The sequence below is a fragment of the Actinoplanes sp. NPDC051859 genome (assembly GCF_044452725.1).
Lineage (GTDB): Bacteria > Actinomycetota > Actinomycetes > Mycobacteriales > Micromonosporaceae > Actinoplanes.
This window is the reverse complement of sequence record NZ_JBITBX010000014.1, coordinates 1-113637: the sequence shown is the minus strand read 5'-3', so window position 1 is coordinate 113637 and position 113637 is coordinate 1. Positions and strand designations below refer to the sequence as shown.

Annotated in this window: 101 protein-coding genes and 4 pseudogenes; 49 read left to right on the top strand and 56 right to left on the bottom strand. The window is 69.9% G+C overall.

Annotation, left to right across the window (positions count from 1 at the left end; translation table 11 throughout):
- Positions 1-290: 290 nt before the first annotated feature.
- From ACIA1L_RS28910 to ACIA1L_RS28895, 4 genes and pseudogenes are all read left to right on the top strand, one after another.
- Positions 291-1490: an Ig-like domain-containing protein gene (locus ACIA1L_RS28910; protein WP_396076150.1), complete on the top strand. Its 1200-nt coding sequence runs from the start codon at positions 291-293 to the stop codon at positions 1488-1490.
- A 10-nt stretch (positions 1491-1500) separates the two neighbouring features.
- Complete coding sequence (locus ACIA1L_RS28905) at positions 1501-1665, top strand: hypothetical protein (RefSeq protein ID WP_396076149.1); 165 nt, start codon at positions 1501-1503, stop codon at positions 1663-1665.
- 30 nt (positions 1666-1695) lie between these two features.
- A pseudogene (locus tag ACIA1L_RS28900) lies at positions 1696-2025 on the top strand (ArsR/SmtB family transcription factor); the annotation flags it as partial.
- Between the two features lie 7 nt (positions 2026-2032).
- On the top strand, positions 2033-2527 hold the full coding sequence (locus tag ACIA1L_RS28895; RefSeq protein ID WP_396076148.1) for an SRPBCC family protein: 495 nt from the start codon (positions 2033-2035) through the stop codon (positions 2525-2527).
- Here ACIA1L_RS28895 and ACIA1L_RS28890 read toward each other — a convergent pair.
- Positions 2516-2998, bottom strand: a complete 483-nt coding sequence (locus tag ACIA1L_RS28890; RefSeq protein WP_396076147.1) for an Lrp/AsnC family transcriptional regulator — start codon at positions 2996-2998, stop codon at positions 2516-2518. The two genes, ACIA1L_RS28895 and ACIA1L_RS28890, sit on opposite strands and share 12 nt — an antisense overlap.
- 60 nt (positions 2999-3058) lie before the next feature.
- On the opposite strand from ACIA1L_RS28890, the gene ACIA1L_RS28885 reads away from it, so the two are divergent.
- The 7 genes from ACIA1L_RS28885 to ACIA1L_RS28855 all read left to right on the top strand — a co-directional run bounded on the left by ACIA1L_RS28885 (position 3059) and on the right by ACIA1L_RS28855 (position 7966).
- On the top strand, positions 3059-4174 hold the full coding sequence (locus ACIA1L_RS28885; protein ID WP_396076146.1) for a trans-sulfuration enzyme family protein: 1116 nt from the start codon (positions 3059-3061) through the stop codon (positions 4172-4174).
- Positions 4171-4755, top strand: coding sequence for a phosphoesterase PA-phosphatase (locus ACIA1L_RS28880; protein WP_396076145.1), 585 nt, complete (start codon positions 4171-4173; stop codon positions 4753-4755). The genes ACIA1L_RS28885 and ACIA1L_RS28880 overlap by 4 nt, the downstream gene beginning before the upstream one ends.
- A gap of 23 nt (positions 4756-4778) precedes the next feature.
- The gene (locus ACIA1L_RS28875; RefSeq protein WP_396076144.1) at positions 4779-5348 is read left to right on the top strand and encodes a hypothetical protein; all 570 of its coding nucleotides are present in this window, start codon (positions 4779-4781) and stop codon (positions 5346-5348) included.
- Positions 5349-5466: 118 nt separating this feature from the next.
- Positions 5467-6159 (top strand): hypothetical protein, encoded by a 693-nt coding sequence (locus ACIA1L_RS28870; RefSeq protein ID WP_396076143.1) that lies wholly within the window; start codon positions 5467-5469, stop codon positions 6157-6159.
- A 118-nt stretch (positions 6160-6277) separates the two neighbouring features.
- Positions 6278-6994 (top strand): DUF433 domain-containing protein, encoded by a 717-nt coding sequence (locus ACIA1L_RS28865; RefSeq protein WP_396076142.1) that lies wholly within the window; start codon positions 6278-6280, stop codon positions 6992-6994.
- A complete protein-coding gene (locus ACIA1L_RS28860; RefSeq protein WP_396076141.1) occupies positions 6991-7404 on the top strand; it encodes a hypothetical protein in 414 nt (137 codons plus the stop codon). Before ACIA1L_RS28865 ends, ACIA1L_RS28860 begins: the two co-directional genes overlap by 4 nt.
- A 91-nt stretch (positions 7405-7495) precedes the next feature.
- Positions 7496-7966, top strand: coding sequence for a GNAT family N-acetyltransferase (locus ACIA1L_RS28855; protein ID WP_396076140.1), 471 nt, complete (start codon positions 7496-7498; stop codon positions 7964-7966).
- Positions 7967-8139: 173 nt separating this feature from the next.
- Here the strand turns inward: ACIA1L_RS28855 and ACIA1L_RS28850 are convergent, their stop codons facing one another.
- The 5 genes from ACIA1L_RS28850 to ACIA1L_RS28830 form a co-directional block, all read right to left on the bottom strand.
- A complete protein-coding gene (locus ACIA1L_RS28850) occupies positions 8140-8535 on the bottom strand; it encodes a hypothetical protein (RefSeq protein WP_396076139.1) in 396 nt (131 codons plus the stop codon).
- The gene (locus tag ACIA1L_RS28845) at positions 8532-8774 is read right to left on the bottom strand and encodes a hypothetical protein (protein ID WP_396076138.1); all 243 of its coding nucleotides are present in this window, start codon (positions 8772-8774) and stop codon (positions 8532-8534) included. Before ACIA1L_RS28845 ends, ACIA1L_RS28850 begins: the two co-directional genes overlap by 4 nt.
- 65 nt (positions 8775-8839) lie before the next feature.
- Positions 8840-9667 carry a glycerophosphodiester phosphodiesterase gene (locus ACIA1L_RS28840; RefSeq protein WP_396076137.1) on the bottom strand — a complete coding sequence of 276 codons (828 nt, stop codon included), beginning with the start codon at positions 9665-9667 and terminating at the stop codon, positions 8840-8842.
- A gap of 114 nt (positions 9668-9781) precedes the next feature.
- A complete protein-coding gene (ychF, locus tag ACIA1L_RS28835) occupies positions 9782-10867 on the bottom strand; it encodes a redox-regulated ATPase YchF (RefSeq protein WP_396076136.1) in 1086 nt (361 codons plus the stop codon).
- A gap of 110 nt (positions 10868-10977) precedes the next feature.
- The gene (locus tag ACIA1L_RS28830) at positions 10978-11637 is read right to left on the bottom strand and encodes a hypothetical protein (RefSeq protein ID WP_396076135.1); all 660 of its coding nucleotides are present in this window, start codon (positions 11635-11637) and stop codon (positions 10978-10980) included.
- 77 nt (positions 11638-11714) lie between these two features.
- Between ACIA1L_RS28830 and ACIA1L_RS28825 the strand changes: the two genes are divergently transcribed.
- The 8 genes from ACIA1L_RS28825 (at position 11715) to ACIA1L_RS28790 (ending at position 22949) form a co-directional block, all read left to right on the top strand.
- Positions 11715-13208: an AlkA N-terminal domain-containing protein gene (locus tag ACIA1L_RS28825; RefSeq protein WP_396076134.1), complete on the top strand. Its 1494-nt coding sequence runs from the start codon at positions 11715-11717 to the stop codon at positions 13206-13208.
- Positions 13209-13256: 48 nt separating this feature from the next.
- Positions 13257-13760, top strand: a complete 504-nt coding sequence (locus ACIA1L_RS28820; protein ID WP_396076133.1) for a methylated-DNA--[protein]-cysteine S-methyltransferase — start codon at positions 13257-13259, stop codon at positions 13758-13760.
- A 112-nt stretch (positions 13761-13872) separates the two neighbouring features.
- Complete coding sequence (locus ACIA1L_RS28815; RefSeq protein WP_396076132.1) at positions 13873-15504, top strand: ABC transporter substrate-binding protein; 1632 nt, start codon at positions 13873-13875, stop codon at positions 15502-15504.
- Between the two features lie 10 nt (positions 15505-15514).
- On the top strand, positions 15515-15862 hold the full coding sequence (locus ACIA1L_RS28810) for a hypothetical protein (protein ID WP_396076131.1): 348 nt from the start codon (positions 15515-15517) through the stop codon (positions 15860-15862).
- Positions 15852-18761 carry a caspase family protein gene (locus ACIA1L_RS28805; protein ID WP_396076130.1) on the top strand — a complete coding sequence of 970 codons (2910 nt, stop codon included), beginning with the start codon at positions 15852-15854 and terminating at the stop codon, positions 18759-18761. The genes ACIA1L_RS28810 and ACIA1L_RS28805 overlap by 11 nt, the downstream gene beginning before the upstream one ends.
- A gap of 4 nt (positions 18762-18765) precedes the next feature.
- Entirely contained in the window at positions 18766-21297 is a 2532-nt protein-coding gene (gene valS / locus ACIA1L_RS28800) for a valine--tRNA ligase (protein ID WP_396076129.1), read from the top strand.
- Between the two features lie 127 nt (positions 21298-21424).
- A complete protein-coding gene (locus ACIA1L_RS28795; protein WP_396076128.1) occupies positions 21425-21964 on the top strand; it encodes a hypothetical protein in 540 nt (179 codons plus the stop codon).
- 223 nt (positions 21965-22187) lie between these two features.
- Positions 22188-22949: a hypothetical protein gene (locus ACIA1L_RS28790; RefSeq protein ID WP_396076127.1), complete on the top strand. Its 762-nt coding sequence runs from the start codon at positions 22188-22190 to the stop codon at positions 22947-22949.
- 9 nt (positions 22950-22958) lie between these two features.
- On the opposite strand, the gene ACIA1L_RS28785 is transcribed toward ACIA1L_RS28790, so the two are convergent.
- Both ACIA1L_RS28785 and ACIA1L_RS28780 read right to left on the bottom strand, forming a co-directional pair.
- Positions 22959-24146, bottom strand: a complete 1188-nt coding sequence (locus ACIA1L_RS28785) for a DNA recombination protein RmuC (RefSeq protein WP_396076125.1) — start codon at positions 24144-24146, stop codon at positions 22959-22961.
- Positions 24147-24275: 129 nt separating this feature from the next.
- Positions 24276-25301, bottom strand: a complete 1026-nt coding sequence (locus tag ACIA1L_RS28780; RefSeq protein ID WP_396076160.1) for a 4-hydroxy-3-methylbut-2-enyl diphosphate reductase — start codon at positions 25299-25301, stop codon at positions 24276-24278.
- A 101-nt stretch (positions 25302-25402) separates the two neighbouring features.
- On the opposite strand from ACIA1L_RS28780, the gene ACIA1L_RS28775 reads away from it, so the two are divergent.
- From ACIA1L_RS28775 to ACIA1L_RS28760, 4 genes are read left to right on the top strand one after another with little or no spacing between them, the layout of a single operon-like run.
- Positions 25403-25912, top strand: coding sequence for a hypothetical protein (locus tag ACIA1L_RS28775; RefSeq protein WP_396076124.1), 510 nt, complete (start codon positions 25403-25405; stop codon positions 25910-25912).
- Positions 25913-25940: 28 nt separating this feature from the next.
- Positions 25941-26417, top strand: a complete 477-nt coding sequence (locus tag ACIA1L_RS28770; protein WP_396076123.1) for a hypothetical protein — start codon at positions 25941-25943, stop codon at positions 26415-26417.
- A gap of 10 nt (positions 26418-26427) precedes the next feature.
- Positions 26428-27654: an exodeoxyribonuclease VII large subunit gene (gene xseA, locus ACIA1L_RS28765; RefSeq protein ID WP_396076122.1), complete on the top strand. Its 1227-nt coding sequence runs from the start codon at positions 26428-26430 to the stop codon at positions 27652-27654.
- The gene (locus ACIA1L_RS28760; RefSeq protein ID WP_396076121.1) at positions 27651-27851 is read left to right on the top strand and encodes an exodeoxyribonuclease VII small subunit; all 201 of its coding nucleotides are present in this window, start codon (positions 27651-27653) and stop codon (positions 27849-27851) included. Before xseA ends, ACIA1L_RS28760 begins: the two co-directional genes overlap by 4 nt.
- Here the strand turns inward: ACIA1L_RS28760 and ACIA1L_RS28755 are convergent.
- Both ACIA1L_RS28755 and ACIA1L_RS28750 read right to left on the bottom strand, forming a co-directional pair.
- Entirely contained in the window at positions 27848-28693 is an 846-nt protein-coding gene (locus ACIA1L_RS28755) for a hypothetical protein (protein WP_396076120.1), read from the bottom strand. The two genes, ACIA1L_RS28760 and ACIA1L_RS28755, sit on opposite strands and share 4 nt — an antisense overlap.
- Positions 28694-28773: 80 nt before the next feature.
- A complete protein-coding gene (locus tag ACIA1L_RS28750) occupies positions 28774-29313 on the bottom strand; it encodes a DUF4245 domain-containing protein (protein ID WP_396076119.1) in 540 nt (179 codons plus the stop codon).
- A gap of 102 nt (positions 29314-29415) precedes the next feature.
- On the opposite strand from ACIA1L_RS28750, the gene glpX reads away from it, so the two are divergent.
- On the top strand, positions 29416-30441 hold the full coding sequence (gene glpX, locus ACIA1L_RS28745; RefSeq protein ID WP_396076118.1) for a class II fructose-bisphosphatase: 1026 nt from the start codon (positions 29416-29418) through the stop codon (positions 30439-30441).
- Entirely contained in the window at positions 30438-31409 is a 972-nt protein-coding gene (locus ACIA1L_RS28740) for a DMT family transporter (protein ID WP_396076116.1), read from the top strand. The genes glpX and ACIA1L_RS28740 overlap by 4 nt, the downstream gene beginning before the upstream one ends.
- 31 nt (positions 31410-31440) lie before the next feature.
- Here ACIA1L_RS28740 and ACIA1L_RS28735 read toward each other — a convergent pair whose 3' ends face one another.
- From ACIA1L_RS28735 to ACIA1L_RS28720, 4 genes are all read right to left on the bottom strand, one after another.
- Positions 31441-32097, bottom strand: a complete 657-nt coding sequence (locus ACIA1L_RS28735; protein ID WP_396076115.1) for a rhomboid family intramembrane serine protease — start codon at positions 32095-32097, stop codon at positions 31441-31443.
- 65 nt (positions 32098-32162) lie between these two features.
- Positions 32163-33077 carry a S1 family serine peptidase gene (locus ACIA1L_RS28730; RefSeq protein ID WP_396076114.1) on the bottom strand — a complete coding sequence of 305 codons (915 nt, stop codon included), beginning with the start codon at positions 33075-33077 and terminating at the stop codon, positions 32163-32165.
- Positions 33078-33153: 76 nt separating this feature from the next.
- The gene (locus ACIA1L_RS28725; RefSeq protein WP_396076113.1) at positions 33154-33852 is read right to left on the bottom strand and encodes a lytic transglycosylase domain-containing protein; all 699 of its coding nucleotides are present in this window, start codon (positions 33850-33852) and stop codon (positions 33154-33156) included.
- 390 nt (positions 33853-34242) lie between these two features.
- The gene (locus ACIA1L_RS28720) at positions 34243-35658 is read right to left on the bottom strand and encodes a PhoH family protein (protein ID WP_396076112.1); all 1416 of its coding nucleotides are present in this window, start codon (positions 35656-35658) and stop codon (positions 34243-34245) included.
- A gap of 290 nt (positions 35659-35948) precedes the next feature.
- Here ACIA1L_RS28720 and otsB point away from each other — a divergent pair, with 290 nt between their 5' ends.
- Entirely contained in the window at positions 35949-36797 is an 849-nt protein-coding gene (gene otsB, locus ACIA1L_RS28715) for a trehalose-phosphatase (protein WP_396076159.1), read from the top strand.
- 317 nt (positions 36798-37114) lie between these two features.
- Here otsB and ACIA1L_RS28710 read toward each other — a convergent pair whose 3' ends face one another.
- The 3 genes from ACIA1L_RS28710 to ACIA1L_RS28700 all read right to left on the bottom strand — a co-directional run bounded on the left by ACIA1L_RS28710 (position 37115) and on the right by ACIA1L_RS28700 (position 40775).
- Positions 37115-37885, bottom strand: a complete 771-nt coding sequence (locus tag ACIA1L_RS28710; protein ID WP_396076111.1) for an isoprenyl transferase — start codon at positions 37883-37885, stop codon at positions 37115-37117.
- A gap of 177 nt (positions 37886-38062) precedes the next feature.
- On the bottom strand, positions 38063-38917 hold the full coding sequence (locus tag ACIA1L_RS28705; protein ID WP_396076110.1) for a hypothetical protein: 855 nt from the start codon (positions 38915-38917) through the stop codon (positions 38063-38065).
- A gap of 55 nt (positions 38918-38972) precedes the next feature.
- Positions 38973-40775, bottom strand: coding sequence for a phosphoenolpyruvate carboxykinase (GTP) (locus ACIA1L_RS28700; protein ID WP_396076109.1), 1803 nt, complete (start codon positions 40773-40775; stop codon positions 38973-38975).
- A 402-nt stretch (positions 40776-41177) separates the two neighbouring features.
- Here ACIA1L_RS28700 and ACIA1L_RS28695 point away from each other — a divergent pair, with 402 nt between their 5' ends.
- From ACIA1L_RS28695 to ACIA1L_RS28685, 3 genes are all read left to right on the top strand, one after another.
- Positions 41178-41942 carry a sigma-70 family RNA polymerase sigma factor gene (locus ACIA1L_RS28695; protein ID WP_396076108.1) on the top strand — a complete coding sequence of 255 codons (765 nt, stop codon included), beginning with the start codon at positions 41178-41180 and terminating at the stop codon, positions 41940-41942.
- A gap of 73 nt (positions 41943-42015) precedes the next feature.
- Positions 42016-42576, top strand: coding sequence for a GtrA family protein (locus tag ACIA1L_RS28690; RefSeq protein ID WP_396076106.1), 561 nt, complete (start codon positions 42016-42018; stop codon positions 42574-42576).
- Between the two features lie 57 nt (positions 42577-42633).
- On the top strand, positions 42634-43197 hold the full coding sequence (locus tag ACIA1L_RS28685) for a GtrA family protein (RefSeq protein ID WP_396076105.1): 564 nt from the start codon (positions 42634-42636) through the stop codon (positions 43195-43197).
- On the opposite strand, the gene ACIA1L_RS28680 is transcribed toward ACIA1L_RS28685, so the two are convergent.
- From ACIA1L_RS28680 to ACIA1L_RS28670, 3 genes are read right to left on the bottom strand one after another with little or no spacing between them, the layout of a single operon-like run.
- On the bottom strand, positions 43124-43732 hold the full coding sequence (locus ACIA1L_RS28680; RefSeq protein ID WP_396076104.1) for a PH domain-containing protein: 609 nt from the start codon (positions 43730-43732) through the stop codon (positions 43124-43126). The genes ACIA1L_RS28685 and ACIA1L_RS28680 overlap by 74 nt on opposite strands.
- Positions 43733-43736: 4 nt before the next feature.
- Complete coding sequence (locus ACIA1L_RS28675; RefSeq protein ID WP_396076103.1) at positions 43737-44600, bottom strand: biotin--[acetyl-CoA-carboxylase] ligase; 864 nt, start codon at positions 44598-44600, stop codon at positions 43737-43739.
- Positions 44601-44629: 29 nt separating this feature from the next.
- Positions 44630-46444, bottom strand: coding sequence for a hypothetical protein (locus ACIA1L_RS28670; protein WP_396076101.1), 1815 nt, complete (start codon positions 46442-46444; stop codon positions 44630-44632).
- A 952-nt stretch (positions 46445-47396) separates the two neighbouring features.
- On the opposite strand from ACIA1L_RS28670, the gene ACIA1L_RS28665 reads away from it, so the two are divergent.
- Complete coding sequence (locus ACIA1L_RS28665; RefSeq protein WP_396076158.1) at positions 47397-48965, top strand: acyl-CoA carboxylase subunit beta; 1569 nt, start codon at positions 47397-47399, stop codon at positions 48963-48965.
- Here ACIA1L_RS28665 and ACIA1L_RS28660 read toward each other — a convergent pair.
- From ACIA1L_RS28660 to ACIA1L_RS28650, 3 genes and pseudogenes are all read right to left on the bottom strand, one after another.
- Positions 48962-49612: a M50 family metallopeptidase gene (locus tag ACIA1L_RS28660; protein WP_396076100.1), complete on the bottom strand. Its 651-nt coding sequence runs from the start codon at positions 49610-49612 to the stop codon at positions 48962-48964. The genes ACIA1L_RS28665 and ACIA1L_RS28660 overlap by 4 nt on opposite strands.
- A 78-nt stretch (positions 49613-49690) precedes the next feature.
- Entirely contained in the window at positions 49691-50416 is a 726-nt protein-coding gene (locus tag ACIA1L_RS28655; protein ID WP_396076099.1) for a M50 family metallopeptidase, read from the bottom strand.
- A gap of 2006 nt (positions 50417-52422) precedes the next feature.
- Positions 52423-53886 (bottom strand): annotated as a pseudogene (locus ACIA1L_RS28650) (protein kinase); the annotation flags it as partial.
- A gap of 102 nt (positions 53887-53988) precedes the next feature.
- Here ACIA1L_RS28650 and ACIA1L_RS28645 point away from each other — a divergent pair.
- The 3 genes from ACIA1L_RS28645 (at position 53989) to ACIA1L_RS28635 (ending at position 56793) form a co-directional block, all read left to right on the top strand.
- Positions 53989-54186, top strand: coding sequence for an acyl-CoA carboxylase subunit epsilon (locus ACIA1L_RS28645; protein ID WP_396076098.1), 198 nt, complete (start codon positions 53989-53991; stop codon positions 54184-54186).
- Between the two features lie 129 nt (positions 54187-54315).
- Complete coding sequence (locus tag ACIA1L_RS28640) at positions 54316-54933, top strand: Maf family protein (RefSeq protein WP_396076097.1); 618 nt, start codon at positions 54316-54318, stop codon at positions 54931-54933.
- 105 nt (positions 54934-55038) lie between these two features.
- The gene (locus ACIA1L_RS28635; RefSeq protein ID WP_396076096.1) at positions 55039-56793 is read left to right on the top strand and encodes an acetyl/propionyl/methylcrotonyl-CoA carboxylase subunit alpha; all 1755 of its coding nucleotides are present in this window, start codon (positions 55039-55041) and stop codon (positions 56791-56793) included.
- Between the two features lie 446 nt (positions 56794-57239).
- Here ACIA1L_RS28635 and ACIA1L_RS28630 read toward each other — a convergent pair whose 3' ends face one another.
- Positions 57240-57722, bottom strand: coding sequence for a hypothetical protein (locus ACIA1L_RS28630; protein WP_396076095.1), 483 nt, complete (start codon positions 57720-57722; stop codon positions 57240-57242).
- A 554-nt stretch (positions 57723-58276) separates the two neighbouring features.
- Here ACIA1L_RS28630 and ACIA1L_RS28625 point away from each other — a divergent pair.
- Positions 58277-58999: a DedA family protein gene (locus ACIA1L_RS28625; protein WP_396076094.1), complete on the top strand. Its 723-nt coding sequence runs from the start codon at positions 58277-58279 to the stop codon at positions 58997-58999.
- A gap of 90 nt (positions 59000-59089) precedes the next feature.
- Here ACIA1L_RS28625 and ACIA1L_RS28620 read toward each other — a convergent pair whose 3' ends face one another.
- Entirely contained in the window at positions 59090-60490 is a 1401-nt protein-coding gene (locus ACIA1L_RS28620; RefSeq protein WP_396076093.1) for an NAD(P)H-quinone dehydrogenase, read from the bottom strand.
- Positions 60491-60595: 105 nt separating this feature from the next.
- On the opposite strand from ACIA1L_RS28620, the gene ACIA1L_RS28615 reads away from it, so the two are divergent.
- A complete protein-coding gene (locus ACIA1L_RS28615; protein WP_396076091.1) occupies positions 60596-61057 on the top strand; it encodes a gamma-glutamylcyclotransferase in 462 nt (153 codons plus the stop codon).
- On the opposite strand, the gene ACIA1L_RS28610 is transcribed toward ACIA1L_RS28615, so the two are convergent.
- From ACIA1L_RS28610 to ACIA1L_RS28595, 4 genes are read right to left on the bottom strand one after another with little or no spacing between them, the layout of a single operon-like run.
- Positions 61043-61996, bottom strand: coding sequence for a GNAT family N-acetyltransferase (locus ACIA1L_RS28610; protein WP_396076089.1), 954 nt, complete (start codon positions 61994-61996; stop codon positions 61043-61045). The two genes, ACIA1L_RS28615 and ACIA1L_RS28610, sit on opposite strands and share 15 nt — an antisense overlap.
- Positions 61997-62010: 14 nt before the next feature.
- Positions 62011-62748, bottom strand: coding sequence for a hypothetical protein (locus tag ACIA1L_RS28605; RefSeq protein WP_396076088.1), 738 nt, complete (start codon positions 62746-62748; stop codon positions 62011-62013).
- Positions 62749-62793: 45 nt separating this feature from the next.
- A complete protein-coding gene (locus ACIA1L_RS28600; protein WP_396076087.1) occupies positions 62794-63726 on the bottom strand; it encodes a hypothetical protein in 933 nt (310 codons plus the stop codon).
- 1 nt (position 63727) lies between these two features.
- On the bottom strand, positions 63728-64360 hold the full coding sequence (locus ACIA1L_RS28595; protein ID WP_396076086.1) for an MBL fold metallo-hydrolase: 633 nt from the start codon (positions 64358-64360) through the stop codon (positions 63728-63730).
- Positions 64361-64471: 111 nt separating this feature from the next.
- Here ACIA1L_RS28595 and ACIA1L_RS28590 point away from each other — a divergent pair, with 111 nt between their 5' ends.
- A complete protein-coding gene (locus tag ACIA1L_RS28590; RefSeq protein WP_396076085.1) occupies positions 64472-65413 on the top strand; it encodes a DUF4349 domain-containing protein in 942 nt (313 codons plus the stop codon).
- A gap of 4 nt (positions 65414-65417) precedes the next feature.
- Here ACIA1L_RS28590 and ACIA1L_RS28585 read toward each other — a convergent pair whose 3' ends face one another.
- Positions 65418-66677 carry an amidohydrolase gene (locus tag ACIA1L_RS28585; RefSeq protein ID WP_396076084.1) on the bottom strand — a complete coding sequence of 420 codons (1260 nt, stop codon included), beginning with the start codon at positions 66675-66677 and terminating at the stop codon, positions 65418-65420.
- A gap of 442 nt (positions 66678-67119) precedes the next feature.
- Here ACIA1L_RS28585 and ACIA1L_RS28580 point away from each other — a divergent pair, with 442 nt between their 5' ends.
- Positions 67120-69051 (top strand): serine/threonine-protein kinase, encoded by a 1932-nt coding sequence (locus ACIA1L_RS28580; RefSeq protein ID WP_396076083.1) that lies wholly within the window; start codon positions 67120-67122, stop codon positions 69049-69051.
- A gap of 64 nt (positions 69052-69115) precedes the next feature.
- Positions 69116-70756, top strand: coding sequence for a phospho-sugar mutase (locus tag ACIA1L_RS28575; RefSeq protein WP_396076082.1), 1641 nt, complete (start codon positions 69116-69118; stop codon positions 70754-70756).
- Positions 70757-70779: 23 nt separating this feature from the next.
- Here the strand turns inward: ACIA1L_RS28575 and ACIA1L_RS28570 are convergent, their stop codons facing one another.
- Entirely contained in the window at positions 70780-71463 is a 684-nt protein-coding gene (locus tag ACIA1L_RS28570; RefSeq protein WP_396076081.1) for a GPP34 family phosphoprotein, read from the bottom strand.
- Positions 71464-71802: 339 nt separating this feature from the next.
- On the opposite strand from ACIA1L_RS28570, the gene ACIA1L_RS28565 reads away from it, so the two are divergent.
- Both ACIA1L_RS28565 and ACIA1L_RS28560 read left to right on the top strand, forming a co-directional pair.
- Positions 71803-74664 carry a CDP-glycerol glycerophosphotransferase family protein gene (locus tag ACIA1L_RS28565; protein WP_396076080.1) on the top strand — a complete coding sequence of 954 codons (2862 nt, stop codon included), beginning with the start codon at positions 71803-71805 and terminating at the stop codon, positions 74662-74664.
- Positions 74657-75805 carry a glycosyltransferase gene (locus tag ACIA1L_RS28560; RefSeq protein ID WP_396076079.1) on the top strand — a complete coding sequence of 383 codons (1149 nt, stop codon included), beginning with the start codon at positions 74657-74659 and terminating at the stop codon, positions 75803-75805. Before ACIA1L_RS28565 ends, ACIA1L_RS28560 begins: the two co-directional genes overlap by 8 nt.
- Positions 75806-76018: 213 nt before the next feature.
- On the opposite strand, the gene upp is transcribed toward ACIA1L_RS28560, so the two are convergent.
- Positions 76019-76651 carry a uracil phosphoribosyltransferase gene (gene upp / locus ACIA1L_RS28555; RefSeq protein ID WP_396076078.1) on the bottom strand — a complete coding sequence of 211 codons (633 nt, stop codon included), beginning with the start codon at positions 76649-76651 and terminating at the stop codon, positions 76019-76021.
- 61 nt (positions 76652-76712) lie between these two features.
- On the opposite strand from upp, the gene deoC reads away from it, so the two are divergent.
- From deoC to ACIA1L_RS28530, 5 genes are all read left to right on the top strand, one after another.
- Complete coding sequence (deoC, locus tag ACIA1L_RS28550) at positions 76713-77666, top strand: deoxyribose-phosphate aldolase (protein ID WP_396076077.1); 954 nt, start codon at positions 76713-76715, stop codon at positions 77664-77666.
- A 5-nt stretch (positions 77667-77671) separates the two neighbouring features.
- A complete protein-coding gene (locus ACIA1L_RS28545) occupies positions 77672-79093 on the top strand; it encodes an aldehyde dehydrogenase family protein (RefSeq protein WP_396076157.1) in 1422 nt (473 codons plus the stop codon).
- Between the two features lie 142 nt (positions 79094-79235).
- Positions 79236-80036: an aldehyde dehydrogenase family protein gene (locus ACIA1L_RS28540; RefSeq protein WP_396076155.1), complete on the top strand. Its 801-nt coding sequence runs from the start codon at positions 79236-79238 to the stop codon at positions 80034-80036.
- A gap of 116 nt (positions 80037-80152) precedes the next feature.
- A complete protein-coding gene (locus tag ACIA1L_RS28535) occupies positions 80153-81076 on the top strand; it encodes a DNA primase (RefSeq protein ID WP_396076076.1) in 924 nt (307 codons plus the stop codon).
- Positions 81077-81139: 63 nt separating this feature from the next.
- Positions 81140-83419 (top strand): transposase, encoded by a 2280-nt coding sequence (locus tag ACIA1L_RS28530; protein ID WP_396076075.1) that lies wholly within the window; start codon positions 81140-81142, stop codon positions 83417-83419.
- A 237-nt stretch (positions 83420-83656) separates the two neighbouring features.
- Here ACIA1L_RS28530 and ACIA1L_RS28525 read toward each other — a convergent pair whose 3' ends face one another.
- The 6 genes from ACIA1L_RS28525 to ACIA1L_RS28500 form a co-directional block, all read right to left on the bottom strand.
- Entirely contained in the window at positions 83657-84409 is a 753-nt protein-coding gene (locus tag ACIA1L_RS28525) for a hypothetical protein (RefSeq protein ID WP_396076074.1), read from the bottom strand.
- Between the two features lie 198 nt (positions 84410-84607).
- Positions 84608-85195, bottom strand: a complete 588-nt coding sequence (locus ACIA1L_RS28520; protein WP_396076073.1) for a GTP-binding protein — start codon at positions 85193-85195, stop codon at positions 84608-84610.
- Position 85196: 1 nt separating this feature from the next.
- Complete coding sequence (locus tag ACIA1L_RS28515) at positions 85197-85571, bottom strand: DUF742 domain-containing protein (protein WP_396076154.1); 375 nt, start codon at positions 85569-85571, stop codon at positions 85197-85199.
- A gap of 92 nt (positions 85572-85663) precedes the next feature.
- On the bottom strand, positions 85664-86068 hold the full coding sequence (locus ACIA1L_RS28510; RefSeq protein ID WP_396076072.1) for a roadblock/LC7 domain-containing protein: 405 nt from the start codon (positions 86066-86068) through the stop codon (positions 85664-85666).
- Positions 86065-89880 (bottom strand): nitrate- and nitrite sensing domain-containing protein, encoded by a 3816-nt coding sequence (locus tag ACIA1L_RS28505; RefSeq protein ID WP_396076071.1) that lies wholly within the window; start codon positions 89878-89880, stop codon positions 86065-86067. The genes ACIA1L_RS28510 and ACIA1L_RS28505 overlap by 4 nt, the downstream gene beginning before the upstream one ends.
- Before the next feature lie 444 nt (positions 89881-90324).
- Entirely contained in the window at positions 90325-91392 is a 1068-nt protein-coding gene (locus ACIA1L_RS28500; protein ID WP_396076070.1) for an adenosine deaminase, read from the bottom strand.
- 26 nt (positions 91393-91418) lie between these two features.
- Between ACIA1L_RS28500 and ACIA1L_RS28495 the strand changes: the two genes are divergently transcribed.
- Positions 91419-92417: a putative RNA methyltransferase gene (locus tag ACIA1L_RS28495; protein WP_396076069.1), complete on the top strand. Its 999-nt coding sequence runs from the start codon at positions 91419-91421 to the stop codon at positions 92415-92417.
- Here the strand turns inward: ACIA1L_RS28495 and ACIA1L_RS28490 are convergent.
- The 12 genes from ACIA1L_RS28490 to trpS all read right to left on the bottom strand — a co-directional run bounded on the left by ACIA1L_RS28490 (position 92414) and on the right by trpS (position 103995).
- Positions 92414-93091: a DUF4272 domain-containing protein gene (locus tag ACIA1L_RS28490; protein ID WP_396076067.1), complete on the bottom strand. Its 678-nt coding sequence runs from the start codon at positions 93089-93091 to the stop codon at positions 92414-92416. The two genes, ACIA1L_RS28495 and ACIA1L_RS28490, sit on opposite strands and share 4 nt — an antisense overlap.
- 6 nt (positions 93092-93097) lie before the next feature.
- The gene (locus ACIA1L_RS28485; RefSeq protein ID WP_396076065.1) at positions 93098-94375 is read right to left on the bottom strand and encodes a thymidine phosphorylase; all 1278 of its coding nucleotides are present in this window, start codon (positions 94373-94375) and stop codon (positions 93098-93100) included.
- The gene (locus ACIA1L_RS28480) at positions 94375-95088 is read right to left on the bottom strand and encodes a cytidine deaminase (RefSeq protein ID WP_396076064.1); all 714 of its coding nucleotides are present in this window, start codon (positions 95086-95088) and stop codon (positions 94375-94377) included. Before ACIA1L_RS28480 ends, ACIA1L_RS28485 begins: the two co-directional genes overlap by 1 nt.
- Positions 95089-95151: 63 nt before the next feature.
- Positions 95152-96420 (bottom strand): ABC transporter permease, encoded by a 1269-nt coding sequence (locus tag ACIA1L_RS28475; protein WP_396076153.1) that lies wholly within the window; start codon positions 96418-96420, stop codon positions 95152-95154.
- Positions 96421-96425: 5 nt separating this feature from the next.
- A complete protein-coding gene (locus ACIA1L_RS28470) occupies positions 96426-97628 on the bottom strand; it encodes an ABC transporter permease (RefSeq protein WP_396076152.1) in 1203 nt (400 codons plus the stop codon).
- 131 nt (positions 97629-97759) lie between these two features.
- On the bottom strand, positions 97760-99271 hold the full coding sequence (locus ACIA1L_RS28465) for an ABC transporter ATP-binding protein (protein WP_396076063.1): 1512 nt from the start codon (positions 99269-99271) through the stop codon (positions 97760-97762).
- A 176-nt stretch (positions 99272-99447) separates the two neighbouring features.
- On the bottom strand, positions 99448-100542 hold the full coding sequence (locus ACIA1L_RS28460; protein ID WP_396076062.1) for a BMP family protein: 1095 nt from the start codon (positions 100540-100542) through the stop codon (positions 99448-99450).
- A gap of 237 nt (positions 100543-100779) precedes the next feature.
- Entirely contained in the window at positions 100780-101013 is a 234-nt protein-coding gene (locus tag ACIA1L_RS28455) for an SCO4848 family membrane protein (protein WP_396076061.1), read from the bottom strand.
- Between the two features lie 33 nt (positions 101014-101046).
- Positions 101047-101451 (bottom strand): hypothetical protein, encoded by a 405-nt coding sequence (locus ACIA1L_RS28450; RefSeq protein WP_396076060.1) that lies wholly within the window; start codon positions 101449-101451, stop codon positions 101047-101049.
- A 7-nt stretch (positions 101452-101458) separates the two neighbouring features.
- Positions 101459-102379, bottom strand: a complete 921-nt coding sequence (locus ACIA1L_RS28445) for a YihY/virulence factor BrkB family protein (protein ID WP_396076058.1) — start codon at positions 102377-102379, stop codon at positions 101459-101461.
- 29 nt (positions 102380-102408) lie between these two features.
- Positions 102409-102963 (bottom strand): 2'-5' RNA ligase family protein, encoded by a 555-nt coding sequence (locus tag ACIA1L_RS28440; RefSeq protein ID WP_396076057.1) that lies wholly within the window; start codon positions 102961-102963, stop codon positions 102409-102411.
- Positions 102964-102969: 6 nt separating this feature from the next.
- Positions 102970-103995 (bottom strand): tryptophan--tRNA ligase, encoded by a 1026-nt coding sequence (gene trpS / locus ACIA1L_RS28435; RefSeq protein ID WP_396076056.1) that lies wholly within the window; start codon positions 103993-103995, stop codon positions 102970-102972.
- Positions 103996-104141: 146 nt separating this feature from the next.
- On the opposite strand from trpS, the gene galE reads away from it, so the two are divergent.
- From galE to galK, 3 genes and pseudogenes are all read left to right on the top strand, one after another.
- The gene (gene galE / locus ACIA1L_RS28430; RefSeq protein ID WP_396076055.1) at positions 104142-105119 is read left to right on the top strand and encodes a UDP-glucose 4-epimerase GalE; all 978 of its coding nucleotides are present in this window, start codon (positions 104142-104144) and stop codon (positions 105117-105119) included.
- A 10-nt stretch (positions 105120-105129) separates the two neighbouring features.
- A pseudogene (locus ACIA1L_RS28425) lies at positions 105130-105303 on the top strand (galactokinase family protein); the annotation flags it as partial.
- Between the two features lie 177 nt (positions 105304-105480).
- A pseudogene (galK, locus tag ACIA1L_RS28420) lies at positions 105481-106440 on the top strand (galactokinase); the annotation flags it as partial.
- Positions 106441-106792: 352 nt separating this feature from the next.
- Here the strand turns inward: galK and cysN are convergent.
- The 6 genes from cysN to ACIA1L_RS28390 form a co-directional block, all read right to left on the bottom strand.
- Positions 106793-108091: a sulfate adenylyltransferase subunit CysN gene (gene cysN / locus ACIA1L_RS28415; RefSeq protein ID WP_396076054.1), complete on the bottom strand. Its 1299-nt coding sequence runs from the start codon at positions 108089-108091 to the stop codon at positions 106793-106795.
- On the bottom strand, positions 108091-109002 hold the full coding sequence (gene cysD / locus ACIA1L_RS28410) for a sulfate adenylyltransferase subunit CysD (RefSeq protein WP_396076053.1): 912 nt from the start codon (positions 109000-109002) through the stop codon (positions 108091-108093). The genes cysN and cysD overlap by 1 nt, the downstream gene beginning before the upstream one ends.
- Before the next feature lie 43 nt (positions 109003-109045).
- On the bottom strand, positions 109046-109930 hold the full coding sequence (locus ACIA1L_RS28405; RefSeq protein ID WP_396076052.1) for a 3'(2'),5'-bisphosphate nucleotidase CysQ: 885 nt from the start codon (positions 109928-109930) through the stop codon (positions 109046-109048).
- Positions 109931-109947: 17 nt separating this feature from the next.
- The gene (locus ACIA1L_RS28400; protein WP_396076051.1) at positions 109948-111780 is read right to left on the bottom strand and encodes an exopolysaccharide biosynthesis polyprenyl glycosylphosphotransferase; all 1833 of its coding nucleotides are present in this window, start codon (positions 111778-111780) and stop codon (positions 109948-109950) included.
- Positions 111781-111919: 139 nt separating this feature from the next.
- Entirely contained in the window at positions 111920-112507 is a 588-nt protein-coding gene (pth, locus tag ACIA1L_RS28395) for an aminoacyl-tRNA hydrolase (RefSeq protein WP_396076050.1), read from the bottom strand.
- Positions 112508-112577: 70 nt separating this feature from the next.
- Positions 112578-113207, bottom strand: a complete 630-nt coding sequence (locus tag ACIA1L_RS28390) for a 50S ribosomal protein L25/general stress protein Ctc (protein WP_396076049.1) — start codon at positions 113205-113207, stop codon at positions 112578-112580.
- Positions 113208-113637 lie beyond the last annotated feature (430 nt).

Genomic DNA, 113637 nt, shown 5'->3' with positions numbered 1-113637 from the left:
TCCTATTCGCCATGCTCCGCGACCGCAGCCCCTACCAAACACGACCGAGCGACCACGCTCTCGCCGCTTGACGAAACCCATAGGGACACCCCCCCGACGTCAGACCTCTTCCCCTCGGTTGACCGGCGTTATGACCTATATGTGAGGACTTTTGCCGCATTGCCAGTGCGGCACGGGACCGGGCTGCGACGGATGCGGGTCACATCGATGGCGGCACGTGGAGTGGGTCGGATACCGTGGCCGCCGTGCCGCGTGTTAACGGGGCCGGTCCGGCGTGCTTGAGAGGGATCATGAGACTTCGTGTGGCAGTGGCAGCAGTGGCGGCCGCGAGCGTGCTCCTGACCGCCGGCTGCAGCGGCGAAAACGCCGCCCCGGAGTGGCACAACGCCGCCGCCGAGGCCGGGGCTCCCACTTCTGCCACGCCGCCGCCACCGCCGGAAAGCACCGTCGGACTCACCACCCCGGCCGCGGATGCAACCGACGTCAAGGCCCTCACCGAGATCTCCTACCGGTCCGAGGACCCGGCGAACACCTCCCTCGAGGTCAAGGACGAGAAGGGCAACGAGGTCAAGGGCGAGCTCGACAAGGACGCCAAGGTCTTCCGCCCGGCAGGTGCACTCAGCTGGGGCAAGAAGTACACCGTGACGATCACCGGCACCCCCGCGGGCGACAAGGTCGGCACCGCCACGAGCTCCTTCACCGTGATGAAGAAGCCGTCGAAGCTGGTCCGCGTGCAGAGCTTCCTCGGCGAGGGACAGACCGTCGGCGTGGGAATGCCGATGATGATCACCTTTGGCCGCGACATCCCCGAGAAGTACCGCGCGGAGGTCGAGCGCCGGATGGAGGTCACCTCGACCCCCAAGCAGGAGGGCAGCTGGCGCTGGATCAGCGCCTCCGCGGTGCACTACCGCCCGAAGAACTACTGGAAGGGCTACACCAAGGTCAACACCCGCATCTCGCTCACCGGCGTGCCGATGGGCGACGGCTGGTACGGCGGCACCGACTTCGACGTCAACGTCAACATCGGCCGCTCGTTCGTGATGACGGTGGACAACGCCTCGAAGCACATGGTCGTCACGCAGGACGGGAAGAACATCAAGAACATCCCGGTCAGCCTCGGCCAGAAGAAATACCCCTCGGTCAGCGGCACGATGCTGATCATGGAGAAGCTGCGGAAGACCGTCTTCGACACCCGGGGCCGGTTCTCCGAGGAAGACGCGTACCGCACCAAGGTCGAGTACGCCCAGCGCCTCACCTGGGGCGGCCAGTTCATCCACGCGGCCCCGTGGTCGAACGCCCAGCAGGGCAACACCAACGTGTCGCACGGCTGCGTCAACGTCTCGCAGGACTTCGGCAAGTGGCTCTTCGACAACACGATGATCGGCGACCCGGTCGTCGTGCGGGGCACCGAGCAGAACCTCGTGAACGGCGATGGTTGGACCGACTTCAACATGAGCTTCAACGACTACAAGCAGGGCAGCGCCCTGTAAGAAACACAGCATGACCGCTGAGCCGCCCGTCCCGCTCACCGCCGAAGAAGAGGCCGTGATGCGCTCGCTCGGGCGGCTCATCCGCGTCCGGCGGCACATCTTCGCGCATCTGGACGACCTCGACCTGACCCGGCCGGCCACCGCGCTCGGCGAGATGAGCGTCGCGGACTCGTAACACATTCCCTTATGGGTATATGATTGCCGCATGGCACGCGCGGCAACGACAACGGACGCCTTCAACGCGGTCGCCGAACCCCGGCGCCGGCAGATCCTCGACCTGCTCGCCGCGGGCGAGCTACCCGTCGGCGACCTGTCCAACCTGCTCGGCATCGCCCAACCCCAGGTCTCCAAGCACCTGCGCGTCCTGCGCGAAGTCGACCTGGTCCGGGTCCGCGAGGACGGCCGACACCGGCTCTACCGGATCAACACCGCGCCCCTGAAACCCCTGCACGACTGGCTCAGCCGGTACGCGCAGACCTGGAACGAGCGGTTCGACCTCCTGGACGACGTCCTCACCGACCTCACCGAAGCGGAGCACCACCATGACGACGACCACCAAGGGCACAGCGAAGGTCACTCTCCCCACCGACACCCAGATCCTGATCACCCGTGAGTTCGCCGCACCGGCCCGACTCGTGTGGCGGGCGTACACCACGCCCGAGCTGATCAAGCGCTGGTGGGCCGGCGAACGCGGCACGGTCACCAGCGCCGAGGTCGACCTGCGCGTCGGCGGCACCTGGCGCTACGTCATGACGGCCAACGGCGGATTCGAAGTCGCGTTCCACGGGGAGTACCGCGAGATCCAGGAGCACGCGAAGCTCGTCAGCACCGAGGCCTTCGAGGGCGTGCCCGATCCGGACGGCACCGCCGCCCTGGTCACCGTCACTTTCACGGAGACGGACGGCCGCACCCGCATGGAGATGCTGGCCGAGCACCACAGCCGGGAGATCCGGGACATGGTGATCGACTCCGGCATGGAAGGCGGCATGCAGGAAGGCATGGACGCCCTCGAACAGATCGCCGTCTCACTCGCCTGACGCGTACGGCAGGACGGGCGGCCCGGACCACGTCGAGAAGATCAGATGGGTCTGCACCCGCCCGACCTCCCGCCGCGCGGTGAACTCGTCCAGCACCAGCCGCTGCAGGTCGGCACTGCTGCCACAGGCGACGTGCACGATGAAGTCGTCGGACCCGGTCACGTGGTGCAGTGCCCGGGTCTCCGGCAACGACAACACGTGCGCGACGAACGGGTCCACCACGCCCCGGGCATGCGGCTGCACCTGCACCATCAGCAACGCCTCGACGTCCCGGCCGACCGCTACGGGGTCGACCAGTGCCGCGTACCCGGTGATCACCCCGGCCCGCCGCAGCCGGGCCACCCGGTCGAGGCAGGTGGAGGGCGCGACGCCCACCGCGGCGGCCAGATCCTTGTTGGCTATCCGACCGTCATTCTGCAACAGGCGCAGAATTTTGACGTCCACCGAATCGAACTGCAGGTCTTGCCCCATCCCTCGAACATAGTTCGGCACCTTCCCCGACGTGCCGCCCTCGGCCCGACACTTCTGCTCATGGAACTCACCACCCGCGCGGTGCATGCCGGGCGCGACGACCTGGTCGCGCTGGGAGTGCACGCCGTCCCCCTGGACCTGTCCACCACGTACCCGGCGCGGGACACCCGCGCGGAGGCCGAGCGGCTCGGCCTGCTGGGCACCGGCGCCGAGATCCCCGGCCTGCCCGTCTACGGCCGGATCGGCAACCCGACCACCGCCCGCTTTGAGACCGCCCTCGCCGAGCTGGAAGGCTGCGAAGCCGGCGTTGCCTTCGCCAGCGGCATGGCTGCCCTCTCCGCCTGCCTGCTCGCCGTCGCCGCGGCCGGCAAGCCGCACGTCGTCGCGGTCCGCCCCCTCTACGGCGGCTCCGACCACCTGCTGAACTCCGGGATGCTCGGCACCACCGTCACCTGGGCCACCCCGGACACCGTCCGCGAGTCGCTGCGCCCCGACACCGGCCTGGTCATCGTCGAGACCCCCGCCAACCCGACCCTCGCCACGGTCGACCTGCGCGCCCTCGCCACCGCCTGCGGCGACGTGCCCCTGCTGGTCGACAACACGTTCGCCACCCCGGTGCTGCAACGCCCCGCCGAGTCCGGCGCCAGCATCGTGCTGCACAGCGCCACCAAGTTCCTCGGCGGCCACGGCGACGTGCTCGGCGGCGTCATCGCCACAAGCGAGGAGTTCGCCCAGCGCCTGCGTCAGATCCGCTTCGCGACCGGCGCCATCCTGCACCCGCTCGCCGGCTACCTCCTGCTGCGCGGGTTGTCGACTCTGCCCGTACGCATGCATGCGCAGTCGCGGACGGCTGCGGCCCTCGCCGAACGACTCGCCACCCACCCGGCGATCGCGAAGGTCCACTACCCCGGCTTCGGCGCACTGATCGCCTTCGAGGTCACCGGCGACCCGCACGAGGTGGTCGGCGCGGTCCGACTCATCACCCCGGCGGTCAGCCTGGGCAGCGTGGACAGCCTCATCCAGATCCCGGCGTCGCTGACCCACCAGGTCGTCGAAGCCGAGTCGCGCGCCGAGGGCGGCATCAGCGACCGGCTGGTGCGCATGTCGGTCGGCCTCGAAGACCTGGACGACCTGTGGACCGACCTCTCGAAGGCCCTTGCAATGATCAACGAGTGACCGCCGACCGTGCCGCCAGGATCGCCTCCGAAATCTTCGCCCCGGCGGTCCTGGTGGCCGGTCTGCTCCTGCTAGTCGGCTGGCATGCCGGCGACACCCCCGGCGTCTCCCGCTGGTGGGGCCTGCCGGGTGCATTGTTCGCCGCCGGCATCCCTTTGGCGTACGTCCTCAGAGGCGTCCGTTCCGGCCGCCTGACCAACCACCACATCCCCGAACGCGAGCACCGCCGCATCCCCATGCTCATCGGCATCGCTTCGGTGGCTGTCGGCCTCACCGCCCTGATCCTGCTCGGCGCACCCCGCGAGGTCCTCGCCCTGATGACAGCCGGCGGTGCCGGGTTGCTCGTCTTCACCGCGGTGACCCACTGGTGGAAAATGTCCATCCACGCCGGTGTCGCCGCCGGCACCGCAGCCACGCTGACCGCGGTCTACGGCCCACTCGCCCTGCTGGTGGCTGTGCCGTGCGCCCTGCTCGCCTGCTGGTCCCGCATCCGCCTCTCCGCGCACACCGTCCCGCAGGTGCTGGCCGGAGCCCTGGTCGGCGCCACCATCGCTAGCACGGTCTTTCCGGCCCTCCGGTAGCTTCCACCCCCTACCGTCGAACCATGTACTCCTACGCACAGGCGACGGGCGCCGCGGCGCTGCAAGGACTCATGACCGGCGTGTGGGTGGCCGCCGGCGAGCTCACACCGGCCAGACGGCGCCTGACCCGGGCAGGGGCGATAGTCGCTTTCTCCGCCCTCGGCTCGATCAAGGACTGGGCCTTCCCCGATGACAAGGCCACCACGGGCGGCGCCGCCTGCTGCACCACCAAACCCGCCGCCCTTGCCGGCACTGCCCTTTCCGGCACTGCCCTTTCCGGCGTCGCCGTCCAGGGCTCGTCCGGCGCTGGGACCGAGCGCGCCGAGGGCGTTGACGACCTCGCCGACGACCTGGACAGCTCCCCGGAGCCGGTCAGCAAGGCCCGCCTGATTGCCGGCGGCGCCGGCGTCGCCATCGCCGTCGCCACCATGATCGCCGGCCGCCGCCTCGAAAAGCGTTGGCTCGCCGGCCTCACCCGCAACGGCCACACCCACCCCCACCGCGCCCTCGGCGTCCGCATGGGCCTGATCTCCTTCGCCGCCACCCTGCCCAGCGGCCTCATCCGCGCTCACGAGGCCCGCCAGCAAAGTTGACCTCAACCTGACTCCAGGTCCTAGGTTGCGGCGATGACCGGAGTTTTGCGACGGCCGTACACCCGCCACCCCGGCGGACCTCCGCCGCATCGCCCAGGCGACAGTCGTCGCCCTCAGCGTGGTCGCCCTCAGATCCCTCAGCGAGCTAGACAAGCGCCTCGCCTGGCTGATCGTCCCGCTCGCCGTCACCACCATCGGGCTCGCCCTGCACCGCCTGGTCCCGCCCGGCACCTACCGCCTGCGCCCCGGCCTCCCCGCGGCGGTCGCCCTCTGCGCAACCGCAGGCGGCGTCTTCTTCGGTACGGAGGTCTACCCGCCGTTACTCCTGCACGACCGCTACGGCCTCCCCACCTGGCTCTCCGGCATCACATTGACCGCGGGAGCGGTGGCGTGGGCACTCGCCTCCGCCGTCCAGGCCCGCCTCGGCGCACGAGCCAACCCACCCACCGCCATCCGCATCGGCGCCATCCTGCTCATGAGCGGCGCAGCGGTGGAACTGGCCGTCGCACTGGCGGAACTGCACCCGGCAATCGCCGCGGCGGGCTGGTTCGTGGCGGGCGCGGGAATGGGCACGTTGTACCCACGGATCAGCGAGCTCGTCATGGCCTGCTCGGCTCCCGGCGAAACCGGCTTCAACACCGCGGCGACAAGCATCGCGGACGCGGTCGGCGGCAGCGCTTCGCTGGCCGTGGCGGGCTCGCTCTTCGGCATAGCCCCCTTTACCGGACCGTTCACCTTCGCGTCCCTGCTCGGAGTTCTGACTATCGTGGCGGCGGCCCGAGCGGCCACGAGCAGCCCTGCCATCGCCTAGCAAGACCTAGGCCCAGCACACCCTCGTGCGTAGTCGCGATCGGACGCCTGCGCACGGTGCGCTACGCCCGGTTCTAGGCTTGGGGTCCCATCGACAGTAGCCTTGGAGCGTGTCGCACATGGCAGACAAGGACGTGCGGTTCAGCGTGCCGCTGTACACGCAGGCGGAGACTGCTCGCTATCTTGACATGCCGGCGACCACCCTGCGGTCATGGACTAAAGGCTATGCGCGGAAGCCTCATGGCGCTCGTCCCGCGGTAAGGGGACACCCTCTGGTGACCTACCTTCCGGCCGACCGACCCTCCGCACCGACGGTGCCGTTCATCGGGCTCGCCGAGGGGATGTTCCTCTCGGCCCTGCGGAAGGCCGGAGTGCCGCTTCAGCAGATCAGGCCCGCTTTGAAGCTTGTCCAGCAGCGTTTAGGAATAGCACATGCTCTTGCCTCCAAACGTCTGTACGTTCTCGGCGCCCAACTCCTGTGGGAAGTCGCGGAGGAAGGCGAGCTAACACCCGGCGATCGCCGCTCATTGATCGTTCTGCGAGACGGGCAGTATGTGTTCCGCGAGGTTGTCGACGGCTTCCTGCGACGGATCGACTACGCCGATGATGGGTACGCCGCACGCGTAGCTCTTCCCGGCTACGAGGTGGCGCAGATAACTGCGAGCCCGGCCATCAATTTCGGCTACCCGTACTTCGAGGCCACCGGAACTCCGGTCGAAGCAGTATTGTCACGGCTCAGAGCGGGCGAACCGCTCACTGAAGTCGCCGACGACTTCGACCTCAACCTTGACGAAGTATCGGAAGCAGCCGACAGGGCGGGGCTCGTTGCGGCATGACCGAAGCCACGATCCCGATTTTCCTGGACCGCAGCGTCGGAAGCATCAAGATCGCAGCAGCACTTCGAGCGCTCGACCTCGATGTGGAAACGATTCAGGATCGCTATGGGACAGAGGCCCCACGGATCGCCGACACCCAATGGATCGAAGACGCGACTCTGGATGGACGGATCCTGATCGGGGCGGACAAGAGAATCCGCCATCGAAGTCTTGAACGATTGGCAATCTGCCGCTACGAGGCAAAGTGCTTCACATTCCCGACCGGAAATCTCACAGCAAATGAGATGATCGCCCGCCTAAAAGCAGATCTGGCCGCCATCATGCGGCTGTCCCGGGAGGCTGGGCCATTCGTCTATCATCTAACACCACAAGGGCCAACAAGAATGGCCTTGGACTGCGCAGACTTGTAATCTCGCAAGGCGGGGGTGCCGTGGTTGCCAACCCCAGACAGTCGACAGATTCCCGCTTGGACCAGATCGTCGCCGCGGATATCGTGACCGGATGCCGGACCTTGAACGTCTTACCAGCCGCCACGCGGCGGAACTGTTCCGGTTCGAGCAGGAGAACCGGGCCTACTTCGCGCGCTCCGTCCCCGACCGGGGCGACGACTACTTCACGAACTTCGCGCAGCGGCACGCCGCATTGCTGGCGGAGCAGGATGCCGGCAGCTGCCACTTCCACGTCATGGTGGACGACGATGGGGCCGTAGTGGGCCGGTTCAACCTGGTCGATGTCGCCGATGGCAGCGCAGAGCTCGGCTTCCGGGTGGCAGAGCGGATGAACGGACGGGGCTTGGCGAAGGACGGCGTCCGCCAAGTCTGTGAGCTGGCCCGAGACAAGTACCAGCTGCGTCGGCTCAGCGCCTCGGCCAGCCCTGGGAACACGGCATCTCTTGCGGTGCTAGGAGCGTCCGGCTTCTTCATCGTGGGTGAAGATCGAGTCGGCATCCGGCAGTGCCGGGATCTAGCGTGACAGCTCGTCCGACGGCACCGGAGCGGGCAGGTGCCGGCGTTTTCGAATGCTACGGTGCCGCTATGGCTGCGGTGCCCGAGTGGATGCGGCCGCCCCGCCCCGAGGGCTGGTACGCCGAGGACCTCGACGAGCTCGCCGAAGCACCCCGCCACATCGAACTGTGCCCCGCCCGATCACAGCCCAATGACCCGCACCCGTGGTCCGCGGAGCTTGGTCAGGTCGTCGACGTCTGAGGTCAGCACCACGACTAGTCCGGGCAGCCGCAGGGCCACTTCGGCGGCCATGGCGCCGATGGCGTACTTGTGACCGTGCAGCTTTGCCTCTTTCAGCAGGCTAGCGCTGCGGCGGGCGCTCTCCTGAGTCACCGGTTCCACCCGTATCCGGGAGAGGAGCCAGTTGAGCCGCGCGATGTCGACGCCGCCGTGCGAGACCTCGATGATGGTGGCAGCCGAGATGGCGAGATCGGCGCCCGCACGCTCCGCCAGCTCCAGGATCGGCATGACCTTGCGGTCTCGGTCGATCCACAGGGACAAGCCCTGCGAGTCGAGCACCAACGATTCGATGCTCACGCAGCGTGCTCCGTCCCCTCAGTGGTGCCGTAGAGAAGAGCCTGAGCCTCAGCCAGCTCCTGCGCGGTAAAGGCGCCGAACTCACCTTGGTAGTGGTCCAGGTCTTCCCGCAGCAGTCTGCGCCGCTCGGCTCGCTCGGCCAGCTCGGTGAGGTAGCCGGAGACGTTGTCGGTGTGCGCCTTCATGCTTTCCAGCAGCTCGACCGGCAGCGTGATCGTGACCTTCCGCGTCTTGTCCATGTCGCGACCACACCACGGTGTTACCGCTCCGACGGTCCACCGGAACGCCTGAGGCCGCCGGCTGGTCAGGCCTCGGGTGCATCGATGGGGCGGCAGCGGCCGGCGGACCAGTGGGCGTATTCGAGGGGCCGGTTGGTGATGAAGCCGTCGACGGGCCAGGAGGACAGTCGGACCCAGTCGTTCTTCTTGTCGATGGTCCAGGCGTAGATGCGGATGCCGGCCGCGTGCCAGTCCTCGGCCTGGGCGGCGGTGATTGAGGTGAAGTTCTTGTTGAAGGCGTCGCCGTACTGCTGGATCTCGGCGGGGTCGGGCGTGCCTGCTGCCTGGATCAGGGCGCGGTGGGTGCCGGGGATGCGGCGGGCGGCTTCGAGGACGGTGGGGCCGTCGAAGGACATGATTGTGACGGATTGGCGGCCGATCGTAGCGTCGATCTGGGCGGCGACCGCCGCCCATTGGCGGGGAGTGGGCATGACTTTGAGCTCGGTCAGCACCCGGGCGTTGTAGTGGCCGGCGAGGTCGTACACCTCGCGGAGGGTGGGTATGTAGTCGCCGTCGTCGGTGGGGATGGGGTTTTTGCTCGCGTCGAGGCGGGTGATGGGGCCTTTGGCCGGGCTGACGCGGTCGACGGTGTCGTCGTGCAGGACCACCGGGGTGCCGTGGATGTCGAAGCGGACGTCGAGTTCCCAGTCGGTGATGCCGGCCTCGCCGGCGGCTTTGAACGCGGTGAGGGTGTTCTCCATGGCGCGTTCGGTGCCGCCGCGGTGGGCTACGGCCCTGGGCAGCAGGTCGCAGGTCGCCGCGGGTGTTGCCTCCGCCGCGTTCCCGTAGTGGCATCCGCTCAAGGCGAGAAATGTGACGGCGACGACAGCAGCAGCCAGGGACGGCTTGTGCACCAGGGGTCCTCTATCGGTGAGACCGGGAAGTGAATCTCGGTCACGATAGAGGTCCCGCGCAAGGAGCAATATCCACCTACGGGCGGGTTGCGGAACGGCGTCCGTTTGACCTGCTTAGACGTTAAAGCGGAACTCCACGACGTCGCCATCCTTCATGACGTAGTCCTTGCCTTCCATCCGGACTTTGCCGGCGGACTTGGCGGCGGACATCGAGCCGGCGTCGATCAGGTCGTCGAAGCTGACGATTTCGGCCTTGATGAAGCCGCGCTGGAAGTCGGAGTGGATGACGCCGGCGGCTTCGGGGGCGGTGGCGCCGGTGGGGATGACCCAAGCGCGGGCTTCCTTCGGGCCGGCGGTGAGGTACGTCTGCAGGCCGAGGGTCGCGAAGCCGACCCGGATGAGCTGGTTCAGGCCCGGCTCGGTCTGGCCGGTCGATTCGAGCAGCTCCATAGCCTCGTCCTCGGGGAGGTCGATGAGCTCGGACTCGATCTTGGCGTCCATGAAGATGGCCTCGGCCGGGGCGACCAGGGCGCGCAGCTCGTCGAGGAATGCCGCGTTGCCCAACTCGGCTTCGTCGACGTTGAAGACGTAGAGGAACGGCTTGATGGTGAGCAGGTGCAGCTCGGCGAGCAGCTCGAGGTCGATGCCCGCGGCTTTGGCGCCCGAGTACAGGGTGGTGCCGCCGTCGAGGAGTTCGAAGGCCGCCTGGGCCGCCGCCACCACGGGCGCGCGATCCTTCTTGAGCTTGGCTTCCTTCTGCAGGCGCGGGAGGGCTTTCTCGACCGTCTGCAGGTCGGCGAGGATCAGCTCGGTGTTGATCGTCTCGATGTCGTCGGCGGGCGAGACCTTGCCGTCGACGTGCAGGACGTTGGGGTCGGAGAAGGCGCGGACGACCTGGCAGATGGCCGAGGCATCGCGGATGTTCGCGAGGAAGGCGTTGCCGCGGCCCTGGCCCTTGGAGGCACCGCGGACCAGGCCCGCGATGTCGACGAACGAGACCGGGGCGGGGAGGATCTTCTCGCTGGCGAAGATCTCAGCCAGCTTGGTCAGCCGCTCGTCGGGCAACCCCACGACGCCGACGTTGGGCTCGATCGTCGCGAACGGGTAGTTCGCGGCGAGCACGTCGTTCTTGGTCAGGGCGTTGAAAAGGGTGCTCTTGCCGACGTTGGGCAGGCCGACGATCCCGATGGTAAGGCTCACGACACGCGAGTCTACGGGGCCCGCAACCGAAGCGACGGGCCAGTCCACGCGGCCCGCAACCGAAGCGACGGGCCAGTCCATGCGGCCCGCAACCGAAGCGACGGGCCTGCCTACGGGGCGCGCAGGTGAAACGGATCGTCTGCCATCTCCCGCAGGTGCCGGGCGATCGGGGAGCCCGGGCGCAGCGCGGCCGCGAGGGCACGAAGCTCGGCTTCAGGCAGCTGCGGCGTACCGACTCCGCGCAGCGGGATGGTGACCGGGCGGCTACCCGCCTCGCGGGCGACGAGCTGCGGGACCTGTTCGATCGAGGCGCGGGACGTGCCGGTGTTGCGCCGCAGCGTGTACGAGCCGGCGGTCACCTCGGCCGTGGCGAGGTCGACCTTCCGGGTGGTGAGGGCGCCGCGGACGGAGACGACCGTGCCGTCGAGCCAGGCGGCCGTGCGCCAGGCCTTGAGCGCCAGGTAGAGCCCGAACAGGAACACGGGTACGCCGATGAGGGCGATGACGCGCATGCCGCCGATCCCCGCGTCGAAGGACAACCAGTCGCCCTCGGTGAGGCAGTCACGGACCGCGGGCGGCAGCAGCTCGGGTGGGATGCCGGACACTTCGTCGGGGGTGGGGCAGGCCGGGTCGGCGCCGAATTCGCGCTGGAGCCAGCCGTCGGCCAGCAGCGGCAGGAGCGCGAATGCGGCCCCGGCGGCGGCGAAGAACAGCCCGAAGACGATGCCGAACGCTTTGCCTGCGCCACCGGCGCCGATGGACAACTTCACCGCGGCAGCATAGACGGACACAGCCATGTCCGAAACCCGCCAGCCAGCGGCGGGTCCGCCCGGGCAGACTCGTCGGCATGGAGTTGGACTTCGAGCGGTGCTACCGGGCCGTCGACAGCCGTGACCAGCGGTTCGACGGCTGGTTCTACACCGCTGTGCGGAGCACGGGCATCTACTGCCGGCCGTCCTGCCCGGCCGTCACCCCCAAACGCGAGAACGTCACGTTTCTGCCCAGCGCCGCCGCGGCACAGCGCGGTGGTTTTCGGGCCTGCCGCCGCTGCCGGCCGGACGCCGCCCCGGGCTCGCCCGAGTGGGACGTGCGCGCGGACGTCGTGGGCCGGGCCATGCGGCTGATCGGCGACGGCGTCGTGGACCGGGAGGGCGTGCCCGGCCTGTCGACGCGGCTCGGCTACACGGAACGGCACCTGCACCGGATGCTCACCGCCGAGCTCGGCGCCGGACCACTGGCGCTGGCCCGGGCGCAGCGCGCGCAGACCGCGCGCATCCTGATCGAGACGACCGACCTCGGCCTCGCCGAGATCGCTTTCGCCGCCGGTTTCGGCAGCGTGCGGCAGTTCAACGACACGATCCTCCAGGTGTACGCCCGTTCGCCCAGCGGCCTGCGCGAGCATCGGACCACCACGCACGCCGAGCCCGGCACCATCTCGCTGCGGCTGTCGTACCGGGCGCCGTTGCATGCGGAGGCGCTGCTGGATTTCCTGGGTGCGCGAACGCTGCCCGGGATCGAGGAACGCGACGGTTCGACGTACCGTCGCGGGCTGACCTTGCCGCACGGGAGCGCGACCGTCGCGCTGAAGCCGGCGGATCGCTTCGTCGCGGCGACGCTGCGGCTGACGGACGTGCGGGATCTGGCGCCCGCGGTGGCCCGCTGCCGCCGCCTCTTCGATCTCGACGCGGATCCGGTCGCCGTCGACGGCACGCTGGCTGCCGACCCCGCGCTCACTGCGCAGATCAACACCGATCCGGGGGTACGCGTCCCGCGCGCCGTCGACGGCTTCGAGCTGACCGTCCGCGCCATCGTCGGCCAGCAGGTCTCCGTCTCCGGCGCCCGCACGACGCTCGGCCGCTTGACCGACTTCGTGACCGCCGCGCCGGACGAGCGGCGCGGACTTGCCGCAGCCGAGACGCCGGACGAGCCGGACGACGTCGGCACCGCGGGGACCCGGGCCGAGCTGCGCGGTTTTCCGACCGCCGAGACGGTGGCCGAGCTGCCCGACGAGGCGTTCCGGATGCCGGCGGCTCGGCGTCGGACCATCCGGGCGGTGGCCGAGGCGGTGGCCGCCGGCAAGCTGGATCTGGAGCCGGGCGCCGACCGTGCGGAAGCCGTGGCCCGGCTGCTCGAACTGCCCGGGATCGGACCGTGGACGGCCGGATACGTGGCGATGCGCGCGATCGGCGACCCGGACGTGTTTCTGCCGACCGACGTGGCGGTGCACCGCGGTGCCCGAGCGCTCGGCCTGCCCCATTCCCCCGAAGCGCTGGCCGCGCACGCCGAGAAGTGGCGGCCGTGGCGCTCCTACGCCCTGATGCGACTGTGGAGAGCAGCATGAATATTCGACCTCGGAGAGCAGCATGAATATTCGACCTCGGAGAGCAGCATGAACCAGTACACGACACTCGACACCCCGGCCGGCCCGTTCACCTACGTCGTCAGCGACGCCGGGGCGGTACGCGCGGCGGGGTTCACCGCTGAGGTGGATGAGCTGCTTCCACTCGTACATGAGAAATTGCGGGAGGAGACGCGGCCCGCAGCTGATCCGGGAGTGGTGGGTGCCGCGGTCCGGTCCTATCTGGATGGTGATCTGGCGGCGATCGACGACGTCGTCGTGGAGCAGCACACCGGTGGGCCGTTCCTGGCGCACGCGTGGCAGGTCATGCGCGAGATCAAGCCGGGAGCGCCGGTGACCTACACCAGGTTCGCGGAGTTGGCCGGGCGGCCGGCCGCGATCCGCGCGGCTGCCACCGCGTGTGCCCGCAACGCCGCGGCCTTGTTCGTGCCGTGCCATCGGGTGCTCGGTACGGACGGGACGCTGCGCGGATATCGGTGGGGGCTCGACGTGAAAACCTGGCTGCTGGCCCACGAGCGACCTCCCGTTCGGTAACGCGTACCCCGGAGTTTCATCCTCGCGGTGTCCGGATGACGACCTGTGCGATCCAGCGACGCAAATCGCTGCTTGACTCTGATGCCGGTCGCCGGGTCTGTCGAGGAGCGAAGTGGACGTCATCACCGTGGAGGATCCGCCCTCCACCGAAACCGGGCGGCGGGTTCTCAGCTATGTGGCGGTCATCCTGCTGATCGTCGCCCTGGCGGCCGGCGGGTACGCGCTCCTGAACCGTGAGAAGCCCACCCCACCGGCCACCTCCCTGCCCTGCCCCGGCCTGCCCGTGGGAGACGGCGCCGCCTTGACCGGGGCCGTGACCTCGACCGGCCCGGAGTGTGTCGGGTGGACCGTCGAGCAGGACTACTCCTTCGGCTCGGCCGACCCGGCGATCACCGGCATCATCTCGCGGATCGTCGAGGAGAACGTCCGGGTCCGGGACCAGTCGAGCGTTCCCGGCGGCAAGCCGTACGTGCGGATCGCGGTGTTCATGCCGATGACCTCGGCGGCCGGGAGCGCGCTGGCGGACACCGAGATCCTGCAGTCGTTGCGGGGCGCGTACGCCGCGCAGCGCCAGGCGAACGACGGCAAGGCCTCCGAGCTGGGTGACCCCACGCCGTTGTTCCAGCTGGTCCTGGCGAACGAGGGCAGCGACCAGAGCGCATGGGAACCGGTGGCCGACCAGCTGGGCACCCTGAAGGGGGGTCCGCACCCGCTGGTGGCGGTGACCGGCATGAGCATCAGTGTGCCGCAGACCCGACTCGCCGCCGAGCGGTTCAGCGCGCTGCGGATCCCGGCGATCGGCGCGGTCATCACCGCCGACGACATGGTCGCGCCGTGGCTGTTCAAGGTCTCACCGCCGAACCAGCAGTACACCGCGGCGCTGGCGGCCGCCCTGAACCGGCAGCCGACGACCCGCGACGGCTACCTGGTCTGGGACCGCAATGCGGGCGACAACTACGTGCAGAAGCTCAGGACGAACTTCATCGCGACGTTCGGCGAGCGTTACGGGCTCAACGACCACAACCTCGGCTTCAACGGCAGCAAGCCGCCGGTCCCCGGCACGCCGCAGCTGTTCTCGGACATCGTGCGGAACATCTGCGCGGTCGACCCGGACATCGTTTTCTTCAGCGGGCGGGACCGGGACCTGCCGGCCTTCGTCGACGCGCTCGGCACCCGCGGCCAGTGCCAGCGAAAGGTACGCCCGCTCGTGATCGCCACCGGGGCCACCGGACTGACCATCGCGCGGGACAAGCTCGACGCCGCCCGGGTCGGCGTGCTGGACGCGTCGTCCACGGACCCGGTCGGCTGGCGGGCTAGCGGGCCCGGGACGCCGAAACACTACGCCGCCTTCGCCCGGCTGTTCACCGCCCCGGAGCCGGCCGGTCTCGGCTTCACGGAGGCCGACCTCGCCAGCGGCTACGCAGTCATGCACCGGGACGCGGTCGTCGCCGCCGTGTGGGCGGCCCGGCGGGACGCGGCGGCGAAGGCACAGCGCAACGCCGCTGCGGGTGCCGCGCCTGCGGTGTCCGAGACACCGACCGCTGAGGACGTCCGCAACGCCCTCTTCGGCGCGGAATCCGACCGGATTCCCGCCGCGTCGGGAGCCCTCTATTTCCAGGAACAGCCGGGCAACGACCTGTGGCCGGTGGGCAAACCGGTGCCCGTGATCCGGATCGGTGCCGCCGCGCAGGACTGGCCGCCCGGACCTTCCTGGACGACTCCCCTGATTCCCAACGGCACGTGAGGACGGACCCATGACCGACACCGGCACTCTGCTCACCATCGCCGCCGGCACCGACGCCCCGGCCCTGACGTCGCTCGGCTCCTGGTTGGACCGGACCCGCGCCAAGGCGGAACGCGGCCGGTCCCGGGCGCTGCCCGCCCGGGACGGCACCACGATGAACGCGGTGGCGACGATCGGTGTGGTGATCAGCAGCGTCACCGGCATCGCGAACGTCCTCATCGCGTACGGGAACTGGCGGCGGGCCCGCCCTCAAGCACCGGCCATCACGGTGACGGTGGGCGCCGTCACGGTGTCCGCCGACGATCCCGAGGCGCTGGCGAAGCTGACCCGGGCGCTGACCGCCGAAAATGCTGCCTGACCCCACCAAGTCCCGCGCGGTCGTCGTCGGCTCGGCGCGGTACCGGCACCTCGACCCGCTGCCCACGGTCGCGGGGAACCTCGACGAGCTGGTCGACATCTTCACCGACGAGTCGTTCTGGGGATTGCCCAAGCAGAACTGCGTACGCCTGCTCGACCCCGAGCATCCGGCCGTGGTCCTCGACGCACTGGCCGAGGCCGCCGCGGAGGCGTCGGAGGCGCTGCTGTTCTATTTCGCGGGGCATGGCGTGCTGCGCCCGGACTCGTACGAGCTGTACCTGGCGCTCGAGGACGCGGCGCTGGAGCAGTGGTGGCATGCGGTGCGCTACGACGACATTCGCCGGATCATGACGGACCGGGCCGGGGCGACCGCCAAGGTGGTGCTGCTCGACTGCTGCTTCGCCGGCATGGCGATGATGCCCGGCATGGGGGCCGGCGCCGAGATCGGGGACCGGGTCCGGATCGAGGGCACCTACCTGATGACCGCCGTGGCGGAGACTGCCGTCGCGCTGGCGTATCCGCATGAGCCGCTCACCGCCTTCACCGGCGCGCTCGTGCAGGCCGTCCGTTCGGGTGTGCCCGACGGGCCGGACGTGCTCGACTTCAACAGCCTCTATCTGCGCACGAGGGCGGCGCTGGACGCGGCGGGACGGCCGACACCGCAGCAGCGGTCCAGCGAGCAGGGTGGGCGGATAGCGCTGGTGCGCAACGTCGGCCTCGGCGAGCGCGGCCACGCGGCACGCACCGCACAGGCTTCCCTCAGCGAGCCGGAGCGACGCTCGGTGAACCTGCCACCGGCCCAGTTGCGGGACCTGCTCGCCGAGCTGGGCCAGCGGGATGCCGAGGCCGCGAACCGCCTGCTGCGGGCGGTCGGTGCGCTGCGCGCCGAACAGGGCGTCGCCGCCGTCGTCCACGAGATCACCGCGGCCGGCACCGCCGGACAGGCCCGGGTCGTCCTCGCCGCGGCGGCACAGCGGCGTCCTGCCGACCTGCTCACGCTCGTCGACGTCCTTCGGGAGACCGGGCAGGGTGAGCAGGTCGGGCTCCTGTTGACGGCATGCGCGGAGCAACCGGCGGACCGGGTCACCGCCCTCGCTGCGCGGTTGTTCGACAGCGACCACGCCGACACGCTCGATGTGCTGCTCGACGCGGCCGTTGAGGCGCGGATCGACCGGCTCCGGCCGTTGACTGCCCTGCTCGTCGCACTGCTGACCGCGGGCTTGCGCGACCGTGTGGGCGCGGTCCTCGCCGGCTTCGGTGCCCGGCTCCCACGGGCCCGGAAGGCCGAGCTCGCCGACGCCCTGCGGGACGCCGGTCAGGAACAAGCGGCCTTCTCGCTGTACGAGGGGCTGTCCGGCCTGCTGGCGGCGCGGCCCGTGGCCGTGGCGGCGCGGCTGTGCGCCGCGATGCACCGAGCGGGACGCGAGCGCCAGGCCCGCGACCTCGCCGACCTGCTTGCGGCGCGCTACCCGGGCCGGCGGGAACGAGTCGGGCTGCTCGACGCGCTGTGGACCGCGCAGGCGCCGGCCGAGGCCGCCGAGCGGCTCGACCACCTCGACGACCGGGACCTGCTCGAAGCCACGTTGCAGCTCTACACCCTGCCGCACCAGGCCGCGGGCCGCCGGCTGATGCTCACGACCCTCGGGCGGCGGCCGCCGGCCCTGACCGTGCGGACGGTCATCGCCCTGTACGACGCCGGCCTGCCGATGGAGGCGCGCAGCCTGCTCGAACACGCGGCGGCCCGGCCCGCCTCGGAGGTCATCGCGGTCGTGGCGGGGTTCGCCGGCACCGGGAACGACCCGTACGCCCAGGTGGTGCTCGACCGGGGTCTGTCCGTCGAAGTGCTGACAACGCTGCCGGACGAGTTGCGCCGGCTGTGCGGCCCGGTCCTTGCCCAGCGCCCGGCCGCGCGGATCGTCGAGCTCGCCGCGCGACTGCCAGCGGGGGCCATGATCTGGACGCTGGGCCGGGTGCCCACCGATGTGGACCCGGAGGTGTTCCGCGAGCCTGCCATCGCGTTGGGCCTGCTCGCCGATCCGGCCCGCGCCGGGGTCATGGCGCACCTGCACGGTTCGCTGCCGATTCCACCCGCCCTGATCGACGCAGCGTTCTCCGGGGAGTACGGCGATTCGAAGGCATGCGTCGCTGGCCTGCTCGTCCTCGCCTCGAACCCTGCAGCGCTGCACGAGGCACTCACCGGGCGTGCCGCCCCAGACATCGCGTACGTCCTCGCCGTCGTGCCCGGCCTGATGGAGTCGCTCGCCGCCGCCGGACCGGTGCGCACTCAGCTGGAGCTGCTGATCCTGCTGGAGACCACGGGCCGGCGCCGGGAGGCCGACCGGTTCTCGGCTGCCTTGCGCACTCAGCTGTCCTTGCCGCATCTCTGCGCGCTGGCGGCGGCCCTGCGCGAGCAGGACCTGCGACCGCCAGCGGATGCGCTGCTGGGAGCCGCCCCGGGCGCCGATCCGGCGGCTCTCGTCGTCGGCGAGGTGCTGACGGCCGTTCAGGGCGGCACACCTGCGCGGTGGACGCCCGCGCAGATCCGCGACCGGGCCCGGCTGGACCCGCAGACCCCCGTGGTGCACGTGGTGGCGGGCCGGAGCCTCAGCCGTGGCACGGTCGTGGTCTTCACCGACACCAAGCTCGTCTGCCGGCTGCGAGGCGGTCGGCTCGTGACCATCGCGTACCGGAACCTCGGCGCGGTGGCGGTGCTCCAGGACGACCGGGCGACGATCCTGCTGCGCGCTGGCGAGTCGGTCCAGAACTTGGAGATCCGCGACGCTGCGCTGTTCGCGGTGCTGACCCGGGCCCAGCGCGCGGTCGCGACGTTCGACACGCGGCGCGCCGAACTGCGCGACGGTAAGTCCGTGGCTCATCGGCCCGCGCCGGCTCTACCCTGACCGGATGACTGATACGGCAGGTACCGGGCGCGCCGGTCTGCCCGAGCGACCGTCCCTGGACGGGCTCGAGGACAAGTGGGCGCGCCGCTGGCAGGAGGAGGGCACGTACGCGTTCGACCGCTCGAAGGAGCGCGCCGACGTGTACGCGATCGACACCCCGCCGCCGACCGTATCCGGCGAGCTGCACATGGGCCACGTCTTCTCCTACACGCACACCGACGTCGTCGCACGGTTTCAGCGGATGCGCGGCAAGACCGTTTTCTATCCGATGGGCTGGGACGACAACGGGCTGCCCACCGAGCGTCGGGTCCAGAACGTCTACGGCGTCTACTGCGACCCGTCCCTGCCTTACGAGCCGGGCTGGGAGCCGCCCGCCTCGCCGCCGAAGCCCGCCGTCGCGGTGTCACGGCGCAACTTCATCGAGTTGTGCGGGCGGCTGACCGCCGAGGACGAGCAGGTCTTCGAGGCGTTGTGGCGGCGGCTCGGGCTGTCCGTGGACTGGGCACTGACGTATACGACGATCGGCCCGAAGGCGCAGGCCGTCTCGCAGCGGGAGTTCCTGGCGAACCTTGCGCGCGGGGAGGCGTACACATCAGAGGCGCCGACGCTGTGGGACGTCGGCTTCCGCACGGCCGTCGCGCAGGCGGAAATCGAGGACCGGGAGCGGCCCGGCGCGTTCCACCGGCTGCGCTTCCACGGCAGCAGCGGGCCGGTCGAGGTCGACACGACCCGGCCGGAACTGCTTCCGGCCTGCGTCGCGCTGGTCTGCCCGGCGGACCACCCGCTGGTGGGCACGACCGTCCGCACGCCGTTCTTCGACGTCGAAGTCCCCGTGTACGGACACCAGCTCGCCGACCCCGACAAAGGCACCGGCGTGGCGATGGTCTGCACCTTCGGCGACCTGACCGACGTGATCTGGTGGCGGGACCTGGGCCTGCCCACCCGGGTCGTCCTGGGTCGCGACGGTCGCTTCCTGCCGGACCGGCCGGCCGGCGTCGGTGCGGCGGCCTACGCGCACTTCGCCGGACTGACCGTCAACGCCGCCCGGCGTGAGATCGTCCGGCTCCTGGGCGAGACCGGCGATCTACTCGGCGAGCCGCGGCACATCCAGCATCCGGTGAAGTTCTACGAGCGGGGCGACTCCCCGCTGGAGATCGTCACCAGCCGGCAGTGGTTCATCCGCAACGGCGGCCGCGATCAGGGTCTGCGCGAGGTGCTGCAGGCCCGGGGCCGCGAGCTGCGCTGGCTGCCCGAGCACATGCGGCACCGCTACGAGCATTGGGTCGGCGGGCTGACCGGTGACTGGCTGGTGAGCCGGCAACGCTTCTTCGGCGTGCCGTTCCCGGTCTGGTACCGGCTCGACGACGCTGGCGAGCCGGACTACGACCAGGTTCTCACACCGGATCACGCGGCGTTGCCGGTCGACCCTTCCTCGCACTGCCCGCCCGGTTTCGCCGAGTCCCAGCGGGACGTCCCGGGCGGCTTCACCGCCGACCCGGACGTCATGGACACCTGGGCCACCTCGTCGCTGACCCCGCAGATCGCGGGCGGCCTGGGCAGCGACGACGACCTCTTCCGCCGGGTGTTCCCGATGGACCTGCGCCCGCAAGGTCAGGAGATCATCCGGACCTGGTTGTTCTACTCGGTGGTCCGTGCCCAGTTCGCGCACGACACGCTGCCGTGGACCACCACCGTGCAGTCCGGCTGGATCCTCGACCCGGACCGCAAGAAGATGTCGAAGGCCAAGGGCAACGTGGTCACGCCGATGGCACTGCTGGAACAGCACGGCTCCGACGCCATGCGCTACTGGGCGGCCAACGGGCGGCCGGGCGCCGACCTCGCATTCGACCCGGCACAGATCAAGGTCGGCCGACGGCTGGGCACCAAACTGCTCAACGCGTCGAAGTTCGCGCTCGGACTCGGCGCCGCCGACGCGCTGCGCACCGAGGTCACCGCCGACCTCGACCGGGCCATGCTGACCCGACTCGCCACGGTCGTCGACCAGGCCACCGCGGCGCTCGACGCGTACGACCACACCACCGCCCTGAACAGCACCGAGGCGTTCTTCTGGACGTTCTGCGACGACTACATCGAGCTCGTCAAGGACCGTGCGTACGCCCCCGGGCCGGGTGGCGACTCGGCGCGGGCCGCCCTCGCGTCGGGGCTGTCGGTGCTGGTGCGGTTGTTCGCGCCGTTCCTGCCGTACGCGGCCGAGGAGGTCTGGTCGTGGTGGCGCTACGGTTCGGTGCACCGCGCGACCTGGCCCACCCGGTACGAGCTGCTCCGCGTCGCGCCCGGTGGCGATCCTGAGCTGCTCGAGCTGGCGAGTGACGCGCTGCGCCAGGTGCGGCGGGCCAAGTCGGACCGCAAGCTGTCGATGAAGGCGGAAGTGCCGCTGGCCGAGGCGCTCGGGCCGGCTGCCCTGCTCGACCGGCTGACGCTGGTGGAGCCGGACCTGCGGGCGGCCGGGCGGATCGGCAAGCTCGACCTGCTCCCGGACCGTACGCCGGAGCTGGTCATCGCCTGCGCCTTCTGACCCCCGTGGCGGCCCGGGGCCACTCGGCCCCGGGCGGTTTGGCATGACTGGTCGGCGTGACTGGCCGTGAACGGCGGAGTTCGGTGAACCCGGGCCGTTGGACGGCCGGACTTGGCAGCATGAGGTCATGTCCAAGCCGCCCGAGGAGGTCGAGCCGCCCGCCAGGGACTTCGTGCTGTTCCGGTCCTCTCCCTGGCGAACGTTCGGTGTGCTGGCCGGGGTGCTCCTGGTCGCCTACGTGGCGGTGTCGCCGCTCGTGGCGGTCTTGCTGGGCGCCCCGCACGACCCGTGGTGGGCGACGGTGGCACAGGGCGCGGTGATCGGCACGTTGGTGGCTGGCTGTTACGCGCTGTCTTCCCGGTCGGCCATGCGGACCTGGGTCCGGGCGTCGTCGGCGGGCCTGGAGTTGGCCGCGGAGGGCAGTGATCCGGTGCTGCTGGCTTGGCCGGATATCGACCGCGCGGTGGTGCACCGGGTCGGCCTGCGGACCGTGCTGGACGTGACCCCGGTGGACCTGGACCGGGTCCATCCGGTCGCCGACGGCGCGGACGGCTGGCCGGCGCTGCACGACGAAGCGGACGGCGCCCCGGCCTTCACTGCCGACCTGACCCAGGTGTGGCCCGGCCCGCGCGCGCTGCGCCGGGAACTGTCCCGGCATCTGTCGTGAATGTGGGTCCTCAGGTTCATTCTGGCGAAGATCTCTTGTCGTGCGGGCCCTGCCGCTCGCGCAGGTCAGACCTGTTTAGATGCTGATGTTTAGTGCCTCATTGCCCTTGTCGACCTCGGTAAACAAGATTTTCTTCGTCCTGGACCTTCGTTTCTTCGGTCGTGCTTAGATCTCGCCAAGGTCATCGACCTCGCCGTCCCCCCACCTGCTCGGGAGAGATCCTTTGCGCGCACCGAAGATCACCCGCACCGCCGTCGCCCTCACGGCCCTGACCGCCCTGTTCGCACCGACCGCCGCAACAGCTGCCGCATCCCCCGACGCCGCGGCCGCTGCACGACCGAAGACCTTCTCCTACAACTTCGCCCAGGGCCAGCAGGGCTGGAGTGCCGAATACGCCGACTACTCGGCGTCGATGTCCAAGGCCGACATGGATATCGAGGACCGGATCGCCGAGCTTCCCGCCGGCACTGCAACCGGCACCGGCTACTTCATCCAAGGCGACAACCACAGCGACGACATCTTCATGTTCCTGAAGAAGAAGCTCACCAAGGACGACGGCATCGTCCCCCATAAGACCTACACAGTGAAGTCCTCGGTGACCTTCTGGTCCAAGGAAGCCACCAACTGCCCCGGCGTCGGCGGCTCACCCGGCTTCAACGTCTTCGTCAAAGCTGGCGCCTCCACGATGGAGCCCACGCCGTACGTCGACCCGGCCGACAACCACTACCGGCTGAAGCTGGACAAGGGTAACCAGAGTGTGGGTGGCTCGGAATCCGCCGTCCTGGGCAACATCGAGAACGGACTCCCCTGCGATGGCACCACCACGTGGGCCAAGGTCAAGCGGACCAGCCCGGCCGCCAACCCCATCGAGGTCAAGGCTGACGCGGCCGGTGACCTCTGGCTGCACGCCGGCACCGACTCCGGCTTCGAGAGCCTGACCCAGCTCTACTACACCAACATCACCACCACGCTGACGCCTCGCTGATCGCGGACCTCACCGCACCGCGGGGCCGGCAGTGGAATACCCACCACTGCCGGCCCCGGGTTCGTCCAGCAACTCGGGTGCCTGCGGCTGCCGCGGGGCCAGATCAACCTGGGCAGGCACCGTCAACTCCTCGTCCGAGACACCCATTTCGGCCAGCTTGCGGGCACTGACCAGCACCCGCGACTCCAACGAGCCGACCGCCCGGTTGTAGGCGGACACCGCACCGCTCAGTGAAGCGCCCAGCTTGCCCACGTGATCGCCGAGGGTGGCGAGGCGGCCGTACAACTCGCGGGCCAGGCCGTGCACCGCGAGCGCGTTGCGGGCCAGCGCCTCCTGCCGCCACGAATACGCCACCGTGCGCAGCAGGGCCACCAGCGTCGCCGGGGTCGCCAGCACCACATTGCGGGCGAAGGCGTGCTCCATCAACGTCGCGTCCCGTTGCAGCGCCGCGTCGAGGAACGGGTCCGCCGGCACGAACAGCACCACGAAATCCGGGGTCTGCTCGAACGCCGTCCAATAGGCCTTACCCGCCAGCGCGTCCACGTGACCCCGCAAGACCCGCGCATGCTGATCCAGGTGCGCATCCCGGGTGCGCTCGTCGCGAGCCTCCATAGCCGACAGGTACGCGTCGAACGGTGCCTTCGCGTCAACTACCACCGTCCGGCCACCATGCAGGCGGACCACCAGGTCCGGCCGGACGCCCTGGTGATCGGTGCGCGAGGTGACCTGCTCACTGAAGTCACAATGCTCCAGCAGGCCAGCCGCCTCGACGATGCGGCGCAGCTGATGCTCGCCCCAGCGCCCCCGCACCTGCGGGGCGCGCAGCGCCGCGACGAGCTGCTTGGTCTCGGTGCGCAACTCGCCGGACACCAGGCCCATGGCCCGCACCTGCTCGCGCAGCTCCGCGTAGGCGTCGACCCGGTCCCGTTCCAGCTCGGTCACCCGCTCCTCGTAGCGGCGCAGCGTCTCGTGCAGCGGGGCCACGGCTCGGGCAACCGCTTCCTGAGACTGGGCGGTGGACTCGTAGGACAACGACCGCAGCGACTGCTCCAGGCGAGCCTCGCCGTCCCTACCGGCCTGCACCGTCGCTTCCAGCCGGGCGATATCCGCGGCGGACCGCAATCGCGCGACCAGCCAGCCGAGCGCGGCCCCGGTCGCCAGGCAGATGAGCACCACGGCCAGCGTCGAGAGATTCACCCCCGCGAGCTTGCCAGAGGCGTACGACAAAGCGGACGCGGGCCGCCACACCGCCGAAGCGCGGGCGGGTTTGTTGCTTCGCCGACGCGCGGGCGGGTTTGTTGCTCCGCCGACGCGCGGGCGGGTTTGTTACACCGCCGACGCGCGGGCGGCCGCGGCGGCCTTCATGTCGCGGCGGAGCTCCTGCGGCAGGGAGAAGGTGAGCCGCTCCTCCGCGGTGGTGTATTCGGTGACCTCGCCGAAGCCCCGGTCCGCGAGGTGGGCCAACACCTCCATCACCAGCTCCTCCGGAACGCTGGCACCCGAGCTGACGCCGACCGTGGCGGCGCCGGCCAGCCACTCGTCCTGAATCTCGCTGGCATAGTCGACCAGGTGCCCGGCCCGTGCCCCCGCGCCCAGGGCCACCTCGACCAGGCGTACGGAATTGGAGGAATTGCGGGAGCCGACCACGATGACCACGTCGCAGTCCGGCGCGATCTCCTTGACCACGTGCTGGCGGTTGGAGGTGGCGTAGCAGATGTCGTCGCTCGGCGGCGACTGCAGCAGCGGCAGCCGGGTCTTGAGTCGGGCCACGGTTTCCATCGTCTCGTCGACCGACAGCGTGGTCTGGGACAGCCACACCACCTTCGCCGGGTCGCGGATCACCACGTTGTCGACATCGTCCGGACCGTCGACCAGCTGGATGTGGGCCGGGGCTTCACCCGCGGTGCCGATGACTTCCTCGTGGCCCTCGTGCCCGATGAGCAGAATGTCGTAGTCGTCCGCGGCGAACCGCTTCGCCTCGTGGTGCACCTTGGTGACCAGCGGGCAGGTGGCGTCGATCGCCTTCAGATTGCGCTCCCGCGCCTGGTCGTGCACCTCCGGCGCCACGCCGTGCGCGGAGAAAACCACGGTGGAGCCTTCGGGCACTTCCTCGTTCTCTTCGACGAAGATCGCCCCACGTGCCTCAAGAGTGCTCACCACATGCTTGTTGTGCACGATCTGTTTGCGCACGTAGACCGGGGCGCCATAGAGCTTCAGCGCCTCCTCCACCGTCTGTACGGCGCGGTCGACGCCGGCACAGTAGCCCCGCGGCTTAGCGAGGAGCACACGCTTGCGAACTGGGGTCTGCACGTCGGAGGTCACCCGGCCATGGTACGTGCCCCGCGCCGCGATCTCGCCTGCTGCGATACGGACCACAAACCCTCAGCTAGGCGAAACGCGACCCGCGCGGAAGAGCCAGCGACGATTCGCCGCGGGCGCGGCATACTCGGCCGGTGAGCGACACCGACGTGGTCACCGAGCGCACCGGCACCGGACCCCGGATCGGGGCCTTGATCAGGGGCGGCGCCGGCGCCGTCACGCTGGTCGGCGCGCTGACCTGGATTCTGCTGAACCTGCCGGCGACCGGGCGGCAGGCCGACCTCATCGTCGGTGCGGTCCTCGCCGCGGGCGGGCTGGTGCTGCTGATGCCGCACCGGGTTCCGCTACCTGCGCTACCCACGGCGGCCACCTCTGCCGGATCCGCACTCGTGGGAGCGCTGGCCGGGCTGCTCCACGAGACCACCCGAACCGGCGGCATGTGGGCGTACGTGGCCCGGCGCGGCTGGCCGTACGAGTGGCTGAACCGGGGAGCCGTGGCCGACGACCCGCAGACCGCCCGCGCCCTCGCCGAGCAGGCCAGTTGGCAGGTGGATGCGGTGAACCTCGCCGCCACCGTGCTGTTCTGGGGATTCGCCGGGCTGCTGCTGGCGGCGATCGTGAACAAGGCTCGTTCCCGCACCTGACCGTCACCGCCCGACGGATACTCGGGCCATGAACGCCGCCGGGACCGCCCTGCGCCTGCTCGTGGGCTGGTTCTCGGTGCTGATCGGGCTGCTGGATCTCGGCGTGGAACTGGACCGATTCACCGGCTCGCCAGACGTGCCGTACCTGGTTTTCCACGGCATGCTGCTGGTCGGCGGAGTCCTGCTGATCTACCTGAGCTCGGCGCCCGTACGGCCCGGCGCGACCGCTGCACTGACCGGCGGCTCCGTCCTGGTCGCCGGCTTTCTGCTCAGCGCGGTGCCGGCCGGCGCGGCGCAATGCTGCCTCACCACCTATTCGCAGCAGCACGGTTATCCGTTCGCGTTCGCGGCGCGCGACACCGGCGCCGACTGGACCGTCGACTACCTCCATCTGACCGCCGACCTGCTCTTCTGGGGGTACGTGGGTCTCATCGCGCTGCTGGTGCTCACCCTGATCCAGCGCCCGGGTCGCCCGCCCGGGGGAACGGTCCCGGCCCGCCCGTAGGCTAGGCCGGGTGACTCAGCCGGAGCCCAAGTCGTCCGCCGACGAACCGTGGCCGGTCCGCGTCGTCAGCCAGAAACTCGGCGCCTGGGTGGCCAAGCTGGGCTGGGTGTGGGTCGACGGCCAGGTCGCCCAGATCAGCCGCCGGCCGGGCGCTTCGGTGGTCTTCCTGACCCTCCGGGACCCGTCAGCCGACCTCAGCCTGACCGTGACCGCGCACCGTGACGTGCTCGACACGGGCGCACCCGACCTGGCCGAAGGCGCCCGGGTCACGCTGCACGCGAAGCCCGAGTTCTATCCGGCCCGCGGCTCGCTCAGCCTGCGCGCCGACGAGATCCGCCAGGTCGGGCTCGGTGAGCTGCTCGCCCGCCTGGAGCGACTGAAGAAGCTGCTCGCCGCCGAGGGCCTGTTCGCACGCGAACGCAAACGCCGGCTGCCGTTCCTCCCCCAGCGCATCGGCCTGATCACCGGGCGCGCCTCGGCCGCCGAGCGAGACGTTCTCATGAACACCCGCCGTCGCTGGCCGAGCGTCGACTTCCGGGTGGTCAACGTGCCGGTGCAGGGTCCGACCGCGGTCCCGCAGATCATCGATGCGCTGAAGGTGCTGGAAAACGACGACACCGTCGACGTCATCGTCATTGCCCGCGGCGGCGGCAGCGTCGAGGACCTGCTGCCCTTCTCCGATGAGGCGCTGTGCCGAGCGGTGTTCGGGTGCCGCACGCCGGTGGTGAGTGCCATCGGGCACGAGACGGACGCGCCGCTGCTCGACTACGTCGCTGACCTGCGCGCCTCCACCCCGACGGACGCGGCGAAGCGAATCGTGCCCGACCTCGCCGAGGAAACCCAGCTGGTCACTCAGGCCCGGCGGCGCCTCGACCGGGCCGTGCTCGGCCTGATCGACCGGGAACGCCACCGGCTCGACGTCTGGAAGTCACGGCCGGTGCTGGCCCGCCCCGAAACGCTGGTCGAGCAGCGCGCCGCCGAGGTGACCGGGCTGCGCGACCGGGCCGGCCGCAGCCTCGAGCACCGGGTCCGCCGGGCCGACGACGACCTGCGCCACACGCTGGCCCGGCTGCGCGCGCTGTCGCCCGCGGCCACCTTGGAACGCGGCTACGCGATCGTGCAGCGTGCGGACGGCCACGTGGTCCGCTCGGCGGGCGAGGTCACCACCGGAGATGTTCTACGCGTACGGCTCGCGGACGGCGAACTGCGCACCGAGGTACAGGAGAGCACCCCATGACCGACGAGAAACTGAGTTACGAGCAGGCCCGGGGCGAGCTGGCGTCGGTGGTGGAAAAGCTGGAACAGGGCGGCGCTTCGCTGGAGGAGTCGCTGGCGCTCTGGGAGCGCGGCGAAAAGCTGGCCGACGTCTGCCAGCGTTGGCTGGACGGCGCCCGGGACCGCATCGAGGCGGCCCGGGCGTCCCGCTCCGACTAGTCCTTGCTGTTCAGCACCTCGTACGCCTCAGCCGGCATGTCCTTGACCTCGGCGGCCGGCGGGGCCTCCTGCTTGGTCGCGGCGCCGTAGCCGGTGAACTCGACGGTGAATTTCCCAGCCGGGCTGTCGGTGGACTTCGGCAGGTCGAGCACGAGCTTGCTGAGCCGGCCTTCGCCGTCGAGCGTGGCCGTGTAGGGGATGGCTTTGGCGACGGCCGGGTCGACGCCCTTGACCATGCTGCTGTCGATCAGGTGCACGTCGTCTTTGACGACGGTCGCGTCGAGGGTGCCGCTGATGACCGACCCGTCCTGCTTCGCGGTGGCAATTCCGGTGAACAGCGTGTTCACCCCGGCCATGTCCGGGTCCTCGGCGCTGACCTTGAGGACCTCCGAGGTCACTCGGTTCAGGTCCGTCTTGAGCCAATTCTTGCCGCTGAAGAGCTCGATCAGCACCCTCGTGGCCTGCACCATCTTGGCCGTCTGCGGATCCTTGCTCGCCGCGGCCAAGCTCTCGACCTGCTGCTCGGCCGCGGACATGTCCGCGGTGAGCTTGACGAAGCGCGCGGGGTCGGTGACCCGAACCTGCATCCGGCCCTTCGCGCCTTCCTCGATCGTCTCGATGTCGAGCGCGGCCGACTTCGACGGCGTGTGCACGACCGCCTTGGTCGTGGCACCGGACGGCATCGTGGCCGCAAAGCTGTAGTTGCCGGTCTTGATTCCCGAGGTCGACGCCACCAAGGCGGCCTTGGGGTCAGCCGACGCCTCGTTGCTGCTGCTCTTGGTGCAGGCGACGAGCGAGAGTCCGAGCAGGGGAACGAGAACGGCGGCGAACCGGCGATTCATGAGGGGTACTCCGAAGGCAGTACGGACAGACTGCGGGAGCGTAGACCATTCATCGATAACCGGCTAGGGTCTGCCCGGGGTCACGGCAGGCTGGTAGCCAGCCTTTCCAGGTTCTGCACGTCAGATCGGCCGACCACGATGATCGTGCGGCCCTTCTCCAGGAACACCAGCGCGGTCTCACCTGGGCGGGCGTCGTATCGCTGCCAAGTGCGGGCGCCAGCGGCGTACGTACCCGTAGCTTTGGGTTCCTTGCCGAGTTCTGCCGGGATCAGTGTGGCGGTGGCGACGCTGCTCTCCACCAGCAGCAGTGGCTCTTCCTCCGGATCGGCGTAGCCGAGTCGCAGTGTCGCCCCGCCTTCCTCGCGCTTGAAGGTGGCGGTCTGCAGATACCAGTCCTTGCCGAGCCCCTGCGGCTCGCTGACCGGGAACATCTTGGCCGCCCGGGCCTGGTCGAGCACCGGCTGCGCCTTGACGGTGAGCGGCTGGCCGCCGTCGCGGGCGTACTTGTGGAAGCCCAGCAGCAGGGCGATCGGGACGAGCAGGACGGCGAGGGACATCACCATGTCTCGCGGGCGTCGTTCTGCGCGCTTGCCGACGGTGGGGGTCTCGGAGCTGGACACCTCACCATTGTTAACCATGTCGCTGACACGGGACTTTGCCCATGCCCCATGTGAGGATCGGGTAACGACCACACCCCGCACCGTCGCGAGGAGGCCTCTTTCATGCCCGTTTCCGCCAATCCCCAGGATCTCGACCGCAACATCGCGCTCGATCTTGTCCGAGTCACCGAGGCGGCTGCCATGGCAGCCGGCCGCTGGGTTGGCCGCGGCGACAAGAACGGTGGCGACGGCGCGGCCGTGGACGCCATGCGTACGCTCATCAACTCGATCCAGATGCGCGGCGTCGTGGTGATCGGCGAGGGTGAGAAGGACGAGGCCCCGATGCTCTTCAACGGGGAGCAGGTCGGTGACGGCACCGGTCCCGAGGTCGACGTGGCGGTGGACCCGATCGACGGCACGACGCTGATGAGCAAGGGCATGCCGGGCGCCGTGGCGGTGCTGGCCGTGGCCGAGCGCGGCGCCATGTTCGACCCGAGCTCGGTCTTCTACATGGAGAAGATCGCGGTCGGCCCGGACTGCGCCGACGTGATCGACATCAACGCCGGCACCGCCGAGAACCTGCGCCGGATCGCCAAGGCGAAGCGCAGCGCCGTCTCCGACGTCACGGTCTGCATCCTCGACCGCCCCCGGCACGCGAAGCTGATCGAAGAGGTCCGGGCGACCGGCGCCAACATCAGGTTCATCTCGGACGGCGACATCGCGGGTGCTATCGCGGCCGCGCGCAGCGAGTCGGACGTCGACGTGCTCATGGGCATCGGCGGCACGCCAGAGGGCATCACGGCGGCCTGCGCCCTGAAGTGCCTCGGCGGCGAGATCCAGGCCAAGCTGTGGCCGCACGACGACGCCGAGCGGGAGCGTGCGATCGCGGCCGGTCACGACCTCGACCGGGTGCTCACCACGAACGACCTGGTCACCGGCGACAACTGCTTCTTCGTCGCCACCGGCGTGACCTCGGGCGACCTGCTCAAGGGCGTCCGCTACCGCTCCGGCGGGGCACACACCCAGTCGATCGTCATGCGCTCCAAGAGCGGCACCATCCGGGTCATCGACTCCTACCACCGGTTGGAGAAGCTCAAGCTCTACTCGGCCGTCGACTTCGACGGCCACCTGCCCACGGTGCGTGAGTGACCCAGACTCAGTCCCGTCCAGCGCCGCCCGAGGTCAACCCCGGGCGGCGCTTTGTCGGCGTCGCACTCGCGGTCCTCTCCGGCGTCGCGCTGGCCGCGCAGTCCAGGATCAACGGCGAGCTTTCCGTACGCCTCGATGACGCGTTCGCCGCCGCGCTCATCTCGTTCGGCTCCGGCCTGCTGGTGCTCGCGGTGTGCGTGCCGTTGCTGCCTAAGGGCCGGGACGGGCTCCGCCGCCTCCGCTTCGGGTTGCGGACCCGCCAGATCCATCCCTGGCAGTGCATCGGCGGCATGTGCGGCGGTTTCCTCGTCGCCACTCAAGGCTTGACGGTCCCCACCGTCGGCGTGGCGGTCTTCATCGTCGCCCTGGTCGCCGGCCAGAGCTCGAGCAGTCTCCTCGTCGACCGTGCGGGCATCGGTCCCGGTGGCCCGCAGCCGGTGACCAGGATGCGACTGGCGGGGGCTGCCCTGACCGTGTTGGCGGTCCTGATCTCGGTCTCGGACCGGCTGGGCCACCCCAGCGCCCTCGCTCTGGCGATCCTGCCGCTGCTGGCCGGCATCGGCATCGCCTGGCAGCAAGCGGTCAACGGCCAAGTGCGGGTGGTCTCCGGCAGCGCCATGGTCGCGGGCCTGGTCAACTTCTTCATGGGTACGGTCGTGCTAGCCGTGGCATTCGCCATGTCGGCCCTGCTCCGCGGTGTCCCCGCCCGTCTGCCGACCGGCCCCTGGTGGCTGTACGTGGGCGGCACGCTCGGCATCGTCTTCATCGCGGTGGGCGCCGCGGTGGTCCGGCACACCGGCGTGCTGCTGCTCGGTCTCGGCATGATCGCCGGCCAGGTCACCGGTGCTCTCCTGCTCGACACCGTCGTCCCGGGCGCCGCGGGTAGGCCTGGGGCAACCACGGTCGTCGGCGCCGTCCTGACCCTCGCCGCGGTAGCGGTGGCGGTGGCCCCGACCCGCCGCCAGTGACGCTAGGCGGCGCCCCGAGGCAGCGCCGGGCTCAGAAGTCGGTCAGCGTCGTGTCGTAGACGCTCGTGGCTGGGCGGGGCCGCCGGCGCCGGAACGCGATCGCGGACACCACGCCGCCCAGCAGGCCGAGCAGGTGGCCCTGCCAGGAGATCGGCTGGTCGGTGGGGAGGATGTTGTAGATCTGGTACCAGTAGAGCAGCCCGATGAAGGCGGCCACGGCCAGATTCCACCAGCTGCGCTCGACGAAACCCCGGGCGAAGAGCAGGCCGAGGTAGCCGAAGACGACCCCGCTGGCGCCGACGACGACACTGCTGGGGTCGCCGACGATCCAGACGCCGAAGCCGCTGACCAGCACGATGATGACGGTCGACCAGATGAATCGGCGGGTTCCACCGGCCAGCGCGAAGGTGCCGACCAGGATCAACGGCACGCTGTTGCCGTAGAGGTGGTCCCAGCCGGCGTGCAGGAACGGGCTGAAGAAGACGCCGTCGAGGCCATCCAGCCGACGGGGGATGATGCCACCGGCCAGGTCGAGTGTGCCGGCACCGATGCCACGGTCGATCGCCTCGATCAGGAACAGGATCGGGACGACCGCACACATGGCGACGAAGGCCCGGCCGATCGCGGCGAAGAACGCTTCCGTTCCGACCTTCGCCGCCGCCTCATCCTGCGCACCCGGATATGCCATGTTCCGATGGTTACCGATGGCCGCCACTGCCGCCAAGCAAGAGTGTCGAATCCGGCACGCTCAGTTCACCTGCTGGCACGGGTGGTAGCCGTGGGCGACGCGTCGGCCGACGGCGTCGGGGCCGCGTCTCCGGCAGCTGCGGTCAGCTTGCGGGTCGCGGCACGGATGTCCGGCCGGAACGCAGAAATCTGGGTGTAGACGCCGGGGTAGCCCTTGCGCGCGCAGCCGAGCCCCCAGCTGACGATGCCGACCTGGATCCACTTGGCGCCGGATTTGCGCACCATCGGGCCGCCGGAATCGCCCTGGCAGGTGTCGACGCCCTTTTTACCGGCGCAGATCGACTCGTCTTTGACCAGATCAACACCGACTTTTCCGTACGCCTGGGCGCAATCCTCATCGGCGACTACCGGCACCGACGCGTAGCGCAGTTTCTTCTCCTGCTTCAGCGCGTTCTCGCGGGTCTGCCCCCAGCCCAGCACGGTCATCGGCCCCTTTTCGTCGGAGCCGCCACGGGTGAGTGCGAGTGTGGGCAGGTCGATCTCGCGGTCCAGTTCGATCAGGGCCCAGTCGTCGCCGTACGTTTCGCCGCGGAAGCCTGCGGCCCGGACCACCGAGACGGACTTGGCATGGATCGCGTCGCCCGATTTCAGGTTGGTGACGCCGGCTACGACCTCGATGCTGTCGTCCTTGCCGGTGCCGTTGACGCAGTGTCCAGCGGTGAGAACGACGCGGGGCGCGGTCAGCGCTCCGCCGCAGCCCATCGAGAGCCGCACCATCCAGGGGAAACGCCCGGCGGGAGCGAGGTCACCGCCGACGACTTCGCGGACAGGTGCGGCACCGTCCCCACCTGGCGCGATGCCGGCGGCTGGCCCGGAACCGGCTGCGGGTGCGGCGTCACCGGCGCGGGCGGCTATCTGGCTCGCGGTGAGGACCGAGGCGAGCACACCGAGGGCAACCAGCGAAGCGACTTTCCGGACCATATGGACATTTGATCACTGCCAACGACCCGAAAAAGGGGTACGCGCCGAAGCACGCACCCCTTTGTCCTGTCGTCTTTTAGTACCAGCCGACGCTCTGCGAGTGACCCCAGGCCTCACAGGGGCTGCCGTACCGACCCTTGATGTAGCCGAGGCCCCACTTGATCTGGGTGGCCGGGTTGGACGCCCAGTCGTCGCCCACCGAGGCCATCTTGCTGCCCGGCAGCGACTGCGGGATCCCGTACGCGCCGGAGCTGGGGTTCTCGGCGTGGTGGTTCCAGCCGCTCTCCTTGTTCCACAGCTTGTTCAAGCAGGGGAACTGGTCGATGCCGAACCCGGCTTCGAGGGTCAGCGCGCAGCCGGTGGCGCGATTGCCGTCGAACTCGTTGCAGGAAGCCGGGATGTCTCCGGTGAAGGGCACCGTGCCGGACTTCTTGGTCTCGGCGGCCTTCTCGGCCTTCTCTTCGGCGGCCTTCTTCTCGATCGCCTTCTTCTCGAGCTTGAGGGCCTTGCCGGCGGCCACCTTCAGCTCGGTCGCGGCCTTGTCAGCCGCTTCACCTTCCGCCTGGCTCCGGTAGGCCCGAGCGGCGGCGTGCTGGTTGTGTCGTTCCTTGAGGAGGGCCATCTCGTCGGTGTTTGCCTGGACGACGAGCTGAGCCTCGGCGCTCCGCGCCTGGACTTCCCGGTCCTGTCCGAGGTAGACCCCGCCGATGACGCCTGCGACGAGCAGACCCACGGAGGCCGCACGGATTCCGACCCGGCTCCAGAGCCGATTCACGAAGATTTCCCTTCGTAGGGGGCAATGACGCGAAGCAGATCCACCGGCTTCCCCACCGGCGGCGTTCCGCACCGCAAGCACCCGTCGGCCCGTTGCGGGGTCGCGCGGACCGGCTCCTTGCTCACCGGTCTCCGAGCGGCCAACCATCGATCTCTGTTCGGTACGGCCACCCGATGATGCTCGTCAGCCACCATGGCGCACCGTGAAGGCGTTGTGAAATGACGGCGCCCACCTGTGAAATGAATCACAGGATGTTTAGGATTCAATCCTACCAAATCACAGCTATTCGCGGCACCCTTTCGATATAACAGTCGTCACACTTTGTAGTCACCCCCAAACAGCGCGTGAGGCGGAAATCCGACCGGATCTCCGCCTCACGATGACTCTGCGTCAGATGGGAATTTCCTCGAGCAGATCGGTGACCACCTCTGCGATGGGAGAACGCTCCGACCTCGTCAGGGTGACATGCGCGAAGATCGGATGTCCCTTCAGCGCCTCGATCACCGCGGTCACCCCGTCGTGGCGGCCGACCCGCAGGTTGTCCCGCTGGGCGACATCGTGCGTCAGCACCACCCGCGAACCCTGACCGATCCGGGAGAGCACGGTCAGCAGCACATTCCGTTCCAGCGACTGCGCCTCGTCGACGATCACGAAAGCGTCGTGCAGGCTGCGACCCCGGATGTGGGTCAGCGGAAGCACCTCGAGCATCCCGCGGGCCATGACCTCTTCCATGACGTTCGCGTGGACCACGGCGCCGAGCGTGTCGAACACCGCCTGGGCCCAGGGCGACATCTTCTCCGACTCGCTGCCCGGCAAATAGCCCAGCTCCTGGCCGCCAACCGCGTACAGCGGGCGGAAGACGATCACCTTCTTGTGGCGGCCCCGCTCCATCGTCGCTTCCAGGCCGGCGCACAACGCCAACGCCGACTTGCCGGTGCCGGCCCGGCCGCCCAACGACACGATGCCGATCGACTCGTCGAGCAGGATGTCCAACGCCACCCGCTGCTCCGCCGAGCGGCCCCGCAGCCCGAAGGCCTCCCGATCGCCGCGGACCAGCTTCACCGTCTTGTCCGGGGTGACGCGACCCAACGCCGAACCGCGGGACGAGTGGATCACCAGGCCGGTGTGGCAGGGCAGGTGTTCCATCTCCTCAGGCTCCAGCGCCTCGCCCGCGTACAGGCGATTGACGTCCTCGTCGTCCAGCGTGAGGTCCGCCATGCCGGTCCAGGTCGGGTCGCTGGCCTGCCCGTGCAGGTATTCGTCGGCCGTGATGCCCACCGATGCCGCCTTCACCCGCAGCGGCATGTCCTTGCTCACCAGCGTGACGTCCCGGCCCTCCGCGGACAGCCCCAGCGCCACGGACAGGATCCGGGTGTCGTTGGAGTCGTTGCGGAAGCCGGGTGGCAGCTCGCTCTGGTCGGCGTGGTTCAACTCCACGCGGACAGTGCCGCCCTCGTCGTTGCAGAGCACCGGATGGTCCAGGCGACCGTGCTTGATGCGCAGCTCGTCGAGCATGCGCAGCGCCTGGCGAGCGAACCAACCCAACTCGGGATGGTGCCGCTTGCCCTCCAGCTCGGAGATGACCACCAGCGGGACGACCACCTCGTGATCGGTGAACCGGCGGAAAGCCGCCGGATCGGACAGCAGGACCGAGGTGTCCAGCACGAAGACCCGGCCGGCAGGCGCAGGTTCCGCGTCGGCATGCCGATCCCGGGACGCCCGGCGTCCCGAGGAAGCGCGGCTGCTGGAGACTTTGGCGGCCGGGTCGGTGTGGGCGACCCCGGCGTCGGTTCGGCGAGATGTCACAGGCCTGCTCCAGCGGGCGTGCAACCCGGTCCGCCCGCGGTCCGCCAACGTCCGGCGCCCGTCACTTGCACGGGGTCGGGATGCGGGCCCCGTGGCGCATATCGTCGCAGGTCCGGGCCGGCCGGCTGACTCGGGAAAACCCCGTGCCATGAATAAACGCTAGCGGTCAAGTGCCACCAGCGGTAGTACCGCGAGATACGCCAATTCTCCAGCCGTTCCGTCGGAGTGCGCTGAGCCGAACGGCGGGTACGCTGGGGTGCGTGCCTGAGTCCTCGCTGAGCCCTGAGTCCTTGCAGAGCCCGGATTCTTCACCGAGCCCGGGTTCCTCGCAGCGCAGTGCGCGTCCCTCGCACCCCCTGAGCGTCGCGGCGGCCCTGCAGTTCACCGCCTCGCGGGCCCGGGAAACGACCTTCTTCTTCGACTTCGACGGCGTGCTGTCGCCCGTCACCGACGACCCCGACGCCTCCCAGCCCGTCCCGTCCGTGCTCGGCGTCCTCGAACAGCTCGCTTCCCGGGTGGCCCGCGTTGCCATCGTGTCGGCCCGCCCGGTCAGCTTCCTGCGCTCGCGGTTCGAGTCCCTCGAGCACGTCGACCTCTACGGGCTGTACGGCCTCGAGGTGTGGCACGACGGCGATGTCGTCACCGAGCCGGCCGCCCTCCCCTGGGTTCCCGCCATGGCCGACCTGGCCGAGCGCGCCAACGCCGAGCTGCCCGACGCGATCCTCGTGGAATACAAGCGGCTGTCCGTCGCCCTGCACTACCGCACCGCGCCGCAGCTCGCCGAGCAGGTCGAGCGCTGGGGCCATGAGCAGGCCGAACGCCTGGGCCTGCGGATCCAGGCCGGCCGCATGGTGGTCGAGCTCAAGCCGCCGGTCGACCAGGACAAGGGCATGGTGATCAGCGAAGGCGTGCTGAACGCCGGCTGCGCCTGGTATTTCGGGGACGACATGTCCGACATCAAGGCGTTCGACGCGTTGCGTGCGCGCGAAGCGGTCGACCCGGAGTTCTTCGGCATGTGCGTCGCGGTCGCCAACCCGGAGACGGGCGCCGAGGTCTCCAGCGCCGCCGACATCACCCTCGAGTCCCCGGAAGCGGTCGCCCGCTTCCTCGCCGACGCCCTCCCGACCTTCGCCCACTGACCGAGTCGACGAGCGGCCCCTGCCTTCGCCTGCTGACCGAGTCGACGAGCGGCCCCTGCCTTCGCCTGCTGACCGAGTCGACGAGCGGCCCCTGCCTTCGCCCACTGACCGAGTCGACGAGCGGCCCTGCCTTCGCGGAGCAGGGCACTCCGCACTCCCTACGCGCGCGCCCTTCAGCCAAGCGGGTCGCGGCGCTGGCTGTCAGGCGCCCAGCGGCTGTTGATGTGCCGAGCGGGTCGCGGCGCTGGCTGTCAGGCGCCCAGCGGCGCTAGCTGCGCCAAGCGGGCCGGCGGCCGCGGCAGGCCCAGTAGCGACTGTCAGGCGCCGTAGCGGCGCTGGCGGGTGGCGTAGGAACGTAGGGCGCGGAGGAAGTCGGTGCGGCGGAAGTCGGGCCAGTTCGCGTCGTGGAAGTAGAACTCCGAGTGCGCCGACTGCCACAGCAGGAAACCGGAGAGCCGCTGCTCGCCGCTGGTCCGGATGACCAGGTCAGGGTCGGGCTGGCCGCGGGTGTAGAGGTGCTCGGCGATGTGCTCGACGTCCAGGATCTCGGCGAGCTCTTCCAGGGTGCGGCCGGCGGCCGCGTGCTCGTGCAGCAGGGACCGCACCGCGTCGGTGATCTCGCGGCGACCGCCGTAGCCGACCGCGAGGTTCACTTCGACGCCTTCACAGCGGTCGCGGGTCTTCTCCTGGGCCGCTTTCAGGGCCGTAGCCGTGGGGCCGGGAAGCAGGTCGAGCGCGCCGACGATGCGTAGCCGCCAGGGGTTGCCGTCCTCGGCGAGCTCGGTGGCGAGGTCTTCGATGATGCTGACCAGCGGGTCCAGCTCGGCGGCGGGCCGCTGGAGGTTGTCCGTGGCCAGCAGGTAGAGCGTGACGTGCTTGATGCCGGCCTGGTCACACCAGGTGAGCAGCTCCTTGACCCGGGTCGCCCCGACGCGGTGGCCGTCGTTGGGGTCGACGAAGCCCATCTCGCGCGCCCAGCGGCGGTTGCCGTCGCACATGACTCCGACATGCTGGGGCACCGGCTTGCCGGCCAGTTTGCCGGCGAGCCGCCGTTCGTAGAGCGAGTAGACGAGGGAGCGCACAGTCATCGCGCTCAGCCTAGCGAGGTAGGTCCCCTCTTCAAGAGCCCCCGCCGCGAATCGGGCCTATCTCGGCACCGATGCGTCCGATCGTGCGCGGGTCGGGAACCCCGGCACCGAGCCCCGGATCCACCATCCGGTCGGATACTGCCCCGATCGAGTCAAGCGTTTCATCGACCCGGCAGCTCACCCGCGGGTCGCCGTCGTGACCAGCGCGGGCAGGCGCGCCACCCGCCACACGGAGTAGCCGACGAGAACGGCGGCGGCCACGAGCGGAGCGCCGTCACGGATTAGGCCGTCGAGGCCGAGCAGGAGATAGCAGAGCGGTAGGTCGACGGCCAACACGCCAACGGTGATCCACACCAGCAGGCGGGGTGCCCAGTGTTTACCGCGCAAGAGGAAGAAGGTGCTGAGCATGACCGCGTAGCTCACGCCGATCCCGGCTCCGAACCAGAAGACGACGGCGAGGAGCCACTGCGGGCGGCTGCCGAGCTCGCTCACCGAGATCAGCGCCGGGACCAGCAGCAACGGGCTATAGGTAAAGGCCGCGACCCGCGCGGTGACGGCCCACGCGGCGGCGGGCGGCCGTTTCGGGGCGGACTCGCGCCACTCGACACCTGCGCGGGTGAACTCCAGCTTGCGGGGATGACGGACCAGATGTTCACCGATGCCGCGGTGCCGGTAGAGCAGCACGACGACGGTGACGCAGAGCGCGGTGAGCGCTAGAAAGCCCAGCACACCGGCGAGTGGCGGCGCGCCGGTGCGGGGGACGACCAGCCGGCCGACCGCGAAGACGGTGGTGACGGCGAGGATCAGACCGAGCGGCCGGGCCGCGGCGCGACCCCGACCCACATGCCAGATCAAGATCAACCAGCCGAGGGTACGCAGCAGCGCCCACCCGGTCCGGACGACGAGCCCGAAACCGTGCTCGGGCGCGTACAGAAAATTGAGGAGCTCGACGCCTGCGGTGGCCGCCGCCGTCGCGACCAGCAACCCCCGCAGCGTGCGGACGGCACGCGGCGGACGTGGGTCGATGGTCACGAATGCGACGGTACCCGGGCCGCGCCCGCCTCGAACGCGAGGCGGGCGCGGATCATCATGCGTTCAGGCGGGACTTCAGCGCGTCCAGCTCGGCCCACAGCACGGCGGGGAGCTTGTCGCCGAACTTGTTGAACCACTCCTCGACCTGCGGGATCTCCGCCAGCCACTCCTCGCGGTCCACCGTGAGGACGGCCTCCATGTCGGCCTTGTCGATGTCCAGGCCGGTGAGGTCGAGCGCGTCGGCGGTGGGGATGTGGCCGATCGGGGTCTCGATCGCCTCGGCCTTGCCGTCGAGCCGCTCCACGATCCACTTGAGGACGCGGGAGTTCTCGCCGAACCCGGGCCACAGGAACCGGCCGTCGTCACCGCGGCGGAACCAGTTGACGTAGAAGACCTTGGGCAGCTTGCTGGCGTCGCCCGAGGCGGCCTTGCCCATCTCGATCCAGTGCGCGAAGTAGTCGCCGGCGTTGTAGCCGATGAACGGCAGCATCGCCATCGGGTCACGACGGACGACGCCGACCTGGCCGACTGCGGCGGCGGTGGTCTCCGACGACAGGGTCGCGCCGTAGTAGACACCGTGCACCCAGTCGCGGGCCTCGGTCACCAGCGGCACGGTCGTCTTGCGGCGGCCGCCGAAGAGGATCGCGTCGATCGGGACACCGCGCGGGTCGTTGTATTCCGGCGCCAGGATCGGGCACTGCTCGATCGGGGTGCAGAACCGGCTGTTCGGGTGGCTGGAGACGGCCTCCGACTCGGGGGTCCAGTCGTTGCCCTTCCAGTCGATGAGGTGCGCGGGCGGCTCGCCCATGCCCTCCCACCAGATGTCACCGTCGTCAGTCAGCGCCACGTTCGTGAAGACCGAGTTGCCCTGTGCGAGCGTACGCATCGCATTGGGGTTGGTGTGCTGGTCCGTGCCCGGCGCGACGCCGAACAGGCCGAACTCGGGGTTGGTCGCCCAGAGGCGGCCGTCCTCACCGAAGCGCATCCAGGCGATGTCGTCGCCGACCGTCTCGACCTTCCAGCCGGGCAGGGTGGGCTCGAGCATGGCGAGGTTGGTCTTGCCGCAGGCCGAGGGGAACGCGCCGGCGATGTAGCGGACCGAGCCTTCGGGCGAGGTCAGCTTCATGATCAGCATGTGCTCGGCGAGCCAGCCCTCGTCCCGGGCGGCCGCGGAGGCGATGCGCAGGGAGAAGCACTTCTTGCCCAGCAGCGAGTTGCCGCCGTAGCCCGAACCGAACGACCAGATCTCGCGGGTCTCGGGGAAGTGCGAGATGTACTTGGTCTCGTTGCACGGCCAGGCGACGTCGGCCTGACCCGGCTCCAGGGGCGCGCCCAGGGAGTGCAGGGCCGGCACGAAGTCGGCCTCGGTGCCCATGGCCTCGAGGACCTTGGCGCCCATCCGGGTCATGATCTTCATCGAGGCGACGACGTACGCGCTGTCGGTCAGCTCCACACCGAACATCGGGTTCGGGGCGTCGAGCGGGCCCATGCAGAACGGCACGACGTACATGGTGCGCCCGCGCATACAGCCGCGGTACAGCTCCGTCATCGTCGCCTTCATCTCGGACGGGGCCATCCAGTTGTTGGTGGGCCCGCAGTCCTCGGGGTCGACGCTGCAGATGTAGGTGCGTTCCTCGACGCGGGCGACATCTCCCGGGTCGGTACGCGCCCAGAACGAGTTGGGGCGGATCTCGGGGTTGAGGCGAACGAGGGAACCGGCGTCCACCAACGAGTCGGTGAGGCGGGTCCATTCCTCGTCGGAGCCGTCGCACCACACGACCCGGTCGGGCGTGGTGAGCGCGGCTACCTCTTCCACCCAGGCCAGGAGGCGGGCGTGGGAGGTGGGGGGCACAGACATGTGATTCCCTTCGGTCGGCACTGACCTGTGACGAAGCAGGCCGGCGGTCCGGCCCCATCACGGGAGTCACGTCAGCGTATGCCGAGTGAACGTTCAGTTCATCGGAGAATTCTGTGGACAACCGCACAATCCTCGGCGTTTGTGCGCGATGGCGATTGATCCTTCGCCAGACAGCGCAGTTGTGCGCAGAGGGCGCCACGACGTGCACATTCCGTTCCTACACCCTGGCCCGCGCGGACGCCATCGGCGTGTTTCCATCTCGCCTCGCCCGCCCCACCCGTCACGCTGCGGATACGGCCAGGTGTCCGGAGTCGGACGCCGCCCACTTTCGCGAAATGGACAAAACGTCATAAGATTGTCCACATTCGGGCTTTCCTCCCACTCCCGGATACCGGAGCAGGAATGTCGATCCCCGCCGGCCAGCACGACGCCGACACGGAGTTGCTGGCCGCCGTACGGGCCGGCGACGCCGCCGCGTACGGCGTCCTCTATGAGCGGCACCGCGCGTCGGCCCGGGCGCTCGCCTACGTCCTGGTGAGCGACCCTGCCGACGCCGACGACCTGGTCGCCGAGACGTTTGCCAAAGTGTTCGCCACCCTGCGAGCCGGTGGCGGCCCACTGGTTTCCTTTCGCGCGTACCTGAACACCACCCTGCGGCACCTCTGCTATCACCGCGCCCAGCGGGACCGCCGGCTGGAGTTCACCGACGACATCACCCGGTACGACGAGGGCGAGCCGTTCCACGACCCGGCCCTCGACCGACTCGAACGCACGTACGCCGCCCAGGCTTTCCGCGCGTTGCCGGACCGCTGGCGCGACGTGCTCTGGCGAACCGAGGTGGAAGGTGCCAGCCCGGCCGAAGTCGCGCCGCAGCTCGGGCTCACACCCAACGCTGTTGCCGTGCTGGCCCACCGCGCCCGGGAAGGCCTGCGCCGGCTCTACCTCCAACAACACGTCGCCGTCGCCGACCCACCCGAATGCCGATGGGCCGGCGAGCGACTCGGCGGGCGCATCCGGGGCCGGCTCGCACCCCGCGACTCCGTACGCCTCGAAACTCACCTTTCCTGGTGCGGCGAGTGCCGTGACCGCCTCGCCGAGGTGACCGAGACCAACCAGCGCCCTCACGGTGCGTATCGGCAGCGAAACCCTGCGAATCCCCCGGGTTAAGAACCGCTCACGAAACCAGCAGACTCGCTCAGGGGCGACGCGGGAGAAGACGCCCGCCGGTACTCTCGGACCCGTGCCAGCCGCCGCCCTCCTGCCCGCCCTGCGGGCCCGCTTCGGGGCATTGGTGCGCGAAGTGAGCAAGTTCGGCACGGTCGGCGGCATCGCCTTCGCGATCGACTTCGCGGTGTTCAACGTGCTGTTGCAGGCCGGCGCGGAAACCCTGCTCGCCAAGACCGGCTCCACGATCCTCGCTACCTCGGTCGCCTTCGTCGGCAACCGGTTCTGGACCTGGCGGCACCGGGCACACGGCAACATGGCCCGGCAGTACACGATGTTCTTCCTACTCAACGGCGTCGGCCTCGCGATCGGGCTGTCCTGCCTGGCGATCAGCCACTACGGCCTCGGCTCGATCTGGCCCGAATTCCAGACGCCGCTCGCCGACAACATCTCCGGCCAACTCGTTGGCACCGGCGTGGGCACACTCTTCCGCTTCTGGTCCTACCGACGCTTCGTGTTCGGCGAGAACGTCAACCCGGTGTCAGCACCCCCGGTGGCTCCCAGCACCCCGCCAGCCGACCCCGCCGCACCCCGCTCCACCGAGCCGGCAGCACCCCGCGCTGTGCCCCGGATGTGACGCAGGATCCTCTCCCCGGATCCTTTGCCGTCGCTTCTTCCCCCGTAAGGTTGCCCAATGCCTCGAGCTCGTCAGCTGATCGAACGCCTGCGCCGCCTCGCCCCCGAGGCGCTGGCGTTCGGCGTGATCGGCGCCGCGAACACCCTGCTCTACATGGCCATCACCTGGGCGATCCTGCCCATCGGCGTGGTCAAGGCAACCGCCATCGCCACCGTCGTCACCACCACGATGGCCTACTTCGCCAACCGGTTCTGGACCTACCGGCACCACACCCGCACAGCCCTGCGCCGGGAGTACACGCTGTTCTTCGGGTTCAACCTCATCGGTCTGGTCATCCAGTCCGGCGCGGTCGCCATCGGCAAGTACGGCTTCGGCCTCACCGAGCGGGACCACGCCATCCTGCTCATGGGCGTCACCACGCTCGGCATCGTCGTCGCGACACTCTTCCGGTTCTGGGCCTACCGGACGTTCGTCTTCCTGAAGCCGCCGGTGGACGGGCACGAGGCCGCCATGGCCGAGCTCGACGTCGCCGCCGGCCTCGCCGAGCTCAGCGCCGAGGCCGAGGGCCGGCTGGACGCTGAGATCGCCAAGGAGATCGACGCCCAGCGCCGCGCTGTCTAGCCAGCGGCAACACCGGCTCCTCAGCTTCCTCATCGTCGTCCGGCCGCAGCTCGCGGTCGGTCTCGATCAACTCGTACAGCTTCGTCTGCACCTGTTGCACCCGCGGCACCGACGCCATGACGGCCGACTGCTCACCAATCGAGTCGACGGTGAGCGTGCCGCAACCCACCATGCGCTCGAACAGCGACTGCTGCGCCACATGATCGTTGACCCGGTTCAGCGGCAGGTCCCGTCGTTCCCGGGCGATCACCCCGTCCTGCACCAGGATCCGCTCGTCGGTAAAGACGTAATGGGTCGTGCGCCAGACCAGCAGCGGGTACACGCCACGGGTCACCCCCACCCACAGCGACACCGCGCCCACGACACACACCCCGATCAGGCCGCCCGTGGTCGGCGGAAGCATCACCCACACCAGGATCACCGCGCCCAGCGCGACCAGCAGGACCAGGCTCGGCAGGACGGCAGCCTTCGCGTGCGGATGCAGGTGGAGGACAACCTCCTCCTCGTCGGTCAGGACCTCGTCCGGAAAAGCCACGCGCTCAGCGTACGTGCAGCACGTCCCCCGCCGAGACGCGATGCAAGACGCCGTCAGCCGAACGGATCACCAGCTGCCCGTCGCCGTCCACGGTGCTCGCCACCCCGGTGAGCTCCCCACCGTCTGGCAGGAGCACCCGCACGTCCCGCCCGATCGTCCGACAACCCGCCCGGTACGCCGCCAGCAGCCCGCACAGCTCTGCGTCGCCGCCGGTTTCGCGCCATCCGCCGTACCAGCGGGCGAAGCTGCGCAGCAACGCGCGCAGCAGCGGATCGCGATCCGCGGAGCTTGACCCGGCAACCTGCAGCGACGTGGCGGGCAGACCAGTGGTGGACGGCAGCTCCTCGACCCGGGTGCTGACGTTCAGCCCCACCCCGAGCACGACAGCGTCCCCGGCGACCTCGGCCAGGATTCCGGCGGCCTTGCCGTCGGATCCGTCCGGCCCAGCGACCAGCAGGTCGTTGGGCCACTTCAGGCCAGCGTCCACTTCGGCTACTCGCCGCACAGCCTCGGCCAACGCCACCCCAGCCAGCAACGGCAGCCAGCCCCACGAACGTTGCGGCGCGCCCGGCCACCCCCGCTCCGCGTCGCCGGTACCCGGCCGCAGCAGCACACTCAGCGTCAGCCCAGCGCGGGCCGGCGACACCCACTCCCGGCTCCGCCGACCCCGCCCGGACACCTGCCGCTCGGCGACGACGACCAAGCCCTCGGCCGCACCGGTCTTGGCGGCCTGCGCCACATCGGCATTCGTCGACCCTGTCTCCGCAACCACCTCGACCTGCCGCCACAAACCGCCGGGCACCACCAGCGCACGCTGCAACGCGCGCGCGGCGAGCGGCGGTCGATCGAGATCCGTGTACGGGCCCATGCCCTCACCCTAGCCGCGTCGTTGTCGCCTCAGTCCGATGCGGCGTGCTTACTGACGTACACGGTGCTGCGTACCTCGGTCTGCCCGGCGCCGGGACGCGGGCGCGGTCGGGGCCGGGCCCGCGGCGGTTGCTGCGGCGGGGCCGCCCGGTCGATGTTGCTGGCCTCGACCGGCGGCAGGTTCTGCGTCGGATTGTCCGCGGCTGCGCGCTGCCGCCGCATCCGGACCGAGGCGCGCCGCCGGCGACCGGGCTCCTCCTCATCGGCGGTTGTCCGTGCCCAGGTCAGTTCGGGCAGCGCAGCATCGGGCAGGTCCGGAACTGTCCAAATCGGGCCCTCAGCACTCGCCGGCCGGCCCGCGACATTGGACTGCGCCGGCTGCCGGTCCTGACCCGCTTGCCTGGACTGCTCCGCCGGCTCTGCGCGCCTGGATTGACGGCCAAGATCTGCACGCTTGGCCTGAACGTCGAGATCTACGCCCCTGAACCCACCGTCGCGATCTGCGCGGCTGGACTCAACGCCGCGATCTACGCCCCTGAACCCACCGTCGCGATCTGCGCGCGTGGACTCGACGTCGACGTCGTCTCGTTGCCTCGGCTCCCGTTGGTCGCGGTGCCAGGAGAGCGCCAACTCTTCGCGACGCGTGGGGGGCCAATCGGGGCTCCGTTGCGGCTCGTCGAACCTGCTCGGCTGCTCGACAGCGGTCGGGAATCCGCGGTAGCCGTCCGGCTGGACCGGGTACTCCTCGTGGTCCGCAAACCGGGCCGGGTACACCTCGTCGTCCGCGAACTGGGCCGGGTACACCTCGTCGCCCGCGAACCGGGCCGGAAAGTCGTCCGCGAACCGGGCCGGAAACTCTTGCCGGTCCGCGGACCGAGCCGAGGAGGCTTCGCGATCGGCGGGGAGCGCCGGGGGCCACTGCTGGACCAGGGCCGTTGGTTCGGACTCGACGTCGGGGATCAGGTCGGCTGCTGCGGTCGGCGGCACCGGCGGAATGCGTTCCACCGGGACCGGCCAGCCGTAAGCCGTATCCGGGACCGGCTTCCAGTAATCCCCGGATACCGGCTCGTCACGGTACTGCGGGCGTACCCACCCGTCGACCCGGTCACCGTGCGGCGGCGGCAGAGGCGCGGGGTCGTACGGGTCCACGTCGAACCCGCCGCCCGCGAACGGATCCACAGCAGCGGGGAAACTGCCGGAAGCATCGGTGTCCTGGACAGCCTCGAAGTCTCCGGACAGCTCAGGGTCCTCGAGTCCGGCATCCTCCCGGCGCACCGAAGCGTCCCGTTCCCGGCCGGGGTCGGCGCTGCTGGTTCGCGTACCGGTCCGCCACTCGTGGTCGTCCTCATCCGGGATCGCCGTGGCGAGTACGGGCTCGTCGGCCAGCCCGTCGAAGTCGGGAATCGCTCGGTAGTCCGGGACTGCACGGAAGTCCGGCGCCGGGTCGGCGCTGGTGACCGCTTCGATTCCGGGCGCCACCCGAAAATCGGGAACCACGTCGGCAAAGCCGGGGTAGTCGGCGTCGGGGTCCGACCGCTCACCGAGGTCGACCAGGCGCACATCTGTGGGGCGAGCCGCCTCGCTCGCCGAGTCTTCCGGCACCGTGGAAACGATGGGATCCAGCAGGTCATCAGGCAGGCCCACCGCATCGGCGGCGGAACCCGACAGCAGGTCATCAGCCGGTTCGGACGGCACGGAGTCGACCGGCGGCGTGACCAAGGCCGGTTCCGGCGCAGGGTCGACGGGTGCGGAGTTGGGCCAGAAGCGCCGCGAATCGCGGGGATCCGCGACCGACGCGGCCATCCTTACGGACTGCCCAGCCATCGCCGCAGGTTGCTCAACCATCGCGGGCTGCTCGGCCGGTGCCGTCCCGCGCTGGGCGGCGGCCGCTGCCCGTTTCCCTGCTGCCCTACCACCGCGGACGCCACTTGCCGCAGCACTCGAAACAGCGCCGTTCGAAGTGGCAGCTTGCGCATCAAGGCCGTTCGACTTGGCGCTACTCGCGCCGGTGCCGCTCACAGCGCGCTCTCCGGACGTGGTGGCCGCACGCTTCTTGCCAGAGCCGGCCCGACCTCCCGCCGAGCCAGCCCGACCCGCCACCGCCGTCGCCGTCGCGGAGCCAGACCGACCCGCAGCCGCCGTCGCCGTCGCGGAGCCGGACCGACCGCCCGCCGTCGAGCCAGACCGACCGCCCGCCGTCGAGCCAGACCGACCGCCCGCCGCCGAGCCAGGCCGACCCGCCGCCGCGGTGCGGCTGGCACCCTTGGCGCGGGCGGCGCCCCCGCCGCGCTTGCCGGGGCCGGCGGCACGCTTACCGGTAGTTCCGGTGCGGGAAGCGGCACGGGAACGCGCGGCGCGCTTGCCGGGAACAGCGCCGCTCTTGGTCCGGCTACCGCTGAACAGAGCCTTGCGGAACACGATGAGCGTCGCGAGGCCACCGACGATCAACGCCACGCCGACGGGGGTCATCCATGTTGTCACGTGGTTGGTAACGAATGGTGCATTAAGAACGAAACGACTCCGGCTCGACGCCGCCCCGGCCCGGCGCCTCGACGTGCTCGATACGATCTCCACGGCACGGGCGCAGATCGCGTACCGGCCACCGCGCAGGCAGGCACGCAGCGCCCGCGAGACGGTCCGGCCGGCATCGACCGCCGGCGACCCTCGCGCTGCGAAAGCCCGCGCACGAGGCGAGCGAGCGCGACGAACCGCGACCGCGGAGGACGCGCGCCCGGACGGCGAGCACCGTACGGGTGCGGGCGAGTGGAGGCACAGGACAGTGACGACCCAGCAGGACGTGGAGCAGTCCGACATCCACACCACGGCCGGCAAGCTCGCCGACCTGGCGCGGCGGACGGACGAGGCAGTGCACGCCGGTTCGGCGCGAGCTGTCGAGAAGCAGCACGCCCGCGGTAAGAAAACCGCCCGGGAGCGCATCGAGTTGCTGCTCGACGAGGGCTCTTTCGTGGAGCTGGACGAGCTGGCCCGGCACCGGTCGACCGCCTTCGGCCTGGAGAAGAACCGCCCGTACGGCGACGGCGTCGTCACCGGTTACGGCACGATCGACGGCCGCCAGGTCTGCGTGTTCTCCCAGGACTTCACGATCTTCGGCGGCTCGCTCGGCGAGGTGTTCGGCGAGAAGATCGTCAAGGTGCTCGACCTGGCCATGAAGATCGGCTGCCCGATCATCGGCATCAACGACTCCGGCGGCGCCCGCATCCAGGAGGGTGTGGTCGCGCTCGGCCTCTACGCCGACATCTTCTTCCGCAACGTACGCGCGAGCGGCGTCATCCCGCAGATCTCCCTGATCATGGGCCCGTGCGCGGGCGGCGCGGTGTACTCCCCCGCGATCACCGACTTCACCGTCATGGTCGACCAGACGTCGCACATGTTCATCACCGGCCCCGACGTGATCAAGACGGTCACCGGCGAAGAGGTCGGCATGGAGGAGCTGGGCGGCGCGCGTACGCACAACAGCCGCAGCGGCAACGCGCACTACCTGGCAAACGACGAAGACGACGCGATCGACTACGTCCGTGCCCTGCTGTCGTACCTGCCGAGCAACAACCTGGACGAGCCCAGCGTCTTCGAGCAGCCCGCCGAGCTCAGCCCGAGCGACGACGACCTGCTGCTGGACACGCTGATCCCGGACTCGGCGAACCAGCCCTACGACATCAAGAAGGTCGTCGAGACGGTCGTCGAGGACTTCCTCGAGGTGCAGCCGCTCTACGCGCAGAACATCGTGGTCGGCTTCGGCCGGGTCGAGGGCCGCCCGGTCGGCGTCGTCGCCAATCAGCCGATGCATTTCGCGGGCACGCTCGACATCGCGGCCTCCGAGAAGGCCGCCCGCTTCGTGCGCACCTGCGACGCCTTCAACATCCCGGTGGTCACCTTCGTCGACGTGCCGGGCTTCCTGCCCGGCACCGGCCAGGAATGGGACGGCATCATCCGCCGGGGCGCCAAGCTCATTTACGCGTACGCCGAAGCGACAGTCCCCAAGGTCACGATCATCACCCGCAAGGCGTACGGCGGCGCGTACGACGTCATGGGTTCCAAGCACCTCGGCGCCGACATGAACTTCGCCTGGCCCACTGCGCAGATCGCTGTCATGGGCGCCCAGGGCGCGGTCAACATCCTCTACCGCGGTGAACTGGCCGCCGCCGAGGACCCGGCCGCCCGCCGCGCCGAACTCATCGAGGAGTACGAGGACACGCTCGCCAACCCGTACATCGCGGCGGAGCGCGGCTACGTGGACGCGGTCATCGCCCCGTCCCAGACCCGGATCCAGGTGACCCGCGCCCTGCGTACGCTAAGAACCAAGCGCGAGTCGCTCCCGCCGAAGAAGCACGGCAACATCCCGCTCTAGCCCCTGAGCAGCAGCGCCCCGCCCCAGACCAGGGCGCCCAGGGACAAGAGCCAGAACACGAACAACCAGACCACGTCGCCGATGTGGGTGTGCTGTTGCAGCAGGCCCGCATCGGTAGACGGGTCGGTGTGCATCGCCCAGAACAGCTCCGGCACCTGCCGCACGCCGCCCATCAACAGAAACCACACCCACACGTACGCGAAAGCCAGCTGGACCGGCTCCGCCGAGCGCATCGCCACCACCCAGAGGATCGCCCCGACGGCCAGAATGACGAAGACGCCGAACAGGTTACGAACCATGACGAGTACGCCGGCGAGGAAGACCAGACTCAGGAACAGCACCGTACGCGGATCGAAGTCACGGACGAGCAGCTGCGCACCGGCAAAGCCGAAGATCGACGGCCCGAGGTAGCCGGCCAGCAGCGAGACGAAGGTCGAGACCCAGTTCTCCCGGCCCGGCAGCATCTCACCGCCACCACCGCGGAAGATCTTGACGTGTTTGACGGCCGACCCGAACAGCCACCCGAACACGGCATGCCCGCCCTCGTGGGCGACGGTGATCGCATTTGTCGTGTACCGCCACAGCGGCACCGCACCGACGAACGCCACCAGCGCGGTACTCCACGCTATGCCCGGCTCCGCCGCCATACGCCGAAGCTAAACCTCGGCGTCGACCAGCCGCATCACTTCGCGGTACTCAAAGCGAAACCGTTCGGGTTACCCCGGTTACGCCACCAGCCACTGGCCGGCGAGCATGAAGCCGCCGATGACCAGTGCCGCGACGTTCACGGCGAGGAAGACGCCGACCCAGAACAGTGCGGGGATGTGGGTGAGTCCGGCCAGCTGATCGGGGTCCGAGTCCCGCATCCGGCCCCGGCTGCGCAGCTTCTGCAGCTCGAACACCGGCCGCACCCCACCGAACAGCAGGAACCACACCCCGACGTAGGCGAAGGCGGCCTGCACCTGCGCGGACGCGTACCAGGAAACGGCGAAGACGATGCCGCCCGTGACCACCACGGAGACCGCGCCGAAGACGTTCCTGATGTTGATCAGCATGAGCAGCAGCAACAGGACGGTGAACCACAGCAGCAGCGTGATCCGGTTGCCGCCCAACAGCCATGCCCCGCCCAGGCCGACCAGCGACGGCGCGATGTACCCGGCGAGCAGCGTGAAGATCATGCCGGGCCCGGTCGGGCGGCCCGCCGACAGCGTCAGCCCGGACGTGTCGAACTCCAGCCGAATCCCGCGCAGCTTGCGGCCGGTCAGCAACGCGACGAGCGCATGCCCACCCTCGTGCGCAATCGTCACGGCGTTACGGGCGACCCGCCACAGCGGCCGGAACGCGACCACGAGCAGCGCGATCGCGGCCGTGATCAGCACCAGCGTTCCGGGCGGGTCCGGCTGAGCGCTGAACAGCTCATCCCACAGGTCAGTCACCGACTCGATCGACACAGCCCGGGAGCGTAGCCGATCCGCGCCTCCGCCGGCCCGATGGCTTAGTCCTTCGGCTTGAACCCCTTGAGGATGACGTCCAAGTCCTTACGCCCGTCGTTCCAGTCTTCCGGCGAGACATACCAGTTGATGCTGTACGCCCGCTTCGACCCCACCAGGAAGTTCCGCCGCAGCACATGCTGCCGCCAGCCCGACGGCGTCGTGTAGAAGAACTCCCAGTCCACAGCCTTCGTGAAGTAGTCGACAAACTTCATCTCGCCGACCGGCTCGTAGTCGTTGTACAACCCGTTCGACCGGCTCGCTTCCTGCTGCTTCCAGTCGGCCATCGGATCCGGCTTCGGCTGATTGGTCTCGCCGATGATCAGCAACCGGTGCCCGATCTGGAACTGGTACTCGTCCTCGCCCCAGGACCGCAGTTGCGCATTCGCCGGCAGCGGCACGGTGAACATGGCCTGGCGATCCTCGAACACCTTCCAGCCGTCCGGCACCACCACCGCAGCCGGAGACGAAGGCGTCACGCTCGGCGTCGGCGCCACGGACGGCGTCGCCGAAGCCTGCGGCTTGGTGCTGCTCGCCACCGGAGCCGGACCGGCCTTCCGGCCCTGATCGGTCTGCTCGCCCGCGCCGCGGTTCGCGAACGCCATCGGAACAATGACAGCAACCAGCGCGAGTACGGCGACGAGCATGCCGATCCCGATCACCGTCTGCCGCCGAGTCAGCGTGACCCCGAAGACGGTCAGCCCCCGACGCCCACCCGACGGCGGCCGCAGATTCATCGGCTGCCACACCGGCCGCGTCGCAAACGCAGCCGCCCCCGAGACCGGCGCAACCCCGTCGACGTCGTCCTGAGCCGAGTCGCTGGAACGCGGCGGCGGGATTACCGTGGTGCCGAACTCAGCACCACCCCACTGGGCAGGCGTTTCAGCCATAGCGCTACCGGCTTGGCTTCCGCTGACTTCTTTCTTGTCGGCTTTATTGTCGGCCGCACTCTTACCCGCCTCGCGGTTGCCAGCCTTGCCCATGCCAGCTTCGCTCTTACCCGCCTCGCTGATGGCGGTCTCGCTAGTGCTGGCCTCGCTAGTGCCGGGCTCGTCGCTGTCAGCCGGGCTGGGACTGGCCTCGCTGCTGTCAGACGCGCTGTTGCTGGCCTTGCTGCTGTTGTTGGCGCTGGTGCTGGCGGCTTCGGTGTCCCCACCCTCGCGTGTGCCATGCCCGCTGACCTTGTCTCCACCAGCCCCGTCGGCAGCGGAGGTGACCGTGCTGCTCGTAGTCGAGTCGTCCGTCGCCGGCGTGGCGCTGGCGGGCGACTCGTCGCTGGTCTTGGCTGCATCGGCCGCTGCAGCGGTGGGCTTCGCGGCTGCGGGCTGCCGGCCTCGGCCCTTCTTTCGGGATGGCTTGCTTGCTGCGCCGGCTCGGGCTCCCGCGACAGGCTTGGCAGACGCCGACCCGGTCACAGCCAGTGAACCGTCGACCGAGCTCGCCGTCGCTACGGCTTCGCCGCCGAGCTCTTCGGATGCTGACAATGGAGTTCCGCGCCCAGCTTCAGGTGAGGCTCCTGCCGGCAGCTCAGTCTCCGCGGCCGAGGCGAGGTCGACGTCGGCGTCGGCAGCAAGATCAACGTCAGTGACGGAGGCATTGTCAGTGGCGGAGGCAGCGTCGGCAGCAAGATCAACGTCAGTGACGGAGGCATTGTCAGTGGCGGAGGCAGCGTCAGCAGCCAGGTCAGCGTTGGAGACGGCGTCAACATCAGCAACCGCAGCGTGATCGCGGTCGGCGTCAGCAGCCAGGTCAGCGTCGGAGGCGGCGTCAACGTCAGCAACCGCAACAAGCTCACTGTCAGCGTCAGCAGCGAGGTTAGCGGCGGAAGTCGCGTCGGGCTCGGACTTGAGCTCGGCGGCGCGTTCGGTTGCCTGCCTGGATGCAGATTTGGCTGTGGCGGAGGACGTCGGACCGGGGGACGGCTTGATGGCGGACGTCGGACCGGGGGACGGCTTAGTGGCGGCGCCAGGCTGGGCCGTGGCCTCGTCCTCAGCCGTGGACTGGGCGTTGAGCGGCGTGTCGGAGTCGACCGCGCTGCCGGGTTCGGTCGGGGACGCCGGCTTAGCTGGGGCCGTACCTGAAGGAGGCGCGGGATTGTCCACGCGGGTGACCGAAAGTTCGGGGTCGATGCGGGTCGGTGCGTCGCCGGGGCGCGCGCGGCCCACCGTGGCCTTGCCAGGGGTGAAGATCGGCGGACGACTCGGCGCCGCGGCGCGGCCCTGCGGGACCGGCGGCGCCGCCCGGCCCGACGTGGTCGGCGGCGTGGCCCGGCCCGACGTGGACGGCGTGGCGCGACCCGTGGTGGTCGACGGCGTGGCGCGACCCGGCGTGACCGGCGGGATGGACGTGGAACGACCCGGCGTGACCGGCGGGATGGACGTGGAACGACCCGGCGTGACCGGCGGGATGGACGTGGAACGACCCGGCGTGACTGGCGGAGCCGACGTGGGGCGGCCGGTCGGGTTGGCCGGTGGGCGACCGGGAGCGACCGGGGGGCGCGGGCCGGGAACGACCGGGGCGCTGCCCGAAATGCCGGGCAACAGCGGGGGGCGTTCGCGGCCGGCGCCGGGGCGGCGCATCGTCGCGCTCATCGGGAAACTCAGGCGGGAACGGCGGCCGGTCGCGCGCAAGAGCAGGCGTTCGGTCTCCTCCGCGTTGATGCGGTGCGCCGGGTCCTTGCGGAGCAGACCGTTGAGGACCGGCTTCAGCGGGCCGGCGTTGCGGGACGGCGGCGGATTCTCGGTCGCAAGCGCAGCCAGTGTCGCAATTGCCGATGGACGCGCGAACGGAGAGGCGCCCTCGACTGCGGCGTAGAGGGTTGCACCGAGCGACCACAGGTCAGCGCCGGGACCGGCGGTGCCGTCGCGGGCCCGCTCCGGGGCGATGTAGGCCGGTGAGCCCAGGACCAGGCCGGTGCGAGTCACGTTCGGGTCGCCGGGCACCGTGGCGAGGCCGAAGTCGGTCAGGACGACGCGGCCGTCCTCACCGATCAGGACATTGCCCGGCTTGACGTCACGGTGCACAACCCCGGCGCGGTGCGCGGCCCGCAACGCGCCCAGGACGCCGAGGCCGATCTCGCCAGCACGGTGCGCATGGAACGGTCCGTCGCTGGCAAGAATGTCCTGAAGCGAACGCGACGGCACGTACTCCATGACGATCCACGGGTCGGCGTCTGTCCGCAGCACGTCAAAAACGCGTACGACGTTGATGTTGTTCAGCCGGGCGATCGCGCGCGCCTCCCGCAGCGAGCGCTCCCGCATCTCCTGTCGCTCGTCCGGGGTCAAGCCCGGCGGCGGCACCAATTCCTTGATCGCCACCTCGCGGTGCAGGACGACGTCGGTCGCCCGCCAGACACGACCCATCCCGCCCTGACCGAGCGGCGCAACGAGCCGGTAGCGGTCAGCGACAACAAGCGGGGGGGAAGTAGACATCACGCAGAAAATACCCGGTCTTGTCGAGCCGCAGCGAATCGATCAGCCGAGTGTGGGACGCGTGTCACCGCATACCTGCCGGTCAGATCGTACGCTTGATCAATGAATGAGGAACCGCTGGTCAGCGTGGTCCGGGGCGGACCGACTACAGAAGAGCTGGCCGCCCTGGTAGGGGCCTTGATCGCCACATCAACGGGCGCGGATGCCGCGAAACCCGAGACATCGACGAACGCTTGGATCCGAAGCGTACGCCCCGGGGCGGGTCGCGGGTCGTGGCGGGAGTCCGCCCTCCCCCGCTAGCAGGACGCCCTCCCCAACCCAGCGCGGGGAGGGCACACAGTGGAGGACGACCGGCCAGCCGCTGCCCGGCGGCGACCGTCCGGCGGGGCGGGCTGAGCAAGCGATGCCCGGCTTGTAGCGTTAGCCGTTGTGCAGACTGACCACGGCCTCCGGCTGATTCTCGCATCCGCCAGCCCGGCCCGGCTGGCGTTGCTCCGGGCCGCCGGATTCGACCCTGCCGTGCAGGTGAGCGGCGTTGACGAGTCGGTGGTCGAGGCGACGAATGCCAGTGAGCTCTGCCTGGCTCTGGCACGGATGAAAGCGCGCGCCGTGGCGTCGACGCTCGAGTCTGACCCGGATGTGCTCGTGCTGGGCTGCGACTCCGTGCTCGCGTTCGACGGGGCCATTCTGGGCAAGCCCGCCAATGCGGCTGAGGCGGTCCGTCGGTGGTGCGCGATGCGGGGCCGGTCCGGCGTGCTGCACACCGGCCATCACCTGACCGATCTCGGCGGCAAGCAGGCCGAGGAGGTGGGCACGACCGTCGTTCATTTCGCCGACGTCAGTGACGCCGAGATCGAGGCGTACGTCGCGACCCGCGAGCCCTTGCACGTCGCCGGCGCCTTCACGATCGACGGGTTGGGCGGGTCGTTCGTCGAGCGGATCGAGGGTGATCACAGCAATGTCGTCGGCCTGTCGCTGCCCCTTCTGCGCCGCCTGCTGTTGACCTTCGGCATCACAGTCCCCGCCCTGTGGAAAACCAAGAACTAGCCTGACCTGCACAAACACCCTGTCGCGCACCGATCATCAGGCACATGTCCGGCCGCTGTCCACAGGTCCGAGCGAACGCATGACCGCTGACGATAGGCTCGTCCCGTGCGCAAGGTATTGATCGCTAATCGCGGCGAGATCGCCGTCCGTGTCATTCGGGCCTGCAAAGACGCGGGCCTGACCAGTGTCGCCGTCTATGCGGACAGCGACCGCGACGCGCTTCCCGCGCGGCTCGCCGACGAGGCGTGGGCGCTCGACGGCGAGACGGCCGCCGAGACCTACCTGCGCATCGACAAAATCCTCGACGTCGCCGCCCGCAGCGGAGCCGACGCGGTGCACCCCGGCTACGGCTTCCTGAGCGAGAATGCCGAGTTCGCGCAGGCAGTGCTCGATGCCGGCCTGACCTGGATCGGCCCGACACCGGCGGCGATCCGCGACCTCGGCGACAAAGTCACCGCACGACACATTGCCCAGCGAGCTGGTGCGCCGCTCGTGCCGGGCACGGCCGAGCCGGTCGCCGGCGCGGACGAGATCGTGGCCTTCGCGCGCGAGCACGGTCTTCCCGTGGCGATCAAGGCTGCCTTCGGTGGCGGTGGGCGCGGCCTGAAGGTCGCGCGCACGCTGGAGGAGATTCCTTCCCTGTTCGAGTCGGCCACCCGCGAGGCGGTGGCGGCGTTCGGTCGCGGCGAGTGCTTCGTCGAGCGCTACCTCGACCGGCCGCGGCATGTGGAGGCACAGGTCCTGGCCGACACGCACGGCAATGTGATCGTTGTCGGCACCCGTGACTGCTCCCTGCAGCGCCGACACCAAAAGCTGGTCGAGGAGGCGTCCGCGCCTTTCCTCTCCGCCGAGCAGCGGGAACGCATCCATTCGAGCGCCAAGGCAATCTGCCGGGAGGCCGGTTACCACGGCGCCGGCACCGTCGAATATCTCGTCGGGCAGGACGGGACGATCTCGTTCCTCGAGGTCAACACCCGACTGCAGGTGGAACACCCGGTGAGTGAGGAGACCGCCGGCATCGACCTGGTCCGCGAGCAGTTCCGCATCGCCGACGGGGCGCCTCTCGCACTCACCAATGACCCGGAGCCGCGCGGGCACTCGATCGAGTTCCGCATCAACGGCGAAGACGCAGGCCGCAACTTCCTGCCCGCACCCGGCACCGTCACCGCCCTGACCTGGCCCTCCGGTCCGGGCGTGCGCGTCGACGCCGGCGTCGAGTCCGGCAGCGTCATCGGCGGCAACTTCGACTCCATGCTCGCCAAGATCATCGTGACCGGCGCGACCCGGGCCGAGGCTCTAGACCGCGCCCGCCGCGCGCTGGACGAGACAGTCATCGACGGCATCGCGACCGTCCTGCCGTTCCACCGCCTCGTCGTGCGCGACTCAGCCTTCACCGACGAGCCGTTCACCGTGCACACCCGCTGGATCGAAACGGAATGGGCGGGCGGCGTCCCCGCCTTCACTCCGACCGCCACGGCCACGCCGGAAGCCCAGGACCGCCAGACCGTCGTGGTCGAGGTCGGCGGCAAGCGCCTGGAAGTGCGCCTCCCCGCAAACCTCTCCACCGGAACCCCCGCAGCCCCCGCAGCCCGCCCCAGCACCCGCCGCTCCGGTTCCCGAGCCGCGTCCGCAGCCCCAGGCGGCGCCGCCGCCCTCACCGCCCCCATGCAGGGCACCATCGTCAAAGTCGCCGCCGCCAACGGCGACACCGTGGCCGAAGGCGACGTGATCGTGGTCGTCGAAGCCATGAAAATGGAACAACCGCTCCAAGCCCACCGAGCCGGCACCGTCAACGGCCTCACCGCCGACGTCGGCTCCACGGTGACCGCCGGCTCGACAATCTGCACCATCGACGACTGACACCCGCGTTCCCGGCCTGCCTCACCGCGTGCACAGCAGCCCCGCGCGTGGGGCCCGACCGGGGCCGGGCCGGGCCGGCGTCGAGCCGTTGAACCAAGCAAGCCCCGCGTGCGTGGGGCGCCCGTCGAAGAATCCGCGCGGGGACGTTGTGGCCCCAGCAGCCCCGCGCGCGTGGGGCGCCCTAGCTCGTGCGCGATGCCCGCGAGCTTGGCGGCGGGGCGGCCGCATGGCGAGGGCGACGTCGTCACCAGCCAACCCTGCACATGCAAAGGCAGGGCGACGTCGTCACCAGCCAACCCTGCACATGCAAAGGCAGGGCGACGTCGGCTACCAGCCCAACCCTGCACACACAGAGGAAGCCTGGCGAGCTGGCGGCAAGGCCACGACACCCGCACTCGCGGCGCACACCAATGCAGGCAGCGGGACCGGCACCGCGCGATCTGGTCTCAACACGCCGACGTTGAGTGGTCGCGGAACTCTTCGTCGGTCATCGCGACCGGGGCTGCGGTGTCGTCGGCCGAGGTCGAGACGACCAGGGCGCCACGGTCCAGATCTGCCGCGGTGAACTCCGAGTCGTCTAGGCGCCTGCTCTGGTCGGCGTTCCAGGCCAGCACGCGATAGCGTTTTCCCGCATCGAGGCCAGCCACCCCCTGGAGGGGATGCCACCGGTCACCGGGATCGGCCAGGTCGATGCTGATGATCGGCTCGTCGACCGGCTCGCCAACCGCTTCCCAACTCGCCACGGTCGCACCTCGCCCACCGTCGGCATCAATTTCTTCGAGCGCCACCAGGTGCACGCCGCCGAACCGGGGGCACGACGCGAGAACCAGTACCGGACCCCGCTCGCCGTCCCGGACTCCGGTTACCCCGCTGACCTCCGGAGTGCAGCCACCGAGCGGTGTGGCCGCGACTGTGCTGCGCCACCTCATGAGTGACGATCCTGGTCGCGGTAGATCACGCTGGAGTGACGACCGAGCATGAGCAACTCCGGTCCGCTGCCGACGTTCACCCAGCTCAGCGGATTGCGGACGCGTGTGACGAGGGGCGCAAAGTTGGGCCGCCGGTACGGGACCTACCGACGGCCCGGGCGTCTCGCCGGATCGGGCCGGTGCCCAGGCGGACGCCATCGTCCGCACGTCGAGAACGGGGGACTCGACGTCACGGACTGCCCACCAAGGTACGCCCGCGAGCGCCCCACCAGAAGCGGCAGCATCTCAGAACCCCACCGGTCGCGGGAGTTCGCCCCGGGCGGCGGGTCGGCCGTTTGGTCAGACCCGGCCCGAGTCCCCACGAGAAATGTCCGGAAGGTTTGAGATTGGGGAAAGGTTCCGCGTCGTGTACGGCGGGTACGCCGCGGAGGACGTACCGTGTCGGGCATCACCCTTAGGCGGGCCTGATCAGGGCGCATGCTGAACTCAGCCCATTCTCAGGTGCGCGCACGGACAATGCCGTGGACCCCTGGAGCCGTGAGGTGGCCGATCCGATGAGCGACCTGTTGACCGTGCTGGGTACGCCGGCGTGGGCCTATCTTGCTCTGTTCGGGTTCCTGACCGTCGACGCGATGGTGCCGGTGGTGCCGACCCAGGCGATCATGATCACCTCGGGGGCGCTCACGGTATACGGCAACCTCAACCTGGCGCTGGTCATCGTCGTCGGGGCGTTGGGCATGTTCGCCGGTGACTCGATCGCGTTTGTGCTGGGGCGGACGGCTGCCGGGCACCGGGGCAGTGGACGGCTGGCCGCGCTGCGCCAGCGGTTCGGGCCGGGTGCCGAGGCCAAAAGCGGAAAGGACGGCTCGAAGACGCGGCGGGCTGCCGAGCGGTTCACTCGTGGGCTGCGTAAACCCGGGCCCTTGGTGCTGCTGCTCTGCCGGTTCGTGCCCGGTGGCCGGATGGCTGCGGGCTACCACGCTGGGCGCACCGGCTATCCGATCAAACTGTTTGTGCTGTATGACGGCGGCGCGGCGCTGGCTTGGGCCACCTACGGCGGGTTGGTCGGTCATGTCGGTGGCACCGCGGTGACCCAGTCGGCGTGGCGGCTGTTCGCCATTGCCGCGACGGCCGCGGTCATCTTCGGCACGGCTGGCTGGATTCTTGCCCTGTCCGGCGGTCGCAAAGAGGCCGCTGACGCCGATCTGCCCGAGGACGCCGCGGGCGAGGACGAGCCGGTGCCGAACGCTCCGGTCCAGCCCGTCCACCCCGGCTGACCGCAGAGCCCCGGACGAAAAACCTACCCGGGGCCTGCGGACGATAGCGGACCGGCCCTGAAGACCCAGCCACGGCAGCAGGCCGGGGTTCTACTGGCGCTCGTGCAGCATGAGCTGGCGGGCAGCCTCGGCGATCGAGCCGGACAGGGACGGGTAGATCGTGATCGTGTGCGCGAGCTGGTCGACCGTCAGGTTGTTCTCGATCGCCATCGTGATCGGCAGAATCAGCTCGCTGGCCTTCGGCGCCACGACGACGCCGCCGACGATCTGGCCGGTTGCCGGGCGGCAGAAAAGCTTGACGAAGCCGTCTCGCAGGCCGGCCATCTTGGCGCGGGCGTTGCCGGTGAGCGGCAGCATGACCTGCCGGGCCGGGACCTTGCCGGCGTCGACGTCGTCCTGGGACAGGCCGACGGTAGCCAGCTCGGGGTCGGTGAAGACGTTGGCGGAGACGGTGCGCAGGCGCAGCGGCGCGACCGCCTCACCCATGGCGTGCCAGATGGCGATCCGGCCTTGCATGGCGGCGACGCTGGCCAGGGGGAGGACGCCCGTGCAGTCGCCGGCGGCGTAGATGCCGGGCACGTTGGTCCGGGACACCCGGTCGACCGTGATGTATCCGCCGTCGGCGACGTCGACGCCGTACTCGCGCAGGCCCAGGTCGGTGGTGTTGGGGACGGCACCGACGGCCATGAGGGCGTGGGAGCCGGTGACGACGCGGCCGTCGGCGAGGGTGACTTCGACGCCGTCTCCGGTGTTGACGACGGAGTCGGCGCGGGACTGGTTGAGGATGGTCATGCCGCGTTCGCGGAAGACGCGTTCGATCGCCATGGCGGCGTCGGCGTCCTCGTGCGGCATGACGCGTTCGCGGCTGGAGACCAGGGTGACCTCGATGCCCATGGCGAGGTACGCGCTGGCGAACTCGGCGCCGGTCACGCCGGAGCCGATCACGACGAGGTGGCTGGGCAGCTCGGTGAGGTCGTAGACCTGGCGCCAGTCGAGGATGCGCTCACCGTCCGGCACGGCGGTTCGCAGGACGCGGGGGGTGGCGCCGGTGGCGAGCAGGACCGTGGCGGCGTCGACCGTGTACGGCGCTTTGCCGTGCGGGGTGATCACCACCTGGTGGGTGTGGCCGAGGGTGTCCTCGCCGAGGCGGGCCCGACCCTGGACGACGTCGACGCCGGCTTTGACGAGTTTGGCCTGGATGTCGCCGGACTGGGCGAGGGCGAGCTTCTTCACCCGTTCGTTGACGGCTACCGCGTCGACGGTGACGCCGTCGAGGCCCGCGGACCGGACGCCGAACCGCTCGTTGTGCCGATAACCGGTCACCACTTCGGAACTGGCGATGAATGTCTTGGAGGGGACGCAGTCCGAAAGTACGCACGCACCGCCGGCGCCGTCGGACTCGACGAGGGTGACATCCGCGTCGAGCTGCGCGGCGACCAGTGCCGCCTCGTATCCGCCGGGGCCACCGCCGATGATCACGATCCGACTCACGCGCTCTACCTCCGTTGTTACGTTTCGTCACTTACGTGACTGAGTTGTGCCGACACGCACACCTCGTATTCTCCACCAACGGCATGCCGGGCTATCGTCATCGCCGTGGGTCATTACGCCGCGTACGGCTCCAACCTTGATCCGGCCCGGATGCGGGCCTATTGTCCGCACTCGCCGATGGTGGGTGTCGGGTGGGTCGAGGGCTGGCGCCTGACCTTCGCCGGGGAAGGCGACCTGGGCTGGGAGGGCGCGGTCACGACGATCGTCGAGTCCCCAGGCGACCGGGTCTTCGTCGCGCTCTATGACGTGCACCCTTGGGACGCCGCCCAGTTGGACGAGGTCGAGGGCGTGACCGCGGGGGCGTACCAGAAGCTCACCGTGCGCGTTTCGACCCTGGAGGGCGATCTGAGCGCCTGGGTTTACGTCTTCCACGGCTATGAGGGCGGCCTGCCGACGGCCTGGTACCTCTCGGAGATCGCGAACGCCGCCGAGAAGGCCGGCGCGCCCGACGACTACGTCAACGAGCTCCAGCACCGGCCCACCCGCACGTCGTCACCCGAGGTGTAGGACCCGCTGATAGATGTTGGCCTGATAGAGCGGCCGCATCCCGACCCCGTGATAGAGCTGCGCGGCCCGGGTCGGATTAGCCAGGTCAACCCCGAGGCCGGCCGTGCTGCGCCCTTTGGCCGCATAGGCCGCAAACGCCCGACGCAACAGAGCTTCACCCACACCCCTTCTCCGGTACGCCCGCAGCACGGCAAGCGACCGCACCCAGCCCGCCCCGTCCGCCACCTGAGAGTCGGCGGACTGCAGCACGCCGGCCCATTCGCCGTCGACGAAGCCCACGAACCACTCGTCGTAGGCGACGCTGGCCTCGGCGTCGACCTGGGACTGCCACGTCTCGTAGCTGGTGCTCGCGTGGTCACTGTCGCGGAACGCCTCGGCAATGGTGGCGTGGAACCGCCGGAGCTCGTCCGGGCGTACCGGTCGGATGGTGATGCCGGCGGGCGGCTCGGGTGCTTCCGGGGAGACGCCGTCGAGGGACATCGACATGCGGGCGTGTTGCTTCAGGAAGTCGAATCCGGCGTCGGTGAGCGCCTCGATCCACGGTTGCTCGGTGGGGATCGCTCCGGCCCGTACGGTATAGGTTGCGTGACCGAATTCCCTGGCTCGCTCGGCGGCCCGGGTGAGCAGCAACGCCAGGAGTGGCCGCTGCGCGGGGACGCCGCGCTCGGGCCAGACGTAGACCTCGAGGAAGTCGCGCTCCCCGCCGGTCGGGTTGTGCGGGTAGGCCCAGCCGGCGATGGCGCCATCGGCGTCGTACGCCAGCCAGCAGTCCCGGGCCATGTCGGTGTGGGGCCCGGTCAGGGCTTCCCGCACTTCTTCTTCCGGGAAGTCGGGCTCGCCGACTGCCGCGATGTCGCTCGCGTGTGCCAGGGCCAGGATCTCGGGAATGTCGTCGAGGGTGGGCCGGCGGGTGTGCCAGCCGGGCGGCAGCGAAGTCACCGCGCCAGCCTGCCTCATCTCCCCAGGCGGTGCGACAGGGATTCGAGCAGCCCGATCAGTTCGACGCGTTCCGCCCGGTCGAGGGTGCCGTACGCCTGGCCGGCCAGCGATCCGGCCACGGCTTCCGCCCACATGAGACGCCGGACGATCGGGCCGGCCGGCGGGTAGGGCGGCTGCCAGCCGAAGGCGACCGCTCCGGTTTCGCCCTCGGGACCGGCGATGATCGCTTGCAACGGGGTGAGGCCACTCGCGCGGACGGCGACGACGTGCACGCCCAGCCAGTGTTCGTGCAGCAGGTGCAGCAGCGCCGCGGCCTGCGCTCCGGGTGATGCATCGGGCACCGGCATGGCCCGCCAGGCGGCGAAGAGCGGCAGGCCCGCACAATCCACTGCGGACACGACGCGCTTCGACAGGTCGAGCAGGCGGGCGAGGCGGGGAAAGCCGCCGAGCTGGTCCACGCCCCAGCGGCACAGTTCGTGCAGGTGCCAGGCGGCAACTTCGACCGGCGGCGTTGTCTTGGCCGCAGCTTCCCAGCCGTCGGTGACGGCGTCCGGGGCGATGAACCCGATGGCGGCGGCCACCGTTTCGGGACGAACGTCGCCGAGCGCACCCGCCCGCGCCGACACGTGGTACGCCCAGCCGGACAGTCCCATCAACCGGGCGCGGCGCAGCGTGTGCGGGGACTCGGCGAACGCCCCGACGAGGGACGTGAGTCCCGGCCGGGCATTGGCGGCTGCCTGTTCGGGGGTCACACGATGAGATTCTGCTCTTCCACGCCGGATCTGGAAAACCGACCGTCAGTCCGGCTCCTCGGCGTCGAGATCCTCGATGGCTGCTTCCACGTCTCCGACGTGCCGCCGGGCAGTGGACGCCTCCCGTTCGGCGGACCGGCGCGCCAGTTTGCGCCGGGACACCTCGGCCTGCGCAACGAGGCGTTGGCGTTCCAGCTCGGCGATCTGTTCTTCCAGCTCATCGACGGCTCTGCTCGCGTCCCGCTCGGCGGTTTCGGCTCGCTCCAGCGTGGACTTGGCTTTGCGATCGGCGGCCTGCGCGGTCCCGAGTTCTTTACGCAGCTCGCGGTGCCGGGCCGCCCGCTCGTCCCGCGCTTTCTGCTCTGCGCGCTGCCGCCGGTCGTCTCGGAGGGAGACCGGCCTGACTTCCTCTTCCCCTTCCTCATCCTCTTCCGCCGCGTCTGTGGCGGATTCCGCGGAGGTCACCAGGCGCAGCCGGGGCCGGGGCACCTCGCCGAAACCGGCGTAGGTCGCGGCTTTGACCAGCCGGCCGCTGCGGACCTGATCGGCGACGTCCGGCTCGGCCAACGCCGCGCTGAGCGTGGCCTCCACCTCGGCCATCGGCAGTTTCACCTTGCGCAGTGCGGGGTCTTCCTCGACGGCAAGCTGCTGCGCGGCCCGCACCAGCGCAGAGACCGCTTGACGGCGCTGCTGGGACAGCTCGCGCAGTTCATCGCCCTGCAGGCTGCGCTGGGCGTGGCGCAATGCCTCAGCCAGCTCCACCAGGTCGGAGATGAGCTCGGGGCGACGCAGAGCGAGCAGGTTGACCAGCCAGGCCGCCACCGTGGGCTTTCGCAGGGCGGCCAGCCGCTTCGCGGTCTCTTTGTCGCCGTCCCCGCGGGCGGCGGCGACAGCGGCGGCCCGGCCCGCCACGAAGCCGTCCGGGTGCGCTTCGTAGAGCTGCCGGATCAGCTCCTCGGTTTCGGAACGGTCGGCCACGTCAGCCGATCGTGGTGCCGGGAGCGACGTGCGCGTACTTCGTGCCGCCGAGTCGCTCCAGGTGGCCGTCCGACACCTGCGCTCCGGTCTCGGTGAGCAGATGGTCGTGCAGGGCAAAGGCCCGTTCCGGTCGGACCGCACGGACGAAATCGATCGCCTCGCTGAGCTTCATCCAGGGCGCATTCAACGGTACGAACAAGGTGGCGACCTCGGCGTCCGGGACGGTGAAGGAGTCGCCGGGCGTGTATACCGAGTCGGTGCCGTCGGAGATCAGGTAGCCGAGGTTGGCGATCCGCGGGATGTCGTCGTGGATCACCGCGTGCTGGCCCCCGTACGCGCGGATGGTGAAACCCGCGGCCTCGAGCTCGGCCCCTGGCTCGACCGCGACGGTGCGGCCGTCGAACTCCGCCAGCTGGGGCAACACGTCGGCGTGGGCATAGACGGTGAGGTCCGGCCGCTCGCCCAGCGCCGCGGTGAGCGCGCCGACGTCGAGGTGGTCGAAATGCTCGTGGGTGATCAGGACGGCGTCGGCGCCGGTCAGGGCCGACCGCTCACTGAACGCGCCAGGGTCGACGACGAGGACCCCGTCGCCCTGAAAGCGCAGGCAGGAATGGGTGTACTTGGTGACCCGCACGTGACTCCTCCGCCGCCGAATCGTGACCGTCCGTATCGCAGTCTGCCGGAACCGCCGGGCCTTCGCCCTGCGTCCGAAGAGTGCAGACCTCGACGGGGACGGAGAACAGCCATGACAATTACCGCTTCGACTTCTACCAGGACGGCACGACGCGCCCGGCAGCGGGCGGCGGCCGCGATCTGCGCCGCGGCACTCGCGCTGACCGGCTGCAGTGCCGGCAGCAGCGAGTCCACACAGAGTTCCAAGATCGTGGAAGGCGGCGCCGCGCCGGCCGACCAGGCAGCGGCCCCCGCTCCCGCGCAGGAGCAGCAGGGGAAGGACGCGACGGCCAAGGCGCCGGATCTCAGCGTGGACCAGCGGTCGATCATCTACACCGGATCGATAACGCTGCGGGTGGAGAACGTCAGCACCGCGGCTGCCCGGGTGACCGGCATCGTGACCGGCGCTGGTGGGTTCATCGGCGGCGACAAGCGCAGCAGCTCCGGCGAGGGGCCGGCCGACGCCACGCTGACCCTGCGCGTTCCGGCCGACAAGTTCCAGGCTGTCGTGGATCAGGTCGCCGGGCTCGGCAAGGAGGAACAGCGCGGCATCAACACCGAGGACGTCACCGAGCAATCGGTGGACCTGCAGGCGCGGATCGCCACCCAGCAAGCCCGGGTGGACAGCGGCCGCAAGCTGCTGGCTCAGGCGAAGTCGCTCGATGACCTCATCTCGCTGGAACGCGAGGTGGCGTCCCGGGAGTCCGATCTCGCATCGTTGCAGGCAAAGCAGCGCCGGCTGGCCGACCTGACGGCACTGTCCACGATCACCGTGGTGCTGCTGGACCCGAAGGCCACGGACACCCCGAAGGAGGAAGATCCGGCCGGATTCCTCACCGGGCTCAAGAACGGCTGGGGTGGCCTGCTGACCTCGCTCGGCGTCATGGCGACCGTTCTCGGGTGGCTGCTGCCCTGGCTCCTGCTGTTCGGCCTGCCGGTGTGGGCCGCCATCTACTTCGTGCGGCGGCGCAAGTCCCGTCCCGTCCTCGCGCCGGCGCCGGCCGAGTCGAAGTAGCGGGTCAGAACGCGCCGGTGGCGAGCGCGGCCAGGGCGGTGTGCACCATGACCCGGACGCCGTACCCGATGCAGCGCTCGTCCACGTCGAAGTTGCCCTGGTGCAGGTCGTAGCGGATCTCGGCGCCTGGAGTGCCGGTGCCGAGCCGGATCATCGCGCCGGGCACGCTCTCCAGATAGAACGAGAAGTCCTCGCCACCCATGCTGATCTCGGCCTCGACCACCCGGTCGGCGCCGAGCGCGGCACCGGCGGCGCCCGCGATGACGGCGGCGGCCATCCGGTCGTTGATGACCGGCGGGACACCGCGGTTGTAGTCGACTTCAGCCTCGGCGCCGGTCGCCGCGATCACGTCGCGGATCAGCTTGGTGACCAGCTCCGGCGCCGCGCGCCAGGCGTCCCGGTTGAGGATGCGTACGGTGCCCAGCACCTCGCCCTCGCCCGGGATGGCGTTGAACGCCTGGCCGGCCTTCACGGCGCCCCACACCATCGACACGCCGGCGCGCGGGTCGACCCGGCGGTCCAGCAGGGCCGGCACGTCCACGATGACCCGACCGAGCGCGTGCACCAGATCGGTGGTGAGGTGCGGGCGCGCGGTGTGACCGCCGGGGCCGGTGAGGCGGACCCGAACGGTGTCAGCGGCGGCAGTGAACGGGCCGGAGCGTACGCCGACCAGCCCGGCGGGAAGTTGCGGGTAGCAGTGCAGCGCGAAGATCGCCGCCACGTCCTTCAGCGCCCCGGCGGCGATGACCTCCGGCGCTCCGGACGGCACGCACTCCTCGGCGGGCTGGAAGATCAGGCGGATCCGGCCGGGCAGCTCACCCCGCTGGTGCAACTGGGCAAGGGCCAGCCCGAGGCCGAGGAGCACGGTGGTGTGCACGTCGTGGCCGCACGCGTGGGCGACCTTCTCGACCGTCGAGCGGTACGGCACATCCTTGGTGTCCTGCAGGGGCAGCGCGTCGAGGTCGGCGCGGAAGGCGATCACCCGGTCGCCTTCGCCGATGTCGCAGATCAACCCGTTGCCCTTGGGCAGCAGCTGCGGGCTGAGCCCGGCGACGGCCAGCTCACGTGCGATGAGCGCGGCGGTCTCGAACTCGGCGTTGGACGGCTCGGGGTGTGCGTGGATGTGCCGGCGGATGGCGACGAGTTCGGCGCCGCGGGACGCGAGCCAGCGGTCGAGCTGGCCGGGCAGGGGTTCGGCGCCGGGCGGCGGGCCCGGGAAAGGTGCCGTCTCCGCGCCCTCGGGCGCCGTCAATGCACTCGTCACGTCGGTTTCTCTATCGCTCTTGAGGGTTTGGCCGTTTTCCGCAACGCGCGACAGCCTAGCCCCAGGTTGGTGACGCTGTGCAACGCCATTCCCGGATGGATGGGATCGCGCAGTGTCACGAAAGCCCTGATGGGAGCGTTCTCCGGGCGGCATCCGTGCACCACCTCCTACAACGGGTTACGAATCGCGGAGGTGACGCGGTTCAATCCTCACCAAGGTCACACCGACCTCCTCCACCGTGGCATGCCGAGGCAAGGTCGCGCAGTCCGACGGGGTGACGGATTTTGTACGCACCGTCCGATAAGTTCCACTCTGCGCTACGGCACGACCACGCAGGGTCGAGATCCGGAGATCACCCTGAGATCGGCTTTTCGAATAGGGGTAGGACCCGGCAAGATAGCGGGGTCGACCCGCCCCCTAGACCCCCTTCGGTGGCACCTTCGTGACTCAGATCCCGACGTGGAGCGCTGGTAACGCCGCTCCGACCAGCGGACGCGCAGCTCCGGGCACGCTGATCGGCGGGCGCTACACGCTGCGCGCTGCGGTCGGTCACGGCGGCATGGGCACGGTGTGGCGAGCCGCCGACACCCTGCTGCGCCGCGACGTGGCGATCAAGGAAGTCATCCTCCCGCCCGGCCTGGCACCCAGCGACCGCGACGCCATGTACGAGCGCACGATGCGCGAGGCCCGCGCCGCCGCCGCCCTGCAGCACCCGGCCGTCGTCCAGGTCTACGACGTCGTGCACGAGAACGGCCGACCCTGGATCGTCATGGAGCTGCTCGAGGCCCGCAGCCTCGCCGACATGGTCATCGAGGACGGCCCGGTCGCGGGCCGGGTGGTCGCCAAGATCGGCATCGCCCTGCTCGGCGCCCTCGAGGTGGCCCACGCGCACGGCGTCCTGCACCGCGACGTCAAACCGGCAAACGTGCTGATCTGCACCGACGGCCGCTGCGTGCTCACCGACTTCGGCGTCGCGCGGATGCCCACCGACGTCCAGCTCACCACGCCCGGCATGGTGCTCGGCTCGCCGCACTTCATCTCCCCCGAGCGGGCCATGGGCAGCGACTTCGGCCCGCCCAGCGACCTGTTCTCGCTCGGCGTCACGCTCTACACCGCGATCGAGGGTCGGCCCCCGTTCGACAAGGGCGACCCGATCGAGACGATGCATGCCGTCGTCGAGGACCCGCCCACGCCGGCGGTGCGCGCGGCTTCGCTCACTCCCGTACTCATGGGCTTGTTGGAGAAGGACCCGGCCCGGCGCTTCGACGTGCAGACCGCCCGCACGATGCTGCGCCAGCAGCTTGCCGGGCCGCTGGCGAGCAAGGCCCCGGCGCACCTGATGACCGACCCCTATTCGGTGGTGCCGTCGCAGCGCCCGCCGGCCGCGGAAACCCAGCCCATCCCGCCGCCGCAGCAGCAGCCCCCGACGTCCGGGCAGATCGGTGGCCGCGCCATGCTGGCGCCCGGTGACTCGCTGGCCGGGCATCTGGCGAAGCGCACCGACGACTCCGGCTCCCGTCGACCCGGCGGCAATCCCGCGAGCCTCGACCAGCCGACCGGGGCCTACCCCGGCCCGCCGCCGGAAGGCGATCGCACCAGCGTGATCCCGCCCGCGACGGACGGCGACACCACCAGCGTGATCCCCCCGCGTCAGCAGTGGGACGGCGCCCGCGCGGCCCGCGAGCCGATGCCGGGCGGCACGGTGGTGGTGAGCCCGGCGGCCAAGCGCAAGGCGGTCATCGACAAGTCGGTCACGGCCGCCCGGGAGGTCACCGGCAAGGCCGTCCGCACGGTGCAGGGCTGGCCGCGCAACACGCAGATCGCCGTTGCTGCCGGCGTCGTGGTGCTGCTGGTCATCGCGCTCGTGCTCGCCTTCTCCGGCGGAGACGACACGCCCAGCAAGCCCACCACCCCGGCCGCGGCGCCTCAGCAGGGCCAGGCCGCCGCGCCCTTCCCCACGGTCTCCTACCAGGGCCGCGGCACGACCGTGTCGGTCCCCAAGGGCTGGAAGAAGCAGTCTGGCGGCAGCTGGGTTGACTACGTCGACGAGGGCGCCGAGCGCAAGGTTCGGCTGCTGGTCGAGTCCGGCAACGGCACCGCGCAGAACTTCCTCAAGATCGCGGAGAGCAATCTGAAGAAGAAGGGCTCCAGCTGTCCGAAGCCGTACGGCCAGGTCGGACTCATCGACCAGACCATCGCCGGCCAGCCCGGCGCGGTCCTCGAATACACCTGCGGCGGCACCCGACACGGCCTCTGGGGCGCGGTCATGCGCGACGGCAAGGCGTATTCCTTCTACCTGACCAGCACCGAACAGCAGTTCGCCGACAGCAAGCCGGTCTTCGACGAGCTGGTCCGCACGTTCACCCTGGACTGAGCCGGACGCCGCAAAAATCGACGCCCGGGGTAGGTGCGGGTGCCGACCGTGCTATCCACATGGCATGGCAACTGACGACCTTCGCACGCTGGCCGAGTCCTGGCTGGCCGACGACCCCGACCCGGCCGGCCGTGACGAGATCCGGGCGCTGCTCGACCGGCTCCCGGACAGCGCCGCCGAGCTCGCCGACCGGTTCGCCGGCCCGCTGACCTTCGGCACCGCCGGGCTGCGCGGCCGGCTCCGCGCCGGGCCGAACGGCATGAACCTCGCGGTCGTCACCCGCGCCGCCGCCGGCCTGGTGAGCTGGCTCGCCGCCCAGAACGGCGAAGGACCCCTGATCATCGGGTACGACGCCCGGCACGGCTCGCAGCAGTTCGCCGAGCAGACCGCCCGAGTGTCCACCGCCGCCGGCCGTGAGGCGCTGGTCCTCCCCCGGCCGCTGCCCACGCCCGTCGTCGCGTACGCGGTGCGCAAGCTCGGCGCCGTGGCCGGTGTGGTGGTTACCGCCAGCCACAACCCGCCGCAGGACAACGGCTACAAGGTCTACCTGGGCGCCCAACTCGGCGGTCCGGGCGGCGCCGGCGCGCAAATCGTGCCGCCCGCCGACGCCGGCATCGAGGCCGCCATCCAGGCCGTCGGGACGCTCGCGGAGGTCAAGCTGGGCGAGCCCGGCACGGTCCTCGGCGAGGACATCGTCCAGGGGTACGTGGACAGCGCCGCGGCCGTTCTGCCCACGGGCGGCGCCCGCGAGCTGACGGTGGCGTACACGCCGCTGCACGGGGTGGGTGGCAAGGTGCTGGCCGCCGCGTTCGCCGCCGCCGGCTTCGCCGAGCCTGCGGTCGTGGCCGAGCAGGCCGAGCCCGACCCGGAGTTCCCCACGGTGGCGTTCCCCAACCCGGAGGAGCCGGGCGCGATGGACCTGCTCCTCGCGCTGGCGACGGCCCGGGGCGCGGACCTGGCTATCGCCAATGACCCGGACGCGGACCGCTGCGCGGTAGCTGTCCCGGCCGGCGACGGCAACTGGACCGCCCTGCGCGGCGACGAGCTGGGCCTGCTGCTGGCCGACCACCTGATGCGCCGCGGCACGCCGGGCACGTACGCCACCACCATCGTGTCGTCGACCCAGCTCAAAGCCCTCTGCACGGCCCGGAACACGCCGTACGCGGAGACCCTCACCGGCTTCAAGTGGATCGTGCGGGGAGCCGAAGAGCTGGCGTTCGGCTACGAGGAGGCGCTCGGCTACTGCGTGGCGCCCGACCTCGTCCGCGACAAGGACGGCATCACCGCGGCCCTGACGGTGGCCGAGCTGGCCGCCGGACTCAAAGCTGAAGGTAAGACGCTGCGGGACCGCCTCAACGAGCTGGACACCCAGCTGGGCGTGCACCGCACCGACCAGGTGTCAGTACGCGTCGACGACCTCGCCGAGATCACCCGGGCGATGGCCCACGTCCGGGCGAATCCGCCCACGGAGCTGCTCGGCCAGCCGATCACCGAGATCGAGGACCGGACGCCGGACGCCGACGTGGTGACGCTGCGGACCGCAGGCACCCGGGTCGTCATCCGTCCGTCCGGGACGGAGCCGAAGCTGAAGGCGTACCTGGAGGTGGTGGAGCCGGTCACCGGCAAGCTCGCCGACGCGCAGTTCCGGTCCGGGACGCACATGGTGCAGCTCCGCAAGGAGGTGTCGGCCGCGCTGGGCCTGTGACGCGCGGGATTCGCGGCAGCGGCCTACGGCGTCTTAGGGGCGCCGAGGGCCGCGGTGATGGCCCGGCTCAGCGTGGCGACGACCAGGGCCACGCTGGGTCGGACGATGGAGTCCTCGAGGTTGGCGCCACCGGCGAAGCCGGCGCCGCTGGCGATCTCCTCCAGCCGCTCGTGCGCCCGGGCCTGCTCCTCCGGGGGCAACCGGAGCGCGGGCTCCATCCGCGTCGCGACCAGCAGCGTGGCCAGCGCCGCGGTGCGCTCGTCCGGCACCGCGTCGGTGATCAGCGCGTCGGCGAGCCGCTTGCGGATCTCGGCCTCGCAGGCCGGATCGGTGGTCGGGTAGCGGTGCACGTGGATGGCGCCGAGCTGGGTCTCGTCGACGTCACGGATCACTCCACGCCCGACCAGGTCCTCGAGCACCCGCTCGCGCAGCCGGTGCCGGAGCCGCTGCACCCACTGCGCCGGCGTGTGCGGGGTGTCCCCGGCCGCCTTGGCCAGCACCAGATCGGCGATGGGCTCACCGATCGGCGTGGAGTCGTTGACCACGAGGTTGCCGTTCGCATAGGCGATCCGTCCCGCCAGCGCGAGATCGACCAGTACGGCCGCGGCCATGCCGAGATCGAGCCCGATCCGGGACCCGGTCGCCTTACCGGTCTGATCGTCGTACGCGAGGAGGAGTAGCTCCTCGGCGAGGGGGATGGAGGTCATGGCTCACGAGGATAGTGGGCGGGATACAGTCCCGCGTCCCGGGCGCGTCCGGCGATTTGCGGCTCGCGGACGAGGCCCACGACGCCGGGTACGATCACGTCACGCTGCGTCAGGAAACCCGGCAGAAAACGCTCCCACAAGCCAGGCGGGACAGCTCACACGAGCCCGCCGTGTACCTCACCGGCTGTAGTCTAGAATCCTGGCACGCCGAGCAGCGCTCTGCGCGTCGATGCCTCGGACTGCTGCGCCGGACCTGCGACCGCCCAGTCGCCCGTCCCGTTCCACGGCGATCACCCGAGGCGACTGGAGAGCCCCAGCCGATCCGGAAGGTAGTTTCCCGTGACCTCGCCCACTCCCCGACCCGACGTCACGGTGATCGTGGTCGTCTACAACGACGCCGCCCGCGTCGAGACGGCGGTGCGCTCGGTGCTCGACCAATCGCTGCGCAGTCACGAGGTGCTGGTCGTCGACGACCACAGCTCCGACGACACCCCGGCAGTGGTGGCCCGGCTCGTCGCACAGCACCCCGACCGCGTCCGGTCTGTCCGGCTAGAGACCAACTCCGGCGCCGCCGGCCGGCCCCGCAACGTCGGCATCGAGCAGGCCGCCGGGCGCTACGTCATGTTCCTCGACAGCGACGACGTCCTCGACCGGCACGCCTGCCGCAACCTGCTGGCGATGGCCGAGAGCTCCGGCGCCGACATGGTCATCGGCCGGTGCGTCCGCCGGGACGTGCTGACCGGCAACGAGCAGGCGTGGATGCCGTGGCTCGTCCAGGGCCAGGTGGTGCACGAGTCGCTCTCCGACGAGCCCGAGCTGCTCTACGACGTCCTGTCGACCAACAAGCTCTACCGCAACGAGTTCCTCGTCCGGGAGAACCTGCGCTTCCCCGAGGGGCGGCTCTACGAGGACAACCTGTTCTCGGCGCACGCCTACCTGACCGCGAAGAAGATCGCGGTGATCCCGCAGCGCATCTACATCTGGAACGTGGAGCGCAAGGCCACCACGCTGTCCATCACCAACCGCTCCGGCGACCAGCGCAACCTCGTCGACCGCATCGCCGTCGCGCAGGAGATCGACAAGCTGCTCGTCGAGTACGGCACCGCCGAGCTGCGCCTGCAGAAGGACATCCGGTTCATCGAGAACGACCTGCGGACCCACCTCGCGGGGCTGAGCAAACTGCCCGAGGAGACCCGGCGCACCCTGGTCGACATCGCCCGGCCGTACCTGCAGACGCTGGACCCGCAGGCGTTCCGGCAGGCCAAGCCGCTGCCCGCGATCGCCGCGTACCTGGCCCGGCAGGGTGACTACGACGGTGTCGCCGCCGCCCACGACTACCTCGTGCCCCGGGGTCAGCGAGCCGTCCTGCGCACCGATCTGACCATCCACGACGGTCACGTGTTCTGGTGCGACCGGCACCTGGACGACCCGCTGGGTCGCGAGATCCTCGACGTCACCTCGCTCGGCCTGCAGGATCTCCCGCTGACGAAGCTGAAGCTGGGCAGCGACGTCGTCGACATCCGGACCGCGGGCCCCGAGGTGACGATCGACGGCGTGTTCACCAACCCGCTGGGCCGGATCAAGGCCGGAAAGAAGACCACCGCCAAGCTCGTCTTCCGGGACCGGCGTGCCGCGCAGCGGTCGTTCACCGTGCCGGTGCGCCTCGACGTCGACGCGGCCCGGGTGCGCTGGACGGCCCGGTTCCTGCCCGGCAAGGCCCTGCGCCCGATCGGTTTCATCGACCCCGTCTACTCGGTGCAGCTGCGCCTCACCACCGGGCAGGACGCGACCGACCTGCACCTGTTCGCCGAGCAGAACGTGCTGGAGCGACTCAACCTGCCGGTGCGCCCCCGGCTGGGCCGGATCGCCGCCGACGTGCTCCGGGGATACACGACCGACTCCCGGGCGATCGCGCTGCGGCTGGACGCGGCCGGGCGCACGGCCGTCGCCGGTGTGTCGACGGTCTCCCGGGTCCGCGCCACGGCGCTGGGCGGCCGCGCCTGGAACAAGGTGCGCGGCCTGCAACGCGGGGCCCGCGCCCTGGCCGAACGCCGGACCACCAAGATGTCGCTGTACGACAACGTCTTCAGCCGGGTCCCGATCGACAAGCGCACCGTGGTCTTCGAGAGCCACATGGGCAAACAGTTCTCGGACAGCCCCCGGGCGATCTACGAGGAGCTTAAGCGGTCCGGCGCCGACTTCCGGGCGGTCTGGTCCTATGCGGGCTCGCTCCCCACCGGCTTCCCCGCGGACGTCAAGCTGGTCCGGCGGCAGTCGCTGGCCTACCTGCGGGAGCTGGGCCGGGCGGCGTTCTGGGTGGACAACCAGGGCTTCCCGTTCGACATCAAGAAGCGCAAGGGCACCACGTACATCCAGACCTGGCACGGGTCGGCGTTCAAGCGGATGGGCTTCGACGAGGCCACCATCAAGAGTCAGACCGCGGCCCAGCAACGGCGCCTGCAGAACGCGATCGACCGGTTCGACGTGTTCCTGGTCCGCTCCGAGCACGACGTCCGCACCCTGACCAAGGGCCTGCGGGTCGGTGCCGACCTGATGCGCGTGGGCTACCCGCGCAACGACGCCCTGGTGCGCCACGAGCAGGGTGCCGAGGCCGCCGAGCTGCGCCGGTCGCTGGGGCTCACCGACGACCGCCGGGTGGTGCTGTACGCCCCCACGTTCCGCCCCTCGGAGCTCGGCCGCGGCTCATCCGGTCTGCAGCTGCCGTTCTCCTTGGACGAGTTCGTCGAGCGGTTCGGCGAGGACACCGTGCTGCTGGTCCGCCCGCACTACCTGACCCACTTCGCCCTGCCCCCGAAGTACGGCCACACCGTACGTAACGCGGCACACGTCCACGACGTCACGCCCTTGCTGCAGATCTCGGACGCGCTCATCACCGACTATTCGTCGCTGATGTTCGACTATGCGCTGCTGGACCGCCCGATGATCTTCCACGTACCGGACTACGAGGATTACGTCGGCAGCAGCCGCGGCTCGTACTTCGAGCTGGCCGCCGTGGCGCCCGGCCCGCTCACCCGAACCTCCGACGACCTGCTCGCGGCGGTCGCCGACCTCGACGAACTCACCGGCCGGTACGCCGACCAACGCAAGGGCTTCGTCGCGCAGTACGGCGAGTACGACACCGGGAACGCCGCCAAGGCCATTGTCGACCGCTTCTTCCGCCCGGAGGGCCACCGTGGCTGAGACCCGCGACATCTTCATCGTCTGCAACAGCGTCAACGAGCTCGGCGGCCTGGTCCAGTGGGCACATGACGTCGCCCGGCTCTTCACCGGCCGCGGCCACCGGGTGCGGATGATCGGCGTCGAGCCCGCCACCGAGGCACGCGACTACGGGTCGGATCTCCCGTACCCGACGATCACCCTGCATGACCGTCACCTGCCCCGGCGCCGCAAGACGGTCGGTCTCGACCGCTTCAAGCCGGCGGTCCGCCGCCGCAACCGGCTCCGCGAGACGTTGCAGGAGCAGGGCGCCCAGCAGCTTTCCCGACTGTTCCGGGAAGCCGGGCCCGGCGCCGTGGTGATCGCCGCCCAGATCTGGGCGATGGAATGGGTCGTGAAGGCCGACACCACCGGCATGACGGTGATCGGCATGTCGCACGAATCCTTCGAGGCGAGCCGCAACAGCAGCCGGTACGCCCGCGTCCTGGAGTACTACACCCAGGCCGACATCCACCTGGCCCTGACCGACGCGGACGCCGACGCCTGGGCCCGGGCCGGCATGACCAACGTCGGCGCCATGCCGAACCCGCTGATGACCGTGCCGAAGAGCCTGCCCACGCTGGACGAGAAGACCGTCGTCACCCTGCGCCGCCTCTCCCACGACAAGGGCATCGACATGTTGCTCGAGGCATGGGCCCTGGTCGCCCCGCACCACCCGGACTGGGACCTCAAAGTGTTCGGCGCCGGCCCCGACGAGGCGCCGCTGCGGGCCCAGGCCCGCGAGCTGGGCCTGGACGACAAACCGATCTTCCAGGGCAAGACGAACGACATCGACGCCGCACTCTCCGCCGCGTCGATCTACGCCCTGCCCTCCCGCGAGGAAGGCTTCCCGATCGCCGTCATGGAAGCCATGGCGTACGGCCTGCCCACCGTGGCCTTCGACTGCGCCCCCGGCATCCGCGAACTGATCGACGACGAGGTCAGCGGCGGCATCGTCATCACCGCCGGCAACGTCTTCGGCATGGCCGCCGCCCTCGAACGCCTCATCAAGGACCCCGACCTCCGCAAGCGCCTCGGCAGCGCCGGCCAACAATCGGTCCGCCGCTTCTCCCCCGACTCCATCATCGACCGCTGGGAAAAGCTGTTCGCCTTCCTGGAACGCTAAATCCGGGGTAACCGCAGCCCAAGTCGGATTTGCGCCCCTCGGTGTCGGGGGCGCCAAAACAGACTAGGCGGCGTCACCGCAACCCAAGTCGGATCGCGCCCGTCGGTGTCGAGGGCGCCGAAACAGACTAGGCGTCCTCTGCCGTGGTCTGTTTCGGTGTTCTCGACACCGACCCTCAGGGGGGCGATCCACGTCCGAGCGGAGCTCGGACCATCAAAACCTGCGCATGCCGCCGAATTGGCGGTCGCCGGCGTCGCCGAGGCCGGGGACGATGTATTTGCTGTCGTTGAGGCCTTCGTCGATGCTGGCGGTGACGAGGCGGAGCGGGAGGCCGGAGTCCTCGAGGCGGCGGATGCCCTCGGGGGCGGCGAGGACGCAGCCGATGATGACGTCGGTGCAGCCGCGGTCGACGAGCAGCTGGCAGCAGTGCACCAGGGAGCCGCCGGTGGCGACCATCGGGTCGAGGACCAGCACGGGCATGCCGCTGAGGTCGCCGGGCAGGGATTCCATGTATGCCCGGGGCTCGTACGTGTCTTCGTCGCGGGCGAGGCCGACGAAGCCCATGGACGACTCGGGGAGCAGGGCCAGCGCGGAGTCGGCCATGCCGAGGCCGGCGCGGAGCACGGGCACGATCAGCGGCGGGTTGGCGAGCCGGGTGCCTTGGGTCGGCGCGACCGGCGTGGTGATGGGGAACTTTTCCACGGCGAAGGCGCGGGCGGCCTCGTACACGACCATGGTGGTGAGTTCGTGCAGCGCGGCGCGGAAGACGCCGGAGTCCGTCGCGGCGTCGCGCATGACGGTGAGTCGGGTCTGGGCCAGCGGGTGATCAACGACAAGTACGTCCACGCGCTCAACCTACCGGGGTTATCCAAGATCAACTGTCGGTGGGCCGCGTAGGATCCTTTTCATGACTGCGACGACGACGTCGAGGCTATCCGGCGACCTGTCCGGTTCCGCCTTCGATCTCCGGTCTTTCCTGCACGGGCTGCCCGGGGTCGACAAGGTCGGGGTCGAGGCGCGGGCGGCGACCCTCGGCACCCGGTCGGTGAAGACCAGCGCCAAACAGGCCGCCATCGACCTCGCCATCCGGATGGTCGACCTGACCACTCTCGAAGGCGCCGACACCCCCGGCAAGGTCCGCGCGCTGGCCGCCAAGGCCCTGCGGCCCGACCCCGCCGACCAGAGCTGCCCGGCCGTCGCCGCGGTCTGCGTCTATCCCGCGATGGTCCCCATCGCCGCCGAGGTGCTGCGCGGCACCGGCGTCCACCTCGCGAGCGTGGCGACGGCCTTCCCGTCCGGCCAGGCGCCGCTCGACGTCAAGCTCGCCGACACGCGGGACGCCGTCGCCGGCGGCGCCGACGAGATCGACATGGTGATCAGCCGGGGCGCCTTCCTCGCCGGCCGTTACGACCACGTGTTCTCCGAGATCGTCGCGGTCAAGGAAGCGTGCGGCGAGGCGCACCTCAAGGTGATCCTCGAGACCGGCGAGCTGCAGACGTACGACAACGTGCGCCGCGCCTCCTGGCTGGCGATGCTGGCCGGCGCCGACTTCATCAAGACTTCGACGGGCAAAGTGCCGGTGGCGGCCACCCTGCCCGTCACGTTGGTGATGCTGGAGGCGGTCCGCGACTTCCGGGCCCGCACCGGCCGTCAGGTGGGCGTCAAACCGGCCGGCGGCATCCGCACCACCAAGGACGCCATCAAGTACCTGGTGATGATCAACGAAACGGTCGGCGACGACTGGCTCGACCCGGACTGGTTCCGGTTCGGCGCCTCGTCCCTGCTGAACGACCTGCTGATGCAGCGCACCAAGTTCACCACCGGCCACTACGCCGGTCCCGACTACTTCACCCTGGACTGATGGGAATGTTCGAATACGCTCCCGCGCCCGAGTCCCGCTCGGTCGTCGACATCGCGCCCTCGTACGGTCTCTTCATCGACGGTGAATTCGTCGCCTCCGCCGGCGGGGTCTTCAAGACCGTGAACCCGGCCACCGAGGAAGTCCTGGCCGAGGTCGCCACCGCCAGTCCCGAGGACGTCGACCGAGCCGTGGCCGCAGCCCGACGCGCGGCCGGGCCGTGGGCCGCTCTCCCCGGTGCCGAACGGGCCAAATACCTCTTCCGCATCGCCCGCATCGTCCAGGAACGCTCCCGCGAGCTGGCCGTGCTCGAGTCGCTGGACAACGGCAAGCCCATCCGCGAGTCCCGCGACGTCGACCTGCCTCTCGCCGCGGCGCATTTCTTCTACTACGCGGGCTGGGCCGACAAGCTGAAGTACGCAGGCTTCGGCGACGACCCCCGGCCGCTCGGCGTCGCCGCCCAGGTCATCCCGTGGAACTTCCCGATGCTCATGCTGGCATGGAAGATCGCCCCGGCGCTCGCCGCCGGCAACACGGTCGTGCTCAAGCCCGCCGAGACCACCCCACTGTCCGCGCTGTTCTTCGCCGACATCTGCCAGCAGGCCGACCTGCCGCCCGGCGTGGTCAACATCGTCACCGGCGCCGGCGACACCGGCCGCACCCTGGTCGAGCACCCGGGCGTCGACAAGGTGGCATTCACCGGCTCCACCGAGGTCGGCCGGCAGATCGCCCGCTCGGTCGCCGGCACCCGCAAGCGACTCACCCTGGAACTCGGCGGCAAGGCCGCCAACATCGTCTTCGACGACGCGCCGATCGACCAGGCGGTCGAGGGCATCGTCAACGGCATCTTCTTCAACCAGGGCCACGTCTGCTGCGCCGGTTCCCGCCTCCTCATCCAGGAGTCGGTCTACGACCAGGTCATCGAGGCCCTCAAGCGCCGGATGGCGACCCTGCGGGTCGGCGACCCGCTCGACAAGAACACCGACGTCGGCGCCATCAACTCGGCGGACCAGCTGGACCGCATCCGTACGCTGTCCGACATCGGCGCCGAGGAAGGCGCCGAGCGTTGGTCACCGCCGTGCGAACTGCCGGATCAGGGGTTCTGGTTCGCCCCGACGATCTTCACCGGGGTGACCCAGGCACACCGGATCGCCCGCGAGGAGATCTTCGGCCCGGTCCTGTCGGTGCTCACCTTCCGCACCCCGGCCGAGGCGATCGAGAAGGCCAACAACACCCCGTACGGGCTGTCGGCCGGCATCTGGTCCGAGAAGGGCTCGCAGATCCTCGCCGCGGCCGACCAGCTGCGCGCCGGCGTCGTGTGGGCCAACACCTTCAACAAGTTCGACCCCACCTCGCCCTTTGGGGGCTACAAGGAGTCCGGGTACGGCCGTGAAGGCGGCCGGCACGGCTTGGAGGCGTACCTTGCCTGAGTCATCCTCGTCCCGCTCGCGGAAGCCGGGCACCGTGACCGGCAAAGCAGTGGCGGTCCGGCGCTCTTCCCCGGTCAAGGCCGGGGCCGCCGCGGCGCCCGCCACTGTCGCCGCCGTCGCCCGGTCCCATGGAGGCGGCCGGCTGCCGGTCCGCAAAACCTACAAGCTCTTCATCGGCGGGGCGTTCCCGCGCAGCGAATCAGGACGGACCTATCTCGTGGACGGCGACAACGTCGCGCTCGCGTCCCGCAAGGATGCGCGGGACGCCGTCGTCGCGGCACGCAAAGTGCAGCCCAAGTGGGCCGGGGCGACCGCCTACAACCGCGGCCAGGTGCTCTACCGGGTCGCTGAGATGATCGAGGCACGGCACGCGGAGTTCGTGGCCCGCGGCGTGCCAGCCGCGGAAGTCGACGCCGCGATCGACCGCTGGGTCTGGTACGCCGGCTGGTCCGACAAGATCGCCCAGGTGCACGGCAGTGCCAACCCGGTCGCCGGCCCGTTCTTCAACCTCTCCGCGCCGGAGCCCACCGGGGTCGTCGCGGTGGTGGCGCCGGCGTCCTTCCTGGGCCTGGTCAGCGTGATCGCCCCGGCCATCGTCACCGGCAACACCGTCGTGGTGCTCGCCGCCGCGCCGCAGGCCGCGATCACCCTCGCCGAGGTCCTGACCACCTCCGACGTGCCGGGTGGAGTGGTCAACATCCTCACCGGGCAGGCCGCCGAGACCGCACCCTGGCTGGCCTCGCACGATGACGTCAACGCGCTCGACCTGACCGGCATGGCCGACCCAACGCTCGCCGCCGACCTGGAACGGTCCGCAGCCGGCAACCTCAAGCGGGTCATCCGGCCGCCGGTCGAGGCGACGGACTTCTCCGCCGACCCCGGCTTGAGCGCCATGACGGCGTTGCTGGAGACCAAGACGGTTTGGCACCCGAAGGGCTTCTGACCCGCCGGATGCGGTGTTTCCGACCGCGGTCGGAAAGCTTCCAGCTTCGACCACTAAGGTGTGTGCCCAGACTCACCCTTCCCGCATCGCTCGCGAGAACCAACCCGGAGGTCAGCGTGGCCAGCCAGTCGCCCGAAGAGGCCGCAGGAACCTCGTCGGTCAAAGAAGGCCCGTCCGGCCGTGGGCTGTGGGACGAGGTCCGGGTCTCGCCGGTCGAGATCGCCATGCCGGGCGGCGTCGCGCTGACCCTGCGCGCGCACCGCCCCGCCGTCGACCTCACCCCGACCGAGGTCGAAATCGACGAGGACGACCCGTTCCTGGCACGCGAGCGGGCCGCCGCCGCCCGGGCCGCCGAGGAAGAGGGCGTGATCGTCGACGACGAGTTCTCCGCCCTGGTCGCGGAGGGTGAAGCCGACCCGAAGGACGCCAAGTCCCGCAAGTCCGGCGAGGTCCTGCGCAACGAGGACGGCGAGATCGTCGAAGAGCCCGACCCCGAGGACTTCAAGGACGACGAGCCCGAGGCAACCACGACCGGCGCCAACCAGCCGGACGACGAAGAGGTGCCCGTCTTCCTCAGCCACCGCGGCAAACTGCTGGCCTTCAAGACCCCCGAATCGCTGGTCGCCTTCATTCAATCGGGTGCTCCGCACGATCTCGCACAACTGGACACCTGGGACACCGTGGCCAAGCGGGTACAGTCGTCCGACATCGACCCGCTGCCGGAGGACCGCTACGAACTGGACCTCGTGGTGGAAAACCTCCGCGGCGGCCACGACACCTGGGACCTGCCGCTGCTCATCGCTGCGGGCGAGGTGGCCCGCGACCTGGGACACGCGTTGCATCTGAAGCCCGTGATCCTGGCGTTGGCTCCCGGCTCGCCACTCGATGACCTCGACGAGTCCCTGCGGTCCGCAGAAAGTGGCGGAATGGGCGGTTTCTTCGGTCGCCGCAAGCTCCGTAAAATCGGTGCGCAGCAGGCGAGTCTGGGATGGCGCTCGGTCATCGGCAAGATCTCTGCCGCTGTGGACTGGCGCGACTGACCCCTCACCAGGGACCATCAGTCCTTGGTCGAAAAAGCTGTCCCTGGGGAGGAGGACGACGCCGTGGCGCTCGTGCGCGTGTACTGCGGTCTCGCGTCGGCTGATGAGACGGTCCGTTCGGCCTCGGCCGGATCGGCGCTGACCATCGCCGTGGTGGACGACGCGGGCCGGCTGCTCGGCGTCCACGAAATCAGCGACGACCCGGCCGGGTACGCCCAGCTCGGCACGCTGCTCGTGGAACGGACCAGCGGCTTCGCCGAGGTCGCGGTGGCCGCGGACAGCGACGACCACATGGTCACCTCCCTGCTGACCGCCGCCGGTCGCCCGCTCGTGGTCGCCGACGACGACTCCGCCGACGACTTCGCCGAACGTTTCTCCGACGATGACTCCGCAGAGGAAATCGCCGCACCGCCCGCCGCCCGGCGCGCCGTGGGCCTCGCCCGTGCACTCCAGGCTGGGGCCATCGCTGCCGTGACCATCCCCGCTCCCCGGGAACTGGTCAGCTACAAGCCGGTGCTCGCCGCCCACGTCGCCATGCTCAACGGGCGGCACTCCGCCGCGATCGCGCTGCGCGAAGTGCTGCGCGAGCTGTATCCGGCGGCGCTGCGGGCGTACCCGGATCCGGCCCACCCGCTCGCGTTGGCCGTGCTGGACGCGCTGCCCGAACCGGGCCGTCTCACCGCCCGCGGCGACGCCGACGCCCAGCAGGTCGCCGAAGAAGTCGCCGTCGAGCTGACTCGCGCCGGCGCCGGCACCGAAGACCAGGTCGTCTCCGCCGTCACCGCCCTGGTCGTGGCGATAAGCGAGTCGCCCCGCCGCGGCGGCGTCAACAAGGCCCTGGCCCCGGCGGCCGCCGACACCATTCGGCACGCGGTCGCCGCCGTCCGCTCCTGCGATGCCGCCTGCGAGGCCTTGGTCAGCACGCTCGCCGCTCGAGCCAGCCAGCAGACCAGCGGCTCCGGCCGCCGCCAGGCCGGTGCCCGCCGTGCGGTCGACCCGGCCGCAGCACTGCCCACCCGCACCGCCGGCGCCGCCCAGCGCATCGGCCGCCGCAGCCGTCCCGAGCCCGCAGCCGCCGGCAACGGCCCGGCCACGCCCCGCCCCATGACCACCCCGCCGGTCGCCCCGGAACCGATCATGCCGCCGCCCCTGGCCCCGCGCCCGGTCGCGCCGCCGCCGATCGCCCCGGCCGCCAGCCTGCCCACCCGCAACCCGAGCCCCGGCCGTACGCCCGCAGCAGAACTTCCGGCCCGCAACCCGGCAGATCTGCCCGCACGCAATCCGGGAGACCTCCCCACGCGTGGCCCGGCCGGTGACCTGCCGGGTCGCACTGCGGGCCCAGCCAGCCGGCCCGTCTCGGTGCCCCCGCCCCCGCCGGGCATGACCCCCATCACGCCAGGCGCGCGGCCGTCTTCGGTGCCGCCGGCCGACTCCGGCCAGCCGTTCCGGCCCACCCTCACCAACGCCGCCATGAGCAGCGCTCGCGCCGAACGCCAACGCACGGTCATCCCGCCAAGCACCCGCACCGGCGGCACCAACGGCGCCACCGACTACTCGTTGCCCATGCCGGTCCAGCGCGCGACCATGCCGGAGGCCCCGGAGCCGGGCTCCCGCGCCAACTGGCCGCTACTCAACAGCGACGAACCAGCCGCACCACCAGCCGCCGCCGTGAGCAGCCCGCCCGCCGACGGTCGAGTCAAGCCCCCGTGGCAGGACATGCCGCAGGAGCCGCCCGCCCTACGCCTCATCGACTCTGGCCTCACCACCACCTCGGCAGACCTCGCCGGAATCGCCGAACCGCCGCCCCTGCGCCTGGTCGACGACCGCGGCCGCAACGGCCGGACGCCGATCCGCCGTACCGCCCCCACACTCACCGCCCTGGACCGCAGCACCACCCCACCGGTCCCCGACGAGGGCGACGGCGACCTGCTGATCTTCGCCGCGGCCCGCTCAGCCTGGTTCACCGGTCACGAAGAGTCGGCGCCAGCGCCCGCCGACCTCGACTGGACCAGCCCCATGGACACCGGCTGGCGTGCGGCAGAAAAAGCCTCGGCGCCCGCGGTGGCCGCCTCGACATCGGCAGGTCTGCCCAAGCGCGTCCCGCAGGCCAACCTGGTGCCCGGCTCCCCGCTGCGCGAAGAACGCCCCCTGCGCATCGTCCGCGACGCAGCCAGCATCGCCGCGCACACCACCGGCTACTTCCGCGGCTGGCGCCGCGGCCAAGAAATCGGCGGCTACGCGATCGGCGGTCGCCCGGGTCGCGAAGCGGCCGGCGGCTGGGACTTCAGCCGCGACGGCCAGGAGGTCGAGGACTACCGGAACGCGGGCTACCCCAGCCGTTGATCCACTCGCCCTCAGTTCGAGCGTAGGAGGCTACGCCTCCGAGGCTAGGACTTCCTGAGACTCGCGGTTGTTCGTCGCTCAGCGTTCCGTTCCGGGGGCGCGCGAGGCGTTCTCGGCGGCGCGAAGGGAAGTCCTCGGCTGCCTCAAGGTGGCCGCCGCGGCATCGCTCATCACGTCCAGCTCGATCGCTTGGGTTGGGCCAGGAGCAGCTGTCGGAAGCAGCCGGCGCCGTGACTGTCACGCCACCCACCACCAGCCGTCGCCCAGTTCCCGGATCGGATGTCCGAGATCGCCCGAGGCTGTCGCCATGGGCGTCGGCTCGGTGGACGGCGTGGCGAAATACGCTAGTCCAGTACCCGATTCGGCTCGCCAGTTCTGCCACAGCTGCACAAACAACACGGTCGGAGTGGCATACGCGAATCCGGACGGGCAGAGGGAGCGTATGTCGGTCGGCAGAGCCCATCCGTCAGCCAAGCGGCCGGCCTGGTAGTCGTCGGCCAGTTCGGCGAGCGCGGCCCGATGCAGCCGATACCGGTAGTCGACGGGGTAGGCCTGGGAATCTTGCTGCGCAACGACGACAACGGCGACAGCGGTCAGACACAAGCTCACCACGGCGACTCCCCAAGCACCGCGGATGCAGGCGATGAGGATCGCCGTCGTCGAGACGAGCACAGCGAACAGCACGACCATCAACGAGATCGACCACCCGACGATCGACCCGACAAGCAGCGGCGTCTCGACGAGCCACCAGGCGGGAATCACCAGAAGCCAGCCGACACTACTCAGGGCGGCCTGCCATAAGCCGCGCCTGATCCACGCCGCCGTGATGGACGGCTTAGTCGGCTGATCATCGTCTTCCCAGGGGAAATCCATGGCGATGATCTTGCATGCGCGGTCGTGACCCGCGGAAGGCCGTCCACGAAACCTCCACACGGCCTCCCTGCCACGGTCACAAGGTCGCGGTGGCACGGTTCCGGCAAGGGTGTCCATCCGCCAAATTGGAGCCGGCGGTGCTGCCTTTCCGGACGAGCCGGCGGTGCTGCCTTTCCGGACGAGCCGGCGGTGCTGCCTTTCCAGACGGAAGCCCGTGGTGCTGCCTTTCCGGACGGAAGCCCGTGGTGCTGCGACGCGACCGCGGGCATGCAAAAGTCCCGCTCCGGCGGACGGAGCGGGACTTTCGACGGGCGGTTAGGCGGGTGCGACCGCGCGCGAGCGACGCATCGTGAGGACGTACTCGACCAGGGAGATCAGCACGTTCTTCGTCGACTCGCGGTTGCGGGCGTCGCAGCTGACCACGGGTACGTCGCTGGAGATCGCGAGGGCGTCGCGAACGTCCTGGGCGTTGTGGTACTGCATGCCGTCGAAGCAGTTGATGGCTACCAGGTACGGCAGCCGCCGGTGCTCGAAGAAGTCGATGGCGGCGAAGCAGTCGGCGAGGCGACGGGTGTCCACCATGACGACGGCACCGATGGCGCCCCGGACCAGCTCGTCCCACATGAACCAGAACCGCGTCTGTCCGGGGGTGCCGAACAGGTAGAGGATCAGGTCGCGGTCGATGCTGATGCGACCGAAGTCCATCGCCACGGTGGTCGTCGTCTTGCCCGGCACCTGCCGGTTGTCGTCGACGCCCACGCCGGCGGAGGTCATGATCGCCTCGGTGGTCAGCGGGGTGATCTCCGAGACGGACCCCACCAGCGTCGTTTTACCGACGCCGAACCCACCGGCGATGACAATCTTCGCCGATGTCACGCGTCCGGCGGCCGGCCGTCGCGCCATGTCAGAGCCTGCGAAGTCCACTCAGCACCCTTTCCAGCAGTTCCGTACCTACCACGTCGGACTCATCTTCCAGCGATGTCGGTTCGTAGACCGCCACCAGCCCGTCGTGGGCCATGTCGGCGACGATCACTCGAGCCACGCCGAGCGGTAGTTGCATGCGTGCGGCGATTTCGGCCAGCGACTGCACTCTGCCGCCGTCACACATCGCCGCAATGTACTGGTGTTCGCTTCCGCCCCGGCCGGTCCCGGTGGAACGGCCGCGGACGGTGGTCTCGACGAGCGCTTCCAGCGCGATCTCGAGCTTGGGCCGAGTCCGGCCACGGGTCACGGCGTACGGTCTGACCAGTGCGCCGGTCGGCTCATCGCGTTCGGGCATCGTCACCGCTCACCCCATCCCTAGGCCCATAGAAGTGTCTCGTGTTGTCAAGCGTTTGGACAGATACCGGACGGATCCGGTGAACCATCCGTTCAGCCGAGAACCCCGGCCGCTGAGCGGGGTGCCGGCGTCAGAGCCTCGCCCACGCGGTCTACCAGCAGCGCCATCTCGTAGCCGACCTGGCCGACGTCGCAGTTGCGAGCCGCCAGCACGGCGAACGAGGAGCCGTCGGAGATCGACATCAGGAAGAGGAACCCGTTGTCCATCTCGACGACCGTCTGGAGCACCGCGCCACCCTCGAAGCACCGTGCGGCGCCCTGGGTGAGGCTGACCAGGCCGGAGGCGATGGCCGCCAGCTGGTCGGCACGGTCACGCGGAAGGTCCCGCGAGGCCGCGAGCAGCAGACCGTCGGCGGAGACCGCGATCGCGTGCGCAACCCCGGGAACGCGGTCGGCGAAGTTGGCGAGGAGCCAACCCAGATCCTGCGTACTTGTCATGCCTCATGCTCCTTGCCAGCCTGCGAGGACTGCTGCCCTCCCGGAGTTTCCTCCGAGTTGGTCGATTGTTCCTTGGTGCGACCGCGCTGCACGCCGCGGTGGTACGCGGACAGTAGCCCACGGACCGCTTCCGGCGTACGGCGTTGCACCGAGGTTTCGGCCCGGTCGACGCCGCCCGGGACGAGCTGCGCCATCGGGGTACGGCGCGGCAGCCCGGCCGTTGTCGTGGTATCCACCGGCATCTCGGCTGCCTTGCGGGCCGCCTGCCATCCTTCATCGGCAGCGGTCTGCCAGGGGCTTACCGGTCCGCCGGGACCAGAAGTGCCGTTTGTGCTGGCCGAACCGTTAGCCGCACCGTTCGCCACGGCACCCACGGGTGCCGGGTCGCGGTCGTTGTCGCGCGTTTCGGGCGAGGACGCCTGCTGCGGCACGGTGGCCGTCCGAGCCGGGTCTCCGGTGGAGAAGCGCTGGGTGCTGACGACCTCGGCCTCGGTGTCGGCCACTGCCGGCGCCTCGGGCTCGGCGGTGGTACGGCTGTCGGTGGCAGGTCGGGCGTCCGCCGGGCGGGCCGTGGTGAACCAGGCCGACTCGAGCTCCCGGAAGATCGGCAGCTCCATGGTTTCGTCGGCGAACTTGGCCGACCCGTCGCCGTTGGCACGTTGGCGGGCCGCAGCCTGGGCGGCGGCGATCTGCGCGGCGGCGGTCGCCTGGGCGGCCGCGGCTTGCTGGGTCGCTGCCTCGTGCGCTGCCGCGGCGGCCGCTGCGGACCGTTCGGCCTCGCTCGACGTGGCGGTGTCGCCGGCCGGGGTGCCGTTCTGGGTGGGCGCCGGGCTCGCTCCGGCGCCGGAGCGCCGGTAGTGCGGGAACTCGGCGGTCAGGTCCAGGGCGGCGGCCAGGTTTTCCGGGACCGGCGGGGTGCCGTTCTCCCGGTCGGCCGACACCGGCGGCCAGGCCGGCGGGTTCGCGGCGGGCGGCGCTGACAGCGGCCGGTTCGCGCTCGGCGGGGCCGAGAACGGACGATCGGTGCTGGGCGGCGCGGACAGCGGGCGGTCCATGCTCGGCGGGGCCGACAGCGGACGATCCATGCTGGGCGGGGCCGACAACGGACGATCCATGCTCGGCGGCGCGGACAGCGGACGGTCCATGCTAGGCGGGGCCGAGACCGGGCGGTCGGCGATCGGCTGGGCCGAGACCGGCGGACCCGAGACGGGCGGTGCCGAGATGGGCCGGCCACCCGCGAACGGCGGGGCAGACGGGACCGGCGGCGCGGAAACCGGCGGCACGAATGACGAACGGCTCTGCGTCTCGGGGCTCGGCGGGAGCTGGCGCGGGATGGTGTGACCGAACGAACCCGTGTCGTCGGGGCGGAAGGTCTCACCGTTGCGGCGCTGCGGCAGGCCTTCGCCGCCGGCGAAGTTCTGCGGGCCGGCCTGCGGCAGCGGCGGAAGCGGTTCGTTGCTGCGCGGGCCGTAGAAGCCGTTGGGTCCGCCCATGCCGTTGGTGCCGTTGGTCTGGCCGAAACCGTTGCCGTGCGACGACGACCCGGAACCGTTGGCCGGTCCACCGAAGGCCGACTCGAAGCCGTTCGAGGGCGCACCGGTGAGGTCGGACCAGGCGGGTACGGCGCGGCCGCTGCCGGTGCCGAGCATGCCGCCGTTGTTCATCGGCGGGTTCGGGTCGAAGGGGCGCCCACCGGGGTAGCCGCCACGGCCGTTGCTGCCGCTCTCGAGCGCAAGCGGCTCGGCGAAGGCGGGACGGGCGGAGGAGTCGGCGCCGCCGAAGGCGCCCACACCGGCGCCAGCCGGAATCCGTGCGGCCGTGGCCGACGTGGCGAGCACGCCGATCGGCAGGCCGACGTCGGCCACCGTGCCGCGCTCGGTGTCAGCGTTGCGCAGCTCGACCTTGACGCCGTGCCGGTTCGCCAGCCGGGCGACTACGACGAGGCCCATCATCCGCGAGACGGCGACGTCCACCATCGGCGGGTTGGCCAGCCGCTCGTTGAGGTCGCGGAGCTGTTCACGGCTGATGCCGATGCCGCGGTCCTCCACCGAGAGCACCACACCGTCGCCCAGGCGCCGGGCCTCGACCACGACGTGGGAGTTCGGCGGGGAGAAGGCGGTGGCGTTGTCGAACAGCTCGGCGACCAGGTGGACCATGTCGTTGACCGCGTGGGCGGACACCTCGATGTCCCGGTCGATCATGCCGAACTCGATGCGGGTGTAGTGCTCGACCTCGGACTGCGCGGCGCGGAGCACGTCGATGAGGGCGGCCGGCTCGCGCTGGATACGGGTGGAGTCGGCACCGGCGAGAACGAGGAGGTTCTCGTCGTTGCGGCGCATTCGGGTGGCGAGGTGGTCGAGCTGGAAGAGCTCAGCCAGCCGGTCCGGGTCTTCCTCGCCGCGCTCGAGGCGGTCCAGGTGACCGATGAGCCGGTCGACCAGGATCTGCGAGCGGCGGGCAAGGTTGACGAACATCGTCGAGACGGAGGAGCGCAAGGCGGCCTGCTCGGCCGCGGTGCGGACGGCTTCCAGGTGGACCGCGTTGAATGCCTCGGTCACCTGCCCGAACTCGTCTCGGCTGCGCACCGGCAGCGGCTCGGCGACCTGGTCGGCCACCTGGGCCGGGGTGAGCGAGCCGGTCAGCGCCGGGTCACGGAGCCGCTCGACCGCCTGGGGCAGGCCGAACTGGGCGACGTTGAGCGCACCCTGGCGCAGTTCCCGCAGCGAGCGGGCCATCGACCGGGCGACCAGCCAGGCGAAGACGATGGCGAGCATCAGCATGCCGAGCAGGATGCTGGTCTCGATGAAGACCCGGCGCTGCACGTCGTCGCGGATGTCGGTGGCCTGGGCCACGATCTCGCCGTCGAGGCGGTTCTCCACGCTGCGGAACAGGTCGTTGTAGCCGACCATCGCGGTCTCCCACTGCTCCCGGTTGAACGGGATCTGCGTGGACCGGTTCGCAGCGAGGTTCTGCAGCGGGTTGGTGAGGTTGGTGGCGGCGCGCTCGGCCGTGCCGGTGACGACGCGGTCGACGAGCGCCTTGTCCGCGTTGGTGGCGACCTGACGCATCGCGGCGTCGGAGATCTGGAAGCCGGTGTCGGTCAGCAGGAACTTGCGGCGCAACGGGGTGGTGAAGTCCCCGGCGCCCAGCACCTCATGGCCGACCGTACGTTGCTGGGAGATGTAATCCTTGGACCGGGCGACACCGGCCACGACCCGCAGTCGGTTGCTGAGCTCGGTGTCCAGCGCGAGCTGGGCCGAGGCGTCCCGGACGTTGAGCAGGTCGTCGATCAGGGGGGTGTAACCGGCGGCGAGCTCGTCCGGCTCCAGGTTGGCCTTGGCCGCCTGGCTGCGCAGCGAGGGCAGTTCCTCGAGGTTGCGGTCCAGCCGCACGAGCAGGGTCTTCACCTGCTGCGGGTTGTCCTCGCCCAGGGAGGTCTTCTGCCGCAGGTACGGCAGCTTGGCCGCCTCGACCTTCGGGTGCTCACGCTGGAAGGCGAGGTCGGCTTCGGCGCGTTCCGGGGTGTTGGGCTTGGTCGTCGCGATGCGAATGGCGAAGGCACGCTCATTCTGCAGGTGGTCGACCAGTCCACCGGCGGCCTGCGACAGCACGGACAGGGTCCGCGCACGGTCGGCGTTGGCCGCCTCGTCGATGTGGTCGATCAAGCCCTGCGTGCCGACGACGATCGTCGCCAGCGTCGGCACGAGCATGATGAGACCCAGCTTGGACCAGATCGGGAGGTCTCGCAGTCGGCCGGCTGGCCGGCGGAGACGCGACATGACAGCGTTCGCCGTCTTGGGGCGCTTGCTCACGTCACCGTCCTCCTGATGTGGACCCGGCCATCGGGTCTCCTGGCACCGCACACGATCGACTCACAGGTCGGGCCCCCGAGATTCCATCACGACGAGTGTCAAAGAGAAAGAGCAGCCTGACCCGGACCGTTTGTGTGACGCGGGTCGGCGTCCGGAGACGCCGACCGCGCCGGCCAGTCATCACTGCTCGTATATGGAAAGTCTCTTAACGTCACTCAATTGAGTCGGCGTGTCGGGGTGGCCGAGCAAGCCGATCTGGCCCGATCCCGTTCGATCGTGCTGCACAGACGATGGCTCGCACACGAGCCGACGGCAAGGCAAGATGCCGGATTATGCAGTGTTTGTAGACAGCAAACTGTCCGAACGGACGACTGCGTTGACCGAATCGCCAGTATCCCGCGACGAAAGTACGTACGTGTCGCTCATGCCGGTTAAAACGTGACTTCAGGCCAGCAACTTCGCGTACGCCGGCTTGATCACGTCATTGATAAGCGACAAACGCTCGTCATACGGGATAAAGGCGGACTTCATCGCGTTGATCGTCAGCCACTGGAGTTCACTCCAACCCCAGCCAAATGCTTCGGTCAGCAGTGACATTTCCTTGGACATGGAAGTGCCGCTCATGAGCCGATTGTCCGTATTGACCGTGACGCGGAACCGCAGGTCCTTCAGCAGCCCGATCGGGTGCTCGGCGATCGAGGCAGCCGCGCCGGTCTGCACGTTCGAGGACGGGCACAGCTCCAGCGGGATGCGCTTGTCCCGGACGTACGAGGCGAGGCGGCCCAGGTTTCCGCCGGTGATGTCGTCCACGATCCGGACACCGTGGCCGAGGCGGTCCGCGCCGCACCACTGGATCGCCTGCCAGATCGACGGCAGGCCGAACGCCTCACCCGCGTGGATCGTGAAGTGGAAGTTCTCCCGCTGCAGGTACTCGAAGGCGTCCAGGTGGCGGGTGGGCGGGAAGCCGGCCTCGGCGCCGGCGATGTCGAAGCCGACCACGCCGGTGTCCCGGTAGCGCACGGCCAGCTCGGCGATCTCCTGCGAGCGGGCGGCGTGGCGCATTGCGGTCAGCAGCGTGCCGACCTTGATCTGGCGGCCCTGGGCAGCGGCCTCGGCGGTGCCGTCGGCGAAGCCCGCGTGCACGGCGTCGACCACCTGGTCGAGGCTGAGACCCTTTTCGAGGTGCTGCTCGGGCGCGTACCGGATTTCGGCGTAGACCACACCGTCGGCGGCGAGGTCGAGCGCGCATTCCTTGGCGACGCGGTGCAGGCCTTCTTCGGTCTGCATCACCGCGACCGTGTGCGCGAAGGTCTCCAGGTAGCGTTCCAGCGATCCGGAATCGGCGGCGGCGACGAACCACTCGCCCAGCTTTGCCGGGTCGGTCTCGGGGAGTTCGTGCCCGACGGCGTCCGCCAGCTCCACGATCGTTGCGGGTCGCAACCCGCCGTCGAGGTGGTCGTGCAGAAGAGCCTTCGGGGCCTTGACTATGTCGTCGTAGGAGATGGCAGTCATCAGCAGATGTTAGAGGGGCACGGACGATGATCGACGGCGCATTGGCATACCTGCGGTGCCCGGTGTGTGCCGGAACACTCGCGAAGGCCGACGAACGGGCGTTGCGCTGCCCCCTCGGGCACTCTTTCGACATCGCGCGGCAGGGGTACGTGAACCTGACGGCAGGCCGGTCGCCCCACTCGGGGGACACGGTCGAGATGATCGCGGACCGGGAGAAATTCCTCACCGAGGGACATTACGCATTCATCGCCGAAGCACTGGCCGCCGCGGCGAATCCGGGCGCCAGCCCGAACATCGAAGCCGGCCTGAGCGTCGAAGCCGGCCTGAGCGTCGAAGCCGGCCTGAGCGTCGAAGCCGGCGTAAGCAACGAAGCCGGCCTGAGCGTCGACTACGGCGTAAGCAACGAAGCCGGCCTGAGCGTCGACTACGGCGTAAGCAACGAAGCCGGCCTGAGCGTCGAAGCCGGCCCGAGCGACGCCGGCTTGGTCCTCGATGCCGGCACCGGCACCGGCAGTTACCTGGCCGGTTTCCTCGACGCCCACCCCGGCGCGCAAGGCCTGGGCATCGACGTCTCCAAGCCAGCCCTCCGCCGCGCCGCCCGGGCACATCCCCGGGCCGCTGCCGCTCTCGCCGACCTCTGGCGCCCGCTTCCCCTGGTCGATGCCTCAGCGAGTGTGGTGCTGAACGTCTTCGCGCCCCGCAACGGTCCGGAGTTCCACCGCGTCCTGCGGCCTGGCGGCCTCCTGCTGGTCGTCACGCCGGCCGCCGACCACCTCGCCGAGCTGATCGCCGAGTTCGGGCTGATCAAGGTCGACCCGGACAAGGCGGAACGGGTGGCGGACTCGCTGGGCTCCGGGTTCGCCGTGACGAACTCCTGGGGGCTGCGCCAGGTGTTGCGGTTGTCGGCGGCGCAAACCCGTACGTTGATCGGAATGACGCCGAGTGCCCGGCACGTCCCGCGCGACGCGGCCGGGACCCACGAGGTGACCGCGGCCGTTGATCTGACCGTCTATCGACGGGTTTAGACCGACAGGTCGACTTCTTCCCATTCCGGTGGAGCCTCGTGGTACGGCCCGGAGAACAGCACCGCCCACTCGAGGGCCCACCGGCGCTGGCCGACGGCGTTGCTGTCGACCTCGCCGGGCGGCCGGACACCAGCCCGCTCGGCCTCCTGGAACGCCCAGTCGAGGCAGTAGTAGAGGTCGAGGAGCACCGCCGCTTCGACCGCGTCCCGCGGCGCCACCAGCGACCGGGACCGCCAGGCATTGAACAACTCCCCGCCCGGCAGGTCCGGCATCTGCCGCATGAAACGGTCCTCCGGCGGCGCCGTCGGGTCGAGGTGGCGGCTCAGCCCGAGCAGCCACGCCAGCGCGAACGCCGCGTCGTGGTGCAGCACGAACGACCGGTGATCACCCTTGTCGCCCGCGACGAACTGCCACTCCGGCGGGGTGACGAAGTCCACCAGCTTCGAGTTGAGCAGCCAGCTCATCGCGGTCTCGGCGGGCATGCCGAAGCACCGGGCCACGACCACGTGCAGGACCGCGGCCCGGGCCTCCAGCTCGCCCGTGGGCCGCAGCTCCACCCCGTCCCCCGGCTCCCACACCAGCGGAAACGCCGGTGGCGGCAGGGGCAGGCCGAGCCGGCGCAGTTCGTCCAGGCTCGCGTCGCGTACCGCGCGGGGGTCGGGGGCGGCTTTCATGAATGGTCAGGCTATGCGGTCGAGCAAGAGCGGGCCGGGCGCGGTCGCCTCCGCGCCGATCCGGATGGCCGCGGCCGCGTCGGCCTGGGCCGCCGGGATCCGGGCGGCGTCATCCGTACGCAGCTCGAGCAGCACGTCGCCGGCGCTGACCCGGTCGCCGGGGCGAACCTTGAGCACGACGCCGGCCCCGAAGCTCACCGGGTCTTCCTTGCGGGCCCGACCAGCGCCGAGCCGCCATGCGGCGAGGCCGACGCCGAGCGCGTCCACCGATGCCACCACGCCGTCCTCTTCTGCACGCAGGACCTCGGTCTCGCGGGCGGTCGGCATGGGCGCGTCCGGGTCGCCGCCCTGGGCGCGGATCATGGCCTTCCAGGCGTCCATCGCGGCACCGGAGCGCAGCGCGTCGGCCGGGTCGGCGTCGATGCCCGCCGCGGCCAGCATCTCCCGGGCCAGGGCCAGGGTCAGCTCGACGACGTCGGCCGGTCCGCCGCCGGCCAGCACCTCGACCGACTCCTCGACCTCGATGGCGTTGCCGATGGTCAGGCCCAGCGGGGTGTTCATGTCGGTCAGCAGCGCGACGGTCTTGACACCGTGCGCCCCGCCCAGCTCGACCATGGTCCGGGCCAGCTCGCGGGCCATGTCCAGGTCCTTCATGAACGCGCCGGTGCCGACCTTCACGTCCAGCACGAGCGCGCCGGTGCCCTCGGCGATCTTCTTGCTCATGATCGAGCTGGCGATCAGCGGGATGGCCTCGACGGTGCCGGTGACGTCGCGCAGGGCGTACAGCTTGCGGTCGGCCGGGGCCAGGCCCTCGCCGGCGGCGCAGATGACCGCGCCGATGTCCTGCAGCTGCTTGACGAACTGGTCGTTGCTGATCCGGGCCTGCCAGCCGGCGATCGACTCGAGCTTGTCGAGGGTGCCGCCGGTGTGGCCGAGGCCGCGGCCGGAGAGCTGCGGCACCGCGGCACCGCACGCGGCGACCAGCGGGGTCAGCGGCAGCGTGATCTTGTCACCGACGCCGCCGGTGGAGTGCTTGTCGACCGTCGGGCGGCTCACCGCGGACAGGTCGAGCCGCTCGCCGCTGGCGATCATCGCCGCGGTCCAGCGGGCGATCTCGCCAGGCTGCATGCCGCGCAGCAGGATCGCCATCGCGAGCGCGGACATCTGCTCGTCGGCGACGACGCCCTTCGTGTACGCGTCCACGACCCAGTCGATCTGCGCATCGGACAGCATGTGCCCGTCCCGCTTCGCCCGGATGACGTCAACAGCCGCAAACTCGCTCATCACTGCTCTTCCCACTTCGCGCCGATACCTTCCGGCGGTTCACCTTCGCCGGCCCATGCGAGCCCGCCTTCCGCGTCCACCACAACCACCCGGGACGTACGGGTGCGACCCCAGGTCACCGCCGTAGCGGCGCTGGGGAAGATCGGGCCTTCCTCGAGGATGCCCTTGTCAGCGTCACTCTCTTCGGGGCTTCCGCCGGAACGCTCCCAGTAACCGGTCCACACCTGGGTGCCGCCGGACAGGTCCGGGTGCACGAAGACCGTGCCGCGGCCCCGCCACTTGGCGAGCTGCGCCGGCACTTCCAGCACCTCGGCCGCGCCGGTGACCTTGTCGATGTCGTCGGGGCCGAACGCGTTCGGCAGCAGCTCGGACATCTTCAGCGGCCGGGGCAGGGCTTCGACCAGGCACTCCGGTCCGCCGTGTTCGTAGAGCAGCTGGCGGCAGCGGCCACACGGCATCAGGGGCTGCCCGGTGGCGTCGACGCAGGACACGGCGACCAGTCGGCCCCCGCCCGTCGCGTGCAGCGAGCTGACGAGCCCGCACTCGGCGCAGAGCGTCACGCCGTAGGACGCGTTCTCCACGTTGCAGCCGACGACCACCCGGCCGTCGTTCACCAGTGCGGCCACGCCGACGGGAAAGTCCGAGTAGGGCGCGTACGCGTGCCGCATCGCTTCGACGGCCGCAGCCCGAAGCGATGCCCAGTCGATCTCCATGCCGCCGATTCTGCCCCACGCCGAGCGGGCGCGGACCGGCTCCCCGGTCCGCGCCCGGACGGCTCAACTCTTGATGTACGGCTGCCCGTCGGCGGCCGGTGCCCGCACGCGACCCACCAGACCCGCCACGGCGACGATGGTCGCCAGGTACGGCAGCATGTTGAGGAACTGGCTGGGCACCGGGCTCCCCACCGCGCTGAGGTAGGTGGCGAGCTTCTGCGCGAAGCCGAAGAACAGCGCCGCGCCCAGCGCCCCGAACGGGGTCCACCGGCCGAAGATCAGGGCGGCCAGCGCGATGAAGCCCGCGCCCGCCGTCATGTTCTTGTTGAAGCTGCCGGTCGCCGCCAGCGTGAAGTACGCCCCGCCGGCGCCCGCGATCAGGCCACCGAGCAGCACGTTCAGGTAGCGCAGGCCGCGGACTCGGATGCCGACGGTGTCCGCCGCGGTCGGGTGCTCGCCGACCGCTCGGGTCCGCAGACCCCAGCGGGTGCGGGAGAGCCCGAAGTGCACGACGAAGACCAGGATCAGCGCGAGGAATACCAGCCCGTTGGTGTCGAACAGGACCGGGCCGATGACCGGGATGTCGGACAGGACCGGGACGGCCCACTCCGGCATCTTCGGCGGCTGGTTGTAGGACTGGGCGTCGGGCTGCATCAGCCGCTCGTAGAGGAAGCCGGTGATGCCGAGCGCCAGCAGGTTCAGCACGATGCCGACCACGACCTGGTCGACCAGGTAGCGGATGGCCAGGACGGCCAGGATCGCCGCGATCAGCACACCGCCGAGGGCGGCGCTGAGCACGCCGGCCCACACGCTGGTAGCCATGGTGCCGACCAGGGCGGCGCCGAAGGCGCCCATCAGGAACTGGCCCTCGATGGCGACGTTGACCACGCCGGACCGTTCACCCAGCACGCCGGCGAGGGCGCCGAGGATCAGCGGTACGGCCAGCTCGAGCGTGCCGCTCGCGGTGTCCACCAGGGGCAGGAACTTGCCGGCGACCTGCCAGCACAGGAACGACAGCACGAAGCTGAGGATGCCGATGCTGAGAACTGCCGTCTGGTACTTGCGGAGCAGGCCGGCGAGCAGCACGCCGCCCGCGGCCAGCGAGATGATGCCGAACAGGATCGCGCCGAGCTGCCCGTTGATCTTCAGTGCCGCGCCCTCGGCGTCCTCGCTGAGCGTGAACCGGGCGGTCTCGGACGCCGCTAGCGCGCCGAAAACCACCGTGGCCAGCAGGCCGATGAACACGATTCCGACGCCGAGGCGCCGCTGCCGATCCCAGAACCGGGCGGGTGCCACGGCCGTCTCGGTCTCTTCCACTGTCGCCGTCGACACGCCGGTCACCAGCCCTTCGCCATGGAGGCGCCGAGCCGTGCGGTGCGGGCGGCGCGGAGGTGGAAGACCGCCTTCACCAGCGCCGGAGCGGCGATGAAGATGACGATCAGGGCCTGGATCACGGTGACGAGCTCCAGGGAGATGCCGGTGAACGACTGCATGCGGTTACCGCCGGCGCGCAGGGCACCGAACAGGATCGCCGCGCCCAGCGTCCCCCACGGCCGGTTCCGGCCGAGCAGGGCGACGAGCAGGCCGTCGAAGCCGATGTTGGCGGCGACCGCCGGGGTCAGCGCGTAGGCGGTGCCCAGGACCTGGGTCGCGCCACCGAGGCCGGCGAGGGCTCCGGCGGTGACCATCAGCATCGTGTACGTCTTGGCGACGCTCATACCCGCGGTCTTGGCGGCAGCCGGGTTGTGCCCGACGGCGCGCAGCTCGAAGCCGAACGCGGAGCGGTTGAGCAGCCAGGCGACGCCGGCCGTAGCCAGCACGGCGAGCACGATGCCGAGGTTGGCCCGCAGCTCGCCACCGAACGACGCAAGCTGCGCCGATTCGTCGACGGTCTTGCTGATCGCGTCGCTGCGGCCGGGCTGCTGGATGCCCTTCTGCAGGATCAGCCAACCCAGGAACAGGCTGGCCGTGTAGTTCAGCATGATCGTGACGATGACCTCGTGCGCCCCGGTCCGGGCCTTGAGGATGCCCGGGATGAAGCCCCACAGGGCGCCGCCGAGCGCACCAGCCAGCAGCGCCGCGACGAGGTGGATCACGGGCGGCAGCGGCAGCAGGAAGCCGGCCGCGGCCGCGGTGATCGTGCCGATGATCGCCTGGCCCTGACCACCGATGTTGAACAGACCACCGCGGAACGCGACTGCCACGGACAGACCGGTGAAGACCAGCGGTGCGGCGTACGTCAGGGTCTCGGAGATCGGCGCGAAGACCGTCTTGCCGGGACCGGTGCCGTCCGCCCAGGCCGAGATGGCGGCTGGGTCGACGATCGCACCCTTGAACAGGTCGGCGTACGCGGTGCTGATCAGGTCCCAGCTCGCGTTGAACGCGTCGGCGGGCCGGGCGGTGAGGTACGAGAACGTGTTCAGCACGGCCTCGTCCGAGACGATGATCAGCACGGCGCCGATCACCATCGCCAGCACGACCGACAGCAGCGTCACGGTGACCGTGTTCGCCGACCACAGGTTGTGTAGGAAGTGACTCATGAAGGAGTCGTCGTCGCCGGGCTTGTTCGGCTCTTTCTTCGCCGCCGTCTTGGTGGCGGCGGTGCCTTCCACAGCGGTCTCGGCGGCCGTCTCGTCGGCGTCCTTCTGCTCGCCGACCGGTCCGTCGGTAGTCACTTCGTCCCCTTCTCTACAGCCTCGTCACCGTCGGTCGTCGCCGGCTTGGCGGCGGACGAGTCGGTGATACCGGCCATCAGCAGACCCAGCTTGTCGCGGGGGGTGTCCGGCGAGACGATCGCCAGCACCCGACCGCGGTACATGACCGCCACCCGGTCGGCGAGCCCGACGACCTCGTCCAGCTCGCTCGACACCACGATCACGGCGGTGCCCACGTCGCGCTCGTGCACGATCCGCTTGTGGATGAACTCGATCGAGCCGACGTCCACACCACGGGTGGGCTGCGCGGCGATGAACAACCGCAGCGGCCGGGACAGCTCCCGGGCCACGACCACCTTCTGCTGGTTACCACCGGACAGCGTGCCGACGGGGGTGTCCGCCGACTGGGTACGGATGTCGAACTGCTCCACCCGCTCGCGCGCCGACTTCTGCACCTCGGCCGGGTTGAGCTGGAACGAGTTGCCGTACGGCGCCCGGTCGTACTGGTCGAGCACCAGGTTCTCGGCGACGGAGAACTCCTTGACCACGCCGTCGAGGCTGCGGTCCTCGGGGACGTAGCCGACGCCCGAGCGCAGGATCTGCTTGGTGCTCATGCCGGTGAGCTCTTCGTTGTCGACGGTGATCGACCCGGCCCGCGGCTTACGCAGGCCCATGATCGCCTCGATCAGCTCGGTCTGTCCGTTGCCCTGCACGCCCGCGATGCCGAGGATCTCGCCCGCGGTCACGGTCAGGTCGACGTTGTCGACGGCGCGGACGCCGCGGTCGTCGTCGACGATCAGGCCGGAGACCTGCAGCACTTCGCGGCCGGGCTCGGCGGGGGCCTTGTCCACTTCGAGACTCACCGCACGCCCCACCATCAGCGCCGCGAGTTCATGCTCGGGGGCGCTCGGGCTGGCCGTGCCGACGGTCTTACCGCGCCGGATCACGGTGATCCGGTCGGCGATCGCCTTGACCTCTTTGAGCTTGTGGGTGATGAAGACGATGGACTTGCCGGCGTCACACAGCCCGCGCATGACCGCGAGCAGTTCCTCGGTCTCCTGCGGGGTGAGCACGGCGGTCGGCTCGTCGAGGATGAGCAGGTCGACGTCGCGGGTCAGCGCCTTGACGATCTCGACGCGCTGCTGCGCGCCGACCGGCAGGTGCTCGACGAGGGCGTCGGGGTCGACCGGGAGGCCGTACCGCTCGGAGACCTCGAGGACCTCGCGGCGGGCGCGGCGGCGGTCGAGGAATCCGGCTTTGGTCTTCTCGGCGCCGAGCGCGATGTTTTCGGCAACGGTGAAGACGGGCACCAGCATGAAGTGCTGGTGGACCATGCCGATGCCGGCGGCGATGGCGTCGCGCGGGCTGCGGAAGGTCACCGCTTTCCCGTCGACGAGAACCTCGCCCTCGTCCGGCTGCAGCAGGCCGTAGAGCTGGTTCATGAGGGTGGACTTTCCCGCGCCGTTCTCACCCAGGAGGGCGTGAACCTCGCCGGGCTCGACGGTCAGGTCGATGTGGTCGTTGGCCACCAGGTCGCCGAAGCGCTTGGTGATGCCGCGCAGCTCGAGTCTCAGCGGAATCTCCTGGACGAGGGGCCGGGCGTTGCGACGGGAGGGGGTCGAAACGGCCCGAGCAGAGCCGCCGCGCAGGTCGCGGGAGTGTTCCCGCGACCGCGCGGCGGCCGGTTTGCTAGATCAAAACAAGGTCACTTCGGGGCGTTGGCCGACTCGACCTTGATGGTGCCGCCGATGATGTCCTTCTTCAGCTTCTCGATCTCGGCCTTGAGGGCCGCGTCGACCTTGCTGTCGAACTGGTTGTACGGCGCCAGCGAGACACCGTCGTTCTCCAGCGTGCCCTTGTAGCCCGGGGTCGAGGCGAGCGGCTTGCCGGCCGCACCCTCAGCCACGGCCTTCTCCACGGCGCCCGCGATGTTCTTGACCACGGTGGTCAGGAAGACGTCGCAGTACTGCTCGGCGCTCTTGCAGCCGTCCTGGTCGACCCAGACGACGGAGAGCTTGCCACCGGACGCCTTGGCGACGTCGGCGGTGCCCAGACCGGTGCCGCCGGCGACCGGCATGACCACGTCGGCGCCCTGCGAGACGAACGTGTTGGTGATCGTCTTGCCCTTGGCCTGGTCACCGAAGTTCTCGGCGAACGTGCCGTTCTGCTTGGCCTTGTCCCAGCCGAGCACCTGGACGTTCTTGCTCTTGGTCTTGTTGTAGTGCGCGACGCCGTCGGCGAAGCCGTCCATGAAGACGGTGACCGGCGGGATCTTCATGCCGCCGTAGGTGGCGACCTTGCCGCTCTTCGAGTAGCCCGCCGAGAGGTAGCCGGCGAGGAACGCGGCCTGCTCGGTGGCGAACTGCATCGGGTAGACGTTGGTCGCGCCCTCAACGGCGCTGTCCACGATGCCGAACTGCTGGTTCTTGCTCTCGTCCGCGACCTTCTTGGTGGCGGTGCCCATCAGGCCACCCACCGAGAGGATGAAGTTGCACTTCTGCGTGACGTAGGCGCGCAGGTTGGGCTCGTAGTCGGCCTCAGCCGTCGACGGCGCGTACTTCGGGTCGACGTTGGCCTGGTTCTGCTTGGCGGCCTGCAGGCCGGCCCACGCCGAGGCGTTGAAGGACCGGTCGTCGATGCCACCGGTGTCGGTGACCATGCACGCCTTGTATGCCGCGGCAGTGCTCGCACCGGAACCGCTAGGGGTGTCCTTCGGGGCGTCGCCACAGGCAGCGGCGGCGAGCGTCAGCCCACCCGCCGCAAGAATCGCAACGATTCGCTTCCCACTTACTGGGCGCAAGACGCCCTCCTTCCACAGCGCACCAACACAGCGTGGTGCATCTCAGGTCGGGAGCGTAGCCCCAGGTAAAGGCGCCGTGAAGGAGATCTCACCGGACTGTTGGCTCACCGTTACCTACGCGCAACCGGGAGTCCCGCCGAATGGGAGTTCCGGGGTCAAAACGCGGGAAAGCACGTCGGCGGCATCACTCACCGTAAATCCTTCGGTACAGCGATCCCGAACGTGAAAATTATTCGGTCACCGCGGGGGCCGGGCTGCCCGCCACGCCCGGATACCGAGAACACCGACCGTCGTGCCCACCGCGAGGGATGCGCCGATCAGCAGCGCGTGCACCCAGAGGAAGGACGTCGGCGACCCGGCCGCGAAGGACCGCTCGTCCTTCCAGATGGCCACACCGAAGCGGGGCCAGATCAGCCAAGTCCAGCCGCCCACGGCGATCAGGAACGCGGACCACTTCCGGGAGAGCACCACGCGCCCAGTATGCCGAGCCGCCGCGCGCCGGCTTTACCCGGCGGCTGCCAGCTTGGCGGCGATCCGGGCGAACCCGGCCCGCACCTCTTCCCGCGTGGGTGGACGGCCCGGCGTCGTGCGCCGCGGCTCAGCACTGTCGAATGTTTCCGCGGACAGCTCCTCGGCACCGGCATCCGGACTGCCCCCGGACTTGGCCAGCTCGACCTCGGCCCGGATTGCCTCGGCGTCGGCCAGCGGCAGCAACGGCTCCACCACCGCCATCAGGTCCTCATCCGCGACGACGGCCTGCGCCAGGGCCAGCGCGTGCGGCCGCTCGTACGGCCCGCAGACCAGCGGCTCCCACCCCTCGTCGTCGTCCAGCGGACCGATGGTGATGATCCACGGCAGGTCGGCCACGGGTGAGCCGGGCGGCAGGTGCAACGTCACGAGAGTGCCCACCCGAACATCATTCCGGGCGTCGGTGCCGGATCCAGGCATTTTGCCCCACTGGAGCGGTTTTATCGTCCGCGGAGAGGTCGACGACCCGGCCGTGCGGACTGGTCGCCGCCCACGCCGCACCGAAGAGCAGCAGCTGGTTGAAGACGTAGAGATAGACGAGCAGGCCCACGGCGCTGGCGACCAGACCGTACGCGGGGTTGCGCTGGATCAGCCCGACGAACGACTTGCCCACGGTGTTGAGCAGGTAGATCCCGATGCCCACCTGCAGGACGGGCGGGGCCATCCGCCGCGCTGTCATCCGCAGCCGCGGCACGGCGGCCAGCAGCGCCGCCGCGAGCAGCATGTTCACCCCGATGGTCAGCACCACGCTGATGATCTGCAGCAGGACGCCGACCCGGCCGTCGGCCAGCCATTCGAGCACTGCCTCCAGGCCGTACACGGCGCCGACCGAGACGGTGAGCAGCAGCAGGATGCCGACCAGCACGAGCAGGTCGACCACCTGCCGGACGACGATGTAGCCCGGCTGCTCGTTGAGCCGCCAGATCAGCCGCTGCGAGGACCGGATCGCCTCCACCCAGCCGATGCCGGTGAAGATCAAGCCCAGAATGCCGACGATGCCGACCGTACGGCCACTGTCGAGAATGGCCTTCACGTCCAGGAACGGCAGATTCTGCCGAAGGAACTCCTGCACGACGTCGAACAGCGCCACATTGGATTTGATCAAGAAACCGAAGGCCGAGTAGCCGATCAAGGCGAGCGCGAACACCGCGAAGAAACCGTAGTAGGCGATGGCCGCCGCGAGCCGTCCGCCAGAGACCTCGTCGTAGCGCAGCGCGGCCCGGCTCAGGTGGTCGAAGGTGCGCGAGCGGTGCCGCCAGGCCATGATCCGTGCCTCGACCGCCGCGTACGCCCGGTCGATGACGTTCACGCGGGTGACCGTACCCAATGGAAGGTCGGCTAGCCCGGAACACCCAGGGAATAGTCGCGGCGGCGCTGCCAGGGACCATCGCCAGCGGCGGAGAGATCATGCGAGAACAGCGTGAACGCCGGCACGTCGAAGCGCGCCTCGAACTCGGCAAGATCGTCGAAGACCGCATCGAGCGCGGCGGGGTCGACATCCTGCGCGACCGTGACGTGCGGGTGGTACGGGAACCGGGAGTCACGGTGCACCGCCTCGGCCTCGACGATGGCGGCGGCCAGCAGCTCGCATTCGCTGATCCCGGCGGCCAGCGTCACGAACACCACCTCGGTGATCGGCCGGAACGTGCCGGTCCCTCGCAGGTGCACGACGAACGGCTCCTGCGCCGCCGCGACCTTCGCCAAGTGCCGCTCGACAGCCGGCAGCGCCGCGGTCGGGATCTCCGTCGGGCCGAGCAGGGTGACGTGCGCGGGCGTGTACGCCGCCTGCGGGTCGCCCGCCTCGGCCCGGCGCCGGGTCAGCTCGGGTCCCCACGGTGCGGGGATGTCGATCGCGACGCCGATCCGCGTCGTGGGTGTCGCCGTGTCCGTCACCGTGGGTCAGGCTCCACGGGACGGGCTGAGAAAGCCGATGTTCTGGTACGCCGTGGCCAGCGTCGCCGCCGACACGGCCCGCGCCTTCTCCGCGCCGATCGCCAGCACCTTGTCGAGGTACCCCGGGTCCTCCAAGTAGGTCCGGGTGCGCTCCTGCACCGGCTTGACGAACTCCACCACGATCTCGGCGAGGTCCTTCTTGAGGTCACCGTAGCCGCGGCCGTCATACTGCTCGAGCAGTTCGTCTATGGTCCGCGCGGTGAGCGCCGCGTACATGGTGAGCAGGTTGCTGATGCCCGGCTTGTTTTCCTCGTCGTAGAGGATCTCCCGGCCGGTGTCGGTGACCGCCGACTTGATCTTCTTGGCCGAGCGCGCGGGGTCTTCCAGCAGCTCGATGATGCCGTTGGGCGAGGACGCCGACTTCGACATCTTGGCGGTCGGGTCCTGCAGGTCCGTGATCTTGGCTGTGTCCTTCACGATGTACGCCGAAGGCACCGTGAACGTCCGCCCGAACCGGGTGTTGAACCGCTGGGCCAGGTCGCGGGTCAGCTCGAGGTGCTGCCGCTGGTCCTCGCCGACCGGCACCGCGTCCGCCTGGTAGAGCAGGATGTCCGCGGCCTGCAGGATCGGGTAGGTGAACAGCCCGACGCTGGTGGTGTCGGAGCCCTGCTTCGCCGACTTGTCCTTGAACTGGACCATCCGCCCGGCCTCGCCGAACCCGGTGATGCAGCTCAGCACCCAGCCGAGCTGGGCGTGCTCCGGGACGTGCGACTGCACGAACAGGGTGCACCGCTCGGGGTCGAGGCCGAGGGCGAGCAGCTGGGCCACGGAGAGCCGGGTGCGGTTGCGCAAGGCCACCGGGTCGTGCCCCATGGTGATCGCGTGCAGGTCGACGACGCAGTAGAACGCGTCGGCCGTTTCCTGCATGGCCACCCAGTTGCGGACCGCTCCGAGATAATTGCCCATATGGAACGAGTCGGCGGTCGGCTGGATGCCGGAAAGCACCCGCGGTCGGCGGTCGGCGTCGGACATGAGCGCCATTGTGTCAGTCTCGGCGGGCGTCCCGTCAAACGCCCGGCGTGGCTCGCGTCCATGTTCGATCGTGTTGACTTGTGAGCGTTATTGAGTGACCCTGGACGGCGAACTCGCCTGCCAGCAGTGCAACGAAAGGTCGTGTGGTGAAACTTCTCGTCACCGGAGGCGCCGGCTACGTCGGCAGCGTCACCAGCCGCCTCTTGCTCGACGCCGGGCACGAGCTCGTCGTCCTGGACAACCTCAGCACCGGCTTTCGAGAAGCGGTCGCCCCCGACGCTACCTTCGTCCAAGCTGACATTGCCGACGCAGGCTCAGTGCTCACCCCCGACGCGGGCTTCGACGCCGTCCTGCACTTCGCCGGCCTGATCGCCGCCGGCGAGTCGATGACCAAGCCCGAGATCTACTGGGACCACAACGTCCAGCGGTCACTCGCGCTGCTCGACGCCATCCGCGCCGCCCGGGTCCCCCGCGTCGTGTTCTCCTCCACCGCCGCCGTCTACGGCAACCCCACCGAACTGCCGATCACCGAAAACGCCACCAAAGCCCCCACCAACACGTACGGCGCCACGAAGCTGACTTTCGACTTCGCGCTGACCTCCGAGGCGTACGCGCACGGGCTGGCCGCGGTCTCGCTGCGCTACTTCAATGTGGCCGGCGCGCTGATCCGCGGAGACGGCACCACCATCGGCGAGCGGCACGACCCGGAGACCCACCTCATCCCGATCGCCCTGCAGGTCGCCGCCGGTAAGCGCGACAAGCTGCAGCTCTTCGGCGACGACTACCCCACCGTGGACGGCACCTGCGTCCGCGACTACATCCACGTCGTCGACCTCGCCCGGGCCCACCTGCTCGCCCTGGACGCCGCGACCGGCGGCGAACACAAGATCTACAACCTCGGCAACGGGAACGGCTTCTCCAACCGCCAGGTCGTCGAAGCGGCCCGCGAGGTCACCGGCACCGACCTGCCCGTGGAGGTCGCCCCCCGCCGCGAGGGCGACCCCGCCACCCTGGTCGCTTCCTCGCAGCGCGCGCGCGACGAGCTCGGCTGGGTGCCGGAAAAGAACACCCTGCAGGAGATGATCGGCGACGCCTGGAACTTCTACCGCGCCCACGTCGCGTGAGCTGAGCACCGTGGACGTCGCCCCCGCGGCCGCTGCGGCCTTCCGCGCCACCTTCGGCACCGACCCGGCCGGGCTGTGGGCCGCCCCCGGCCGGGTCAACCTGATCGGCGAGCACACCGACTACAACGCCGGCTTCGTCCTACCCTTCGCCCTACCCCAACAGGTCGTCGCCGCCATTGCGCCGACCAGCGAGTCAGCCGCCGTTGCGCCGACCAGCAAGTCAGCCGCCGTTGCGCCGACCAGCGAGTCAGCCGCCATTGCGCCGACCAGCGAGTCAGCCGCCGTTGGGCCGACCAGCGAGTCAGCCGCCATCGCGCCGACCAGTGGGCCAGCCCCCATTGCGCCGACCAGTGGGCCAGCCGCTGCGGGCCCCGGCTGGACGGTGTGTTCGGACTTCGCCCCGGAGCCGGTGAATTTCACCGACCCGGCTCCTGGCACGGTCACCGGCTGGGCTGCATACATCGCCGGCGTCGTCTGGGCATTGCGCGACGCGGGCCACGCGGTGCCGCCCGCCCGCATCGCCCTCGCTTCGGACGTGCCCGTCGGCGCCGGCGTCTCCTCCTCGGCAGCGCTCGAGTCCGCGGTGCTGACCGCCCTCGTCGAACTGGGCGGGCTCAACCTGCCGCTCGCTGATCGGCCTGCAATCGCCCAGCGCGCCGAAAACGCCTACGTGGGCGCGCCCACCGGGATCATGGACCAGTCGGCATCGTTGCGCTGCGAAGCCGGCCGGGCCCTGTTCCTGGACTGCCGCTCGCTCGCGGTCGAGCAGATCCCGTTCGACCTCGCCGCGGCCGGCCTCACCATCCTGGTGATCGACACCAACACCCCCCATCGGCACGTCGACGGCGAGTACGGCGCCCGCCGGGCCTCCTGCGAGGACGCGGCGCGCATTCTCAGCGTTCCCGCCTTGCGCGACGTCACGGACCTGCCCGCGGCGCTGTCCCAGCTCGACGACGAGGTCATGCGCCGCCGGGTCCGGCATGTCGTCACTGAGAACCAACGGGTGCTCGACACCGTGGCGCTGCTGCGCGCCGGGCGCATCCGCGAGATCGGCCCGCTGCTCACCGCGTCACACGCCTCGATGCGCGACGACTTCGAGATCACGGTGGACCGGGTCGACGTGGCTGTCGGGGCCGCGCTGGCTGCGGGAGCCTACGGCGCCCGAATGACCGGCGGCGGCTTCGGCGGCTGCGTCCTCGCCCTGATCGACGCGGACCGGGCAGCTGCGGTCACGGCCGCGGTCGAGGACGCCTACCGCACCCACTCTTACGGCTCCCCCACCATCTGGCCGGTCACTCCCGGCCCCGGTGCCCGCCGCCTCTCCAGCGGAATACCGTCCCGGCGTGCTGGGTATGCGCCAGGCATGACAGTCGAATCGGACGAGAACCGACCCAACGAGTTCGGCTTCGCCGGCGCCGCTACCGCACCCGAGCCCACTCGGGCCACCACGAGGCCCGACGAGGTTGACGGCGAGAGCATCGCGGTCCCGTCCGGCGACCTCACCGGGGCGATCAGCGAGGCGATCGAGGACGCCACCTCGCGCGACGACGACCGCTAGCCGCGACTTCACCGACGCTCCGAAGCACAGCCGTCCGGCGCCGCCGGCAGCTGGGAACGTCGCAGCCCGCCCGGCGCAGTGCCGGACGGGCTGCTTTCGGGTCAGTTCGCCGAGGTCAGGAGGCCTCGATGATCATGCCGGCGCCGACCGTCCGGTTGGTGGTCTCGTCGATGAGAATGAAGCCGCCGGTGGTGCGGTTGCGGCGGTACTCGTCGGCGAGCAGCGGCAGGGTGGTGCGCAGTTTGACCCGGCCGATCTCGTTCAGGCCGAGCTGACCGGCGTCCTCGTCGCGGTGCAGCGTGTTGACGTCGAGCCGGTACTGCAGGCCGCGGATGACCGTGCGGGCCGTCCGCGTCGTGTGCTTGATCGTGTACTTGGCACCGACGCGCAGCGGCGCGGTCTCGTCCATCCAGCAGACCATCGCCTCGAGGTCCTGGGCGACCGCCGGGGCGTTGTTCGGCCGGCAGATCATGTCGCCGCGGGAGATGTCGATCTCGTCGCGCAGCCGGACCGTCACGGACATCGGCGGGAACGCCTCGTCGACCGGGCCGTCCGCGGTGTCGATCGCCGCGATCTTGCTGGTCATTCCGGACGGCAGGACCAGCACGTCGTCGCCGGGCTTGAGGACGCCGGAGGCGACCTGACCTGCGTAGCCGCGGTAGTCGGTGACCGTGGTCGACTGCGGGCGGATGACGTACTGCACCGGGAAGCGGACGTCGACCAGGTTGCGGTCGGACGCGATGTGGACGTGTTCCAGGTGGTGCAGCAGCGACGGGCCTTCGTACCAGGGGCTCTTCTCCGAGCGGGAGGCGATGTTGTCGCCCTCCAGCGCGGAGATCGGGATGATCGTCAGGTCGGTGATGTCCAGCTTCGCGGCGAACGAGGTGAACTCGTCGGCGATCCGGTCGTACACCTCCTTGTCCCAGCCGACCAGGTCCATCTTGTTGACGCACAGCACCAGGTGCGGCACGCGCAGTAGTGAGGTCAGGAAGGCGTGCCGACGCGACTGCTCGACCAGGCCCTTGCGGGCGTCGACCAGGATCAGCGCCAGGTCGGCGGTCGAGGCGCCGGTGACCATGTTCCGGGTGTACTGGATGTGCCCCGGGGTGTCCGCGATGATGAACTTGCGCCGCGGCGTCGCGAAGTAGCGGTACGCCACGTCGATCGTGATGCCCTGCTCCCGCTCGGCGCGCAGGCCGTCGGTGAGCAGCGCCAGGTTGGTGTATTCGTCGCCGCGCGCCGCGCTGACCGCCTCGACCGCTTCGAGCTGGTCGGAGAACAGCGACTTGGTGTCGTAGAGCAGCCGGCCGATCAGGGTCGACTTGCCGTCGTCGACGCTGCCCGCGGTGGCGAACCGCAGCAGGTCCATGTTGCGGGCGGCGGCCGCCTCGGTCTCCAGAACTGCCTGACTCATCAGAAGTAGCCTTCCCGCTTGCGGTCTTCCATCGCGGCCTCGCTGACCTTGTCGTCGCCCCGGGTGGCGCCGCGCTCGGTGATCCGGGTCGCCGCCACCTCGTCGATGACCTTCTCGACCGTGTCAGCGTCGGAGAGCACGGCGGCGGTCTGCGACGCGTCGCCGACGGTGCGGTAGCGCACCCGGCGGGTCTCGACCTTCTCGCCCGCGCGCGCAGTGATGAACTCGTTCACCGCGTAGAACATCCCGTCGCGCTCGACGACCTCGCGGTCGTGGGCGTAGTAGATGCTCGGCAGCGCGATCTCTTCCTTCGCGATGTAGTGCCACACGTCCAGCTCAGTCCAGTTGGACAGCGGGAAGACGCGGATCGACTCGCCGGGGTGGTGCCGCCCGTTGTACAGCGACCAGAGCTCGGGCCGCTGGTTCTTCGGGTCCCACTGGCCGAACTCGTCGCGGAAGCTGAACATCCGCTCCTTGGCGCGGGCCTTCTCCTCGTCGCGGCGGGCGCCGCCGAACAGGGCGTCGAAGCGGTACTTCTCGACCGCGGCGAGCAGCACCGGGGTCTGGATCCGGTTGCGCGTGCCGTCGGGCAGCTCGCGGACCTGGCCGGAGTCGATCGCCTCTTGCACGCTCGCGACCACCAGGTTGAGGCCCAGCTCGGTGACCCGGGCGTCGCGGTAGTCGAGCACCTCGGGGAAGTTGTGCCCGGTGTCGACGTGCATGACCGGGAACGGGACGCGGGCCGGGGCGAAGGCCTTTTCGGCCAGCCGCAGCATGACGATGGAGTCCTTGCCGCCGGAGAACAGCAGCACCGGCCGCTCGAACTCGGCCATCACCTCGCGCATCACGAAGATGCTCTCGGCCTCCAGGGCGTCCAGATGGGAGACGCGGTAGGGCTTCGCCTGGCTCACAGGATCCCTAGCCTTTCGATTCCGTGGGGGTGCGGGGGTCAGGTTACGGGAGGTGCCGCTGCAACGCTGCCAGCAAACGGGGGGCGAGATCCTTCCGACAGACCAGGAGATCCGGCAACTTGGGATCGGCCTGGTTGTATTTCAACTCACTTCCGTCGATTCGGGAAGTGTGCAATCCGGTGGCTGCCGCCACAGCGATCGGCGCGGCGCTGTCCCACTCGTACTGGCCGCCGGCGTGGACGTAGGCGTCGGCCTCGCCGCTGATCACCGCGGCGATCTTGACACCGGCCGAGCCCATCGGCACCAGCTCCGCGCCGATGTCCTCGGCCAGGGCGGTGACGAAGGCCGGCGGCCGGGTCCGGCTCGCGGCGATCCGGATCGGCGCGGGCGGGACGCTCGGCGCCGGAAGCGGCGGGTACGCCGGAGTGTGATCGGTTCCTAACGTACGGTGCTGGGCCGGCATCGCCACCGCACCAGCGGACAGGCAGCTCGGGCTCTTGCAGTCGGCGGTCCACAGCGCGACGTGCACCGCCCAGTCGCTGCGGCCCTCCTCGGAGAACTCCCGAGTGCCGTCCAACGGGTCCACGATCCAGACCCGCGAGGCGTCCAGCCGGTCCGGTCGCATGATGCCGGGCTCGCCGTCCTGCCATGCCACCCGGGCGTGGTCGTCCTCCTCCGACAGCACGGCGTCGGCGGGCCGCCAGCGGGCGAGCTCCGTACGCAAAAGGTCGTGCGCAGCTTTGTCGCCCGCGGCCTTCAACGCCTTGCCGTCCGCGTAACCCATGTCCGCACGAACCTGGAGCAGCACCTGCCCGGCGCGGTCCGCCAGCCAGCGGGCGAACGCGGAGTCGTTCACCGGCGGTGTGCCGCCGGACTCCGGTTCCCGCTGTCCCGCAATGCGGGCCGACGTCCCTGTCTGCTCGCTCATCGCTCTCCTCACGACTCTCAGTACGCTCCCGACGACCGGACCACCGCGGTCATGGTCCGCAAAAGGATCACCAGGTCCAAGCCCAGGGACCAGTTCTCCACATAGCGCAGGTCCAGCCGGACCGCCTCCTCCCAGGAGAGGTCCGAACGACCGGATACCTGCCAGAGGCCCGTCATGCCCGGTTTGACCGCGAGCCGGCGCCGCACGTCGTCGGCATAGGCGGCCACCTCCGACGGCAACGGCGGCCGCGGGCCGACCAACGACATCTGACCTGACAGAACGTTCAGCAATTGCGGCAGTTCGTCAAGAGACAGCCGCCGCAGCCAACGTCCGACCGGGGTCACCCGCGGGTCGTCACGGATCTTGAAGAGCACACCGTCGTGCTCGTTGAGGTGCCGAAGCTCAGCGAGCCGCGCCTCGGCGTCGGTATACATGCTGCGGAACTTGAAGATGCGGAATTCGGAACCGTCACGCCCGACCCGTACCTGCCGGAAGAGTACCGGCCCCCGCGACGTCAGCCGGACACACAGTGCGACGGTTAACAACACCGGACCGAAGATGACCAGCAGAAACAACGCACCGAGCCGATCGAAGAGATCTTTGACGATGCGGGCTCCCCCGTGCAGCCGGGGATGCTCGACGTGCAGCATCGGCAGGCCGTCGAACGGCCGGATCGTGGTCCGCGCACCGGCCACATCGATCAGCGCGCTCGCCACCACCAGATCGACCTCGTCGCGCTCCAGCCGCCACGCGAGCCGGCGCAACACCACCCCGTCGAGTTCCGGGCAGCTCAGCACCACGACCGTGTCCGCCTCGGCCGCGTCCACCGCGTTCGCCACGTCGTCGAAAGTGCCATACACCGGCAAATCGACGTCGCTGGCCCGCGGCCGGAACCGGCCGTCCGCCAGTTCCCCGGGCCCGTCGCGCTCCGGCGGCAGGCAGGCACCGACCACCTCCAGGCCGTGATAGCGCTCGCGGCGCAACTGCCGGGTGATCCCGATGACCGACAACTCGTGCCCGACCACCAGCACCCGGCGCAGGCTCTCGCCGCGCGCACGCTCCAGATGCAGCCGTTTACGCAGGGCGAACCGCAGGACCACCGCCGAGACGATCGCCGTGGGGAGGGCGGCCAGGACGTACGAGCGGGCGAGGTCGAGCTCCAAGGCGTACGAGACGACGGCGACGGTGGCGATCAGGCCGATGCCGCCCCGGAACACCCGCTGGTACTCGTCCGTGCCGACGAACAGGTAGCGCCGCTCGTACGCCCGACTGACCACCAGGACAGCCAGCAGCGCCACCGGCAACAGCGCCGACAGCAACAAGTACCACTGGTTGTACGCGGTCACTTCGTCGCCGAACCGCAGCCCGAACGTCACCGCGCCCGCGGCTATCCCGGCGACCAGGTCACACAGGACGAGCGCCTGCACGTACCGGCGCTCCCAGCGCTGCCGCCGCGACATGGCCGCGTGTTTGCCGCGTACCCGGACGAAGGGCCGGGCTGTCGGCCGCGCCGCCGCCGACCGGTTGGGCCGCGGCGACCACAGCTGGTCCGCTGCCTGGTTCCGCGCCCGGTCGGTGCCGACCTGGCCGGCCTGCGGTGGCGCATTGTCCTCGTCAGCGGCCGGGCGGGCCGGCGAGGGAATCTTGCTGTTGCGACTCCGATCGCGGTGCGGCGATGTGCGGTGCGGGCGCGGGCCGTGGTTGGCGGGTGGATGATTCGCCGGGCCGTGCGTCTCCGGGACGACGTCCACCCGGGCCGACTCCGAACCGCCGCGCCGCTGGATCGTCGGCAGGATCACCGTCGTCTCGTCCAGCCGCACCTCGCGGCTGCCGGACAGGTCCTGTGTCACCCGACCCTCCCCCGCACCGTCGATTCCCGCGCATCGTTGCGATGCGCTATGTGACCAACGCGCTAACAGCGGGCGGCGTCACGGGACCGATAGACGGACAAAAGGGTCTAAAGGATCTACCTGTTTGGACCTCAGAAAGTCAGTTTCCGTGGTATTTGTTCTGCGCCCACTCGACGCCCTCCTGCACCACGGCCGCCACCACATCGGCTGCCCGATCCACGAGAAACTCCAGCTCCTTGCGCTCCGTCGAGGAGAAATCCGACAACACGAAATCCGCCGGATCCTGCCGGCCCGGCGGCCGCCCGATGCCGAACCGCACCCGGGCGTACTCCTTACTGCTCAGCGACTTCGACATCGAGCGCAGCCCGTTGTGACCACCCTCACCGCCGCCGCGCTTCACCCGGATATCGCCGTACGGCACGTCCAACTCGTCGTGCACCGCGATCACATTCTCCACCGGCACCTTGAAGAACTGCCCCAACGCCACCACCGGCGCCCCCGACAGATTCATATACGTCAACGGCTTCACCAGGATCAGCTTCGGGCCGCCGAACCCGAGCCGGCCCTCCGCCACCTCGGCCACCGCCCGCTTGTGCCGCCCGAACTTGCCGCCCACCCGGGACGCCAACAATTCCGCCACCATGAAACCGACGTTGTGCCGGTTGGCGGCGTACTCCCGGCCCGGATTGCCCAAGCCCACGACGAGCCAGGGTGCGACCTCGGTCATCAGCTCTCCTAGAGACGACAACAGGGAAAGTGCCAGCCGGCACTTTCCCTGTTGGGTGTTGGCGTCGGCGTCAGCCGGCAGCTTCCTCGGTGGCCTCGCCCTCGGCGGCCTCCTCGGTCGCCTCGCCGGTGTCACCCTCCATCTGCGCGGCAGTCTGCGCCTGCGACACGATCGCGATGACGTGCGCGGCGTCCACAGCCAGCTCGGTGCCCTTCGGCAGCGTCACGTCGCCGGCGGTCACCTGCGAGCCCGCCTCCAGGCCCTCGATGGAAACCTCGAGCGCGGCCGGCACGTGCAGCGCCTCGGCCGTCACCGCAAGCGTCATGCTCTCGCTCACCACGAGCGTGTTCTTGGCGGCCTCGCCGACCAGCGTCACCGGGACGTCCACCTGGACCTTCTCGCCCCGCTTCACGATGATCAGGTCGACGTGCTCGTACGTGTCCTTGATCGGGTCACGCTGGATCGCCTTCGGCAACGCCAGGGTGGTCCCCGTGCCGCCGGTGATGTCGATGGTGAACACCTGGTTCAGGCCGCCGTGCCGAATCGCGGCAGCGAACTCCCGCGCCGGCAGCGCGATGTGCTGGGGCGCCTCGCCGTGGCCGTACAGCACGGCAGGCACCAGGCCAGCCCGGCGCGTGCGGCGGGCACCACCCTTGCCGAACTCGGTACGGGGCTCGGCGCTGATCTTTACCTCGGACACGGGGATACTCCTGAAACTTTGATCGGGCTGCGTCTAAGTCTGCGGCTTGCGGGCTGCGGGCGGTGATCGGCGGAGCCGAGCGGTGGGTGGTGCTCAGTGCTCGGCAAGAGGCGCACTGGGCACAGGCCCGGAGCACCGCGTCGATCACGGTGCCTCAAGCGAACTCCGCAAACTGCAGCAGACCGCGTGGCACCCTCGCCGTGGCAACCGCACCAGCTTACCTGCTCATGCCACGCCTTAGCGGGCGGGTCCCACCAGCTCACTCTCCCTGCGAAAGTTCACCCACCCGAAGCACAGAAGCGGGGGGGGCGCCCCCCCCCCCCCCCCCCCCCCAAACCCCCCACCCCCCCCCCCCCCCCCCCCCCCCCCAACCCCCCCCCCCCCCACCCCCACCCCCCCCCCCACCCCCCAACCCCCCCCCCCCCCCCCC

Bases quoted from the DNA above. Each gene is read 5' to 3' on its own strand.
- ACIA1L_RS28910 (WP_396076150.1), top strand. From the start codon at position 291: ATGAGACTTCGTGTGGCAGTGGCAGCAGTGGCGGCCGCGAGCGTGCTC.
- ACIA1L_RS28905 (WP_396076149.1), top strand. From the start codon at position 1,501: ATGACCGCTGAGCCGCCCGTCCCGCTCACCGCCGAAGAAGAGGCCGTG.
- ACIA1L_RS28895 (WP_396076148.1), top strand. From the start codon at position 2,033: ATGACGACGACCACCAAGGGCACAGCGAAGGTCACTCTCCCCACCGAC.
- ACIA1L_RS28890 (WP_396076147.1), bottom strand. From the start codon at position 2,998: ATGGGGCAAGACCTGCAGTTCGATTCGGTGGACGTCAAAATTCTGCGC.
- ACIA1L_RS28885 (WP_396076146.1), top strand. From the start codon at position 3,059: ATGGAACTCACCACCCGCGCGGTGCATGCCGGGCGCGACGACCTGGTC.
- ACIA1L_RS28875 (WP_396076144.1), top strand. From the start codon at position 4,779: ATGTACTCCTACGCACAGGCGACGGGCGCCGCGGCGCTGCAAGGACTC.
- ACIA1L_RS28865 (WP_396076142.1), top strand. From the start codon at position 6,278: ATGGCAGACAAGGACGTGCGGTTCAGCGTGCCGCTGTACACGCAGGCG.
- ACIA1L_RS28860 (WP_396076141.1), top strand. From the start codon at position 6,991: ATGACCGAAGCCACGATCCCGATTTTCCTGGACCGCAGCGTCGGAAGC.
- ACIA1L_RS28855 (WP_396076140.1), top strand. From the start codon at position 7,496: ATGCCGGACCTTGAACGTCTTACCAGCCGCCACGCGGCGGAACTGTTC.
- ACIA1L_RS28845 (WP_396076138.1), bottom strand. From the start codon at position 8,774: ATGGACAAGACGCGGAAGGTCACGATCACGCTGCCGGTCGAGCTGCTG.
- ACIA1L_RS28825 (WP_396076134.1), top strand. From the start codon at position 11,715: ATGGAGTTGGACTTCGAGCGGTGCTACCGGGCCGTCGACAGCCGTGAC.
- ACIA1L_RS28820 (WP_396076133.1), top strand. From the start codon at position 13,257: ATGAACCAGTACACGACACTCGACACCCCGGCCGGCCCGTTCACCTAC.
- ACIA1L_RS28810 (WP_396076131.1), top strand. From the start codon at position 15,515: ATGACCGACACCGGCACTCTGCTCACCATCGCCGCCGGCACCGACGCC.
- ACIA1L_RS28805 (WP_396076130.1), top strand. From the start codon at position 15,852: ATGCTGCCTGACCCCACCAAGTCCCGCGCGGTCGTCGTCGGCTCGGCG.
- valS (WP_396076129.1), top strand. From the start codon at position 18,766: ATGACTGATACGGCAGGTACCGGGCGCGCCGGTCTGCCCGAGCGACCG.
- ACIA1L_RS28795 (WP_396076128.1), top strand. From the start codon at position 21,425: ATGTCCAAGCCGCCCGAGGAGGTCGAGCCGCCCGCCAGGGACTTCGTG.
- ACIA1L_RS28770 (WP_396076123.1), top strand. From the start codon at position 25,941: ATGAACGCCGCCGGGACCGCCCTGCGCCTGCTCGTGGGCTGGTTCTCG.
- ACIA1L_RS28760 (WP_396076121.1), top strand. From the start codon at position 27,651: ATGACCGACGAGAAACTGAGTTACGAGCAGGCCCGGGGCGAGCTGGCG.
- ACIA1L_RS28755 (WP_396076120.1), bottom strand. From the start codon at position 28,693: ATGAATCGCCGGTTCGCCGCCGTTCTCGTTCCCCTGCTCGGACTCTCG.
- glpX (WP_396076118.1), top strand. From the start codon at position 29,416: ATGCCCGTTTCCGCCAATCCCCAGGATCTCGACCGCAACATCGCGCTC.
- ACIA1L_RS28735 (WP_396076115.1), bottom strand. From the start codon at position 32,097: ATGGCATATCCGGGTGCGCAGGATGAGGCGGCGGCGAAGGTCGGAACG.
- ACIA1L_RS28730 (WP_396076114.1), bottom strand. From the start codon at position 33,077: ATGGTCCGGAAAGTCGCTTCGCTGGTTGCCCTCGGTGTGCTCGCCTCG.
- ACIA1L_RS28710 (WP_396076111.1), bottom strand. From the start codon at position 37,885: ATGACTGTGCGCTCCCTCGTCTACTCGCTCTACGAACGGCGGCTCGCC.
- ACIA1L_RS28700 (WP_396076109.1), bottom strand. From the start codon at position 40,775: ATGTCTGTGCCCCCCACCTCCCACGCCCGCCTCCTGGCCTGGGTGGAA.
- ACIA1L_RS28695 (WP_396076108.1), top strand. From the start codon at position 41,178: ATGTCGATCCCCGCCGGCCAGCACGACGCCGACACGGAGTTGCTGGCC.
- ACIA1L_RS28685 (WP_396076105.1), top strand. From the start codon at position 42,634: ATGCCTCGAGCTCGTCAGCTGATCGAACGCCTGCGCCGCCTCGCCCCC.
- ACIA1L_RS28675 (WP_396076103.1), bottom strand. From the start codon at position 44,600: ATGGGCCCGTACACGGATCTCGATCGACCGCCGCTCGCCGCGCGCGCG.
- ACIA1L_RS28670 (WP_396076101.1), bottom strand. From the start codon at position 46,444: ATGGTTGAGCAACCTGCGGCGATGGCTGGGCAGTCCGTAAGGATGGCC.
- ACIA1L_RS28660 (WP_396076100.1), bottom strand. From the start codon at position 49,612: ATGGCGGCGGAGCCGGGCATAGCGTGGAGTACCGCGCTGGTGGCGTTC.
- ACIA1L_RS28645 (WP_396076098.1), top strand. From the start codon at position 53,989: ATGAATGAGGAACCGCTGGTCAGCGTGGTCCGGGGCGGACCGACTACA.
- ACIA1L_RS28630 (WP_396076095.1), bottom strand. From the start codon at position 57,722: ATGAGGTGGCGCAGCACAGTCGCGGCCACACCGCTCGGTGGCTGCACT.
- ACIA1L_RS28625 (WP_396076094.1), top strand. From the start codon at position 58,277: ATGAGCGACCTGTTGACCGTGCTGGGTACGCCGGCGTGGGCCTATCTT.
- ACIA1L_RS28590 (WP_396076085.1), top strand. From the start codon at position 64,472: ATGACAATTACCGCTTCGACTTCTACCAGGACGGCACGACGCGCCCGG.
- ACIA1L_RS28575 (WP_396076082.1), top strand. From the start codon at position 69,116: ATGGCAACTGACGACCTTCGCACGCTGGCCGAGTCCTGGCTGGCCGAC.
- ACIA1L_RS28570 (WP_396076081.1), bottom strand. From the start codon at position 71,463: ATGACCTCCATCCCCCTCGCCGAGGAGCTACTCCTCCTCGCGTACGAC.
- deoC (WP_396076077.1), top strand. From the start codon at position 76,713: ATGACTGCGACGACGACGTCGAGGCTATCCGGCGACCTGTCCGGTTCC.
- ACIA1L_RS28545 (WP_396076157.1), top strand. From the start codon at position 77,672: ATGTTCGAATACGCTCCCGCGCCCGAGTCCCGCTCGGTCGTCGACATC.
- ACIA1L_RS28525 (WP_396076074.1), bottom strand. From the start codon at position 84,409: ATGGACACCCTTGCCGGAACCGTGCCACCGCGACCTTGTGACCGTGGC.
- ACIA1L_RS28520 (WP_396076073.1), bottom strand. From the start codon at position 85,195: ATGGCGCGACGGCCGGCCGCCGGACGCGTGACATCGGCGAAGATTGTC.
- ACIA1L_RS28515 (WP_396076154.1), bottom strand. From the start codon at position 85,571: ATGCCCGAACGCGATGAGCCGACCGGCGCACTGGTCAGACCGTACGCC.
- ACIA1L_RS28510 (WP_396076072.1), bottom strand. From the start codon at position 86,068: ATGACAAGTACGCAGGATCTGGGTTGGCTCCTCGCCAACTTCGCCGAC.
- ACIA1L_RS28500 (WP_396076070.1), bottom strand. From the start codon at position 91,392: ATGACTGCCATCTCCTACGACGACATAGTCAAGGCCCCGAAGGCTCTT.
- ACIA1L_RS28495 (WP_396076069.1), top strand. From the start codon at position 91,419: ATGATCGACGGCGCATTGGCATACCTGCGGTGCCCGGTGTGTGCCGGA.
- ACIA1L_RS28490 (WP_396076067.1), bottom strand. From the start codon at position 93,091: ATGAAAGCCGCCCCCGACCCCCGCGCGGTACGCGACGCGAGCCTGGAC.
- ACIA1L_RS28485 (WP_396076065.1), bottom strand. From the start codon at position 94,375: ATGAGCGAGTTTGCGGCTGTTGACGTCATCCGGGCGAAGCGGGACGGG.
- ACIA1L_RS28480 (WP_396076064.1), bottom strand. From the start codon at position 95,088: ATGGAGATCGACTGGGCATCGCTTCGGGCTGCGGCCGTCGAAGCGATG.
- ACIA1L_RS28470 (WP_396076152.1), bottom strand. From the start codon at position 97,628: ATGAGTCACTTCCTACACAACCTGTGGTCGGCGAACACGGTCACCGTG.
- trpS (WP_396076056.1), bottom strand. From the start codon at position 103,995: ATGTCCGACGCCGACCGCCGACCGCGGGTGCTTTCCGGCATCCAGCCG.
- cysN (WP_396076054.1), bottom strand. From the start codon at position 108,091: ATGAGTCAGGCAGTTCTGGAGACCGAGGCGGCCGCCGCCCGCAACATG.
- ACIA1L_RS28405 (WP_396076052.1), bottom strand. From the start codon at position 109,930: ATGAGCGAGCAGACAGGGACGTCGGCCCGCATTGCGGGACAGCGGGAA.
- pth (WP_396076050.1), bottom strand. From the start codon at position 112,507: ATGACCGAGGTCGCACCCTGGCTCGTCGTGGGCTTGGGCAATCCGGGC.